108 protein-coding genes and 1 pseudogene (1 of these 109 running past the window's edge) are annotated in these 115,343 nt (G+C 35.6%); 54 read left to right on the forward strand and 55 right to left on the reverse strand.

Translation table 11 applies throughout. The annotated features are described in order from the left end of the window. Nucleotides 1–1,620 (forward strand): gliding motility-associated C-terminal domain-containing protein (locus tag AAGF08_RS12585; RefSeq protein ID WP_343511545.1); only part of this gene is annotated, 1,620 nt, incomplete at its 5' end. Nucleotides 1,621–1,687: 67 nt separating this feature from the next. Continuing rightward, nucleotides 1,688–2,650 carry a type IX secretion system membrane protein PorP/SprF gene (locus tag AAGF08_RS12590; protein WP_343511546.1) on the forward strand — a complete coding sequence of 321 codons (963 nt, stop codon included), beginning with the start codon at nucleotides 1,688–1,690 and terminating at the stop codon, nucleotides 2,648–2,650. A 516-nt stretch (nucleotides 2,651–3,166) separates the two neighbouring features. Here AAGF08_RS12590 and AAGF08_RS12595 read toward each other — a convergent pair. Both AAGF08_RS12595 and AAGF08_RS12600 read right to left on the reverse strand, forming a co-directional pair. Then, nucleotides 3,167–3,787 (reverse strand): NAD(P)-binding domain-containing protein, encoded by a 621-nt coding sequence (locus AAGF08_RS12595; RefSeq protein WP_343511547.1) that lies wholly within the window; start codon nucleotides 3,785–3,787, stop codon nucleotides 3,167–3,169. 316 nt (nucleotides 3,788–4,103) lie between these two features. Next, nucleotides 4,104–4,763: an ROK family protein gene (locus AAGF08_RS12600; protein WP_343511548.1), complete on the reverse strand. Its 660-nt coding sequence runs from the start codon at nucleotides 4,761–4,763 to the stop codon at nucleotides 4,104–4,106. 694 nt (nucleotides 4,764–5,457) lie between these two features. Here AAGF08_RS12600 and AAGF08_RS12605 point away from each other — a divergent pair. Beyond that, nucleotides 5,458–5,649, forward strand: coding sequence for a CsbD family protein (locus AAGF08_RS12605; protein WP_343511549.1), 192 nt, complete (start codon nucleotides 5,458–5,460; stop codon nucleotides 5,647–5,649). A 65-nt stretch (nucleotides 5,650–5,714) separates the two neighbouring features. Here the strand turns inward: AAGF08_RS12605 and AAGF08_RS12610 are convergent, their stop codons facing one another. Next, nucleotides 5,715–5,894: a histone H1 gene (locus AAGF08_RS12610; protein ID WP_343511550.1), complete on the reverse strand. Its 180-nt coding sequence runs from the start codon at nucleotides 5,892–5,894 to the stop codon at nucleotides 5,715–5,717. A gap of 312 nt (nucleotides 5,895–6,206) precedes the next feature. On the opposite strand from AAGF08_RS12610, the gene AAGF08_RS12615 reads away from it, so the two are divergent. From AAGF08_RS12615 to AAGF08_RS12625, 3 genes are all read left to right on the forward strand, one after another. Further along, a complete protein-coding gene (locus AAGF08_RS12615) occupies nucleotides 6,207–7,589 on the forward strand; it encodes an MATE family efflux transporter (RefSeq protein WP_343511551.1) in 1,383 nt (460 codons plus the stop codon). Between the two features lie 240 nt (nucleotides 7,590–7,829). Beyond that, complete coding sequence (locus AAGF08_RS12620) at nucleotides 7,830–9,248, forward strand: sugar porter family MFS transporter (RefSeq protein ID WP_343511552.1); 1,419 nt, start codon at nucleotides 7,830–7,832, stop codon at nucleotides 9,246–9,248. Nucleotides 9,249–9,343: 95 nt separating this feature from the next. Next, entirely contained in the window at nucleotides 9,344–9,805 is a 462-nt protein-coding gene (locus tag AAGF08_RS12625) for a DUF1456 family protein (RefSeq protein ID WP_343511553.1), read from the forward strand. On the opposite strand, the gene AAGF08_RS12630 is transcribed toward AAGF08_RS12625, so the two are convergent. Continuing rightward, nucleotides 9,802–10,020: a YwbE family protein gene (locus AAGF08_RS12630; RefSeq protein WP_343511554.1), complete on the reverse strand. Its 219-nt coding sequence runs from the start codon at nucleotides 10,018–10,020 to the stop codon at nucleotides 9,802–9,804. The genes AAGF08_RS12625 and AAGF08_RS12630 overlap by 4 nt on opposite strands. A gap of 294 nt (nucleotides 10,021–10,314) precedes the next feature. Here AAGF08_RS12630 and AAGF08_RS12635 point away from each other — a divergent pair, with 294 nt between their 5' ends. Together AAGF08_RS12635 and AAGF08_RS12640 are read left to right on the forward strand one after the other, a co-directional pair. Next, a complete protein-coding gene (locus tag AAGF08_RS12635; protein WP_343511555.1) occupies nucleotides 10,315–10,599 on the forward strand; it encodes a hypothetical protein in 285 nt (94 codons plus the stop codon). A 118-nt stretch (nucleotides 10,600–10,717) separates the two neighbouring features. Further along, nucleotides 10,718–11,182: a hypothetical protein gene (locus tag AAGF08_RS12640; RefSeq protein WP_343511557.1), complete on the forward strand. Its 465-nt coding sequence runs from the start codon at nucleotides 10,718–10,720 to the stop codon at nucleotides 11,180–11,182. A gap of 57 nt (nucleotides 11,183–11,239) precedes the next feature. On the opposite strand, the gene AAGF08_RS12645 is transcribed toward AAGF08_RS12640, so the two are convergent. From AAGF08_RS12645 to AAGF08_RS12655, 3 genes are all read right to left on the reverse strand, one after another. After that, entirely contained in the window at nucleotides 11,240–11,488 is a 249-nt protein-coding gene (locus tag AAGF08_RS12645; RefSeq protein WP_343511558.1) for an acyl carrier protein, read from the reverse strand. A 426-nt stretch (nucleotides 11,489–11,914) separates the two neighbouring features. Next, nucleotides 11,915–13,405, reverse strand: coding sequence for a glycoside hydrolase family 32 protein (locus tag AAGF08_RS12650; RefSeq protein ID WP_343511559.1), 1,491 nt, complete (start codon nucleotides 13,403–13,405; stop codon nucleotides 11,915–11,917). Beyond that, nucleotides 13,402–14,682: a glycosyltransferase gene (locus tag AAGF08_RS12655; RefSeq protein WP_343511560.1), complete on the reverse strand. Its 1,281-nt coding sequence runs from the start codon at nucleotides 14,680–14,682 to the stop codon at nucleotides 13,402–13,404. Before AAGF08_RS12655 ends, AAGF08_RS12650 begins: the two co-directional genes overlap by 4 nt. A 70-nt stretch (nucleotides 14,683–14,752) precedes the next feature. Between AAGF08_RS12655 and rfbA the strand changes: the two genes are divergently transcribed. Next, complete coding sequence (gene rfbA / locus AAGF08_RS12660; protein ID WP_343511562.1) at nucleotides 14,753–15,610, forward strand: glucose-1-phosphate thymidylyltransferase RfbA; 858 nt, start codon at nucleotides 14,753–14,755, stop codon at nucleotides 15,608–15,610. Nucleotides 15,611–15,675: 65 nt separating this feature from the next. On the opposite strand, the gene AAGF08_RS12665 is transcribed toward rfbA, so the two are convergent. The 6 genes from AAGF08_RS12665 to AAGF08_RS12690 form a co-directional block, all read right to left on the reverse strand. Next, nucleotides 15,676–18,447 (reverse strand): M14 family zinc carboxypeptidase, encoded by a 2,772-nt coding sequence (locus tag AAGF08_RS12665; protein WP_343511563.1) that lies wholly within the window; start codon nucleotides 18,445–18,447, stop codon nucleotides 15,676–15,678. A gap of 109 nt (nucleotides 18,448–18,556) precedes the next feature. Then, on the reverse strand, nucleotides 18,557–19,579 hold the full coding sequence (locus tag AAGF08_RS12670; protein ID WP_343511565.1) for a hypothetical protein: 1,023 nt from the start codon (nucleotides 19,577–19,579) through the stop codon (nucleotides 18,557–18,559). 3 nt (nucleotides 19,580–19,582) lie between these two features. Beyond that, nucleotides 19,583–19,900 (reverse strand): DUF3817 domain-containing protein, encoded by a 318-nt coding sequence (locus AAGF08_RS12675; RefSeq protein ID WP_343511567.1) that lies wholly within the window; start codon nucleotides 19,898–19,900, stop codon nucleotides 19,583–19,585. 1 nt (nucleotide 19,901) lies between these two features. After that, nucleotides 19,902–20,477: a hypothetical protein gene (locus AAGF08_RS12680; protein ID WP_343511568.1), complete on the reverse strand. Its 576-nt coding sequence runs from the start codon at nucleotides 20,475–20,477 to the stop codon at nucleotides 19,902–19,904. A gap of 78 nt (nucleotides 20,478–20,555) precedes the next feature. Then, entirely contained in the window at nucleotides 20,556–21,083 is a 528-nt protein-coding gene (locus tag AAGF08_RS12685; RefSeq protein WP_343511569.1) for an acyl-CoA thioesterase, read from the reverse strand. Nucleotides 21,084–21,191: 108 nt separating this feature from the next. Further along, nucleotides 21,192–21,848 carry a protein-L-isoaspartate(D-aspartate) O-methyltransferase gene (locus tag AAGF08_RS12690; protein ID WP_343511570.1) on the reverse strand — a complete coding sequence of 219 codons (657 nt, stop codon included), beginning with the start codon at nucleotides 21,846–21,848 and terminating at the stop codon, nucleotides 21,192–21,194. A gap of 115 nt (nucleotides 21,849–21,963) precedes the next feature. On the opposite strand from AAGF08_RS12690, the gene AAGF08_RS12695 reads away from it, so the two are divergent. After that, nucleotides 21,964–22,560: a riboflavin synthase gene (locus AAGF08_RS12695; protein WP_343511571.1), complete on the forward strand. Its 597-nt coding sequence runs from the start codon at nucleotides 21,964–21,966 to the stop codon at nucleotides 22,558–22,560. 75 nt (nucleotides 22,561–22,635) lie between these two features. Here AAGF08_RS12695 and AAGF08_RS12700 read toward each other — a convergent pair whose 3' ends face one another. The 6 genes from AAGF08_RS12700 to AAGF08_RS12725 all read right to left on the reverse strand — a co-directional run bounded on the left by AAGF08_RS12700 (nucleotide 22,636) and on the right by AAGF08_RS12725 (nucleotide 28,496). Beyond that, entirely contained in the window at nucleotides 22,636–23,733 is a 1,098-nt protein-coding gene (locus AAGF08_RS12700) for a formylglycine-generating enzyme family protein (protein ID WP_343511572.1), read from the reverse strand. Nucleotides 23,734–23,811: 78 nt separating this feature from the next. Next, nucleotides 23,812–24,825 carry a hypothetical protein gene (locus AAGF08_RS12705; protein WP_343511573.1) on the reverse strand — a complete coding sequence of 338 codons (1,014 nt, stop codon included), beginning with the start codon at nucleotides 24,823–24,825 and terminating at the stop codon, nucleotides 23,812–23,814. Between the two features lie 196 nt (nucleotides 24,826–25,021). Then, nucleotides 25,022–25,468 carry a hypothetical protein gene (locus AAGF08_RS12710; protein ID WP_343511574.1) on the reverse strand — a complete coding sequence of 149 codons (447 nt, stop codon included), beginning with the start codon at nucleotides 25,466–25,468 and terminating at the stop codon, nucleotides 25,022–25,024. Next, on the reverse strand, nucleotides 25,465–26,277 hold the full coding sequence (locus AAGF08_RS12715) for a sterol desaturase family protein (RefSeq protein WP_343511575.1): 813 nt from the start codon (nucleotides 26,275–26,277) through the stop codon (nucleotides 25,465–25,467). The genes AAGF08_RS12710 and AAGF08_RS12715 overlap by 4 nt, the downstream gene beginning before the upstream one ends. Nucleotides 26,278–26,501: 224 nt before the next feature. Further along, nucleotides 26,502–27,047, reverse strand: coding sequence for a ferritin (locus tag AAGF08_RS12720; RefSeq protein ID WP_343511576.1), 546 nt, complete (start codon nucleotides 27,045–27,047; stop codon nucleotides 26,502–26,504). 102 nt (nucleotides 27,048–27,149) lie between these two features. Then, nucleotides 27,150–28,496, reverse strand: a complete 1,347-nt coding sequence (locus tag AAGF08_RS12725) for a M28 family metallopeptidase (RefSeq protein WP_343511577.1) — start codon at nucleotides 28,494–28,496, stop codon at nucleotides 27,150–27,152. A gap of 68 nt (nucleotides 28,497–28,564) precedes the next feature. Between AAGF08_RS12725 and AAGF08_RS12730 the strand changes: the two genes are divergently transcribed. The 5 genes and pseudogenes from AAGF08_RS12730 to AAGF08_RS12750 all read left to right on the forward strand — a co-directional run bounded on the left by AAGF08_RS12730 (nucleotide 28,565) and on the right by AAGF08_RS12750 (nucleotide 32,158). Further along, nucleotides 28,565–28,735 carry a hypothetical protein gene (locus AAGF08_RS12730; protein WP_343511578.1) on the forward strand — a complete coding sequence of 57 codons (171 nt, stop codon included), beginning with the start codon at nucleotides 28,565–28,567 and terminating at the stop codon, nucleotides 28,733–28,735. A gap of 12 nt (nucleotides 28,736–28,747) precedes the next feature. Beyond that, nucleotides 28,748–29,068 (forward strand): annotated as a pseudogene (locus AAGF08_RS12735) (DinB family protein); the annotation flags it as partial. Between the two features lie 15 nt (nucleotides 29,069–29,083). Next, on the forward strand, nucleotides 29,084–29,878 hold the full coding sequence (locus AAGF08_RS12740) for a PhzF family phenazine biosynthesis protein (RefSeq protein ID WP_343511579.1): 795 nt from the start codon (nucleotides 29,084–29,086) through the stop codon (nucleotides 29,876–29,878). A gap of 4 nt (nucleotides 29,879–29,882) precedes the next feature. Beyond that, nucleotides 29,883–30,587 (forward strand): potassium channel family protein, encoded by a 705-nt coding sequence (locus AAGF08_RS12745; protein WP_343511580.1) that lies wholly within the window; start codon nucleotides 29,883–29,885, stop codon nucleotides 30,585–30,587. 89 nt (nucleotides 30,588–30,676) lie between these two features. Beyond that, nucleotides 30,677–32,158 (forward strand): carboxypeptidase, encoded by a 1,482-nt coding sequence (locus AAGF08_RS12750; protein ID WP_343511581.1) that lies wholly within the window; start codon nucleotides 30,677–30,679, stop codon nucleotides 32,156–32,158. A 49-nt stretch (nucleotides 32,159–32,207) separates the two neighbouring features. On the opposite strand, the gene AAGF08_RS12755 is transcribed toward AAGF08_RS12750, so the two are convergent. Next, the gene (locus tag AAGF08_RS12755; RefSeq protein WP_343511582.1) at nucleotides 32,208–33,086 is read right to left on the reverse strand and encodes a glutamate--tRNA ligase family protein; all 879 of its coding nucleotides are present in this window, start codon (nucleotides 33,084–33,086) and stop codon (nucleotides 32,208–32,210) included. Between the two features lie 36 nt (nucleotides 33,087–33,122). Here AAGF08_RS12755 and AAGF08_RS12760 point away from each other — a divergent pair, with 36 nt between their 5' ends. Further along, on the forward strand, nucleotides 33,123–33,788 hold the full coding sequence (locus AAGF08_RS12760; protein ID WP_343511584.1) for a DUF6503 family protein: 666 nt from the start codon (nucleotides 33,123–33,125) through the stop codon (nucleotides 33,786–33,788). A gap of 74 nt (nucleotides 33,789–33,862) precedes the next feature. Next, the gene (locus AAGF08_RS12765; RefSeq protein WP_343511586.1) at nucleotides 33,863–34,594 is read left to right on the forward strand and encodes a hypothetical protein; all 732 of its coding nucleotides are present in this window, start codon (nucleotides 33,863–33,865) and stop codon (nucleotides 34,592–34,594) included. Here the strand turns inward: AAGF08_RS12765 and AAGF08_RS12770 are convergent. After that, a complete protein-coding gene (locus tag AAGF08_RS12770) occupies nucleotides 34,591–35,097 on the reverse strand; it encodes a DUF4442 domain-containing protein (protein WP_343511587.1) in 507 nt (168 codons plus the stop codon). The two genes, AAGF08_RS12765 and AAGF08_RS12770, sit on opposite strands and share 4 nt — an antisense overlap. A 92-nt stretch (nucleotides 35,098–35,189) precedes the next feature. Here AAGF08_RS12770 and AAGF08_RS12775 point away from each other — a divergent pair, with 92 nt between their 5' ends. Continuing rightward, nucleotides 35,190–35,984, forward strand: a complete 795-nt coding sequence (locus tag AAGF08_RS12775; RefSeq protein ID WP_343511588.1) for a M48 family metallopeptidase — start codon at nucleotides 35,190–35,192, stop codon at nucleotides 35,982–35,984. Nucleotides 35,985–36,019: 35 nt separating this feature from the next. Here the strand turns inward: AAGF08_RS12775 and AAGF08_RS12780 are convergent, their stop codons facing one another. After that, complete coding sequence (locus AAGF08_RS12780; protein ID WP_343511589.1) at nucleotides 36,020–36,826, reverse strand: exonuclease domain-containing protein; 807 nt, start codon at nucleotides 36,824–36,826, stop codon at nucleotides 36,020–36,022. Between the two features lie 58 nt (nucleotides 36,827–36,884). Next, nucleotides 36,885–38,240, reverse strand: coding sequence for a Mur ligase family protein (murC, locus tag AAGF08_RS12785; RefSeq protein WP_343511590.1), 1,356 nt, complete (start codon nucleotides 38,238–38,240; stop codon nucleotides 36,885–36,887). 136 nt (nucleotides 38,241–38,376) lie between these two features. Between murC and AAGF08_RS12790 the strand changes: the two genes are divergently transcribed. The 3 genes from AAGF08_RS12790 to AAGF08_RS12800 all read left to right on the forward strand — a co-directional run bounded on the left by AAGF08_RS12790 (nucleotide 38,377) and on the right by AAGF08_RS12800 (nucleotide 41,748). After that, nucleotides 38,377–39,069 carry a lycopene cyclase domain-containing protein gene (locus tag AAGF08_RS12790; protein WP_343511591.1) on the forward strand — a complete coding sequence of 231 codons (693 nt, stop codon included), beginning with the start codon at nucleotides 38,377–38,379 and terminating at the stop codon, nucleotides 39,067–39,069. 93 nt (nucleotides 39,070–39,162) lie between these two features. Further along, nucleotides 39,163–40,740: a replicative DNA helicase gene (gene dnaB, locus AAGF08_RS12795; protein ID WP_343511592.1), complete on the forward strand. Its 1,578-nt coding sequence runs from the start codon at nucleotides 39,163–39,165 to the stop codon at nucleotides 40,738–40,740. A gap of 9 nt (nucleotides 40,741–40,749) precedes the next feature. Next, nucleotides 40,750–41,748 carry a zinc-binding dehydrogenase gene (locus AAGF08_RS12800; RefSeq protein WP_343511593.1) on the forward strand — a complete coding sequence of 333 codons (999 nt, stop codon included), beginning with the start codon at nucleotides 40,750–40,752 and terminating at the stop codon, nucleotides 41,746–41,748. Here AAGF08_RS12800 and AAGF08_RS12805 read toward each other — a convergent pair. After that, complete coding sequence (locus AAGF08_RS12805) at nucleotides 41,745–42,230, reverse strand: hypothetical protein (RefSeq protein ID WP_343511594.1); 486 nt, start codon at nucleotides 42,228–42,230, stop codon at nucleotides 41,745–41,747. The two genes, AAGF08_RS12800 and AAGF08_RS12805, sit on opposite strands and share 4 nt — an antisense overlap. Before the next feature lie 237 nt (nucleotides 42,231–42,467). Beyond that, the gene (locus AAGF08_RS12810) at nucleotides 42,468–42,800 is read right to left on the reverse strand and encodes a tetratricopeptide repeat protein (RefSeq protein ID WP_343511595.1); all 333 of its coding nucleotides are present in this window, start codon (nucleotides 42,798–42,800) and stop codon (nucleotides 42,468–42,470) included. A 74-nt stretch (nucleotides 42,801–42,874) separates the two neighbouring features. Between AAGF08_RS12810 and AAGF08_RS12815 the strand changes: the two genes are divergently transcribed. The 4 genes from AAGF08_RS12815 to AAGF08_RS12830 all read left to right on the forward strand — a co-directional run bounded on the left by AAGF08_RS12815 (nucleotide 42,875) and on the right by AAGF08_RS12830 (nucleotide 46,588). Beyond that, nucleotides 42,875–43,612 (forward strand): electron transfer flavoprotein subunit beta/FixA family protein, encoded by a 738-nt coding sequence (locus AAGF08_RS12815; protein WP_343511596.1) that lies wholly within the window; start codon nucleotides 42,875–42,877, stop codon nucleotides 43,610–43,612. Between the two features lie 35 nt (nucleotides 43,613–43,647). After that, nucleotides 43,648–44,616, forward strand: coding sequence for an electron transfer flavoprotein subunit alpha/FixB family protein (locus tag AAGF08_RS12820; protein WP_343511597.1), 969 nt, complete (start codon nucleotides 43,648–43,650; stop codon nucleotides 44,614–44,616). Between the two features lie 5 nt (nucleotides 44,617–44,621). Beyond that, nucleotides 44,622–45,218, forward strand: coding sequence for a bifunctional nuclease family protein (locus AAGF08_RS12825; RefSeq protein ID WP_343511598.1), 597 nt, complete (start codon nucleotides 44,622–44,624; stop codon nucleotides 45,216–45,218). A gap of 83 nt (nucleotides 45,219–45,301) precedes the next feature. After that, the gene (locus tag AAGF08_RS12830; protein ID WP_343511599.1) at nucleotides 45,302–46,588 is read left to right on the forward strand and encodes a nucleoside transporter C-terminal domain-containing protein; all 1,287 of its coding nucleotides are present in this window, start codon (nucleotides 45,302–45,304) and stop codon (nucleotides 46,586–46,588) included. Between the two features lie 141 nt (nucleotides 46,589–46,729). Here AAGF08_RS12830 and AAGF08_RS12835 read toward each other — a convergent pair whose 3' ends face one another. From AAGF08_RS12835 to AAGF08_RS12860, 6 genes are all read right to left on the reverse strand, one after another. After that, on the reverse strand, nucleotides 46,730–48,205 hold the full coding sequence (locus AAGF08_RS12835; RefSeq protein WP_343511600.1) for a M28 family peptidase: 1,476 nt from the start codon (nucleotides 48,203–48,205) through the stop codon (nucleotides 46,730–46,732). A gap of 75 nt (nucleotides 48,206–48,280) precedes the next feature. Continuing rightward, nucleotides 48,281–48,970: a pseudouridine synthase gene (locus AAGF08_RS12840; RefSeq protein ID WP_343511601.1), complete on the reverse strand. Its 690-nt coding sequence runs from the start codon at nucleotides 48,968–48,970 to the stop codon at nucleotides 48,281–48,283. A 50-nt stretch (nucleotides 48,971–49,020) separates the two neighbouring features. Further along, nucleotides 49,021–50,232 carry a tRNA 2-thiouridine(34) synthase MnmA gene (gene mnmA / locus AAGF08_RS12845; RefSeq protein WP_343511602.1) on the reverse strand — a complete coding sequence of 404 codons (1,212 nt, stop codon included), beginning with the start codon at nucleotides 50,230–50,232 and terminating at the stop codon, nucleotides 49,021–49,023. Between the two features lie 175 nt (nucleotides 50,233–50,407). Next, a complete protein-coding gene (gene ggt, locus AAGF08_RS12850) occupies nucleotides 50,408–52,123 on the reverse strand; it encodes a gamma-glutamyltransferase (RefSeq protein WP_343511604.1) in 1,716 nt (571 codons plus the stop codon). Continuing rightward, on the reverse strand, nucleotides 52,123–54,492 hold the full coding sequence (locus AAGF08_RS12855) for a prolyl oligopeptidase family serine peptidase (RefSeq protein WP_343511605.1): 2,370 nt from the start codon (nucleotides 54,490–54,492) through the stop codon (nucleotides 52,123–52,125). Before AAGF08_RS12855 ends, ggt begins: the two co-directional genes overlap by 1 nt. 26 nt (nucleotides 54,493–54,518) lie before the next feature. Then, nucleotides 54,519–54,854, reverse strand: a complete 336-nt coding sequence (locus AAGF08_RS12860; protein WP_343511606.1) for an Hpt domain-containing protein — start codon at nucleotides 54,852–54,854, stop codon at nucleotides 54,519–54,521. 390 nt (nucleotides 54,855–55,244) lie between these two features. Here AAGF08_RS12860 and AAGF08_RS12865 point away from each other — a divergent pair, with 390 nt between their 5' ends. After that, complete coding sequence (locus tag AAGF08_RS12865) at nucleotides 55,245–55,703, forward strand: DUF2452 domain-containing protein (RefSeq protein WP_343511607.1); 459 nt, start codon at nucleotides 55,245–55,247, stop codon at nucleotides 55,701–55,703. Nucleotides 55,704–55,707: 4 nt separating this feature from the next. Then, nucleotides 55,708–56,352 (forward strand): hypothetical protein, encoded by a 645-nt coding sequence (locus AAGF08_RS12870; protein ID WP_343511608.1) that lies wholly within the window; start codon nucleotides 55,708–55,710, stop codon nucleotides 56,350–56,352. A gap of 3 nt (nucleotides 56,353–56,355) precedes the next feature. On the opposite strand, the gene AAGF08_RS12875 is transcribed toward AAGF08_RS12870, so the two are convergent. Both AAGF08_RS12875 and AAGF08_RS12880 read right to left on the reverse strand, forming a co-directional pair. Further along, nucleotides 56,356–56,973 carry a deoxynucleoside kinase gene (locus tag AAGF08_RS12875; RefSeq protein ID WP_343511609.1) on the reverse strand — a complete coding sequence of 206 codons (618 nt, stop codon included), beginning with the start codon at nucleotides 56,971–56,973 and terminating at the stop codon, nucleotides 56,356–56,358. Nucleotides 56,974–56,991: 18 nt separating this feature from the next. Then, on the reverse strand, nucleotides 56,992–57,882 hold the full coding sequence (locus tag AAGF08_RS12880) for a 3-hydroxybutyryl-CoA dehydrogenase (RefSeq protein ID WP_343511610.1): 891 nt from the start codon (nucleotides 57,880–57,882) through the stop codon (nucleotides 56,992–56,994). A gap of 173 nt (nucleotides 57,883–58,055) precedes the next feature. On the opposite strand from AAGF08_RS12880, the gene AAGF08_RS12885 reads away from it, so the two are divergent. Continuing rightward, complete coding sequence (locus tag AAGF08_RS12885) at nucleotides 58,056–58,892, forward strand: S1-like domain-containing RNA-binding protein (RefSeq protein ID WP_343511611.1); 837 nt, start codon at nucleotides 58,056–58,058, stop codon at nucleotides 58,890–58,892. Here the strand turns inward: AAGF08_RS12885 and AAGF08_RS12890 are convergent. After that, nucleotides 58,885–59,244, reverse strand: a complete 360-nt coding sequence (locus AAGF08_RS12890) for an ArsC/Spx/MgsR family protein (protein ID WP_343511612.1) — start codon at nucleotides 59,242–59,244, stop codon at nucleotides 58,885–58,887. The two genes, AAGF08_RS12885 and AAGF08_RS12890, sit on opposite strands and share 8 nt — an antisense overlap. A 95-nt stretch (nucleotides 59,245–59,339) precedes the next feature. Between AAGF08_RS12890 and AAGF08_RS12895 the strand changes: the two genes are divergently transcribed. Then, nucleotides 59,340–59,831 (forward strand): YkgJ family cysteine cluster protein, encoded by a 492-nt coding sequence (locus AAGF08_RS12895; RefSeq protein WP_343511614.1) that lies wholly within the window; start codon nucleotides 59,340–59,342, stop codon nucleotides 59,829–59,831. Between the two features lie 45 nt (nucleotides 59,832–59,876). Then, nucleotides 59,877–60,809, forward strand: coding sequence for an ROK family protein (locus AAGF08_RS12900; protein ID WP_343511616.1), 933 nt, complete (start codon nucleotides 59,877–59,879; stop codon nucleotides 60,807–60,809). On the opposite strand, the gene AAGF08_RS12905 is transcribed toward AAGF08_RS12900, so the two are convergent. After that, nucleotides 60,790–61,176, reverse strand: coding sequence for a hypothetical protein (locus tag AAGF08_RS12905; RefSeq protein ID WP_343511618.1), 387 nt, complete (start codon nucleotides 61,174–61,176; stop codon nucleotides 60,790–60,792). The two genes, AAGF08_RS12900 and AAGF08_RS12905, sit on opposite strands and share 20 nt — an antisense overlap. A gap of 3 nt (nucleotides 61,177–61,179) precedes the next feature. Further along, nucleotides 61,180–62,412, reverse strand: a complete 1,233-nt coding sequence (locus AAGF08_RS12910; protein ID WP_343511620.1) for a sterol desaturase family protein — start codon at nucleotides 62,410–62,412, stop codon at nucleotides 61,180–61,182. 114 nt (nucleotides 62,413–62,526) lie between these two features. Between AAGF08_RS12910 and AAGF08_RS12915 the strand changes: the two genes are divergently transcribed. The 4 genes from AAGF08_RS12915 (at nucleotide 62,527) to AAGF08_RS12930 (ending at nucleotide 68,367) form a co-directional block, all read left to right on the forward strand. Continuing rightward, nucleotides 62,527–63,021 carry a DNA topoisomerase IV gene (locus AAGF08_RS12915; RefSeq protein ID WP_343511622.1) on the forward strand — a complete coding sequence of 165 codons (495 nt, stop codon included), beginning with the start codon at nucleotides 62,527–62,529 and terminating at the stop codon, nucleotides 63,019–63,021. 23 nt (nucleotides 63,022–63,044) lie between these two features. Then, nucleotides 63,045–64,940 carry a DNA topoisomerase IV subunit B gene (locus AAGF08_RS12920; protein ID WP_343511623.1) on the forward strand — a complete coding sequence of 632 codons (1,896 nt, stop codon included), beginning with the start codon at nucleotides 63,045–63,047 and terminating at the stop codon, nucleotides 64,938–64,940. 104 nt (nucleotides 64,941–65,044) lie between these two features. After that, the gene (locus tag AAGF08_RS12925; RefSeq protein WP_343511624.1) at nucleotides 65,045–67,654 is read left to right on the forward strand and encodes a DNA gyrase/topoisomerase IV subunit A; all 2,610 of its coding nucleotides are present in this window, start codon (nucleotides 65,045–65,047) and stop codon (nucleotides 67,652–67,654) included. 11 nt (nucleotides 67,655–67,665) lie between these two features. Then, on the forward strand, nucleotides 67,666–68,367 hold the full coding sequence (locus AAGF08_RS12930) for an RNA methyltransferase (RefSeq protein WP_343511626.1): 702 nt from the start codon (nucleotides 67,666–67,668) through the stop codon (nucleotides 68,365–68,367). Nucleotides 68,368–68,373: 6 nt separating this feature from the next. Here the strand turns inward: AAGF08_RS12930 and AAGF08_RS12935 are convergent, their stop codons facing one another. Next, complete coding sequence (locus tag AAGF08_RS12935) at nucleotides 68,374–68,976, reverse strand: hypothetical protein (protein ID WP_343511629.1); 603 nt, start codon at nucleotides 68,974–68,976, stop codon at nucleotides 68,374–68,376. A 146-nt stretch (nucleotides 68,977–69,122) separates the two neighbouring features. On the opposite strand from AAGF08_RS12935, the gene AAGF08_RS12940 reads away from it, so the two are divergent. Then, on the forward strand, nucleotides 69,123–70,679 hold the full coding sequence (locus tag AAGF08_RS12940; protein ID WP_343511631.1) for a hypothetical protein: 1,557 nt from the start codon (nucleotides 69,123–69,125) through the stop codon (nucleotides 70,677–70,679). 54 nt (nucleotides 70,680–70,733) lie between these two features. Here AAGF08_RS12940 and AAGF08_RS12945 read toward each other — a convergent pair whose 3' ends face one another. Next, entirely contained in the window at nucleotides 70,734–71,168 is a 435-nt protein-coding gene (locus AAGF08_RS12945; RefSeq protein WP_343511633.1) for a peptidylprolyl isomerase, read from the reverse strand. 112 nt (nucleotides 71,169–71,280) lie between these two features. Continuing rightward, complete coding sequence (gene pckA / locus AAGF08_RS12950; RefSeq protein WP_343511724.1) at nucleotides 71,281–72,840, reverse strand: phosphoenolpyruvate carboxykinase (ATP); 1,560 nt, start codon at nucleotides 72,838–72,840, stop codon at nucleotides 71,281–71,283. 326 nt (nucleotides 72,841–73,166) lie between these two features. On the opposite strand from pckA, the gene AAGF08_RS12955 reads away from it, so the two are divergent. Then, nucleotides 73,167–74,729: a peptide MFS transporter gene (locus AAGF08_RS12955; RefSeq protein WP_343511634.1), complete on the forward strand. Its 1,563-nt coding sequence runs from the start codon at nucleotides 73,167–73,169 to the stop codon at nucleotides 74,727–74,729. Nucleotides 74,730–74,866: 137 nt separating this feature from the next. Here AAGF08_RS12955 and AAGF08_RS12960 read toward each other — a convergent pair whose 3' ends face one another. Together AAGF08_RS12960 and tyrS are read right to left on the reverse strand one after the other, a co-directional pair. Further along, nucleotides 74,867–75,565 carry a TetR/AcrR family transcriptional regulator gene (locus AAGF08_RS12960; protein WP_343511635.1) on the reverse strand — a complete coding sequence of 233 codons (699 nt, stop codon included), beginning with the start codon at nucleotides 75,563–75,565 and terminating at the stop codon, nucleotides 74,867–74,869. A 146-nt stretch (nucleotides 75,566–75,711) separates the two neighbouring features. After that, on the reverse strand, nucleotides 75,712–77,004 hold the full coding sequence (gene tyrS, locus AAGF08_RS12965) for a tyrosine--tRNA ligase (protein WP_343511636.1): 1,293 nt from the start codon (nucleotides 77,002–77,004) through the stop codon (nucleotides 75,712–75,714). 188 nt (nucleotides 77,005–77,192) lie between these two features. Here tyrS and AAGF08_RS12970 point away from each other — a divergent pair, with 188 nt between their 5' ends. After that, the gene (locus AAGF08_RS12970) at nucleotides 77,193–80,426 is read left to right on the forward strand and encodes a S41 family peptidase (RefSeq protein WP_343511637.1); all 3,234 of its coding nucleotides are present in this window, start codon (nucleotides 77,193–77,195) and stop codon (nucleotides 80,424–80,426) included. A gap of 76 nt (nucleotides 80,427–80,502) precedes the next feature. Here AAGF08_RS12970 and AAGF08_RS12975 read toward each other — a convergent pair whose 3' ends face one another. Then, entirely contained in the window at nucleotides 80,503–80,832 is a 330-nt protein-coding gene (locus AAGF08_RS12975; protein ID WP_343511638.1) for a BlaI/MecI/CopY family transcriptional regulator, read from the reverse strand. A 168-nt stretch (nucleotides 80,833–81,000) separates the two neighbouring features. Beyond that, nucleotides 81,001–81,750, reverse strand: coding sequence for an acyl-CoA desaturase (locus AAGF08_RS12980; protein ID WP_343511639.1), 750 nt, complete (start codon nucleotides 81,748–81,750; stop codon nucleotides 81,001–81,003). 141 nt (nucleotides 81,751–81,891) lie between these two features. Between AAGF08_RS12980 and AAGF08_RS12985 the strand changes: the two genes are divergently transcribed. The 6 genes from AAGF08_RS12985 to AAGF08_RS13010 all read left to right on the forward strand — a co-directional run bounded on the left by AAGF08_RS12985 (nucleotide 81,892) and on the right by AAGF08_RS13010 (nucleotide 87,536). Continuing rightward, a complete protein-coding gene (locus AAGF08_RS12985; RefSeq protein WP_343511641.1) occupies nucleotides 81,892–82,257 on the forward strand; it encodes a phage holin family protein in 366 nt (121 codons plus the stop codon). 323 nt (nucleotides 82,258–82,580) lie between these two features. Beyond that, nucleotides 82,581–83,138, forward strand: a complete 558-nt coding sequence (locus AAGF08_RS12990) for a hypothetical protein (RefSeq protein WP_343511643.1) — start codon at nucleotides 82,581–82,583, stop codon at nucleotides 83,136–83,138. Nucleotides 83,139–83,207: 69 nt separating this feature from the next. Continuing rightward, nucleotides 83,208–84,110, forward strand: a complete 903-nt coding sequence (locus AAGF08_RS12995; RefSeq protein ID WP_343511644.1) for a histone deacetylase — start codon at nucleotides 83,208–83,210, stop codon at nucleotides 84,108–84,110. A gap of 98 nt (nucleotides 84,111–84,208) precedes the next feature. Continuing rightward, complete coding sequence (locus tag AAGF08_RS13000) at nucleotides 84,209–84,808, forward strand: OmpH family outer membrane protein (protein WP_343511645.1); 600 nt, start codon at nucleotides 84,209–84,211, stop codon at nucleotides 84,806–84,808. A gap of 95 nt (nucleotides 84,809–84,903) precedes the next feature. Further along, complete coding sequence (locus AAGF08_RS13005) at nucleotides 84,904–85,875, forward strand: deoxyhypusine synthase family protein (RefSeq protein WP_343511646.1); 972 nt, start codon at nucleotides 84,904–84,906, stop codon at nucleotides 85,873–85,875. Between the two features lie 2 nt (nucleotides 85,876–85,877). Beyond that, the gene (locus tag AAGF08_RS13010) at nucleotides 85,878–87,536 is read left to right on the forward strand and encodes an OmpA family protein (protein WP_343511647.1); all 1,659 of its coding nucleotides are present in this window, start codon (nucleotides 85,878–85,880) and stop codon (nucleotides 87,534–87,536) included. Between the two features lie 75 nt (nucleotides 87,537–87,611). On the opposite strand, the gene AAGF08_RS13015 is transcribed toward AAGF08_RS13010, so the two are convergent. After that, a complete protein-coding gene (locus AAGF08_RS13015) occupies nucleotides 87,612–89,069 on the reverse strand; it encodes a Gfo/Idh/MocA family oxidoreductase (RefSeq protein ID WP_343511648.1) in 1,458 nt (485 codons plus the stop codon). A 212-nt stretch (nucleotides 89,070–89,281) separates the two neighbouring features. Between AAGF08_RS13015 and AAGF08_RS13020 the strand changes: the two genes are divergently transcribed. The 3 genes from AAGF08_RS13020 to AAGF08_RS13030 all read left to right on the forward strand — a co-directional run bounded on the left by AAGF08_RS13020 (nucleotide 89,282) and on the right by AAGF08_RS13030 (nucleotide 93,514). Then, entirely contained in the window at nucleotides 89,282–90,877 is a 1,596-nt protein-coding gene (locus AAGF08_RS13020) for a beta-N-acetylhexosaminidase (RefSeq protein ID WP_343511650.1), read from the forward strand. A 153-nt stretch (nucleotides 90,878–91,030) separates the two neighbouring features. Next, nucleotides 91,031–92,419: an alanine/glycine:cation symporter family protein gene (locus AAGF08_RS13025; protein WP_343511651.1), complete on the forward strand. Its 1,389-nt coding sequence runs from the start codon at nucleotides 91,031–91,033 to the stop codon at nucleotides 92,417–92,419. 3 nt (nucleotides 92,420–92,422) lie between these two features. After that, nucleotides 92,423–93,514 (forward strand): glycerate kinase, encoded by a 1,092-nt coding sequence (locus AAGF08_RS13030; protein WP_343511652.1) that lies wholly within the window; start codon nucleotides 92,423–92,425, stop codon nucleotides 93,512–93,514. A 269-nt stretch (nucleotides 93,515–93,783) separates the two neighbouring features. Here the strand turns inward: AAGF08_RS13030 and AAGF08_RS13035 are convergent, their stop codons facing one another. The 3 genes from AAGF08_RS13035 to AAGF08_RS13045 all read right to left on the reverse strand — a co-directional run bounded on the left by AAGF08_RS13035 (nucleotide 93,784) and on the right by AAGF08_RS13045 (nucleotide 95,421). Continuing rightward, nucleotides 93,784–93,972: a hypothetical protein gene (locus tag AAGF08_RS13035; protein ID WP_343511653.1), complete on the reverse strand. Its 189-nt coding sequence runs from the start codon at nucleotides 93,970–93,972 to the stop codon at nucleotides 93,784–93,786. 289 nt (nucleotides 93,973–94,261) lie between these two features. After that, nucleotides 94,262–94,618, reverse strand: a complete 357-nt coding sequence (locus tag AAGF08_RS13040) for a response regulator (protein ID WP_343511654.1) — start codon at nucleotides 94,616–94,618, stop codon at nucleotides 94,262–94,264. 233 nt (nucleotides 94,619–94,851) lie between these two features. Beyond that, on the reverse strand, nucleotides 94,852–95,421 hold the full coding sequence (locus AAGF08_RS13045; protein WP_343511726.1) for a DUF4136 domain-containing protein: 570 nt from the start codon (nucleotides 95,419–95,421) through the stop codon (nucleotides 94,852–94,854). 143 nt (nucleotides 95,422–95,564) lie between these two features. Between AAGF08_RS13045 and AAGF08_RS13050 the strand changes: the two genes are divergently transcribed. Next, the gene (locus AAGF08_RS13050) at nucleotides 95,565–96,047 is read left to right on the forward strand and encodes a dCMP deaminase family protein (protein ID WP_343511655.1); all 483 of its coding nucleotides are present in this window, start codon (nucleotides 95,565–95,567) and stop codon (nucleotides 96,045–96,047) included. Here AAGF08_RS13050 and murB read toward each other — a convergent pair. After that, the gene (murB, locus tag AAGF08_RS13055) at nucleotides 96,044–97,057 is read right to left on the reverse strand and encodes a UDP-N-acetylmuramate dehydrogenase (protein WP_343511656.1); all 1,014 of its coding nucleotides are present in this window, start codon (nucleotides 97,055–97,057) and stop codon (nucleotides 96,044–96,046) included. The genes AAGF08_RS13050 and murB overlap by 4 nt on opposite strands. A 76-nt stretch (nucleotides 97,058–97,133) precedes the next feature. On the opposite strand from murB, the gene AAGF08_RS13060 reads away from it, so the two are divergent. Genes AAGF08_RS13060 through AAGF08_RS13070 form a run of 3 tightly spaced genes read left to right on the forward strand, consistent with a single transcriptional unit; the run spans nucleotide 97,134 to nucleotide 100,222 of the window. Next, entirely contained in the window at nucleotides 97,134–98,078 is a 945-nt protein-coding gene (locus AAGF08_RS13060; RefSeq protein ID WP_343511657.1) for a succinylglutamate desuccinylase/aspartoacylase family protein, read from the forward strand. Nucleotides 98,079–98,109: 31 nt separating this feature from the next. Then, on the forward strand, nucleotides 98,110–99,255 hold the full coding sequence (gene egtB / locus AAGF08_RS13065; protein ID WP_343511658.1) for an ergothioneine biosynthesis protein EgtB: 1,146 nt from the start codon (nucleotides 98,110–98,112) through the stop codon (nucleotides 99,253–99,255). A gap of 1 nt (nucleotide 99,256) precedes the next feature. After that, nucleotides 99,257–100,222 (forward strand): L-histidine N(alpha)-methyltransferase, encoded by a 966-nt coding sequence (locus AAGF08_RS13070; RefSeq protein WP_343511659.1) that lies wholly within the window; start codon nucleotides 99,257–99,259, stop codon nucleotides 100,220–100,222. Between the two features lie 49 nt (nucleotides 100,223–100,271). Here AAGF08_RS13070 and AAGF08_RS13075 read toward each other — a convergent pair whose 3' ends face one another. From AAGF08_RS13075 to AAGF08_RS13105, 7 genes are all read right to left on the reverse strand, one after another. Continuing rightward, nucleotides 100,272–102,002, reverse strand: a complete 1,731-nt coding sequence (locus tag AAGF08_RS13075; protein WP_343511660.1) for a phospho-sugar mutase — start codon at nucleotides 102,000–102,002, stop codon at nucleotides 100,272–100,274. A 228-nt stretch (nucleotides 102,003–102,230) separates the two neighbouring features. Continuing rightward, nucleotides 102,231–103,205 carry a YihY/virulence factor BrkB family protein gene (locus AAGF08_RS13080; RefSeq protein ID WP_343511661.1) on the reverse strand — a complete coding sequence of 325 codons (975 nt, stop codon included), beginning with the start codon at nucleotides 103,203–103,205 and terminating at the stop codon, nucleotides 102,231–102,233. A gap of 2 nt (nucleotides 103,206–103,207) precedes the next feature. Further along, on the reverse strand, nucleotides 103,208–103,915 hold the full coding sequence (locus tag AAGF08_RS13085; RefSeq protein WP_343511662.1) for a mechanosensitive ion channel family protein: 708 nt from the start codon (nucleotides 103,913–103,915) through the stop codon (nucleotides 103,208–103,210). A gap of 516 nt (nucleotides 103,916–104,431) precedes the next feature. Continuing rightward, the gene (locus AAGF08_RS13090; protein WP_343511663.1) at nucleotides 104,432–105,028 is read right to left on the reverse strand and encodes a DUF502 domain-containing protein; all 597 of its coding nucleotides are present in this window, start codon (nucleotides 105,026–105,028) and stop codon (nucleotides 104,432–104,434) included. A gap of 96 nt (nucleotides 105,029–105,124) precedes the next feature. Next, a complete protein-coding gene (gene hppD / locus AAGF08_RS13095) occupies nucleotides 105,125–106,219 on the reverse strand; it encodes a 4-hydroxyphenylpyruvate dioxygenase (protein ID WP_343511665.1) in 1,095 nt (364 codons plus the stop codon). Nucleotides 106,220–106,294: 75 nt separating this feature from the next. Continuing rightward, nucleotides 106,295–107,296 carry a lysophospholipid acyltransferase family protein gene (locus tag AAGF08_RS13100; RefSeq protein WP_343511666.1) on the reverse strand — a complete coding sequence of 334 codons (1,002 nt, stop codon included), beginning with the start codon at nucleotides 107,294–107,296 and terminating at the stop codon, nucleotides 106,295–106,297. Beyond that, nucleotides 107,293–108,195, reverse strand: coding sequence for a bile acid:sodium symporter family protein (locus AAGF08_RS13105; RefSeq protein ID WP_343511667.1), 903 nt, complete (start codon nucleotides 108,193–108,195; stop codon nucleotides 107,293–107,295). The genes AAGF08_RS13100 and AAGF08_RS13105 overlap by 4 nt, the downstream gene beginning before the upstream one ends. A 285-nt stretch (nucleotides 108,196–108,480) precedes the next feature. Between AAGF08_RS13105 and AAGF08_RS13110 the strand changes: the two genes are divergently transcribed. The 4 genes from AAGF08_RS13110 to AAGF08_RS13125 all read left to right on the forward strand — a co-directional run. Then, nucleotides 108,481–109,851 carry a Gfo/Idh/MocA family oxidoreductase gene (locus AAGF08_RS13110; protein ID WP_343511668.1) on the forward strand — a complete coding sequence of 457 codons (1,371 nt, stop codon included), beginning with the start codon at nucleotides 108,481–108,483 and terminating at the stop codon, nucleotides 109,849–109,851. Nucleotides 109,852–109,872: 21 nt separating this feature from the next. Next, the gene (locus AAGF08_RS13115; RefSeq protein ID WP_343511669.1) at nucleotides 109,873–110,769 is read left to right on the forward strand and encodes a sugar phosphate isomerase/epimerase family protein; all 897 of its coding nucleotides are present in this window, start codon (nucleotides 109,873–109,875) and stop codon (nucleotides 110,767–110,769) included. 40 nt (nucleotides 110,770–110,809) lie between these two features. Continuing rightward, nucleotides 110,810–111,901: a PmoA family protein gene (locus tag AAGF08_RS13120; protein WP_343511670.1), complete on the forward strand. Its 1,092-nt coding sequence runs from the start codon at nucleotides 110,810–110,812 to the stop codon at nucleotides 111,899–111,901. Between the two features lie 247 nt (nucleotides 111,902–112,148). Beyond that, nucleotides 112,149–115,343 carry the 5' portion of a transglutaminase family protein gene (locus AAGF08_RS13125; protein ID WP_343511671.1) on the forward strand. Its footprint extends 153 nt past the window's final position, so the window shows 3,195 of its 3,348 coding nt (coding positions 1–3,195); the start codon lies at nucleotides 112,149–112,151; its stop codon lies beyond the right edge, outside the window.

Consider the following 115,343-nt stretch of genomic DNA (forward strand, 5'->3'; position numbering starts at 1 on the left):
TCGAACTTTACAACGCTTGAGTTGAAAGCTGACCTAACAATCACGCCTGCAGTTCTAAATGTTACAGCAGACCCTGACCAGAGCAAATTATTTGGTCAGACGGATCCAATCTTGACTTTTAATGCAATGGGTTATGGAGTAGGAGATGATGAATCCATCTTTAACGGAAGCTTAGTCCGTGAAGCCGGAGAGGCAGTTGGATTCTATGCCATCAATCAGGGCAGCTTGGATGCAGTAATGAATTATACAATCAATTTCACTGGAGCCACATTTGAAATTGTAACCAATGATACCGATGGCGACGGCGTACCGGATGACGTGGAAGAAAAGGATGGTACAGACCCTAAAGATCCTTTGGATTATAAGGATGAGGACGGGGATGATGTTCCCGATCATGTGGAAGAGCAGCAAGGTACAGACCCGACTGATCCAGGAGATTATAAAGATACAGATGGAGATAATGTTCCTGACTATGTGGAAGAGCGAGAGGGTACGGACCCTGAAAATGAAGATGATTATAAAGATGAGGATGGGGATGATGTACCAAACTATATAGAAGAAAAGCAAGGTTCAGATCCTAATAATCCTAGGGATTACAGAGATGAAGATGGAGATGATGTTCCGGACTATGTTGAGGAAAAACAAGATTCAGATCCGTCCGATCCTGGAGATTATTTAGACACCGACGGAGATGATGTGCCAAACTATGTGGAAGAACAGCAAGGGACAGATCCAACTGATTCAACAGACTTCCCGGATGAAGATCTAGATGGAATACCAGATTTTGTTCAAGCCAAGTCGGTTTCCGAATTTGTTGACTCGAATCTTGAAGTCCTATGGGGAACTATTCAAGCGGACCTGAAAGTACCAACCGATGTAGTGGTAATAACAGCCGAAGGAGCAGTTATTAATTTACCGGTTGTCTGGGATTTAATCGGGTATGACCCATTAATTTCCGGGACTGCCAATTATTCTGGTACGGTAGAATTACCGGCAGGTCTATTTAATCCTTATAACCTTCAGCCTGAATTGGAAATCACGGTTTTAGCAAAACCAGCACCACAGGATGTCACTTTGAGTGCAAACAGCTTTATCGCTATTCCAGATGTGTTCTTCCAGTCTATCGGAAACTTTACGGTGATTGATCCTTCTGATGATCAGCATATTCTGGATTTACCGGAAGGTGTTCAGGACAATAATTTCTTTGAAGTGATCGATGGAATCTTGTTCTGGAGCAGTGCAGAGCAGGCTCAGGGAAGAACGGAATTCACCATCCTATTGCGAGTTGAGGATCGGGCAGGAAATGTTCTTGAGAAATCCTTCCAGATCACCAGAGAGCGAACTCCGCTGGATCAGTTGGAAGTACCAAATACCTTTACTCCGAACAACGACGGCGTGAATGATACCTGGGGAGTTCCAGCACTAAGATACTATCAGGGAGTCAGGATTTCGGTCATGGAGGTTAGCGGAAACCGCGTGTTCTACACCGAGAATCCGGACATGAGATGGGATGGAACCTATGATGGAAAAGAATTACCGGTAGGAGCGTACTTCTGGATCATTGAGGTAGAAGAGACGGGAGAAGTTCGAAGAGGTGTATTGAATCTCTTAAGGCAATAAAATCAGACTGAATTAGGGAGACCGAAATAAAATCGGTTTCCCAATTTTTAAATATTTCGACTTTGTAATGAAAAAGAACATCAGAATTATAATAACAGCTTTTTTAGTCATTTCCTCGGTATTGACGGGTAAAGCGCAGTCCAGAAAGTATATTTCAAATTTTAGTCATTTTCAGAGCTATTTTAATCCGGCTTTGACAGGCTATGAGGGGAGTGCAATTCGTGGCTTTGTAAGAAATCAGTGGTCAGGATTTGAAGGCGCTCCCAAGACTTATTTTATTTCAGCGGAATTGGATTTTGGTGAACTGGCAGGGGAGGAAGATCCTGCTTTGATGGGAAAGAATGCGATATCTGCCAATATGCTTTATGATACCTATGGTGCCTTTCGGGAAACTGAATTGCTTTTGTCCTATGCTTCCAGGGTTAGGTTGACAGAGAAGCATAACTTGAGATTAGGTGCTGGATTGAATTATCAGAGTATTCGATTGGATGGAAATGCACTGACTACGGAGGAACAGAACGATCCCACACTAGGGCAGTATATCGGTCAGTTTTCGAATATGAATGTGATTGACTTTAATCTTGGGATTGCCTTAACGCATGCCAAATATTATGTGTCTTATGGAATGCACCGGGTAGCCGGAGGAAAAATCACTTCAGGAGATGAATTTATGGATGGATATCCCTCGGCAATTATGGTACAGGCGGGATATCGGGAAGCGTTGAGTGAAAATTTAGCGGTCATCTTTAATGGATTTTACAGAAGCCAAAAGGACATGAAAGACAATCTGGAATTTAACCTGAAGGCTTTGCTGATGGATCGGGTTTGGCTAGGGGTAGGCAATCGAGTGAATTATGCCACGAATGTCCAGATGGGAGTTTTAACCAAAAGACTAAGGATTGGGTATTTATATGAATTTCCTACAGGAGGAAGTTATAATCTTCCAGGAAATACCCACGAGTTTACAGCAGTCTTTAACCTATTCAGAGATAATACCCGAAGAACAGATAATGAGGTGCTGATTTGGTAGAATAGGCTTCAAAAGATATAGTTTTTGATGGTAACTTCTATCTTTTTTTATCGGTTGATCCAATAGATAGTACCGCTTCTTACCTTTTTCTTATTTTTAAATTTTATTTTATTGTGAAAGATCAATGAGAATGGATATGGACAGATCTTACGAACTCTAATGGTAAATTTGAGGAAGTTATGAGCCTTTTGGAGGTAAAGGAAGCAAATAGATGAGTGAAAACCCGGTAATACCTGGGCTTTTTTATCACTTCAAAAGTTTTATTTGACTTATATAATTCAGAAAAAATCAAATATGTTAGAACTTATTCGAAGTTTTAAAGGATAAATAATATCTCAAATAGTATAAGTGAAATATACTCTTTTTTAAAAAATTCATCTTAAAATAAATTTATAAGAGCGGAATAAGGATATAATTAAAGTGGATTTGTAGGAACTACTTAATTATAACATTCTTTTAATTTATGTGATACTAAAAAAAATGTTTACCATTCTAAATTAATCTTCAAATGTATTTTTAAACTGATATGAGTTTAAAATGGTAATTAGACTTTTCTCTTTTTTGGAAGGTAATTTCTTTGCTTAGTTGATAGAATGCCTCTAAGAGATAAGCATTATTAATTGTACCTACATCGATTCCTTTAAAGCCGATTAACTCGATCAATCTCTTTACTCGAACCCTTTCAAATTCACCATCTCCACAAAAGTATGTTTCCTTTATTATTCCTAAAACGTCTGATTCTGGATAGTCTAAACCAAGATTATTAAAAGCCTTAAAAACTTTATTATTATTTTCAACAGCTTTTTTTATTTGGGTAGTATTCGAACTAGAAGTCCTATTTTTAGATATAGAATTAGTGCAGTCTATGATGATTTTTTCTTCGAGATCTGTATTTCTTAATACCTTGCAAATAGTAGGTAAAAATTTATTTTCACTACAAATAAGTATTATATCTGCTTGAATAATTGCAGATTCATACGGACATATTCTATCATAAAATCTGTTTAATACTTTCCATTCAGTGGCTTCTGTATCAAAATCACTTCTGACTCCGAATACCACATTTAACCCAGCATCAATATATTTTTTACCGAGTGTTTTGGAAAGGTTTGTTCCTCCAAGAATTCCTAATCTCATAACTAGTTTAAAATTATGGGTGAATAATAATAACCTAAATAATCACTATTCAAATCTCCCCTCTGTTTTCAAAAGAAATGTATAGAGATTACAATAGAAATTATTGAAACATAGATTTATTTTATGTAGAATCAAAATATTATTTGGATTAAATTGGTTGTTTGTTTTATATAACAAAAGTTTGGATATCAAAGCCAATAATTATATTCTGAAATAAGTAATAAAAAAGAATATTATTTTAAAACTTAAGCTTAAAAATGGAAAAAGCCCACTGTATCAATACAGTGGGCTTTTCTATGTTAGTCTCCTATTGGGTTTACAAGTTGAAATCCTCTTCCCAAAGTCTAAATCCCCCTTTGAATGCGTTTTGATTTGTACCAAGTCTACATCCTTCGGGCACGTAGGAAAGAAGTTTGGAATTTCCTCCCCCAAGTAGAATGTCATCTGGCTGGAAAACATGAGAAAATTTCTCAATACAATTGCCTACATGCTTTTCCCATTTTTTCGATCCTTTTTTTTGAAGGTATTCCTTTCCTACATAATTTTCAAATGTTCCTTTTTTATAAGGTAAATGACCTGCCTCCATAGGAATAATGGTTTTGTTGACAACCATTGCAGTTCCAAGACCTGTACCAAACCCTAAAAAAAGTAGTTTTTTCTTTTCATACCCACCTAATGCTTGCATAGCAGCATCATTGATGATTTTTACAGGACAATTAAAAGCTGACTCAAAATCATATCTCTTCCAGCCATCTCCTAGGTTAACAGGTTCAGTTATGATTTTATTTTGTCTGACAACTCCAGGAAATCCGATTGATACTTTATCATATTTCCACCCAGAAGCATTTTCCTTTATTAAAGGTATCATCTGCTCAGGTGAAAAATCTCCTCCGGAAGGAATTTTTATCCTTTCTGGTTGACCAGTTGCTAAAATTTTAATATTTGACCCTCCGATGTCGATTACTAATATATTCATGCTTTAAATGTAAATTTCTCTGAAGAGAAACTGAGTTTTACTTTTGGTGACAGATTTATTTAAATGCTTTATAACTAATGAAATCCGGGTGAAAAAAATTTGCTAGTTGTAAAAAAGCATTTCCTTTCATGATTAAAGATAATCAATAATATTTTTTGGTAGGGAGAGAATTCTTAAAAGAATCATCAAATTTATTATGAGTGTGACCCCAAATGATAATTTCTCCTTAAGAAATGGCAAACTATCTCTCTGTATTTAATCAAGACTTTTTTAACTATAAGCCTAAAATTAATTTTTAAATACTTGGTCTTTTGATTCGTATTCGAATGTTTTAAGTGGGAACAGTAGTTTTTTGGTATGTTATACTTTGACTCTTATAGGTAAACATTTTACTTGAAGTTAAGGAACAGATATCTTTTCTTATTCGTAATGCCGATTTAGAGCTTGTTCACTCAGAATAAATTCTTGATTAGAATCAAACTTGTTTGTGATTAGGAGCTATTCGGAAAAAATTCCCCAATCTGTTACTTTAATTCTTAAATCCACAGTGATTGATTTTATTTTGAATCCTATGATAAATCCGTAATCATCTTATATTCAATTGTTTAAATAAAATAAATAATAATTTAAGATCTAAGGCACGACTTATGAACTATCATGTTTGTAATAAATTTATTCACTAAAAAACGAAATCATGAGTGCATTTGAAGATAAATTGAAAGGAAACTGGAACGAAATTAAAGGGAAAGTAAAGCAAGAATATGCTGAATTAACCGAAGATGACTTGAAATACCAAGAAGGTCAAGAAGATGAGCTTTTAGGTAGAATCCAGAAAAAAACAGGAAAAGGTAAAGAAGAAGTAAAAAACTTTATTGATAGCCTATAATCCCTTTAAGTAGCTAAAAAGACAAAATCCCTGTATTTGTGAAAATACAGGGATTTTTTTTGGGTTTACTTTGCAGCGTTTTTCTTTGCAGTTACCTCTGCTCTGATTTCTTGTGCCAGATTTTTGATGGCTTGCATGCCATTTCTAACTCTTGTTCCAGCAGCCTTATTGCCTGCTTCATAGAATTTTGTGAAATCTGCTTCTAAAGATTCAACTAATTCTTGTACTTCTTTAAATCTGCTCATTTTAGATTTTTGTTTAAAATTAAATTTAGGTTGACGGGCACCTTGCTGCCATTAAGTAATAATAGCAACTTTAAAACCCTTTGAAAAGCCTTTTTGAAGGGAATTTCAAGAAATTTTCTAATTAGTTTGATTTAAAGCAAATAAATAGGATTATCTGAAGAATTACTTGTGATCGATTATTTATTTCTTCACAAATTGCCTGAATTCAGGATAAAATAGATACTACATGATGATTTGACATTTCAATCTTGAATAACCGATTCTAATCATGAAATTTGAATTTTCTATCATAAGCCAATCTTACCATCCTAAATGAATATTTGGCAATTAATTAAAGATGCAATTCGAGGAAAGGAAAAAGAATTTACTAGAGTTTCATTAAGAACTGAAATTTTCGTTTTAGCAATTCCAATGATTCTTGAAATGATGATGGAGTCACTATTTGCTATTGTTGATATTTTTTTCGTAGCAAAGCTAGGTGAATATGCGATTGCAACAGTAGGGCTAACGGAGTCTATCATCGTGATTGTTTATGCCATGGGCTTTGGGATCAGCATGGCTGCAACAGCTTTAGTAGCTCGAAGGTTTGGTGAAAAGGAATATAAGGAGGCAGGAGCTGCTGCGTTCCAACTACTAGTTGTAGGAGGTTCAATGGCGATATTTCTCGGGTTGCTTGGATGGACCTTTGCGCCGGATATCCTTGGATTAATGGGAGCTGAACAGGAAGTTATTGATTCTGGTGTAAATTTCACAAGGATTGTCTTCGCGGGAAATATAGCCATTCTCTTACTTTTTATGTTAAATGGTGCGTTTAGAGGAGCAGGCCAAGCTCATCATGCGATGCGATCACTTTGGATTTCAAATGGTCTCAATATCATCTTAGACCCCCTTTTTATTTTCGGAATAGGTACATGGGGAGGTTGGGGCTTGGAAGGAGCAGCTATTGCGACTACGTTGGGTCGTAGTATAGGAGTGATTTATCAATTATATCATTTATTTAATGGAAAGCATAAACTGACCATTATTAAAGAGAATATGATGATCTCCTGGGTTCTTGTTAAAAAAATCATGGATATCGCCATAGGAGGAATGGGTCAATTCTTGATTGATTCTGTTTCTTGGATTGCCTTAACTCGAATGAATGCCGAGTTTGGTTCTGCTTCTCTAGCTGGGTATACCATTGCTTTTCGGGTATTGATGTTTACACTGATGCCAGCTTGGGGACTTTCTGGCGCAGCAGCTACGCTAGTGGGACAAAACCTGGGTGCAAAAAAAGTAGAGCGTGCAGAAAAGGCTGTCTGGCTTACCACCAAATACACTGTGATCTTCATGGGGTCGGTGACAGGGATTTACTTATTGTTCCATAACCAATTAGCAGGATTTTTCACTGATATTCCGGAAGTACAAACTATTGCGGCAGAGGGACTATGGGTGATTGTTTTAGGTTACGTCTTTTTCGCGATAGGTATGGTTTTAACTCAAGCTTTTAATGGAGCAGGAGACACGAAAACTCCAGCCTATATAAATATTGGGGTGCTTTGGTTTTTGGAAGTTCCGCTCGCTTATATATTGGCATTTCCTTTAGGTCTTGGTTATTCAGGAATTTTTATTGCAATAGCATTTGCTCATTCTTTTCATGCAATAGTGGCTCTCTACTTTTTTAGAAAAGGAAAATGGAAGACTATTCAGGTTTAAAACATTGGTAGTAATTGGCTTGTATTGTTATCTATGAACAGGAAAGAGATTGTGAGAAAATAGTAATTGATTTCTTCCACCTTTCATCAAGACTCCTAAAATTTTATGTTATATCACTTTAATTTGAGAATTTTATTTCATGCTTTAGCTGTCCACCTGATAGTTCAGGATAGTCAGAAGGATATTTCACTGAATTTTTAAAGCTATTCCTTATCTTTTTGAGCGAAACCAAAATGATCTATGTCTAAATCAGATTCTAACATCCCGGTATTTGAATACAATCAACGATACATCTGGCTGATCAGTCTAACTGCAGCTCTTGGTGGATTTTTATTTGGTTATGATTGGGTAGTAATTGGTGGTGCTAAGCCTTTTTACGAACCATATTTTAATATAACATCAACTTCGGATCAAGGCTGGGGGACAAGCTCGGCTTTGGTGGGATGTATGGTAGGGGCGATTCTCTGTATTATTCTCAGTGATAAATTAGGTAGGAAACGCTTATTGATCTTTTCTGGTTTTCTATTCTCGCTTTCGGCTTTGGGTACGGCTCTATCAGAAACTTTTTGGTGGTTCAATACTTATAGAATTGTAGGTGGAATAGCTATGGGGATTGCACTGAATCTTTCACCCTTATACATTGCTGAAATTTCCCCTCCGGAAAAACGGGGCATGTTTGTAACTATCAATCAGTTGCTTGTGATGATTGGGGTTTTATTAGCACAAATCTGTAATTGGCAGATCTCTCTTGTCGATGCCAATCTACCTGAAAATGCAAGTTTTGAGGTAATTGCGGCGAGTTGGAGTGGGCAAATGGGATGGCGATGGATGTTTGGAGCTGAAATTATTCCAGCTATGTTATTTTTTCTATTAATGTTTTTGGTTCCAGAAAGTGCTCGTTGGCTGGTTAAAAACAACCAGGAGCAGAATGCAAGAAAGGTTCTTGAGAAAATTGGTGGTAAGAATTATGGAGATGTTTCTATAGCCGAGATAAAAACAACCCTTCAAGAAGGTGATTTGGGAAAGGTTCATTTTCGGGATTTACTCCAAAAACCTCTTCCAAAATTGATTGGTATTGGAATATTTTTGGCTTTCCTGCAGCAATGGTCAGGGATCAATGTGGTTATTTATTATGCAGCGGATATTTTCCAAGCTGCTGGCTACAACCTGAAGCAAATGATGTTAAATATTGTAGTTATCGGTGGAGTCATGGTGCTTTCAGTATTTATTACGCTTTTCACGGTTGATAGATTTGGAAGGAAAAAATTGCTATTGGTAGGAACTGGTTCAATGGCCGTTTTATACGCTTTGATCGGTTATTTCTTTTTAGTTGATCAGGGAGGATTGGTTATTGTCCTTTTAGTGTTGACAAATGTTATGTTCTATTCCTTCACTTTAGCACCTTTATTATGGGTTGTTCTTTCAGAGATTTTCCCAACGAGAATAAGAGGAGCGGCGATTTCAATTGGAGCATTGGCACATTGGGTTGGGAATTTTACATTAACGTATTTTTTTCCCGCTATCAAGGAGAATCTTGGCTGGTCCAATAACTTCTGGCTTTATGGAGGGATTTGTGCTTTTGGGTTTATAATAGTCTATTTGATTTTACCTGAAACTAAAGGAAAGTCTCTGGAACAACTCGAAAAGGATTTTCTTTGAATTAGTAATCAACCTTCACTTCATGTTTAATTATTAGGGTATCTAGACCTAGTTTGCAGTGAAAAAGACTTAATTTCAAACAATAAATAGGATCTATGAGCAACAACGACATTCTTCGAAGCCTTCGCTACACTTTTGATATTAATGATTTTTTGATGATAGAAATATTTGGAATGGCGGGGGTTGAGGTAGATAGGCCTACAGTTGCCAATTGGCTAAAAAAGGATGACGATGAAGAGTTTTCGCCTATTTATGACAAAGATCTCTCCGCTTTTCTCAATGGCTTTATAGTTTTAAAAAGGGGAAAAAAAGAAGGTCAAGAGATTATTAATGAAAAAAGTCTTAGTAATAATCAAGTGTTACGGAAGCTTAAAATTGCTTTAAGCCTTATTGATGAGGATATGCTCAATATTTTAAAAGCAGCAGAATTCCGGCTTTCCAAGCATGAGCTGAGTGCATTTTTTAGAAACCCAAAGCAGAGTCAGTATAGAGATTGCAAGGATCAGGTGCTTCGGAATTTTTTAAGAGGGCTTCAAATTTCCTATAGACCGAATTAATCTTCTTCTGGAAAAACTTCTTTTACCCGACCAACTTCACCCGTGTCTAACATAACTTTTATTCCATGGTGATGTGTTGGTGAGCTTGTTAGAATCCGCTTTACAAAACCTTCTGTTAATTCGCCAGTTCGTTGATGATGTTTTTGTACGATCGTCACTTCATCACCAATCTTAATGTTTTTTCTAATGCTGCCAGGTAGGGATTTTTTTTCCATGATTCAAAAGTACGAGGTCTGTTGGATTCTAAAAAAAATGAAAATCAAATTATGTAGCATTTTATCTTATAGTTACGTCTTTAATATTAAAAAGAAATCAATCCGATTAGAAACAAAATTTATTTTTTATTGCGCTAATATTTTCTGCTTTTTTGGTCAGTTGCTCTAATGAAGATAATGAGTTAAGTCCGGATCAGGCCGTCAATGGGATATATCAGCACACAGAACGGAATTCAAGTGAGGAGTTTGATTTTGTTAATAGAATTGAAAACAGGTTGAATAGCCATTTACCAAATGACAGTTCGAGAAAAGAGTAAGACTGAAGACTTTGGTTTTAAATTCTATTATGAAGGAAAATACATAATAGAAGATGATATAGTAGTGATAAACTATATTTCTATTTATTTGCTTAATGATCCAGATATTAGTTATGTCTCCAAAGAAGATCTCGACCAAATTGAAGTTGAGGATACATTTAGTGAACGCTACAGAATAAGGGATAAATTTGATGAACTTAGCTATATCTGTCCTCCCAATGCGCAATGTATAGGAGAGTTGATATATGAAAGGATAGATTGAATATCTAAAATAATATTAAATGATGGGCTGGTTTCAATAATGGAACCAGCCTTTTATTTTAAGCTTTAGTTCTGATTTTCAAGAAAATAATGTAGCTTTTAAACGTATAATTTGAGAAATGAATTTAAAGCTGATACTCTTATTTCTATCTATTGCACTCATCTTCTCTTGCAAGGAAGAAGAGATGGATATGCAGCCTTCTAAGCAAGAGTTGGGGAAATATCAATTGGAAGTGAAGGGAAATACCTATGATTTGATAAACATTATTGAACTTAAGATCGGAGGAAATGTAATTGGTGCTGGAATCGTCAAAAATCCCGGTGGATCTGAAGATTTAGGATATAATTATTACTTCACAGGTAAATACACCATGAACGATGATGTCATTTCTATTTTTCAGGAATCCTATTTTCAAACTGCATCGCCTTCAAAACTATTTGATGCTAGAGAGTTGTTAGTTTTAGTACAGGCAGGGTCTGAAAGTTTTGATTTTGCTATTAAATCGAATTACACTGAATTACATTTAATTTGTTCTTCTGGCAATTTATGTTTGGATAACCCGATCTATAAAAAAGTAGATTAAAAAAGGCTGCATACTTTAAGTAAACAGCCTCTGCGTTGGTTAGTTTTACCTTATTTTTTAATTATCCTGAGGGATATTCATCAACAATCCGATTAAATCTTTTGGTGTTTTTACTTCCCCAAGCAATTCATCTTGAAGTATTACGTGAAGTTGATATTCAAGTTCAAAAATTAAACCATTGATAAAAATTGGATCCATTCGTAATTGTTGAATAAAGTTTGCATTTTTCTGCTGACCGGAAAGGTTTATTCCATAAGAATGGAAAACCTCAACGGCTTTTTTTAGTAGTGTAAATTGTTGGTTCATAGTTTTTCAAATTTAATGCGAACTAGTAGTCTTACCTACGAATGATAATATTTACGAGAATTTATCGATTAAGGATTTAGTAATTCAAAATTAAATTTTGTTAAGTAGGATGATTGTAACAACAATCACATTCTTAAACGTTTTAAAATTCAAGTTTAGTTTGACAATATTTGCTTTTTTAAAGGAAATGAATCGCTACAGAAAAAATTCCTTGCCGAAAGCAAAGTCATTTTTTAGCATATACCATGAAGGAATTTTTGTAGTATGTTTCTATTCCTATAAAAATTTAAGAATAGGGGATGAGACTTTTAACTCTTGAGCTATCCTTTTAAAACGCAAGACATTTAGTAGCTATAATTCTTTCATTTGTAAGTGATGAAGAAAGTATTTTATCAAAAAATCCAGTATTTTGGAAGGGTGAATTAATTATTTTTCCAATGAATATATTTTCACATTTCTTAAATTCTCTGATAGTATCAAGCTTTTCCAAGGGCTATTAGGAAATAATATAGAGGTCATCACCAGTTCTCCATCATTTACAAAAACTTCAATGGAATGAGCATCCAGAAAGATTTGTAATTCTTTTGCTTCCCAACTCATAGGTGCTGAATGAATGGTTGCAAAGTCACGATTAAAGTCAGAAATCCCAGCATTTGATCTATCAACGGAGAGTAAACCCATTTCTTTGGAGACTATTAATTCTTCTCCTAATTCATTTCTAAAACTTAATGTGAAAGAATCTTCTCCGGAAATGTAGGCTTGAATTTCCACAGCTTGGCTTGGAAGTGCTATTTCCTTTTTATTGATTGAATAAGTTTCTCTCCTTGTGTTTTCTAATTCTTGGATTGGTGAAGATTTTATTAAGTAAGTCCCGTCGACATCAAAGAGACTTAAATTTCTAGGGATTGTCATCGCAGATCTCCATTTCTCAGTAGGAACCTGATTCCCATAGAGCCAATTGCTCATCCATCCAATAAATAAGGTTCTATTTTGTGAAGAAGGAAGATTACTCCAAGTTACTCCAGCGTAATTATCTGGTCCATAATCCAGCCAACGAATCATATTGTCGTCAGGGGTAAAAACTCCTTTTTTAAAATCTCCTATAAAATATTGAGTTGAAGACCCTTTTTGAGGTCCACCAGGGTTGATACTGACAAAAAGTACATATTTTGATTCTCCTTTTTCAGTTTTTAGTGAAATCAGATCTGGACATTCCCAGACTCCTCCATGTGCTCCAATCCCCTGACCGAATTCGCTTAATTTTGTCCAGTTAATCATATCAAATGAGGAATAAAATTCGATATGGTCTTTAACTGCCAGAGACATCAGCCAACTTTCCTCCCCGCGTTCATTTATAAATATGTTTACTTTTGGATCTCTAAAATCTTTTATTCCTGGGTTTTTTAAAACCGGGTTTTTGTCATACTTCGTCCACGTTCTTCCTTTATCAAGAGAATAAGCGATGCCTTGTGTTTGAAAGTCAAGTTTGCCCTCTCTTTCTCCTTTTGGATCATGATAGGTAAAAATCGCTACTATCGGAGGATTGTCTAATGTACCTAAACCAGAGGTGTTTATTAAATCAACCACTGCTGAACCTGAAAAAATATATCCTAAACTATCCGGCTCTAAAGCGATGGGAAGATGTTCCCAATTTATAAGGTCAGTAGAAACGGCATGTCCCCAATGCATTGGACCCCAAACAGTACTATCAGGATAATGTTGGTAAAATAAATGATACTCACCATCTAGATAAAACATTCCATTTGGATCATTCATCCAACCTGCTTGCGGTGTAAAATGATACTCCGGTCTAAATTTTTCATTCTCGGATTCTTTGAAAACTATCTCATTTGAATGATTACAAGCCGAGCCTAAATAAATCATAGTGAAAAGGTAGATAAAAGTCTTTAATCTCATTTGAAATAATCTTGGGTGATGTATTTTACTAATTCTTTTGGATTAGCTTCAGATTTCATTTGTTGGTAAAGTTTTATTGCGTGTGACTTATACTGATCATTTGTCCAAAATCTTAATAACGCCTCCTCAAAATTTCCCTCTTTAATTTTGTGAATACTTACTCCTTCGGGTCCTAACTTTCTTTTAATAATGATTCTGTTCCAAAAATATTGATCAATAATATGTGGAACAATTAATTGTACGCACGCATTTACAGCGGCTTGATGAGTAGTACCGGAACCACCGTGATGAATCATGCCATAAATTTTGGGCAGAATCCAATCGTAAGGTATTTGCTTTACATAAAATAAAAGATCGGAATCTATTTCTGTTTTTTCTAATCCACCCCAAGATAGATTTACGATTGTAGGGATTTTATGCTTCACTAAAAGATTCAAAATTAGTTCGGAGTACTTTCTTGGTTTTGGGTTGGTCATAGAACCGAAGGTCAGTAAAATAGCTTTTGGGTGTTTTTCAAGCCATTTATCTAGCCCAAGGTCGATCGTGTAGGTTTTGCTTTGATTCCGAAAGTAAAAACCAGTGATTTTTGAAGAATCAGGCCAATTGCTGGGTTTGGGGAATAGAGAAGGGGAAATAGTATAAAGTGTCCTAAGCTTATTTAACTCAAAATCATTTATGGTTTTGGTGTTAAAAGTTAGATTTGGAAAGTCATCCAAATACTTTTTCAAATATCGTTTCATGATACCATATCTGAAATAATTCACAATATTATAGGTTCTCAAATTCCACTTTTCCGAAAAAGGCCCCCATTTCGCTAAACCAATGTGAGTAAATTCTTTTGTAGGATGAGACATGCAAGGAATTGGTGCCAAAAGAAAGAATTTCTCTGGATCTGCCATTGCCTCTAAATAGTGATAAAGCGCTTTCGCATGAAAAATAACCTTGTCAGGATTTAATTTTTTTAAAATGTCTCTTTGCTGTTCTATGATTAACCCTTGAATTTTAAATGAATTTCGAATCAGATTTAAATATCCTTTAAATTGACCGAAACCACTGCCACCACCTCCCATGATTGCTTTTCCACTTTGGGTTTCCAGCATTTCGAGGAATCTCTTATCAAAACCGAAAAAATCATAACCTAGATTTGTAACCATTTCTCTAAACTGTTCTGGAAATTGACAGATTACGTGATGACCCTCTTCTTTTAGAATTTCTGCCTGAGCGAGAAAAGGTTCTATATCACCTCTAGTACCGATAGAAACAAGTAGAATTTTCATTACATTTTTTTAAATGTGCTGCAATCAGTAGTTTTATCATTCAATCTACTTTTAATATTTAATTTTCTTTATGAAAGGAATAATTTTAGCTGGTGGCTCAGGTACGAGACTTTATCCTTTGACTATTTCTGTCAGTAAGCAGCTGATGCCTGTTTACGATAAACCAATGATTTATTATCCTCTGTCTGTTTTAATGATGGCGGGCATAAGGGACATACTAATAATCACTACACCTGAGGACAAATCTTCATTTTCAAAACTTTTAGGAGACGGATCTCAGGTAGGTTGTAATTTTCAATATGCTGTGCAGCCCAGTCCCGATGGACTTGCACAGGCATTTATTATTGGAGAGAAATTTATTGGTTCTGATAAAGTAGCTTTAATTCTTGGTGATAATATTTTTTATGGATCGGGGTTACATAAGACTTTACAGGAAAATACAGATCCAAGTGGGGGAGTGGTTTTTGCATACCATGTCAATGACCCACATCGATATGGGGTAGTGGAATTTGACAAAGACCAAAAAGCAATAAGTATTGAGGAGAAGCCCAAGACTCCAAAATCAAATTATGCTGTACCTGGATTATATTTTTATGATAATCAAGTGGTTGAGATAGCAAAAAATATAAAGCCAAGTCCCAGAGGAGAGTTGGAGATAACAGATATTAATAATGAGTATTTAAAGAAAAGTCAGTTACAAGTAGCAATTTTGAATAGAGGCACCGCTTGGCTAGACACAGGAACTCATCAGTCTTTATTACAAGCAGCACAATTTGTAGAAGTTATAGAAGAAAGGCAGGGTTTGAAAATTGGCTGTATAGAGGAAATTGCTTTTAGAAATGGATTTATAGGAAAAGAGCAATTAATAGAAGCTGCGGAAAAACTTGGTAAAAGTGGATATGGAGCCTATTTGAGAAGATTGGTATAGTTTGATCCAATAATAAAAAGCCTTTGGTTTTAATACCAAAGGCTTTTTACTTAATGGTTTTTCGTCTATCTCAAATGATTCCAATTGATTAATGCATTCCAAACTAGTGGTGCATCATGGTGATTTAAATACCTGTGTAACGGATCGAAGGTAAAAGCTAAAACATTGCCCTTACCTACAGGCAGATTGAAAATTGTTCCTTGCCCGATTATTGTCTGTTCATTTCTGACCATTCCGGACCTAACATAAGGTGCATCCTTACCACTTTCAGGCTTTTCCTTTTCCTTAACTTCCTGATCTGGCATACCCATTATTGGACCTGAATATTCAATCTCGTCCTTTAAAGGTTTTGTGCCATATTGAAGAAGCATCATATCACGATCTTTCAAATCAACCCTGTAAAGAGGACCATTTCCTCTGAAAATCGGGAATGTCTCAGGGAAACCGTATAAAACAGGACTTTCAGATTGTTTAACCTTGACGGTAACCACCGATCCAGGATGAAACAGACCAGATGCAGAATAGGATTCTAAATTTCTAACGATCCCTGTTTCAGCAACCATATTCGTAGAATTATCCAAAGTGATAATCAAACCGCCTTCTTCCACGAACTTTTTTAAATTCTCAATTCCCAAAAATCCGGGACCTCCTGTAATATCAGAGGAAGAATCTGGAAAACCATGAGATGGAAATTCATCAGTTTTGGTAAATGGCATAGGCCCGAATTCTGTAGTAACACCATGAATGAAATCAGCTCCATTTCCTCTAGCCCTGGGCACTAAAATCACATCAAATTTTGCTCTTAAACCTCCAGCTTTTAGATCGTCTTTATCGATTGATGTGTAAGGGATGCCTCTTTGCTCAAAAGTATATCTGGACCAACCTTCATCTTGGGTATTAAACCAAGTATGATAAATCGCAACTTTTGGGAGGGTTACAGCATGAACATCATCACTTGAAGGTTGTTCGCTACCTCTGATCAAATCTAACCCAAAATTTGAGGCTATATAATCAGCTTGTTTCTGAGAGATTCCTTTAAAATAAAATGATCCAAACCCAAGTGTATCAGATCCTGTAATAAATTCATTTTCAATTACATGGACTTCAGATTTATTGTTTTCGGATTTTAACCAATAAAGTGCTGGTAATACAGTGTTCTGAGCTTGATAATCTAAAAAGTAATTGTTTCCACTTCCAGCTATTTCACCTTTATAAACAGCATCTTCAGAAACAATTTTCAAATCTTTTGTGTCGTAAGCAACACTATCTGACTTTTCTACTTCGACTCCATAGAGATAACCCAAGGTCCATGCTATATCATCATAGGGAGGGAATTTTGCTTCCTTGGGATAGTTTTGTTCTGTCAACAAATTCACAGCTAGGTTTCTGTAAGGTTGATCTAATAATATCACATAATCACCTTCCTTGTCACCGGAGATTGCTTGATGCACTTCGATTTTTTGTGCGCGTAATTGATTTACTAAATAAGCTGCCATTGCAGGATCTTTTTGATCTCTTGGAATAACAAAGCTTTTTGGTCCTTCTGTTTTTCCTTTTTGAATGGAATTAACTCCTTTTTGATAAAAATTCTTCAGTAACTGCTCGCCATTATGTGCTGCATAAGTTAAGGAAGCTAAAACTCCAGCTTGCATATAATTTATGTTGTTTCTTGCAGACCAATACACCTTTTGAGTTGGGGGATCTGGTCTATACCACTCTCTACTTGTAGCTGGATCTCCTGCATATCTTGCATTGGATAAATCCCGCATGTAAGTGTTTGCACCGGCATTCCCAAATGTCTCATAAAAACGTCCATTGGAATTGTGATTATTTGCAACCCAAATGCCATATCCTGGCCACCAACCGTCATAAAAAGCCCAAGTAAAAGCTCCAGGCATTCCTTGTGCGGCCAAACTAGCAATGTCACTGTTTGCCATTATCTGCCATTCTCCAATAGTAATGGGGTCTACCTGTTCGTTATATGGACCTGTTCCGGTAGAAATATAAAGGAGAGGAACTGACTCATGAAGATCAAGCATTACTAAAGGATGCCAATCGAAAAATATTTTGAATATGCCTTTTGTTATTGCCTGTGAAACCTGAAGTCCATCCCTGTTATTGTCATGGAAAACATACTTTCCCCAATAGGGAGTAGACCTTGGAAAATTATCATCCCAATCAGTTCTAGCCTTGGAATAGCGGTGGTACCAGTCGACTTGTTTATCCCTTCCATCTGGTTCAGATACCGGATTAATCAAGACGATAAGGTTTTCCCTTATATATTCTATAGCTTTATCCTCACTGGTTATAAGTCTATACGCTAATTCCATTAGCATTTCAGGGGAACCCATTTCAGTAGAATGCATTCCTCCATTGAGGTAATAAACTGGCTTTGCATCAGCAATTATAGCCTCAGCTTGATCAGAATCTGTGATTCTTGGGTCTGATAATTTTGCCATTTGGTTTTTGTAGTGATCCAGTCTATTCATACTGTCATCACCCCCTATCACAACCATATAAATTGCTCTTCCTTCTTCAGTTGTCTCTACCTGCTGCATACTCAAATGGGGAGATTTTTCGGCCAGAAGCTGATAATATGCATAGATTTCTTTTGTACCATGCATGATTCCTGGAGAACCAATGATCTGTCCGAAATGAGTTTTTGGAGAAGGGATGTCCGGATGATCTACAACATCTAAAATAGAAGATGGAAGAAATCTTGGGTCAGTCGTATATTCTTTGATCTTGGCGTTATAATCTTCATCTATCTCCTGGGCAATAATCGATTGAAAAGCCAATAAGCAAAATAGCAAACCCGTATAAAAACGTGTTTTCATGGATTTATTTGTTTGGTGGTTGATGATTTTAAAATAGCTTAGAAGTTAAGCTTTTTCTTTTTGACAGAGGGAATACTTATGTAAAAAATGAAATCTAAGAAATCAGACTTTATTTCTGGATTAATTGTTCTAAACTAATTCTAAGTATATGTCCCATATTATGACAGTTTAAAAATTTCTCATTTGAATAATGTTTAGCCAATTCCTTTTTTAACGAATCAATGTTTTCAGGTAGAGATATTTTATCGTGTTCCATCGATCGAAGAATATCATCTATTCCTTTTTGAGAGGATTTTAGTCGATGTGCAATCAATGCTCTCTCTTCTTTTTGATATTGAAGCATAGACTCAGGAGTGATGTATTTCATACCGAGCTGAATCAAAACGTTATTTTCCTTAAAGTACTGCGGTAGATAAATTGATTTTTTCCCTTCATAGGATTGTTGATCAAAATCAATTGCTCTGATTCTGTAATGAGTTTCTTCAAAATCAGGTGTCACATCTATAACAAAATTTGCTGAGTGCATATCTCCCAAGAGTCTTACAAAACATCTTTCATTAAACTTGACAAATTCCTTTGCAAGTCTAATCGGGTTTAAATGAGGATCAGTCATATGCAGACGCATAAACTTATCTCCTGGAATTCCGGCAATATGTTCCTCTATGAGCGTATTTTGATGTACGAGATAGCTGATTCTGTTAGGTGATAGCAAATGTTCTAATTCTAATCCGTAAACGCGTGATGCATCTGCATTTTTTATGTAGAAGTAATCAAAGTTGTCATTAATTCTATTGACAATTCTTACGCGGAATGGTTGGGTATTTCCATAAATACATAAGTCAATTCGATCCACATATAAATGCTCCATGACTGACATATCTCCTCCAGCCTTTAATAAAGCATAGATCTTCTTGACATATAAATGGATTTCTTCTCTATCAGATTGGTCATAAAAAACTGTCTCCCATAATGTATCCTGATCCTTTGAGTCATATAATGCAATTGAACTAGAATACCTTAAAAGCTCATGGTAGTGGATGGGAATGTCTACTTCCCTGGAATATTTTATTAAGTACTTTCTTAAGCCTGTACTTATGGGATATATCTTCTTTTTTTTACTTATTAGAGCCATAGGCTAAAAATCTACATGTTGACTTTTCTTTAAATTCCTATCGAAGATAAAAGGGCCAAATGGTAAAATTGAGGCGATTAAAGCAAAGAAAGTACGACTAAAGTTCCACTTTAGTTTGTGAGCCGTAGGAAATACGGTGTAAATGTAGATGATGAAAAGTAAACCATGGATCCACCCAACGATTTTCACAGCCATAGGTAATCCAAAGACATATTTTAATGGCATTGCAATGAATAATAAAATCAGAAAAGAGGTTCCTTCGATCAAACTGATCCATCTAAATCTCTTTGCCCACGTATGTTGTTCTGGTGTTAAACTCATATTATTTTTTGATATTAAATAGCACTTGCAAAGCATTCCAAAGTTGACGTTTCATAGATTTGTCTTCTGAAATTTGACTGAGAGCATCTGCAAATAGATATTGAGTTTCATCATCGGTATAAACTTCATAAGGAATGGCAGGAACTGCATTTATGGAATGTTTGATTCTTCCGAATTTCAAAATTATATGGGCATTTAAAGCCTGAAATTCTTCAAGTGTTCTACCTTCCAATGTAGGAGAGGAGACAAGGCCTACCTCATTCATGGATCTTCCAACGGCATTAATCATTTTTACCAACATATCCATAACCTCTTCAGACAATTCCTGCTCTTCATGAACCACTAGAAGCCCTTTTGAAAAATTCCCTTTAACGGGAATAGGTTCAGCTACTGGTTGATTGTTGGAATCCGAACCATAATTATCCAAACCCTCATGTACAGTATTATCAGATTTTGAAATTATATCCGTATCTTTTTTTTCTGACGACTTGGATCTAATTGCATTTTTATCCTCCGGTAATAGAAAAAGATCTTCTTCCAGAAAGAATTGTAGCTCTTGGAGACTTAAGTTTTCCATAGGGGGAATTTGGTCAAAAAATGTTCATCCACAAAAAAAGATAGGACAAATACTTCTGTCCCTATCCTAATTTTTAAACTATTTAGTGTCCGATAAATTGAAAATGGACTTCAGCTCAACAGCATCTTCGGGTTTCATTCGTTTCGCGAGAACTAGTCTTAGTTGTCTTCTTCTCAATGCTCCCTCGTAATGCTCTATCTCTTCTGGTGTTTCTGGAACGACCTCTGGTACTTCTATTGGTTTTCCATTTTGATCCACTGCTACAAATGTAAAAAATGCACGATGGGTCATAATCTTTTTATTGGCTGGAATATCTTCCGCAATCACCTCAATAAAAACTTCCATTGAGGAGTTAAAAGCTCTGGTTACCTGAGATTTAAGAGTTACTACATTTCCTAAAGCAATTGGTTCTTTAAAGGAAATATTATCTGCAGAAGCAGTTACCACAATACGATTAGAATGTTTTTGGGCAGCAATAGCTGCTACCACATCCAACCAATGCATCAACTTTCCACCCATTAAATTATTCAAGGTATTGGTGTCATTTGGTAGGACCATTTCGGTCATGATTGTTGCGGACTCTCTAGCAAATTTCTTTTTTGGCATAACTTTAAATTTCAATAAAAGTATATAGAATATTTTGAAAAAGGTAATTATTTATAAATTAAACAGAATTTTATTCTGTTAAATGGATTATTTAAGCAAATGAATGATTTATCTCCATCCATCCTTACCTAATAATGGTACAAAAGAAAATGCATCATACTCTTCTCTAAGTACTTTTGTTTCAGATTTTTTGGTCAACTTTAACATAGTTTGCCTTTTTCGATCACCAACAGGAATGACTAAGATCCCTCCGATTTTTAACTGTTTTAATAAAGAATTCGGGACAATAGGAGCTCCGGCAGTAACTAAAATCTTGTCATAGGGTGCATGGGAGGGGAGTCCTTCAGACCCATCACCGTAAAATAAATTCATTTCTATTCCCAGCCTTTTTAAAAATCTTTTTGTGCCTTCATAAAGTTTCTTTTGGTACTCAATAGTGTAAACTTCTGCACCCAAAATATGAAGGATGCTAGCTTGATAACCAGAACCAGTTCCTATTTCCAAAACTTTATCTCCTGGCCTAATATCCAGTAATTCAGTTTGAAATGCTACAGTATATGGCTGGGAGATTGTTTGTCCTTCCCCAATCGGGAAAGCTTTGTCCTCATAAGCATGAGAAATCAGGGCTGAATCAAAGAAAAAATGACGAGGTAGATTGTTGATGGCATTTAAAACGCTTTCACTTTTGATTCCTTTCTCCCGTAATAATGCCACTAAAGCTTTTCTTTTTCCTTTATGGAGGTAGGTATCTTCTAGTTTAAGCATTCCGATATATATTATTTAATTCAGTGATCGAAGTTAAAAGAATAATTGGCTTTATTTGAACTCTTAAAAGTCAATTTTTGCTTATCCATTGATAGTCCGAAGTTTAAAAAAAATCATGTTTACAGGAATTATAGAATCTTTTGGAACGATTCTGAAAATAACCAAAGAAGGTACCAATGTTCATTTTGATTTGGAGTCTATTTTAGCTGCAGAGCTTAAAATCGATCAATCGCTAGCGCATGATGGAGTTTGCTTGACAGTAGTAGAAACTAAACCAGATAGATATCGGGTAACAGCAATCGATGAAACAATCAAAAAAACTAATCTATCCCAATGGGAGGAAGGCAAAAAGGTGAATTTAGAACGTTGCATGCCCGCAAATGGCCGATTTGATGGCCATATAGTGCAAGGACATGTTGATCAGGTTGGAGTTGTAAAGAGTATTTCTGACCAAGATGGAAGTTGGATTTTTGAAATTGAATATGATTCAAGTAATGGGAATGTTACGGTAGAAAAAGGATCGATTACTATTAATGGGACGAGTTTAACTTGTTTTAATTCAGGGCCGGGCAGATTTTCTGTAGCCATAATTCCTTACACATTTGAACACACAAACTTTCATCAGCTAAAGGTAGGAGATAAGGTAAACTTAGAATTTGATATTATAGGGAAGTACATTGCGAGAATTGTAAACGGATACTCTCAGCAGTAAACTTTAATCAAGAATAATTAGAAAAGGGCTGAGATCAATTTTGATCTCAGCCCTTTTTATAGATTTAAAGTCATTCTATTTTAAACTAACGGTTTTTGGTTCAGGGTCTTTTACACATCTAAATCCCACATTGGAGGTACCAGAATCAAAAGCCTGACCTTGTCGAGCAGATGGTCTATAATTGACACAGTAATTAGCTGCGCAGAGATAAGAACCTCCTTTTATGACCCGTTCCATAGCAAAAGGATTATCTGGGTTATAACAAGGATTCATTCCAGCATCAAGTTTTGGGGCTTGTCCTGCTAATCGTGCATATTTTAAAGCATCATACCAATCACTTGTTAACTCCCATACATTTCCAATCATATCATAAAGACCAAATGTATTGGGTGCAAATGATTTAACTGGGGAAGTTCCGATAAATCCATCATTTCCAAGGTTTTCATTTGGGAAATTACCTTGAAAGGTATTGGCCAAAAACTGTCCATTTGGGGTTAATTCATCTCCCCAGGCAAATCTTTTTCCATTCACACCGCCTCTGGCTGCAAATTCCCATTCTATTTCTGTGGGTAATCTTTTTCCTGCCCAATTTGCATAAGCAAGTGCATCATCATAGGCAATATGAACGACTGGGTGGTTTTCTCTACCTATAATATCGGAATCAGGGCCTTCTGGATGCTTCCAATTTGCTCCATTAACCCAGACCCACCAAAGTGAAATATCTTGAAGAGGAACAGCATATGGAGGTGGAGAAAAAACCATAGATCCCGCCACTAAAACTGATTCATCTGGTTTTGGAGTCCCGGGGGGTAACTGCTTTTTTAAATCTTCCCAATCGGGTTTTTTTTCAGCAACCGTTACATACCCTGTTGCGTCAACAAACTCCTGAAACTCCGCATTCGTTACTTCATGTGTATCCATCCAAAAACCATCAACTTTTAATTCTACAGCTGGTTTTTCGGCCGGATATGCATCGGCTTCGTTTGTACCCATTACAAATTCTCCTCCTGGGATCCACGCCATTCCTTCAATCTTTTCAGTTGGAACTGGAGATTCGGATACAACCATTTTGTCTTCGTCGATCTTGTTTTCTTTATTTTCCTTTTGACAGGAAGAAAAAAAGGTAGTTACTAAAATTCCTGAAAGAAGAAATAATATCTTGTTGAAATGCATCTTATCTAATTTACGTCGTGAAAATTAATAAGAAATGTGTAGAAATGCAGGAAAATAGGTGATTAGGTTTACGGAATTTCAATAAATCTCCTGAAGAGAAATAATCCGTTGCTTAACTTTATTTCTTAGTTTGTTAAAAAACTGTTTTCTTTCTTTTTCTCCAACTTGACTGATCTGGGTGGATTTTTTGATCAGATTTTCAAGATTTTTAAACATCCCTTCATTGAAAGCTTGATCTGTAGTACCCATGAAATAGATGACGCCGTAATTAATATAAGTGATCTTAGTCTCATCTAGTTTTACAAAAAAAGTATTATCACCCAATACATATTCATTTACTAAAAACTTATACTCAGGCGACTCTTCATTGGGCAGTGAATTAGGAAGAAATTTTTTTCCATATTCAGCCATTTTCTCTAAATGATCAATTACTTCATTTACACATTGATAGAGTTTTAACGCATCTTCTTGATAAGAAATAATACCCATTTCATAATATAAATCAATCTGTCTTAAGGTAGTATTGATTCCTTCCAAGTTCCAGATCTCAGTTGTGGGGATTTTGATATAAGATTTTACAATTTTTTTCGTGACCTCTTCTAATTCAGGGAATTTGGTTTCAGAAAATGAGAATTTTCTGTTTTGGCTATCCTCATTGAAAAGAATGGATTTTTTCCAAAAAAAGAACTTAAAAGCTGCTAACTCATTGTGGAAATAATGATACCACGGAGGCATATCCTTCAGAAGGAAGTAAATATGCCTGTTTCTGAAACTACTTACCATTTCCAATTGTGCTAAAACATCCTCCATCCACGTTTTGAAATTATCCTCTTTCAATGTGTTTTGATTAGCTTGAAATACAATCGTACTTGAATTAATACTGAAAAATTTATCTATTGAAATATTGAATTTTTTGGAAAGAAGGTATATCTCATCAAAATCGAGCAATTTTTCTCCTCTTATTCTTCGGTAGGCACTGTCTAGACTTACATTTAGCGTTTCTGATACTTCATCTACTAAGGAAGAATAGGAGGGAATAGTTGATTTTAGATTTTGAAAAAACAATACTTGTGTATGATTTGATTGGATCATAATTAGGCAGCCTTAAAATAATATTTTACATAATACAATATAGAAAAATTTAAATTTTAATAATAGGTAAAATTGCCTAATTTATTTTGATTCACTATCTATTTAAATTATGATTCATAAATGATTGTTAGAATAAAATAAAGTTAAATAATTGATAATTTTTTGTATTTAAACATGATGACATTTTGTGTCTAGGTTACTTTTTGGGACTAAATACAAATGATTTACCTAGACTCAATTGGCCAATTGAACCTCCTTTGAATATTTTTCCAAACTCTAATCTCCAGGCCATTTTATTAAAATCTTTACTTGCTGAAATCCCTAAGTTGGCTGCAAATTGACCTCCACATTCTGAATATAGATTTGCTAGATATTTTGTGGAAAGAGTTACTTCTAGTTTTTCGGGTATTATTGGTTGGGTTAAAAAGAGGGTAGGTTGCATTTGCCAAGTATTGCTAGCTCCATCGCCGGACCCGCGTACAGCTGGAAGGAAAAAAGCAATTCTATTTGGGACTAAAGAAAATTTAGGTCCAATTCCAATAACCGTGGATGAACTGTTCTCTTCATCACTGAGCCAATTTCTATCAATTTTGCCGCGGATATCTATAGCTCCATTTAAACCTATCCCAAAGTTGGTTCTCACATGATTAATTCCTTTGTATTCACTGGTTTTACCTGTGTTTGTGTAATAGGAGTATACTCTATTTGTCCCTTGCCCGGAGTTCGTGCACTTTGAAGGTCAGAGAATACAGGAGAGCATGCAGGTATAATGGATAAAATTAGGAATGCAAAAATCCAATTAAACTTTCTTGCTACCTTTTCGATGGAATTTGAGGTTTTAGTTTTAGATAGATTTGATTTGTTCAAAAAATAATTTTTTATCATAGTCTCAGTGAGTTTATCCTCTTTAGGCGGCTGTGTTCTAAATAGCCAATCCCAAAAAGAAGTGCTGAAGCTATAGCCATATTGAGGTCTATTGAAATGATGTAAAATATGGGCCCTTTGCACGTTTGGTAATAGGTGTTTTCCAAAAGGCTGATGAAGGATATAATGGATATAATTGTAGGTAGTAAACCCAAATAGAAATCCTGAAAGGATAGGAGTATAGCCACCTTTGTTAACCGAAAACCAGATAGCCAAAACTAGGATCAATAAAAAAATGAGTCTGTGAAATGGCCTTACTTTAAGATCGTGAGGTTGTTGATGATGCTTTTGGTGATTGAATAAAGTGTCCTTTGATCCCGGTAAGATCAATTCATGCATCAGAAATCTATGGATGAAATATTCAACAAAAGTCCAAAACAGCCATCCTGTAAAGAACAAAATGATAAATGAGATAACTGGAAATGAGAAAAGTAATTCGTTTAAAATTAACAATCCCAAAAACAAAGAAGTCCCGATAGAAAGGCACTTATTTAAGTGGATGGGTGATTTTAAAGCAAAAGGTTTCATGACTTTTTTTAATGAAGTTAGTACCTCACTGAAGTCAATTGAAATTGAAAAAGAGAATTGGTTAATTAAAAAATAGGATTATTCCTCAAAGGGTATTGTACTAAATCTTTCAATTATTCCTAAATGCAATTTATCTTGAACTAAAATTGCAGATTAGTAAAAATCAATAATTGTTTCAAAATTGATGGAACAAAAAAAAGCGACCATTAGGTCGCTTTCTAAATTTAAGCTCCAGGATTACTTGCCTGGTCATGAAGTTTTCCAAGTTCCTGATCTATTGTCCACAGTCCGACTCCCTCTTCTCCGATTATATCGAAAAGTTCCAGAGCTCTTCTGGACATGGTTTCTTCTTCCCTTTGTTCAGTTACGAACCATTGCATAAAACTAAAAGTAGCAAAATCCTTTGCAGTAAAGGCATGATCTACAATTGTATTAATTGATTTAGTCACTTTAATTTCATGTTCCAAAATCAATTCAAAAACCTCTCTTAGTGAATGGAAATTATGACGAATGTCCGTGATTTCCGGCTGAATGGCATGACCGCCTGCTTCATTGATGTAATGAAAGATTTTCATCATATGCATTCGCTCTTCATCAGCATGGGTATAAAGGTATTTTGCAGCATTTGCATAGCCCATCATATCACACCAAGAAGCCATGGAAAGATAATAAGCAGAAGATTTCCCCTCCATTTCTACTTGTTTATTAAGTAGTTTTTCAGTGTCAACTAATAGGGAGCGCTGTAAGGTTACTATTTCTTTAACTTTCATATTTTATGTAGTAATTTTCTTCTTTATAAACTAAAATTACAACTTTCGGTTTCGTGAAACTAGATTTTTATCAAAATTTGGAATGATTACAATTTAAATGAATTACCTGCTTAAAGGAACAGGAAATACAGGTAAAGACTCAGCTCCATTTTCACCTACAGCCTGAACTGCAAAAAAGTAATTATCTTTTGAATAGGGGAGCGTTAATGTCATATCGGTAGTGTAAAACTTCTTTTCCCACATTGGTGAAGAAGTTTCTCTCATTAAAACGTAGTACCCTATTGCCTTTCCAGTAGCAGGTTCTTTCCATAATAAGGTAGAACTATTGCTTAACCCTCTTACATTGATTTGAACTTCTTCAGGTTGAGAAGGAGCTTGGGACAAAGTAGACAAAGCAGCAACATTTACAGCGGTGACTTTTCTTAAATATTCAAAGTCCATAAATTCAGGTAAATCTCCGTATTGAATTCCATCCTCAACCCTAACATTTTCATGTTGATGATAAAAATTCTCATTCATTTCAGAGATTCTAATAGCAGTATATCCATTTCTGGCAAAAGCAGTTTGATCTCCACCTCTTAAAAATCTATCAGCTCTATAAATTAATTTCACTTCAAATTGATCAACATATCTTTCACCAAGTTCTTTAACATATCTAGCTAATTGTCTGGATTTGCTGTCATTTTCTGCACCAGTGTATCTTCTTAATCTTGCCATTTCCTCTGTTTCATTGGCAGGTATAGTTTCAGAAAAGACTCTCATTTTCAGATTATCTTTAATAAGGGTACCCGAAGAGCTACTGTTACCAATGATATCATTATTCAAAACAGCTCCAATCTCCCAACCTTCTTCTTTTGCTTTATCGGCCAAATAAGTTGCACCTTTTAATCCTTCTTCTTCCCCAGTAAAAGCAACAAACTTAATTGTGGCAGGAAATTCTCGCGATGCCATTACTCTTGCTAGTTCTATAACTGCTGCTGTTCCACTTCCGTCATCATTAGCACCCGGGGCAATACCCTCTGCATCCATAACATTTTTATTTCTTGAATCCATATGTCCAGAGATAATAAAGATTCGCTTATCATTTGGATCAGTTCCTTTCAAAGTTGCAATGACATTTGCTGCAGGAGAATCTTCTGTAATTCTCCTTCCATCAGCCGGAATTACAAACTCTTCTATTTGTGCGGTCATTCTTCCAGAAGAATTCTTTGAAAATGAATTAAATTTGGCTAACACATATTCCTGTGCTGCAGGCATGCCTGTTTCTGTATTGGTGTTTAGTGTATGTCTAGTAGTAAAAGAGGCTAGATTACGAACATAATTCTCTAAAGAATCAGATGAAATCTCAGAAACCATTTCTGCGATTTTTGGATCTCTATTTACTAGAATCTGAGAAAATGATGAATAACTGATGAAAATCAGTCCAATTATTAATAAATATTTATTCATGTTTGGTTTTAGTTTAAGGGTTCAGGCTAAATTTATTTCTTATTGTCGTCAATTAAACCAACTTTTACATGAAGACATTAAAGAAGCCTAATAAAGGTGATTATTCTGATTTTTATTCCACTTATCTAAAATTGGTGAAAGGGGATAATTATAGAACACTTATTTTGGATCAAATAGATTTAGTGGTAAACTTATTTGAAGAAAGAGGATATAAATGGGCGGAAACAGCTTACGCATAAGGTAAATGGACTCCAAAGGAGGTTCTGGGTCATATTATTGATACTGAGAGAATCATGGCATTTAGAGCTTTATGTTTTGCAAGAGGAGAAAAATCAGCGCTTCCTGGTTTTGACAAAGATTCTTATGTTTTAGATTTAAGGATTTCCGAGATACCTCAAAAGGATCTTATGGAGGATTTTGTTGCTCAACGTATATCTTTACTATCTATGATAAAAATTTTACCTCCCGATACCCTTGATTTAATTGGGTATGCCAGCGATAATCCCATTACTCCAAGGGCTTTGCCTTGGATAATTCCAGGTCATTTTAAAAATCACTATCAGATTCTTTAAGAAAAATATTAAACCATGAAAATTGCCATTGCCATCGTTGATGCATTTACAAATAAAGCTTTTGGAGGAAATCCTGCTGCTGTTTGTTTACTGGATACATCTATTTCCAAAGAACAGATGCAGAAGATTGCCATGGAAATGAATTTAAGTGAAACAGCTTTTGTGGAGAGAACTGATGAGCCTGATATATTCAATTTGAGATGGTTTACTCCTTTGCTTGAAATTGATTTATGTGGACATGCCACACTGGCCTCGGCATTTCAAATGCTTTATTCAAGATGGGTTATACCCGATCAAACGATACGTTTCAATACTAAAAGTGGAGAACTTCGTGTAAAGAGTTCAGAAGAATGGCTTGAAATGGATTTCCCATTAATACCTACTTATAAAGAAGAACATCCTTATTTTAAAGATGATTTTTTTGGTAAAAAGATTGTTGGAGTTTCTCAATTACGAAAAAATTGGATAATTGAGTTAGAAGATTATCAAGCAGTTGAATCTGTAAAACCGGATTTAAATATTATATCAGAGAATTCCGAAGAAGGAATCATCATTACCGCAGAAGGAAAAGACCCATATGATATCTATAGCAGGTTTTTTGGGCCTAACGTAGGAGTGAATGAGGATCCAGTAACAGGTTTTGCACATTGTGCTCTAATGGATTATTGGTACCAAAAAACTGGAAAGTTTACGTTGAGAGCTTTTCAGGCCTCAAAAAGAGGAGGTATATTAAATTTAGAAAAGCATGATGACCGGGTGATTATTAGAGGACAAGCAGTTCAAGTTTTATTAGGAGAATTTAGTTTATAAATATATGAGTCAAACAGCACCTACTCACAGAAGCAAGCCTGTTCAAAAGGCATTTAAAAATTTTACTGATTATTGGTTGACTGATGCCAGTTTTGGAGTACTTCTGTTGATTTTGGTTTTTACTGTCTTTATTCTACCTATCTTAATTGAGTATGAACATGTACATTTTGTATTTGTAAATACCGTTTTCCTATTCTTGTTTTTTACAGGGATTTGGTCCTCAAGAGAAAGAATATTGATCTTTTTAACATCCGGCTTATTTTTCACCCAGTTAGGATTAAGACTTCTTCGTTTTAGCGATTTTGATTTTGAATTCTACCTTTCAGAAAGAATTGTAGGTATACTTAACATGTTAGTATTTATATTCCTGAATATTAGGCTTTTATTTAGAGATATGGAGATAAATATCTATCGAGTGATTGGAGCTATAAACGTCTATTTATTAGTGGCTATTTTAGGAGCCTTTGTTTTTGAAACTATTCAAATAATCACTGGTTCAGGGATTGCGGGTGCAGCAGAATTGAGAGGAGTTGATGAAGATTATCCTCAATATATTTATTTCAGTTTAGTTTCTCTTACCACGGTAGGATTTGGAGATATGTATCCCACGCACATAATGGCCAAAATGCTTTCTGTATTTCTTTCAACGGTAGGAATTTTATATCCAGCTGTTGTCATTGCTAGACTTGTCGGAGCAAATAAAAAGTAATTTACTCAACATATCCACTAGTGTAATTTTTAGGAAAATTTGAATAGAGTAATACTAATTTCAACTCAAATATTTAGACCCCATATCTTATGAAAAAACAATACTTACTAGTACTGCTGGTGTTTTGCATCAGCTCCTCTTGGGCTCAGACCGAGCGACATATTGAAGTAGAATCCAAAGTAGAAACCACACATGAAACTACTATAAAAGGGAAAAGAATCCCTTATCGAGCAACAGCAGGTACACAACCAGTTTGGGATGATAAAGGAATGCCTATCGCTTCGTTGTTTTACACCTATTATGAAAGGACTGATATTTCTGATAAAACCACAAGGCCACTAGTAATCTCCTTTAATGGAGGTCCTGGGTCTGCTTCAATCTGGATGCATTTAGCCTATACTGGGCCAGTGATATTAAATATCGATGATGAAGGGTATCCTGTACAACCTTATGGAACGAAATCAAATCCAAATTCTATCCTTGATGTAGCAGATATCGTTTATGTGGATCCAGTAAATACCGGATATTCAAGAATCGTAGACCCTGAAACTCCAAGATCCACCTTCTTTGGAATTAATTCTGATATTAAATATCTGGCTGATTGGGTTAATACTTTTGTGACCCGACAAGGAAGATGGGCTTCTCCAAAATATTTGATTGGGGAAAGTTACGGAACTACTCGGGTGGCAGGTTTAGTTGCTCAACTTCAAAATGCTCATTGGATGTATTTTAACGGGGTCATTTTGGTTTCACCAACTGATCTAGGTATAGATAGAGGAGTACCCATCAAAACAGCAAATTACTTACCTTATTTTGCTGCCACAGCATGGTATCACAACGCTCTCGATTCTGACCTTCAAAATAAAGACTTAGATGATATCCTTCCTGAAGTTGAGGCATTTACAGTAGATGAACTTATTCCCGCCATTGTAAAAGGGGGAAATCTACCTTCTATTGAGAGAGAAGCGATCGCAACTAAATTCGCACATTATTCTGGATTGAGTAAAGAAGTTGTTTTGGAACATAACTTGATGGTTCCCACCAGTTTTTTCTGGAAAGAATTGTTAAGGGATCAAGGGATGACTATTGGACGTTTAGATAGTCGATATAAAGGTTTTGATCAAGCTGGAACAGGATCTCGACCAGACTTTGATCCTGCTCTAACTGCATGGAACCATGCTTTTGCGCCAGCATTTAATATTTATGCTAAAGAGACATTAAAATATAATACCGATTTGACTTATAATCTTTTTGGGCCGGTGAGACCTTGGGATAGATCCAATGAAAATACCGGTTATGATTTGGGAACAGCGATGCGCCAAAATCCCTATTTACATGTTATGGTGCAATCTGGTCTATTTGATGGAGGAACCGATTTCTTTAATGCAAAATATAATATGTGGCAAATTGACCCTACGGGAAGGATGTCAGATAGAATTTCCTGGATAGGGTATAGAAGCGGGCATATGATGTATTTGAGAGCAGAAGACTTAGAAACTTCTAATGAGGATATCCGGCAGTTCATTGAGAAATCAAAAGTAGCTCCAAATACGCCTGCTAAATATGACTAATAGTAACTTTGTATAAATTATAAAAGGGTCTGATATTTTTCAGACCCTTTTATAATTTTAGGAAGGTTCGAAAATCTTCAAAGGTCATTAAAGGTTCATTGGTTCCTATCAGTTCACCTAGCATTTGATAAATGTCGGTAGGATTTTTTCCTTCTTTTCTAAGGAATTGAATTGAAGTAGCCCCGTCGGATTTAGAAAGTTTTGCATTTTTTGGACCTTTGATTAAGAAATGGTGATGAAAAGTTATATCCTTAAAAGAATTTTCTCCAATAGCTTCAGCAAGTATTTTTTGCCCTAAACTTGAACTTAGAAGATCTTTACCTCTAATTATAAAATCAACTCCAAAGTGAATGTCATCTGCAACTGATGTGAGTTGATAGGCAGGTAAACGATCTTTTTTCTGGACCATGAAAAATGCCCCATCTTCGGGTAGCGTATATGTTCTGGATTGAGAGGGATATTCCTTTAGCTTAATGAAATCAGTATTGAATGTATCAAACCTCCATGAGGTATCTGCTCGATCTAATGGAATTCTCCTATCTAGGCAATAACCAAGATAATATCCTGATGAATCTAATTGTTGGATCTTTTTTCTGGTGCAATCACAAGCAAATAAATTCTTGGTTTGTCGAAGTTTTTCAAGTGTTTCTGTATATAAATTAATTCGATGGATTTGAGACCAATTTGATTCGAAGTCTTTTAAATTGATTGGTCCTTCATCATATTTGATTTCCATAAAATCCAAGGTATCAAAGATATCCTGTACATATTCTTGTCTATATCTCTCTCTGTCCAGATCGTCAATTCTCAGTAGGATCTTACTTCCGTGCTTTTCGGATAATGCCTTCGTAACTAAAAAAGAATATAAATTTCCTAGGTGTAAAAAACCACTAGGAGTAGGTGCAAAGCGGGTAAGTTTGAGGTCCATTCTGACAAATTAGCTAGATTGTAAAAAATAATATCTATGAAAAGCTCAGTAAATGCAATTTTTTTAATTGCTGGAATTATTGCTTGTCAGGCTTGCAAACCAGAAACCCCCAAAACAGGTCAAGCTTTAGTTGAAAATTCTATTAAATACCATGATCCTAAAGGAAAATGGAGAGAATTAAAAGCAACTTTTGTGTTGAAAGATAGTTTGCCTCCCGGTCGTGAATCAAGAACCTATGAGTTTGCACTAGATAATTCCAAATCCAAAATGTCATATTCTATAGAGGGCTTGAAATATGAAGTTTGGAATGATTCTTTAGTTAAAATCCATGGTGAAATTGATAAAGAAAGGGCTTTAAGGATGAGAAACTATTATACCTATTTATGGGGCTTGCCCATGAAATTAAAAGATCCAGGAACGATTATAGATGATGAAATCAAAACTGAGGAAATTAGAGGAAAGGAATACTTAGTGGTCAGGGTTCCTTATGAGATGGATATATGGTATTTCTACTTTGATCCCGAAACATACAGAATGGAGGCCTATAAATTCTTTAAGGATGAGCCAAACCAAGTGGGAGAAATAATCTATTTAGAAGGGGAAATAGAATTTTCAAAAATGAAAATTCCTGCAAATAGGACTTGGTATCGTACAGAGATTCCGGAATTTTTAGGAACTGATATGCTCCAAGAGATTAAGTAAACAAAAATTAGCTTAAGGATATTTAACTCTTTTAATTTCTGCTTAAAGCTTTTCCGAAATATCTTTCGAGCTTTATGAAGCTCCTAGTCCTATTATTTTCTTTCATTATAGTGTCGGAGATGGCCTTTTCACAGGTGTCTTATTCAGGAAATATTCTGGATGCTAACGATAAGAAATATTTAGAGGGTGTTTATGTGGAGTTATTAGGGAGAAATGAATCAGATTCTACAAATATCAGAGGATATTTTAATGTAAAAGGCCAAATTGGAGATACTCTAAAAATATCTTATCCTGGATTCATTGAGCAAAAATTGATTCTTTCTTCGGAAAGGTTTTTACAAATTCAGATTCAAGATAGAGCTAGATTACTGCCAACTTTTGAAGTGAAAGCTGAGCCAAATTCTTTTAGATTTATTGATGGAAAACTTGTTTTAGTTGACCCGAATGAAGAAAAATCAACTTCTTCAAAGGGACAAATAACTGCGGGGTTTAGAGATTCTCCGGAAGGTGGAGTGGCAATTGGAGGAGTGATCTCTTATTTCACTAAAAAGTCAAGAAATGCAAGAGAATATGCAAAAAAACAAGAGTATTTGAAGCGAAGACAAGGCTACTTGAGAATTGTTGACTCTGATTCAATAAAAACTATTTTAGAAGAAGATTATAATATTTTGGATGGAGAGTGGGATCCTTTAATTATTAAATTCAATCAAATGCATGCGCATCATGAATTTTTAGATTGGTCGAGTGAGCGGGTTTATGCAAGGTTACGTAAATTTATAGAGTGGGAAAAAGATATGTCTTATTAAGATTTTCTCTTAAAGGACCAAGTAATAAAAAATTGAGCTACGGTTTCACCCTTAGGATTTACTCCTCTTGAAACTAAAGTTATTTTACCGGTTTCTAGAGGCTTTAAGCTTGTTATTAAGGAATTCAATTCAATTCCCTGATTACAGGTAAAAGTGATTTTTTGATTTGCTTTTTTTTGGAATTCGGCTTTAAAATCTACCACTAGCATACTGTATTTTCCTTTACCAGCTAAGGATAACTGACATAAAAGACCAGTACTGAGTTCGGCAGCCCCAGCAAGTGCGGCAAAATATATAGATTGAAACGGGTTCTGACTCCTCCAGAAGTAAGGAATAGTGATTTCACATTTTTCCAAGTCTAGAGATTTAACTTTTACTTTCCAAAATATTACTGATGGCAGTTTGAAAAGCATAGCCCACCAAAAAATAAAAGGATTTCTCATTTTGGATAAATAAGACTTTGCTTCAGAGTTTAGCTCCATTTTCGAAATACTGTTATTCATCAATCCAAAATTTTGTTCTCAAATTAGGTAAAAAATATTTAGTATTGATTTTGGTATTCTATTTGAAAAAGGAATTTGTAAAAACCAACAAAATGAAAAAACTAGGAATAATAATAGTTGTCGGGTTAATAGCCTATGCCTGCGCTAAAGTACCATTAACTGGCAGGTCCCAACTTGCTTTGGTATCTAGTGAAGAAATACAGCCTTTAGTAAATGAACAATACGATCAGGTTTTAAAAGAAAGCAAAGTGGTCACTTCCTCACCCGATGGGCAGAAAGTTCTCAAAGTGGGGAACAAGATGTCTAAAGCTGTGGAAGATTATTTACGAGCTTCTGGCTATAGTGATTTGGCAGATGAATTTAAATGGGAGTTTAATTTACTGGAAAGTGATCAGGTAAATGCCTGGTGTATGCCTGGCGGGAAAGTGGCTTTTTACACTGCTATTATGCCTATTACACAATCAGAAACTGGAATAGCGGTAGTTATGGGACACGAAATTGCCCATGCAGTTGCAGCGCACTCCAGAGAGAGAATGTCAAATGGTTTGGTTGCAAACTTTGGTGTAGGGATTTTATCTTCAGCTATTGGTCAAAATCCTACGTTGACACAACAGATTTTCTTACAATCAGTGGGTATTGGAAGTGAATTGGGAATGTTGAGTTTTTCTAGAAAACACGAATCGGAAGCTGATCAGTTGGGACTTACCTTTATGGCACTAGCGGGATATGATCCTAGAGAAGCGCCAATCTTTTGGGAGAGAATGCAAGCTCAAAGTGGAGGAGAAGCACCTCCGGAATTTTTGTCTACGCACCCTGACCCGAGTAATAGAATTAAAAAGTTAAATGAATGGATGCCTGAGGCATTAAAATATTATAAAGGACAGTAATGAAAAAACCGGAAATTTTTCCGGTTTTTTCATTACTACCTATTGGTGAATCCTCTGAGTTTCACTTGAGTTAATTTCCTTTTCGTGTCGAGCGGGAAATCACCTCGCATCATCCAATCATAATATCCTGGTTCCTCTTTAAAAACCTGTTCTATAGGCTTCCCTTTATGTTTTCCAAAGTTAAAGACTTCTTCTCCCTGTGAGTTGAAGACAAATCTACCTGCCAAATCCACCATTTTTTCATTTACCAAATCATGGATTTTTTTCATGTCATTTTCAAAAACACCAAGCTTATTGCCTTGAAGGTCTATTGCTTCTTCACCCATGTATCTTTCTACCTGAGAAATAAAAACATCCATCGTCGCGATGGTGTCTGCTTCAGCACTGTGGGCATTCTCTAATGTCTTCCCGCAGTAAAATTTATAGGCTGCAGTCAGGTTTCTTTTTTCCATCAGATGAAATATTTTTTGAGCATCTAAAAGATTTCGTTTATCTAAATCAAACTCTATCCCAGATCTTAAAAACTCTTCTACCAGTAATGGGATATCGTATTTTAAAACATTGAAACCTGATAAATCAGATTGTCCAATAAACTGATGAACTTCTTTTGCTATATCCTTAAATAAGGGTTCATTTTTAACATCCTTGTCATATAAACCATGGATAAATGAAGCTTCCAAAGGAATCGGAACGCCTGGATTCACTCTTCTTGTATATATTTCCTTATTCCCATCTACATCCAATTTCACAATGGAAATCTCAACAATTCTATCTGTGGATATATTGGTGCCCGTAGCTTCTAAATCAAAAAATGCAATGGGGTTTCTTAAATTTAATTTCATTTTTTTGTTTTTAATATTCATCGCAAGTGAATTTTTAGCAATGAATTTCTGATTCAATTTACTTGAATTTAACTTTTAATTCCTCTAAATCCATATTATCATAATTTCCGGAAGACATTAAAAGTAAATTCGTATTAGAATAATCCTGCGCTAATAAAAACTCTTTTAAACTCTCGCTTTCGGTAAATAATTTTAGATCAGGTCTTTTGAAGCCTTTCCTTAAGGTCTGTTCATCCATTAATTCTAACTTTTTTAATGCCGCGGCATGAGGGTTAAGATAAATTACAGCAATGTCAGCGGCATCCATTGTTCCTGCATAATTTGGAAGAAAATCTTTATTCAGCGAAGAAAAGGTGTGAAGTTCCTGAACAGCAATTAGTTTTCTTTCAGGGAATTGAGTATTCACAGCATTTGCGGTAGCTTGGAGTTTTGAAGGAGCATGTGCAAAATCCCTGTAAAGGCAGGCACTTTCATTTCCTGCTATCAATTCTTGTCTTTTTGCTGCGCCTTTGAAACTTTGGATTGAAGAATAAAAGTCTTCTTTTGCTAATCCCAAGGAAAGACAAATATTCATGGCCCCTTGAAGATTTTGAAGGTTATGTTCTCCAAAAATGTGGATTTCCACCAAACCATTTTCAGTTTTTAAAAAAGTCTTTCCGTCTTCTATAATTGCGGGATGTGCTTTATATAATGTTTTAAGAGCCTTAATATTAACTTTTTCTGCAGCATCTTTTACAAGTGGATCAGAATCACAATAAATCAATTCACCAGAATCAGGAGTTTTCTCCATCAATTTAGTAAACTGATTTTTATATTCTTCGAAATCAGGAAACACATTATAATGATCCCAAGCGATACCGCTTACTAAGACAATATCATGCTTATAATGAAAAAACTTTGGTGTTCTATCTAAGGGTGAGGTAAGGTATTCATCTCCTTCAATGATAATAATCGGAGCATCTGAAAGCCTAACCATTAAATCAAACCCTTCTATTTGTGCACCTACCAAATAATCAAAGTCTATCTTATTATCTTTCAATACATGGAGAATAATAGAGGTTATGGAGGTTTTTCCATGAGAACCTGCAATAACAACTCTTTTTTTCTCTTTGCTTTGATTGTATATGAATTCAGGAAAGGAATAAACTGGTAAACCTAATTCCTGAGCCTTTACTAATTCAGGGTTGTCAATTCTAGCATGCATACCTAAAATAATTCCATCAAGGTCAGAGGTTATTTTTTCAGGAAACCAACCATTAGAATTTGGCAAAATTCCAGCTTTGGATAACCTTGTTTTCGAGGGTTCATAAATTTCATCATCAGATCCAGTCACCTGATATCCCTTTTCAACTAGTGCTAAAGCTAGATTGTGCATTACTGCACCTCCTATAGCTATGAAATGATATTTTTCCATTAAAGTTGGTTTAGATTTTCAATTCTAGTTCAAACTTAAAAATAAAAGTTGGGTGCGATGGTCATATTGTTTCTTAAATCAAACAATTTTTTAAGGATGTCGCTTTTCTTTTATTTTGTAGTCATTTTTGAGTTTTATGTTAGAAGATAAGTACGCCTACCTTTTTCTTTCCTTATTGTACATGATTGCATGGGCAATTGTATATTGGAATAGCCCTTGGAAAGTTGGAATGATTAAGGTAGGAGTAGCTGGAGGACTGATGGGTATGATTGCTGAAGTTTGGTACTTCATGGATTATTGGAAGCCACCTACCTTATTTGGAATTGGGGTTGTTGGCATTGAAGATTATATAATTGGGTTTGCCTTATTTGGAGTGGGAGGGTATATCTATTCATCCTTCACGAATAAAGAGATTGATTATTCAAAGAAGTCTAAACCTGCCAATCTGGAATTTTTTTATTTGTTTTTGGTAGCCTGTTTTAGCATGACCCTTTTCACTTTTGGCTTTGGAATTCATTCTGGTTATGTCACTATTTTAACGTTTTGGGTTCTTTCCATTTATATATGGATCAAAAGACCAGATCAAATTAAGTTGTCATTAATCTCAGCATTTGCAACCCTAGGCATATCGCTTATAATTTATTATATCAGTTTCAATATTTTATTTCCTCACTTTTGGGATACCTATGGAATGTTGAATAAACCTTTCTTTGGTTATAAAATCCTGAATATCCCCATTTCCGAAATGCTATGGCATTTTTCATGGGCTATGCTATGTAGCATGTTCCATGGATTTAGAAATGGAGTGTATTATAAATCATCAACTTAAATTCCAAGGCTTGATTTTTGTGGCTTAAGAGTGTTGATAAGTCTGGCAAAACTTGTTTAAAACTCATGGCTAGAAGACCATACATTTGTTAATATGACTGAAAAAAGTTCCAATCCCCGAGTTTCCCGTAAGCATGCGGTTCAAAACCCTTCCAATATGCTAGGAAAAGTACCTCCACAGGCTGTTGATCTTGAAGAGGCTGTACTAGGGGCCTTAATGCTTGAAAAAGACGCATTGACAAATGTGATTGATATTTTAAAAGTAGAAAGCTTTTACAAAGATTCTCACCAAGCTATTTTCCAGGCTATTTTGGATTTGTTTACAGATAGCCAGCCGATTGATCTTTTAACAGTAACTAATCAACTCAGAAGAAATGGGACTTTAGAAATTGCAGGTGGAGCTTTTTATGTCACAGAACTTACTTCAAAAGTGGCTTCTGCAGCCAACATCGAGTACCATGCAAGAATTATCACAGAGCAATCAATCAAACGAGAGATGATTCGTATTTCCTCAGAAATACAAAAAGACGCTTATGAGGAAACAACTGATGTTTTTGAGCTTTTGGATAAAATGGAACAATCTCTTTTTGAGATTTCTGAAAAAAATATTCGTAAGAACTATTCAGATATGAAGTCCATTATGCGTGAAGCAATAGTGGAATTGGAATCGAGAAGAGGTCAAAAAGATGGGTTAACGGGTGTGCCATCTGGTTTTACTGCTTTGGATAGAGTCACATCAGGATGGCAAAAATCGGATCTTGTGATTATTGCTGCTCGTCCTGCTATGGGAAAGACCGCTTTTGTACTTTCAGTTTTAAGAAATGCAGCCGTTGACCATAATAAGCCAGTTGCAATTTTCTCTCTGGAAATGTCCTCCGTTCAGCTCGTGAACAGATTGATAAGTTCAGAGGCGGAATTGGACTCAGAAAAGATTAAAAAGGGTTCTTTGGAAGATCATGAATGGGCTCAATTAGTTCATAAAACTGCAAAACTTTCCAAAGCTCCACTTTTCGTGGATGATACGCCGGCTTTATCTATTCTTGAACTTCGAGCTAAATGTAGAAAACTCAAAGCTCAGCATGACATCCAAATGATTGTCATAGATTACTTACAATTAATGTCTGGTGATTCAAAAGGAGGTGGCGGAGGAAACCGGGAACAAGAAATCGCCAGTATTTCCCGTGCTTTAAAGAAAATTGCCAAAGAATTGAGTGTTCCAGTAATTGCCTTATCTCAATTATCAAGAGCAGTGGAGACAAGGGGAGGAGATAAAAGACCTCAACTTTCTGATTTGCGGGAATCAGGGGCTATCGAGCAGGATGCTGACATGGTAATGTTTCTTTATCGTCCAGAATATTATGGAATTACCGAAGATGAGGATCATAACTCTACACAAGGGGTAGGAGAAGTAATTATTGCAAAACACAGAAATGGCTCTTTGGATACCGTGAAACTTAGATTCATCGGTCGATTTACAAAGTTTCAAGACCTGGACCATTTTGGTTCGCCTAGTTTGGACCAGCCAGTTTACGCATCGAACTTTTCTAAACAATCTTCAGGTGTTTCTTCTTTTGATTCTGGACAGACTATAAAAAGACAAAGCAAAGCTAATTCTGATTTTGATGATACAGATGATCTTTTAAGTCGACCAAATTCACCAGCTGATTTTTAAATCAATCATATGAAAGCCATTACCCTTAATAGTAATTACTCTAGTAAACTTTTATTGACTGATGTTCTAGAAAGGGCGTTAGAACCTGGAGAAGCAAAAGTAGCCATTCAGGCAGCTGCCTTAAACCATCGGGATGAGTGGTGTAGAAAAGGCTTATATCCAAATTTGAAAGATGGTGTAGTTTTAGGATCTGATGGATCTGGCATAGTGGAAGAGGTGGGTGATGGAGTTGATTTAAATTGGGTAGGTAAAGAAGTAATTATCAATCCTGCTATCAACTGGGGTGAGGATCAAAAAGCTCAGGGTAAAAAGTTTGAAATTTTGGGAATGCCCAGAAATGGAACACTTTCCGAAAAAGTTATTGTCCCCGCGGACCGATTGAAGATTAAACCTGAACATTTAAGTTTTGAAGAAGCGGCAGCTTTGCCATTGGCAGGGCTTACAGCATTCAGGGCACTATTTTATCAAGGTCAGGTAAAACCGGAAGATAAAGTTTTAATTACAGGATTTGGAGGAGGAGTAGCACAGTTTGCTTTTCAATTTGCTTTAAAAGCTGGAGCCGAAGTGTACGCAAGTAGCAGTAAAACCGAAAAATTAAAAAAAGCCACTGAACTTGGAGCAAAAGCTGTTTTTAATTATACAGAGGAAGATTGGACAGAAAAAGCAATTCAAAAATCCAATGGATTCGATTTAGTGATTGATAGCGCTGTGGGAAATACCCTGAATAATTTGATTGATGTGGTTAAACCAGGTGGTAAAATTGTTTTCTATGGAGCGACAAGGGGGAATCCCACAGATTTAACAGCAAGAAAAGTTTTCTGGAATCAATTAAAGATCATGGGGACTACCATGGGGTCAGATCAGGATTTTGAACATATGATTCAATTTGTCCAAGAAAATAAAATTAGTCCCATAATAGATCAGGTATTTACATTTGATGAGGCAGAAATTGCTTTTGATAGAATGAAAGAAGGGAAGCAGTTAGGTAAAATAATTTTGAAGCTTTAATCTTTCTCATAAGTTTCTCCAAACTCTTTTTTTGCTATTCTATAAATCTCGTCCTTTTCGGGAGGTACGACTAAAAAATCCCCAACTCTCAAAACGGTTAACTCCTTCCAAGGTGCCTCAAATTCCATCTTGTCAGATTTATCAAAATGAGATAAATCACTTTTTTCGATTTGAATTGCAATAACCTTTCCATTCGGTTGATAGGACCCCCATCCATTTTCTAGAGATTGGATTAAGGTATATTTTTTTTCAAAAACCTGAGGTTTAATCAGATATTGCTCAGAAGAGGAAGTTTGATTTTCTACTAACCAATCCCCTTTTTCAGCTTTATTTTTAGTCTCATCACCATCATTAGTTTTGGTCACGATCAAAGTGCCAGGAACAGCTTTTTTAGCTTTAATCATCGTTTTCTTTTTATAAATGATACCCTTTCTTTCAAGGATCGGTAAAAAATGATTTAACATTTCTTGCTGCGTTATCATGAGGAAAACTGGTTTTGTATTTCTGTTATTCAATTTAATAAATTGAAAGTCAAATTTTTTCTATGAGTTAGTCAAATTTGAATATTAATTCTAAATCAACTCTTGAAATTGACGTGAAGGGTTTAATAAAACTATTAAACATGAAAAAAAAATGATTCCCAAAAATTGATTTAAAATTCTTTTAGAGGGAAAATTATTTAGTTTTTCAACCTTATAAATAGGTTTTATAATTTGATCCTAGTCAAAATCGTACTCAAAGAGGAAGTTTTGGTAAGCGTTTTTCAACTCGTTTAGAGTTTTTATTTCATTCATTTCATTAGCTAATTTTATTCCTTTCTCATAGATTTCTTTTGCCTTTTTAAGATCTTCTTTTTGAGTAAAAAAGTGCGCTGCAGTGTAATAGGTGGGTAAATAGGACTCAAAATTTTCCAATAACTTATCAAAATTCACTTCTGATTCCTGAGTGTCTAAATCAAGATACTCGATGGCAAGAGCATACCAATTAAAGGGGTTTTCCGGTTCCTCCCTTGTGAATTGTTTTAATAACTCCAACCTACCTAAATTGCCCATAAATAGTTTTTTTAATTAGCTCTATACTGTTAATTTCACACGAAATAAATCTAAAATAACCTAATTCTAAACCAATGAAGATTCTTGTTTGTATCACACACGTTCCAGATACGACCTCAAAGATTCAGTTTACTGCCGATAATACAAAATTTGACACAACAGGTGTACAATTTATCATAGGTCCTTATGATGATTATGCTTTGGCTAGAGCGGTAGAATTAAGAGATCAAACTGGTGGTAAATTAACAGTATTAAATGTTGGAGGAGCCGAGACTGAACCAACCTTAAGAAAAGCTTTGGCGATTGGAGCTGATGAAGCTATCCGAGTTAATTCAATTCCAAAAGATTCATTTTTTGTTGCGAATCAAATTGCTCATTACGCTAAAGAAGGATCCTTTGATTTAATTTTGATGGGTCGTGAATCCATTGATTTTAATGGAGGAATGGTGCATGGTATGGTTGGTGAACTCCTGGGAATCCCATCTTTTTCTCCTGTTATGAAATTGGATGTTGATGGGAATTCTGTAATGATGGCAAGAGAAATTGAAGGAGGAAAAGAAACATTAGAAGCTAGTCTTCCTTTAATTGCAGGATGTCAAGAACCTATTGCTGAGTGGAAGATTCCCAACATGAGAGGAATTATGTCAGCAAGAACAAAGCCCTTAAATGTAGTTGAACCGATTTCTGAAGAAACTCAAGCAGAAGCTACTTCTTATGAATTACCACCTGCAAAAGTTGCTGTTAAATTAATCGATAAGGATAATGTAAGCGAATTAGTAGACCTTTTAAAAAATGAGGCAAAAGTGCTTTAATTAATTATCTTTAAAAATATATAAATCAAGAATTTATGTCAATTTTAGTATATATAGAACAGTCCGAAGGAAAAGTTAAGAAAACAAGCCTTGAAGCGGTTTCATTTGCAGAAGCTTTAACTTCAAAAACAAATGAGGGTGAGGTTATTGCATTAGCGTTGGGTTCAATCGAAGATTCGGAATTAGCACAATTAGGAACTGCAGGAGCTTCAAAAGTTTTGCATGCTAGTGATCCAAGATTAGATGCAGGAGTTATTCAAGCACATGCATCAGCAATTGCTCAGGCATTTTCAAAAGTTGGAGCAAAAACCTTGATTTTGGCAAAATCCTCCCTAGGTGATGCCATTGCTGCAAGATTAGCTATAAAAATTAAAGCTGGATTAGTTTCCAATGTAATTGGTTTACCGGATACAACTTCAGGCTATAAAGTAAAAAGGAGTATTTTTACTGGAAAGGCCTTTGCTGAGACAAATTTGACAACAGAGAATAAAATACTTGCAATCAAGAAAAATTCTGTTACACTAAAGACGGACGGAGCAAATGCATCTGTTGAGCCATTAGAGGTAACTCTTTCGGATTCTGATTTTGCATCCAAAATTACCGCAACAGAAAGAGCAACGGGAGAAGTTTTGCTTCCGGAAGCAGATATTGTTGTATCGGGTGGAAGAGGAATGAAAGGCCCTGAAAATTGGGGAATGCTTGAAGATTTGGCAAAAACATTAGGTGCGGCAACGGGCTGCTCCAAGCCGGTATCGGACATAGGATGGAGACCCCACCACGAGCATGTGGGGCAGACAGGTGTAAAAGTAGCTCCAAGTTTGTATATAGCTATAGGAATTTCAGGTGCTATTCAACATCTTGCAGGTGTTAATTCTTCTAAGTGCATTGTTGTAATTAACAAGGATCCAGAAGCTCCCTTTTTTAAAGCTGCGGACTATGGGATCGTTGGAGATGCATTTGAAGTGGTACCAAAACTTACAGAAGCGTTAAAAGCTGAATTATAATTTTTGTGGAAAAACTAGTAGAACTGGAGATTTTAGGATTGTCATCTAACCACTCTCAATCAGGGTCATTCACCTTGGTGATGGGAGAGGTAGAAGGAAGTAGAAGATTGCCGATCGTTATTGGGATGTTTGAAGCTCAAGCAATTGCAATAGAAATCGAAAAAATTATTCCTAACCGACCCATGACACATGACTTATTTAAGTCTTTCGCCAATAGCTTTAATTTTGAAATAGATAAAATTGTCATTTCCGATATGAAGGAGGGTGTTTTCTATGCTAAAATTCAATGTCATAATGAATCTTCAGAAATAGAGATAGACTCTAGACCTTCTGATGCTATAGCTATCGCGGTAAGATTTGATTCACCGGTTTACTGTTCCGAAAAAGTAATGTCTGAGGCCTCCATTGAGTTTTCTGAGGAAGAAAAGAAAGAGGAAAAGACATCTTCCAAATCCGAATCACAAAAGTCTAGTTCGAAAAAAGAAAGTTCACTGAAAGATTTCAGCCTTGATAAGCTAAATCAAATGCTTGAAAAAGCCATAACAAATGAAGATTATGAAAAAGCTGCCCGAATAAGGGATGAAATAAACAAAAGAAACTGATTCTTTAAAAGCCTAGATTTATCTAGGCTTTTTTCTTGACCTCGACTTAGCTATTTTTGGCTTTTCGATTTAAAATAATGTTCATGGATTATTTGCGGGGTGTATTGGGACTTGCTGTCATAGTTTTGATAGCTTTTCTTTTTTCAAATAGTAGAAAGAGAATAGACTGGAGGCTCGTAGGAATTGGCATTTTGCTTCAACTGATATTTGGCTTTTTAATCACAAAGGTTCCTATTGTGGCCCAAGGTTTTGCGATCCTAAGCGAAGCTTTTGTGAAGTTCTTGAGTTTTAGCAGGGATGGGGCTGCGTTTATTTTTGGTGATTTAGCCGGAGACAGTTTTGGTTTTATTTTCGCTTTTCAGGTTTTACCTACTATTATATTCTTTTCAACCGTATCAGCGGGTCTGTATTATTTAGGAGTTCTTCAGAAAATAGTTTTTGGAATTGCCTGGGTAATGGCTCGGACCATGCGTCTTTCAGGGCCAGAGAGTCTTTCTGCCGCTGGAAACATATTTCTTGGACAAACTGAGGCTCCACTGTTGGTTCGTCCTTTTATTCCTCAAATGAGTAAATCTGAACTCATGTGTTTGATGACTGGAGGGATGGCTACAATCGCAGGTGGAGTTTTGGCAGGATACGTAGCTTTTCTGGGAGGTGACAGTTTGGAGGAGCAAAGTAAATTTGCAGCTTATTTACTTGGGGCTAGTATTATGAACGCTCCTGCTGCCATCGTCATGTCAAAAATGTTTGTACCTGAGGAGGAAAAAGAGATTAAGCAAAATAAACTGGAGGTAAATGAGGAAGCGATGGGGGTAAACCTGATCGATGCTATGTCTATCGGAGCTTCAGAGGGCTTGAAACTTGCTTTAAATGTAGGTGCAATGCTTTTAGCTTTTATAGCAGTAATAGCAGCAATCAATTATGTTTTAAGCGGATTAATCGGAGAATATACCGGATTGAATTCCCTTGTGATATCCAGTACCGGAGGACAGTTTCAGGGCTTTTCCCTAGAATATTTATTTGGTCAAATCTTTCGGGTTTTCGCTTGGGTGATTGGAGTTGATTGGGTAGATACGCTGCAGGTGGGTAGTCTCTTAGGTCAAAAAACAGTGATCAATGAATTTGTGGCTTATTTGAGCTTATCAGAAATGAAAGAAATCGGATCTTTAAATTCTAAATCAATCGTGATTGCAACCTATGCTCTGTGTGGATTTTCTAACTTTAGTTCTATTGCAATTCAATTAGGAGGAATCAGTATTATCGCTCCAAATCAACAGGGGAACTTGAGTCGATTAGGGCTTAGGTCTCTTTTGGCAGCTTCCCTTGCCTGTTTGATGACTGCCACCATCGCAGGTATGTTGTTTGGTTGATCATTAACTTTTGAATCATTTATAAAATCCTGAAATCAAACATTTTCTACTAAAGTTTGAGTGCTTTAAACTGAAAAAGGTCGGAAATAAGATTCTTATCAATCTTATTTCCGACCTTTTGTTTTGAATAAAAAATACTTTTTATTTTTCTCCGTAAAGTGCCTTCCCTGCTTCCTCGTATTTATCGCCAGCAATCCATGCAGGTTGGTAACTTAAGTTTGCGATTTTCTGAGCTGCAAGGATATATGCTTTCCAATAAAGTGTAACATAATCCAAATCAACTGAATCTACTTGATCGCCAGCTTTGTGATAATACTTGTTGATCTCATCATCAAATGCTGTGAACCCAAGACTGAAAGTTGGTGCTGGAATTCCTTTAATTGCAAAATTCACATTATCTGATCGATCATAAAGACCTTGTTCAGGTGCTGGATCAGCTAATGCCTTTAATCCAAAATCTTCCACTGCCTCGATAATCATATCATCTCCGGTAGTTCTACCGAGACCAATCACTGTAATGATTGAAGTGTCATTATAACCAGCTCCATCTATATTTAAGTTGTAAATGATCTGATCAAGTGGAATCAATGGATTCTCGGCAAAGTATCTACTTCCCAGAAGCCCTTTTTCTTCAGCCGTCCAAAGTGCAAGTAGGATAGATCTTTTAGGAGGATTTTTAGCAAAGTACTTAGCCGCATTCATAACAGCTACCGTTCCTATGGCATTATCTCTTGTACCATTATAAATAGAATCTCCATTCTCATCTGGACGTCCAATTCCAACATGGTCATAATGTGCAGAAAGCATGACAAATTCATTTTTTAAATTCTTGTCTGTTCCTTCAATCCAAGCAACTACATTTTTCCCTTCTATGGGCTTATTTATTTTACCCTCGATTTGAACTTCCGCAGATTTAGTACTTCCTGTAGAAATTTCTTTGGGAAGCACGTTCGATAAGTCCTTCACCCAGATATAAGGTAATTTGCTTGATTCACCATTATCAATCATCATTTGAGAGCGATTGAGGTAATTGGCAATCAATTGCCATGGAACTGATGGGATATTATAGCGTTCAATCAAAGCTACCGCTCCTTGTTTTTTTGCATTTTCAGTTTTTTCACTTCCTAAGCTGAAAAGGTCATTTGGACTCAATTTATTTGGAGCTCCAACACTGCTTACCGCTATTTTCCCAGTCAAGTCTTTACCTTCAAAATCAGCTGGTAAGCCGAAACCTACATCAACTAATTCAAATGTTCCGCTAAGAGATTCTCCATTTATTACCAAAAGGTTGATACCTTGGTTATATGAAGAGTCTCCCATAGTGATGGTTCCTTTAGAAGGAGGAGAAGATAAACGAAACGGAATATTCTGAAAATACCCATCAGCTCCAGGTACTGGTTTTGCACCTGCAGATTCCAATTGTTTTGCAATAAAATCATAAGCTAAAGCCATTTCTGGGGCAGCAGGGTCTCTGCCTTTCAGCTCATCTGAAGCCAAGTAAGTCAATTCAGAAATTGCTGATTTTTCATCAAACTTTTTGTTGATCTTCTTCTTTTGCGCCTCAGCGACAAATGTCACAGTTAATATAAGGCCTAGGCCTAAAAGTGATTTTTTCATACGGTTAATAAAATGTGTTTTCTAAAGTAATTCAATTTTGGGAAATGGAAGCTTTTAATCTATTAAAAGACGTCCTTACCAACCTAGATCCAATATAGTCTTTTGAAAATGTAGAGGTAGAGGAGCTATTAAGCAGAGAGATTTCCTCGAAATGGGATGATTAAATTCAAGTTTTCTTGCATGCAAAAGCAAATTACACATTCCAAATTGCTTCTCGAAAAACTGGTTTTGTTTATTATCGCCATGTTTTTTATCTCCTAAAATATAATGTCGTAAATGTGCCAAATGCCTTCGGATTTGATGTGTCCGACCAGTCCTTGGCTTTACTTCTAATAGACTATAGCGACTTGTCGGATATCTTCCCGTGGTATCGTATGGGAGTTCAGCTTCAAGAAGAACTTGATAGGAGGTTTGTGCTTCTTGCATCTTTCCAGAGCGTTCACTTTTCAATGGATAATCAATGATATCTGATTTTATGGATGGAATTCCTCTTACAATCGCTAAATAAGTTTTTTCGATTGATCGATCAGCAAATTGTGCCTTGATACTAGGAAGAATCTCTTCATTTTTTGAAAATAATAAAACCCCGCTTGTTGGTCGATCTAAGCGATGAACAGGTGAAACATGCTGACCTATTTGATTACGGAGCAACTGCAAGGCAAAAACAGTTTCATCTGCAGCAATAGAGGTTCTGTGCACAAGAAGGCCAGAAGGCTTGTTTATTGCGATTAGATTTTCATCTTCAAAAAGGATTTCTAATTCCATGGTGGAAAAAGAAAGCCAATGTTATCATTGGCTTTCAATCTGATAATTATTTAAAATATAGTACCGGAACCTATAGATTCCTCCTCATTATACCAAGCTACAAACTGGCCAGAAGCAACACCTTTTTGAGGTTCATCAAAAATAACATAGAGTCCATTTACCTTTTTTATTAAGGTAGCCCAAGTTAAAGGTTGTCTGTAGCGAATTCTAGTTTTATACCTGGCACTTTCACCAACACTTAGTGCTAAATCCTCCCTGATCCAATGGATTTCATCATTTTCTACAAATAAACCATTCTTTAATAATCCAGGATGAGTTTCTCCTAAACCTGTATAAATCACGTTCTCTTTAGTATCAGTTGCAATCACAAATAGTGGTTTGCCAGTACCTCCAATATGTAATCCTTTTCTTTGGCCAACAGTAAAATAATGTGCTCCATTATGCTCTCCCAAAACTTTGCCTTGATGTTGTGCAAAATGAAGTGGTAGAGAAATTTTATCCAAGGTTTCCTGATCCCAGTCTTCAGGTGGAATTCCGGCAGGGATTCTTTGACCTTCAAAAACCGGCAGATTATCAGGAATTTGTATTATCCTCCCTTTTTTAGGTTTCAATTGTTGCTGCAAAAATTCAGGTAGTCGTACTTTTCCTATAAAGCATAGTCCCTGAGAATCCTTTTTATCGGCTGTAATCAAATCTAATTCTTTGGCAATTCTTCTTACTTCAGGCTTTTGTAAATGACCAATTGGAAATAAGGCTTTACTAAGTTGTTCTTGGTTGAGCTGACACAGAAAATAGCTTTGATCCTTGTTTGAATCAGCCCCAGCCAGCAACTGATAAACAGGTTTACCGTCAATTTCTATTTCACCTTTTTGACAGTAATGTCCCGTTGCGACAAAATCTGCTTTTAGTTTTTGAGCTGCCTTTAGGAAAATATCAAACTTGATTTCCCTATTACATAGAATATCAGGATTAGGGGTTCTTCCTACTTTATATTCTCCAAACATATAGTCGACAATTCTTTCTCTATATTCTTCGCTAAGGTCGATTGCTTGGAATGGGATCCCTAATTTTTCTGCTACTAGCATGGCATCCGTGGAATCTTCCATCCAAGGGCATTCATTGGAAATGGTTACAGATTCATCGTGCCAGTTTTTCATAAACATCCCGATGACTTCATAGCCTTGGTCGAGTAGGAGATGAGCTGCTACGGAACTGTCGACTCCTCCGGAGAGACCGACAACTACTCTAGGTTTTTTCTTCATGAGTTGTAATAATTAATGGATTCAAGGTCCATTAGGTTACAGATGATTAGAAAACTTCAATTGAAACAAATTGGTTCTCTTCCGACAAAGTTAAGGAATAGGAAAATGAAAAGGGGAAAATGTTTTCTTGTTCTACAAGATTCCATTTTCCCTTTTAGTCTTGAATTTTTAGCTTTTAAAATCCCACCGCTTTATCGTCTCCTCTTGGATCCGCTCCACCTTCTAGTTTGCCGTCAGGTAAAACCAGAATCGCATCGACTTTTCCTATGATAGGATTATTGTTTTCTAAAATGATATATCCCTTAGATTTCAGATTATTCAATAAGGTGGTGTCAAAAGAATTCGGTTCGAAACTAACTACATCCGGAAGCCATTGATGGTGAAAACGAGCAGATTCCACAGCTTCTTGCATTCCCATATCAAATTCATAAACATTAAGAATAGTCTGTAAAACAGATGTAATAATGGTAGAACCTCCAGGTGTTCCTACAACCATCCAAAGTTTGCCATTTCTTTCTACCAAGGTTGGAGTCATGCTACTCAACATTCTCTTTCCTGCCTGAATGCTATTTGCTTCCGCACCGATTAAGCCAAACATGTTCGGAACGCCTGGTTTGGAGCTGAAATCGTCCATTTCATTATTCATGAAAAAGCCAAGCTCGTCGATGTAGACTTTTGAACCGTACGCACCATTTAGTGTAGTGGTAACTGAAACTGCATTGCCTTCGGCATCGACTATAGAATAATGAGTAGTTTCCATGCTTTCGGAAAACTCGATTTTACCTTCGGCTATGTCCTCGGATTTAGTTGCCTGATCAAAAGAAAAAGATTCCATTCTGGATTTTAAATAGGATAGATCCATTAATTCAGCTTTTGGAATATCAACGAAATCAGGGTCACCCAAAAAATAATTGCGATCAGCATAGGCTCTTCTTTCTGCTTCCACTAAAAGCTGGATATGCTCCGCACTATGATGTCCAAACTCATTCAGGGGGTACGGTTCAATCATTCCGAAAATCTGAGCCAAGGTAATTCCTCCTGAGCTAGGTGGAGCCATAGATATGATTTTCAGATCTTTATAATTGAAGATAATCGGATCTCTCCATGCGGCCTGATAGCTTTCTAAATCCTCTTCGGTAATAATTCCTCCCATATCCTGAATATGCTTCGAAAGAATTTTTGCCGTTTCTCCCTTATAAAATTCATCCATTCCTCCTTTAGCAATCCGTTTTAAAGTCTTTGCCAGAACAGGAAATTTCAAAGTATCACCTTCATTTACTTCTTTGGCAAAGTAAGTATCGGGTCCATTGACCTCAATAAAAGTTTCCCTTAACCTTTGGAGTCTATTTGCTTGATTGGAAGTAGTGACATATCCTTTTTCAGCAAGTTCAATTACCGGAGCCAAAACTTCTTCTGGATTTAATTTCCCAAATTTCATTTGAGCTGTAAAAATCCCAGCAATGGTCCCTGGAACTCCAGAAGCCAATGCACCTTTTGTACTAAGCCCAGGGATTACATCTCCATTTTCATCCAGATACATATCAGCAAATGCCGCAGCAGGTGCTTTTTCACGATAATCTAAGGATCCGGTTTCCCCATCTGCCATCCGATATACCATAAACCCTCCTCCTCCTAGATTTCCAGCAAAAGGATAAATCACTGCAAGCGCCATTTCTGTAGCCATCATGGCATCAAATGCATTTCCTCCTTTTTTGATGATGTTCAAGCCGATTTGGGAAGCTTCTTCACGGGCAGAAACAACCATCGCATTCTCTGCAATTGTGCCTGTTTTTTTAGATGGAAGTTCCTTTTTTTCTTGGCAGGAGAAAGTTGAAATAAAAAAAGTGGTACCAGCTATAAAGGCTGATACCACTCGAAATAATTTATTCATTATTCTTCAAGTAGGGTAGTGTTGAATAATTTTAAAATGCGTTTGTATTCATCTGTCCACGAACTTGGCTCTACAAATCCGTGATCTTCCACTGGGTAAATAGCCATTTCCCAATTATTCTTTCCTAATTCTATAAGGCGTTGTGATAGTCTTACCACATCCTGAAAATGAACATTGACATCCACCATACCATGTGCCATCAATAAATTACCTTTTAGCCCTTCAGCGAAATAGATAGGGCCTGATCTTCTATAGGATATTGGGTCTTCTTCAGGAGTGTTAAGAATATTTGATGTGTAGCCATGATTGTAATGTGCCCAATCTGTAACAGATCTTAAAGCGGCACCTGACTTGAATACTTCAGGTGCATTAAACAAAGCCATTAAAGTGATAAATCCACCATAACTTCCACCGTATATTCCGATTCTATCAGCATCCACTCCATGAGAAGCTACTAAATATTTTGCTCCGTCTACCTGATCAGAAAGATCCTTGCCTCCCATATGGCGATAAATTCCTGTCCTCCAATCTCTACCGTAGCCAGCACTCGCTCTATAATCAATATCTAGAACTGTGTATCCAAGATCCGTTAGCAGATTGTGGAACATATATTCTCTAAAATAACTACTCCACCATTTATGAACATTTTGGAGATAACCGGCGCCATGAACGAATATTACTGCTGCTCCATTCTTTTTTGCTGGATCAGGAGTATATAATCTTGCAGGTACTTGAGCCCCATCTTCTGCAGTGAATTTTACAATTTGAGGGTCTCTCCAATTATAGGATTTAAATTCTTCAGATTGACCTGAAGTTAGCTGGATTGGCTTTGCTCCAACTTTATTATCCTGAACAAATAGTTCGATAGGCTTATTGCTGTAAGAATAAAGAATGGCAAGTTTCTCTTCATCTGGAGAGAGGGTGACATCATTATTCCCGGTCATAGTGGTCAGTTTCTCCATTTTTCCACCCATGAGAGGCATTTTATAGAAATGCCTTTCACCTGGATCAACCTCAGAAGTGGTTAAATACCAAGATTTTTGATCCTTGGAAATAAATGGATCAAACACTTCATAAGAACCTGAAGTTAAAGCTGTTTTTTCACCAGATTCCACATCTAAAATGTATAAATGGGAGTAGCCAGATTCCTCAGATTGGAAATAGATATGCTTATTATCTGGAAGCCATCCTAGCGTTCCCCCAGAAAATGACCAACCAATCCCTGGACCTGCAATCCACGCTTCATCTCTTTGTCTATCTAGTGTTTTTAAAGCCCCACTATTCAAATCAATCAAAGAAATCCAACGGTCTTTATTATCACTGGATCGGATATTGATGATTGCTTTTTTTCCATCGTTTGAAAAATAAGGTTGTGATAATATCACCGTTCTTTCTTTTTCTTCCCAGGTTTTTTCAGGATAATCTTTTACATAATCTGGTAGATCTTTGATTCCTGGCAGGTCTGATGTACTGATGAAATAAACCGTATCTCTAGTTAGGTCATAGATGCCGATTTGTACGGTAGTTGGTTCAGTTCCAACTTTTGATCTTGCATTCAATTCCGTCGTATAACCGGAAGCATCAACATAGTCAGGCACTTTTGTATTTTTGCTCGAACCACGATTGTAGTACGAAAAAGTAGCATAATTACCATCAGGAGATAAGGTTAGATTTACAGGGTTTTTTCCTTCTGTATAATAAGTGAATTCTTCTTCAGAATCTTCTGAAATTGCTTCACGATATTCCCTTCTTGCTTTCTGGGAATCTTTTCTTTCTTTGACTATTTTAAGAAGATCAAGGTTGTCTTTTTCCAGAAAGTCCAGGTCCCCTTCTTTTTCATTTGATTTCCTTTTAGATGGCTTAGATCCTGTATTGATATTCGTAACTTTTTCAACAGTCCCTGTTGCTCTGTTCAGGATAAAAATGTTTCCATCTGAGTTGAATGCAATGAGGTTTTCATCAGCCAGAAAGTTGGGGTTTGAAATATTTTGAAACCAATCTAAAGCTACAGAAGAACTGTTTTTCGCTAAATTTTCAACAATTATTTTTCTGTCTTCAAGGTAAACACGTAATGATTTGTCTGAATTATTTGAAGAGTAATTTTTGCGAAGTGTTTTCTCCTCAGGCCAGTGAACCTTTGTAATCTTGGGATCGTTGGGGTTTATTTTATAGAGTGAATCTGCTGGGTCATTTTCAAGATTGTATTTAAAATAAATTTGCTGACTATCATCACTCCATCTAACAGATGATGGAAAAGTTCCCATCCATTTAGGATCTCGCATGATATACTCAACAGACAAACTGCTTTGCGCCTGGATTTCTGTTAAGGCAATAACTAAGAAGGGCAGAAAAAAGAGTTTTCGCTGCATATTAATTTATAGATTGGTTATTGATTCTATTTAATAGTTTCTATGAACTTTTTGAGTTCCAAAGTGATCAAATCTAACTGTTCTTGAAGGGAACTGTAAAGCTCTTCTGAGGATTCTAAATTTTTTTCTATTTCTTCAAGAATTTTCCTGCTGCTCATTGCCCCAATATAACTCATAGTTGGTTTTGCTTTATGGCATCTTTTTTTTATCGTTTCAAAATCCTTGGAAGCATAAAATTTATCTAATTCTTTCAATTCACGAATATTTGTATCAAGAATAATTCGAAGCATATCCCTGGTCATCTCTGGATCATCATCTCCAAAATACTGATAAATAGACTGTTCACTAATAATCTGATACATAGTAGGTATTAAAAGGGCAAAATATCAAAAAGCTTTGTTTGGTATACTAGTTTAAAATTATAAACATTTTTCAATTTGTAAGATTCAAAAAGGCCTGATTTACTAGTTATTTCTAATTTTTGTTTAGAACAATTGTGTTTTTATTTGATTAAGTACTTTGAATAGAACTTCTTTTTGAAGTGTATTCTTAAACTACATTTCATAATTTTGCGTCGGTAATAAAGAGATTTCAAGTATGAAGCGTAATAAAAAAATCTTTTTGATTCTGTTTGTGATTTTCATGTTGATTATGGTATGGATTGGTTATGATATATCTACAAGGACAACCTTTCCTGGATCGAAAGGAAACCTTAAAGAAAGAATTACCTCTGGGGAGGAAACTAAATAAATATGGCAGGAAATAAAATTGATGTTGACAAACTGGATCTTGATGAAATGAGAGATAAAATCGCTCATAATCCAAGTATGCTTCCTTATGCTCATCATTCTGGAAGTGCGATCGTAAAGCCAGAAGATTTAGGAAAAATTACCGGAAGGGCAATTGCAGCGATGCAAAGTCAAACAGACATGCAAATGTCTCAGATTTATAAGCAAATGCAATTGTTAGCTGAGCAGGCAAAAAATATTCAGGCGAGGGTTGAGTATTCAGAGAGAATTTATAATGCCCAGGTCTCTTTTGAACCTTTGATCAATCATCATTATTATTTATATCAAAAAGAAGAAGGGACTGATTTTTTAAGTATGATTTCTCCAGATGAATGGGGTAGGAAAAAACGAGAGCATGTTTTTTTGGCGGAAGTTAAATTATTAGCTGACCACACTTGGGAAATAATCAGAGAAAACCAATAGTAGTATGGATAACCTTATTACTCGTCAACTTCAATTGATTTTAATAGAAGGTGAAGTTGAGTTTGAAAGGGATTTTAAAATTGACGTAAATCCAAATTTTTTAGATAAAAAAGGAATCGATTGGTTGAAAGAAATCTATGAAGACCTGGGTGGAATAGGGGATATTCCACTATTAAACAAGTTGAATTTTGATTTTAAAATCAAAAGAAATCTGATTTTATATGATGATGAAATTCACTTTAATAGATATAGGTTAATTTCCTTAAGATCTGATTTTTATAAAGAGTTTAATTTCTCTTTTTATGAAGCTTATAAAAGACTTTGTAGAACCTATGAGAAGGATTGCTTGAAAGTTGGACTGCAAGAAAGACTTTGGAATGGTCCGCCAATTGGTAAGCATAGTTTTGGAGAGCCAAATGAGATTGGTGATTTTTCAGGAACTGGAGCTACTGGTTGGAAACTTTTAGCATACAATGATGCTCAAATAGATATGCAGTCAAGGATTCATGGGTATAGGTTAATTCGTTTAAATCCTTTTGAAACCTTGATGACTGGGGGATCTTTAAAAAGGCTTGATTATCTTTTAATGAACCCAAAAGAAGAACAGCGAAAAATGCTTGTCAATTGGATCTTGCGAAAGCTGGAATAGCTGTTAGCTAAAGAGACCAAATATTTCCCTGTCCACTTTCTCAACCACATAGGAGAAATCATCTTGATTTTGAACAAAATCAAGATGATTAACATCTATGACTAGAAGCTTTCCCTCTTTGTAATTTTCAATCCATTGTTCATAATGCTGATTTAGATTTTTCAAATAATCTATCCGCATCGTTGTTTCATAAGTCCTTCCTCGTTTTTCAATTTGCCCAACTAATTTTGGAATATCAGCTTTTAAATAAATAAGAAGATCAGGAGCTTTGACATGATTAATCATACTATCAAATAAACTTCGATAGTTTTCATAATCCCTTTCAGTCATTAAACCACTCTTATGTAAGTTTGCGGCGAAAATATAAGCATCCTCATAAATAGTCCGGTCCTGTATGAAATCATATTCATTTTCCTGAATTTTCTTAATTTGATTAAATCTTGAATTCAGAAAATAGACCTGAAGATGAAAAGCCCATCGCTTCATATCTTCATAAAAATCAGGTAAATAGGGGTTATTATCAACTGATTCAAATTCAGCTTTCCAACCATAATGTTTGGCAAGTTTTTCGGTCAACGTGGTTTTTCCACTCCCAATATTTCCAGATACAGCAATATGCATTTTATGTCTTTAATCGGATTACTTGGAAAACCTTGGAGATACCACTAACTCTTTACTGCCTTTAGTATACTTATAAAAACCCTCACCGGATTTTACTCCTTTAAATCCAGCCTCTACCATATTTACCAACAAAGGACAAGGAGCATATTTTGGATTTCCAAAGCCTTCGTGCAAAACTCTCAAAATGGATAAGCAAACATCCAAACCAATGAAATCAGCCAGTTGAAGCGGTCCCATTGGATGAGCCATTCCCAGTTTCATTACCGTATCAATTTCTTGGATACCTGCTACTCCCTCATAAAAGCTGTAGATCGCTTCATTGATCATGGGCATTAAAATCCTATTTGCTATAAACCCTGGATAATCATTGACTTCAACAGGATCTTTAGAAAGATTGGAGGCAAGAGCCATTATTTGTTTTGTAATCTCATCTGATGTGGCATAACCCCTGATCACTTCAACTAATTTCATTACTGGCACAGGGTTCATAAAATGCATGCCTATAACCTGAGAAGCTCTATTTGTGACTGAGGCAATTTTGGTAATAGAAATGGATGAGGTATTTGTGGCAAGAATAGCCTCAGCAGGGCTTAATTTATCCAATTGTCTGAAAAGATTCAATTTAATATCTATATTTTCGGTAGCTGCCTCTATCACAAGATCAGCTGATTTTACACCTGCGGATAATTCCGTATAAGTCCTGATGTTGGCAAGGGCGGATGTTTTTTCTGATTCTGAAATTATACCTTTTGTTACTTGTCTATCTAGGTTTTTGGAAATAGTGGTTAATGCCTTGTCCAGAAAATCTTGTTTTAAATCGATTAATGAAACTTCAAATCCATGCTGGGCAAAAACATGTGCTATTCCATTCCCCATTGTGCCAGAGCCTAATACTGATATTTTTTTCATCGATCAAAAATGTTTGGTTTTAATATTTGGGCCAATTCAATAATTACATATTCAATTGATTATTCAAAGCTAGTTTGATCCGCTACGAAATCCAATTTTTGGATGAGGCTTATCCGACTTTGAATGTCAGTAATTCTTAAAGTTCAAAATAGAATTATGTCTACCTTTGTAACATGAAAGAACTTGGTTTGATTAGTACGCTTCCTATAAATCGTTTCACGGACTATGGAGCTTATTTGGCACTTAGCTCAGGGGAAGAAGTTCTCCTTCCTCAGGGATATTTATTAGGGGATGAAAAAGAAGGGGAAGAGATTGCTGTTTTTGTTTATACTGATAGCGAAGATAGACCAGTTGCTGTAACTGAAAGTCCTAAAGCATTATTAGATGAGTTTGCTGTTCTCGAAGCTAAAGAAGTAGCTCCTTTTGGCGTGTTTATGGACTGGGGTTTGCCAAAGGATCTCTTAGTCCCAAAAGCTGAAATGGGGCAAAATATGGTCCCAGGTAAAAAATATTTGGTTAAAATCTGTGTTGATTTTCAGACTAACAGACTTATTGGGGTTAATAAATATCGTGATTTTATATCGGAGGCACCCGAAGATTATGTGCAAGGAACTGAGGTTTCTGGATTGATATTCGACAAAACCGACCTTGGTTATAAGGTACTTATCGAGGATAAATACGAAGGTCTAGTATTTTCAAATGAGGTATTTATGCCGATTGAAGTTGGAGATTTGAGGAAGTTTTTCGTGAAAAAAAGAAGAGATGATGGAAAAGTAGATTTGCAGTTGCTGCCTCCCGGAAGAGTTAAATATGAAGAAGGAGCTGAATTGATTTTATCCCTTTTGGAAGAGAAAAACTTTTTACCATTACACGATAAATCAGCTCCTGAAGAGATTCAAAGAGAACTTGGGATGAGTAAAAAACACTTTAAGCAGTGTATAGGTCAGTTATATAAGGCTGGTAAAATCAAGATTTTGGAAAACGGGATAGCCATCAATTCCTCTAATTGAGTTTTAGTATATCACTGGGTGTCTTACATAATATTGCTTTATTCCTTAAAACTGCAATTGGAGATTTAATTAAATGGGGGTTTCTGACCAAAATATTAAGCCAACTTTCCTCATCCCAATTTTTGCCTGCTATTTTTGATTGGTAATCTGGATGAGCTTTGTTTAAAAGGTCTTTCGCCCTTAGGTTAAGCTTTAATAACATAGAATTCCACTGTGTCGTGGTAATTCTTTCCTTTACTACGTCAATTTGATTGATGAATCTGGCGATGGAATGTGCATAAGCTAAAGTTTGTTTGTCAATTACCTGTTCGGGACTGTGATAAAAGTAGAGTTCAGTAGGATGCGTTTTCATATAGATTTGAATTTATTTACAATATAATATACTGATAATGTAATGGTTATGGAAATTTTTTTTCGAAAATCTGTAGCGAATAAAATAGTATTGTGATGCTTGATTTGAAGCGTTTTGAAATAGAGAGTAATTCTGAATATGCTTCCAATAAGAAATTAAAGGAGAGACTTCGGAAAGTGAAGTCAAAGGAATTGGATCAAAAATTTGAAGTGAATCATCATGCCGCCTTTGAGGAAATTGATTGCCTTGAATGTGCAAATTGCTGTAAAACAACAAGCCCAATTTTCATTCAAACTGATATTGATCGACTAGCAAAGGTTTTTAGGATGAAAAGCAGCCAGTTTATTGAGGAATATTTGTTTAGGGATGAGGATGGAGATTTTGTTTTGAAATCATCTCCATGTCCTTTTTTAAATCAAGATAATAAATGTTTAGTCTATGATTCAAGACCTAAAGCTTGTAGAGAATATCCTCATACGAACAGAAAAAATATGCATGGAATTTTAAATTTAAGTTTAAAAAACACACTTATTTGCCCAGCAGTTTTCAAAATTTTCCTTGAGATTGGCAAAGAATATAGGAAGTAATCCAATTCTTTTGCTTTTTTGAGAGATAAACCTAGAATAATTAATATGCAAAATCAGGATACACACTTTTTGGGAGTTGACGTGGGAGGAACTCATTTAAAAATCGGACTTGTAGATAAACAAGGCGAAATTGTTGACTTTCAAAAAGTAGATACTACCCCTTTTCGTGATGATTCTGAAGGATTTGGGCCTTGTTTTATAAAAGGGATTGGAAAATATTTGGAGAAATACCCACAAGTTCGAAAAGTCGGTATAGGCTTACCCGGACTCATTTCTAAAGATCGAAACACTACATTGGAAATCCCTGCCATTGCTAGCCTGAATAATTTCAATTTGAAAGGTGGCTTGGAAAAAAAGTATCCTGGCTATGAATTTTTTCTTGAAAATGATGCCGCCGCCGCAGCAATAGGAGAGTTTTATTTTGGAAAGGATGATCCCAGTGCAAATTTTCTTTTTGTGACAATGGGAACTGGGATAGGTAGTGCTTTAGTCTTGGAAGGTGAAGTCTTCAAAGGTTCACGAGGAAATGCTATGGAAATGGGCCATATGCTATCAAAGGGAAATGCCAGACTTGAGACCCTTATTGGCAGAGATGGAATTTTGAAAATATTTGAAAGAATGATCGCGGCTTATCCTGAAAAAGCAAAAGGGTTAGAGGGAAAAGAATTAGGAACACATTTGCTTGTTGACACTGCTAAATCTGGAAATGAAGTTTCACTGATGGTTTTTAAAGAAGTAGGTACTATTCTAGGTGAAGCAATTGTTTCAACTATTCGGATACTCGATGTTACAGAGGTTTATTTTGGAGGTGGAATATCAGCGGGACTGGAATTTATGATGCCCGCCTTGGATCATACAATACGACAATATTTAACCCATTATTATGTAAAAGATTTGAAGCTTAAGAAAGCAACATTGGAGAATGATGCTGGGACATTAGGAGCTGCAGCTCTTTGTTTTATGGGTTCAGGGTTGTAATGGTTACTTCAGAAACTTTACTCACTGCATTCATTCGAAAAAGAACTCTTAGGGGTTCTTTTTCTGGTTTTATGCCATCACAATTGTCACTAGGTTCCAAAAAATAAAAGAAAAAGCTTTGGCTTTTGTCAACCAACTCGACGCGGTCTGGCCTTCCAAAAGTCTTAATTATGGATTGATTATTAGCCCCAAGGAATGAATTTTTGATTTTTTCCAACTCATCAAGGTCATTCATTCTTAATCCCTTACATCCATATCGGTCAGACTTCCAATTATCAAGGTTTATATTCCCAGCATCAAGCTTTCCGCCACAGGATGTTACTAAGAATAAGGATAATATCAGGATTGATTTTATTGCTTTTACCATGAATCAGAGAGAAGCTGAAGAAATTTTTGAAGAAAGCTTACGGTTTTTGAATAACCAGAAGAAGGACGTAAATGTATAAACTCCTAAAATAGAAAGCAGAACAAGCTGAGGGATAATACTTCCAAATAAAAAGAAAATAGCAATTGAGAAACATAATACCCGAACGTATTCCTGAGGAAAATACCAACTTCTTTTTTCAAAAATTCCTGAAAAACTAATAGTTGTCCAGATGATTAGTAGGCTAACACCAATTTTTGGCATCCAACTAAACGAATCTACTTGAAATAGAAAATACCCTGTCAATACAAGCAATAAGACATACTGGGTAAAAATGTACCAATTGATTGAAGGAGGGACTACGGTATCAAATTTATGGAAATTAGGTTCTATATCTTTTGGAGCTCGGTATCCTCCTAAATAGGATGGAAACCATCCAGGTTTATTGAATAGGTATCGTATTTTATCTTTAAAGTTTTTGATTTGCTTGATTTCATCTTTCATCGTGGCATAATGAGCCACATTTACCCAAAAAGGATTCCAACTATTAACTGGAGTAGTAATACCATACGTAGGGGTTTCTTCTTCCTCCTGAAAGGTTCCAAACCATTTATCGAAAATAATGAAAGTACCTCCATGGTTTTTATCTATATATTTTGGGTTTCTGCCATGATGTACTCTATGATGGGAAGGTGTGTTCATGAATGATTCAAGAAAACCCATTTTACCTATCACTTCTGTGTGAATCCAAAACTGATATAACAAATTGAGTCCTGATGCTAAAATCAACATAACAGGATTAAACCCTAGAATTGCTAAAGGAAAATAAAAGAAGAAAGTCCAAAATGTTTGAGTACTACTTTGGCGAAGCGCTACAGATAAATTATATTCTTCACTTGAGTGGTGAACAACATGACCTCCCCAAAACAAATTAATTTCATGGCTCATTCGATGAGCCCAATAGTAGCAGAGGTCGTATAAGAAAAACAGCAAAAGGAAAGTCCAAATATTATTTGGTATTTCAAAAACAGCGAATTTTTCGAAAATCACGGTATAGATTCCAATTGAAAGTATTTTGAAAAACACACCGGTTACTTGAGACATTACTCCACAGTTGATGTTTGTTATGGCATCATTTAACCTATAACCAGGATGTTTTTGAAATCGAAGCACTAACATTTCAAGCGCCATCAAAATGAAATACATTGGAATAGCGATGACTACTGGACTGAGGTTCATTTATTTGAGTGTAATTGAGACTGTAGTTGTCAAATATAAACATAAAAGGAACATGAATTAGGTCAATTCTGTTTCATCAAATCCTTTATATTAGCACATTCAATTACTCAAAATATGTACTATCGCTTTGGCAAGGCCTTTTATTTCCTCAGTATCCTTTTCTTTATTTTCTATCTCCTGTATTTCTATTCGGCAATGCCTGATCAAATTAGCTTTAGCCAAAGTCAATCAGGAGAAATGATTGAAAAAATAAGTAGAGGAATGTTTTTCTACGGGATGATTGCAGTTTTCGTGCTCTTCAATGCTATTATTTTGCTTCCACCAAAATTACTTGAAACGAAGAATCACCGGGGATTAGTCCGCTTGTTTCCGGTAGGAGATAAGTTTAGAGATTATTACTTAGGTTGGTTCTATTCTTTTGGAGGGATATTAAATGTTAGCCTTGCCCTATTGATATTTTATACCCACGCGGTAAATAATCAGGATGATGCAGCTCCTCAGCAGTTTGATTTCTTATTTTACATAATTCCAACACTATTTGTTATTTGGGTTATTGGGTTGTTTGCTATTATGGTGGGTAAGTTCAAACAAGTTCAAAAAAAATTATAAGCGGTTTTATCACAAATTAAATTATGGCAGAACCAGTAAAATATACAGAAGATAGTATTAAATCTCTTGATTGGAGGGAGCATATTCGTTTACGTCCAGGTATGTACATCGGGAAACTGGGAGATGGAAGCGCTCAAGATGATGGGATTTATGTATTGGTAAAAGAAGTTCTGGATAACTCCATAGATGAGCATATGATGGGGTATGGAAGAACCATTGATGTAAAGATTACCGAGCACAAAGTTGAAATAAGGGATTACGGCAGAGGAATTCCTTTGGGAAAAGTGATTGATTGCGTTTCTAAAATCAATACTGGTGGAAAATATGATTCCGGAGCTTTTCAAAAATCAGTTGGATTGAATGGAGTGGGTACCAAAGCGGTCAATGCTCTTTCGGATTTCTTTAAAGTACAAGCTTATCGGGATGGGGAGACCAAAGTCGCAGAGTTTGAAAAAGGTATTCTGACCAATGATCAGCCAATTGGTAAATCTTCTGATAGAAATGGTACTAAGGTTATTTTTTCTCCCGATGCGAGCATATTTAAAAATTACCATTTCATACCAGAGTATCTGGAAAATCAGATTTGGAATTATGCCTACTTAAATGCTGGATTAACAATTAATTTTAATGGGAAAAAGTTTTTCTCAGATAAAGGGTTGTATGATCTTCTTTCAAATAAAGTAGACGAGGAAAGTATCCGTTATCCTATCATTCATTTGAAAGGAAATGATATTGAGGTAGCTATAACACATACGGGTCAATATGGAGAGGAATATTATTCCTTCGTGAATGGTCAATATACGACTCAAGGAGGAACTCACCTATCTGCATTTAGGGAAGCAATTGTCAAGACTGTCCGCGAGTTTTATAAGAAGGATTATGATGCCTCAGATATTAGACAAAGCGTGGTAGCAGCAATTGCGGTAAGGGTTCAGGAGCCGGTTTTTGAATCTCAGACTAAAACTAAATTAGGGTCTCAATCAGTTGGGCCTGATGGGCCAACACTTCGGACTTTTGTGAATGATTTCATCAAAACAGAACTTGATAATTATTTACATAAAAATCCAGCTGTTGCCGATGCTTTACTAAAAAGGATTCTTCAATCCGAAAGAGAAAGAAAAGAGATCTCAGGCATTAAAAAGCTTGCGAATGAAAGAGCTAAAAAAGCCAATCTTCATAATAAAAAACTTCGTGACTGTCGCGTGCATTACGATGATAATAAAGCAGATGAAGAACTGAAAAATAACACCATGTTATTTATAACTGAGGGTGACTCTGCATCAGGATCCATCACCAAATCAAGAAATGTGCAGACGCAAGCAGTTTTTTCACTCCGTGGAAAGCCACTGAATTGCTATGGGATGACCAAAAAAGTGGTTTATGAAAATGAGGAATTTAATTTGCTTCAGCATGCACTGAACATTGAAGATGGGATTGAAAATCTCCGATATAGAAAAATCGTGATTGCAACAGATGCAGATGTTGATGGAATGCACATCAGACTTTTGATCATGACCTACTTTCTGCAGTTTTTTCCAGATCTGGTAAAGAATGGTCACTTATTTATTCTAGATACCCCCTTGTTTAGGGTTAGAAATAAAAAGGAAACCATCTATTGCTATACTGATGAGGAAAGGCAAAAGGCAATTCATAAGCTTGGTTCAAAGCCGGAAATCACAAGATTTAAAGGTTTGGGAGAGATTTCTCCGGAGGAGTTTGGGACATTTATCGGAGAAGATATTAGGCTTGAGCCCATCATCTTGAATAAAGAAACCAAAATCGCAGATTTGCTTAGCTTTTATATGGGCAAGAATACGCCTACCCGTCAAACATTTATTATTGATAATTTGAAAATCGAGAAGGATTTAGCTTTGGAAGATCCCAAAACAGAAGATGTGAAAGAGGAAGAAGCGGCTTAAAATCCCTAATTAGAATTTTATTTAATTATTTTCTGAAGAGAAATCAAGTAGAATTTACCTGTACCTAAACGTCTTAAATTTTACTTAAAAACTGGAATTATTTCATGAGTGAAGAAAACGATTTGTCAAAAGAAGAAAGCCTTCATGATTCCGTCCCAGTGACAGGAATGTACAAGGAATGGTTTTTAGATTATGCTTCTTATGTAATTCTTGAGCGTGCAGTTCCTGCTATTGAAGATGGTCTTAAACCTGTTCAACGCAGAATTCTTCATGCGATGAAGGAGATGGATGATGGTAGGTTTAATAAAGTAGCCAATATCATCGGTCAATCCATGCAATATCACCCACATGGGGACGCTTCCATAGGAGATGCTATTGTCAATATCGGACAAAAAGAACTGCTAATAGAAACACAGGGTAATTGGGGAGATGTGAGGACCGGAGATAGAGCTGCAGCTGCCCGATATATTGAAGCTAGACTATCTAAATTTGCCTTAGATGTAGTTTTTAACCCTCAAACCACTGAATGGCAATTATCTTATGATGGAAGAAAAAGAGAACCTGTAACGCTTCCTGTAAAATTCCCTTTGCTTTTAGCTCAAGGTGTAGAAGGAATCGCAGTGGGACTCTCTACAAAAATTCTTCCTCACAACTTTTGTGAATTAATAGCTGGCTCAATTGAAATCCTGAAAGGAAATCCCACAAATGTTCTTCCCGATTTTATTACTGGTGGATTAGCTGACTTCTCAGAATATAATGGGGGTCAAAGAGGAGGGAAAGTTAAAGTTAGAGCAAAGATTGAGGAAGAAGATAGTAAAACTATATTAATCAAAGAGATACCTTATGGAACTACCACAGATTCATTGATTGATTCAATCTTAAAAGCTAATGATAAAGGGAAGATAAAGATCAAAAAAGTAGTGGATAACACTGCGAAGGATGTTGAAATAGCTATCCAGTTGGCGTCCGGTGTTTCTCCTGATGTAACGATTGATGCTTTATATGCATTTACTGATTGTGAAGTTTCTATTTCACCAAATGCATGTGTGATTATTGAAGATAAGCCAGTATTCCTGAATGTAAATGAAATTCTGGCCTACAACACCAAGCAAACAAAAGCCCTTCTTAAAAGGGAGTTAGAGATCAGGAAAGCAGAGTTGATGGAAAAGTTACTTTTTTCATCTCTTGAAAAGATTTTTATTGAAAATAGAATATACCGGGATATTGAGGAATGTACTACATGGGAAGCAGTATTAGAAGCTATTGATAAGGGATTGGAACCATATAAACCTGATTTTTACAGGGAAATTGTTCAGGATGATCTTCTAAAATTGACCGAAATCAGGATTAAAAGAATTTCCAAATTTGATACGTTCAAGGCAGATGAATTGATGAAAAAACTTCAAGGTGAATTGAAGGAAGTCAATTATAATCTTCGTCATTTGACGGATTATGCCATTAAGTATTATGAAAATCTTTTGACCAAATATGGTAAAGGAAGAGAACGCAAGACTGAAATAAGGACATTTGATACCATTGAAGCTACCGTTGTGGCCGCAAATAATGCAAAGTTATATGTCAATAGAACGGATGGATTTGTTGGCTCTGGCTTGAAAAAGGATGAGTTTGTTTGCGATTGTTCAGACCTTGATGATATCATAGTAATTCGTAAGGATGGTAAATGCATGGTTTCTAAGATCCAGGATAAAAATTTCATGGGTAAAGACATTCTTCATGTTGCTGTGTTTAGAAAAGGTGATGAACGGATGGTTTATAACCTTATTTACCTAGATGGTGCATCCGGGAGAGCCATGGTGAAAAGATTCCAAGTATTAGCTGTAACAAGGGATAAAGAATACGATCTCACTAAAGGGACTAAAGGTTCTAAAGCTTTGTATTTGACCGCAAATGCTAATGGTGAAGCTGAAATTGTAACCGTTTATTTAACTCAAGGTGCAAAAGCAAGAGTTAAAGTGTTTGATTTTGATTTTTCAACAATTGATATTAAAGGAAGAGGGGCAGGAGGAAATATACTTACTAAATATCCTGTGCGAAAAATTCAGTTGAAGATGGAGGGTGTTTCCACTTTGGGTGGATTAGATATTTACTACGATCCGATTGTAGGAAGATTAAATACAGATGAAAGGGGAGATCTTATTGGTAATTTCTTGGGTGATGATAAAATTCTGGTTGTTTATAAAACCGGAGATTATGAACTCACTTCCTTTGAGTTAACTAACCGATACGATCCGGCCAATGTAATTTTAATAGAAAAATTTGATCAGGATAAGATTATTTCTGCAATTTATTATGATGGTGGGTCAAAGACTTTTTACGTGAAAAGATTTCAGATAGAGACCACGACATTAAACAAGAAATTCAACTTTATTACAGATCATAAACAGTCTTATTTAAAAGTTGTGTCCACTGAAAAGCAACCACAAGCTTCAGTAGTTTTTATGAAGGGAAAAGATGAAGAAGTGATGGAATATGACCTGGACATGTTGATTGATGTGAAGGGTTGGAAAGCAATTGGAAATAAATTGAGTTCTTATACAATCAAAGACATCAAGCTTATTGAGTCAAAAAAAGCTAACCCAGAAGGACCATCTAAAGTAAAGAGTGAAGTTGATGAGGATGAGCAGATAGAAGTTGGAAAGACTATTGATCTTTCTGTAAAAAAGGATGATGAAGAGCAACTAGGCCTGTTCTAATAAAAATTTGGATGGGAAAGGAGTCAGCTGGAAATATAGATGAAAGGTTATTAGAATATTTGGGTAAGTACATTACAGATCATAAGAAATCTGTAATAGAAAAGGTGCTTATTCAAAGAACCCGTTTTTTTACAGTTGTATTAGAAGATATTTTTAAGCCTCATAACGCAAGCGCAGTTCTTCGAAGCTGTGACTGTTTTGGTATTCAAGATGTGCATGTAATTGAAAAGGCTAAAGAATATAAGGTTAATCCATTTGTAACACGAGGTGCATCTCAATGGGTTGATTTATATAAATATAACAATGCCGACGGTTACGGATTAACAGATTGTTTTTCCAATCTCAGAAGTAAAGGATATAAGGTTTTGGCCACGAGTCCCAGTTCATCCTCAATTCCTTTAGAAAAACTTAATCCGAATGAAAAAATTGCGCTTGTTTTTGGAAATGAACATGAAGGGGTAAGTAAGGATGTAATAAAAAATGCAGACGGATTGGCACATGTCCCCATGCTAGGTTTTACAGAAAGCTTTAATATTTCAGTTGCCGCATCCTTGTTTTTACACCATTTAACACAAAACGTGAATAAAGAAAACGTTAAAGGTTTTTATCTTTCAGATCAAGAAAAATCAGAACTTAAATTGAAATGGTATAGATCTATAGTGAAAAACTCAGAGATTCATGAAAGAGTGTTTTTGGAGTCTTTAGAGGGTTAAATACTATTATTTATTGGAGAAAATAGACTTTACTTTTTCACCAAAAGGTTCAACTTCATTTCTTTTTTTTGCCCTTTGTCGTTGTCTTTGCCTCTTTTTTTGTTCTTTACTTTTAGTGAGTACTGTTCTGACAGAAAATCCAACTTGCCCTCTGTAAAATTCTTCTCTTCCAGAAAGGTTGAAATTAGGTTTATAATCAACGGATAGGACTGTTTTAGCAATGGTGAATTCCAAACCAGCGATTCCTTCAATGCCTACAGTAGAATTACCATAAGTTTGAATAATTTCTTTATCGATTTCATTCTTCTTGAAACTTTCCTCATTACCGAATGAAACTCCTGCCCCTAAATAGTAATTAAACCTTTTTGAGATAATAGGTCTGTGTTTTTCGAGCAGAAGACTAAGGCTTGAGTTTCTTGAAAAATCCGTTTGAAGTATAGCTTCTAAACTAGTTCGCTCCATAACTCTTTGTTGAAAAGTAATTCCTACTTGTCTGCTTATATTATTATTGCCCAATCGAATTCCAACGGCATTTCCATAGCGCTGAGCATTTGCCAATTGATTGATCGAAAAAAAAATGAATAAAAGTAAAAAGCTGTATTTTGTCATGATAGGAAATTTGTCCTTCCCATTTTACAAGAACTATTCCAAACAATTTGTAATACTATTTAATTGGTTTTTTAATACAGATTTAAAGATAAATTACTAGCTATTAGTAAGTGTTTTGTTATGGATTGATTTTGACATGCATACTTATGAAAAGATTCTTTTACGTCCTATTTGGTTTGATTTCTATCCTTTTTCTAGGACTATGGCTTTATTCGAATTATCAATTTAGAGATAGACATAAGGGATATTGGATCGATCTCAATCTTCAGTCTGCTCAAAATGAGATCATGGCTGGTTTTGCCAAAGTAGATATCAATCCTGAAATTCCTGATACTTGGGAAGATGTAAATGGAGATGCTCGATATAATCCTGAAGATGGAGATACTTATGTTGATAAGAATGGAAATGGAAGGTTTGATGGGATTTGGTTAGCAGGATTTCATACTGGAAGAGCTGCGCAGGGAATCCACGATCCACTTTGGGCGAGAGCAATGGTCTTGGATGCCGGTGATGTGAAAATGGCTTTGGTGGTAATTGATATGATTGGATTTGGAAATGATGAGGTTATAACTACTCGGAAAATGATCCTTGAATCAAATCCTTGGCTGGATTATGTGATTATTTCCAGTACACATGTACATTCTTCTCCGGATCTGATGGGGATGTGGGGAGAATCCCAATTCAAAAGGGGAGTAGACCCTTTATATCTAATTAAAGTTCAAGAAGGAATAAGAGATGCAGTCAGTGAAGCCATGGGCAAATTGAGACCTGCAATTTTTCGGTTTTCAGAAGAAAATGAAAAGTTGAAACCTTTGGTAGGAGATACTAGAGATCCAAAAGTCTTCGATGCTGGTTTAAAAATTATGCAAGTGATGGATCAAGAAACAAACCAAACACTTGGTACAATAATGAATTGGGGTAACCATCCAGAAACGCTGTGGGCAGAAAATATACAGGTCAGTTCAGATTTTGCACATCCTTGGAGAGAGATGGTTGAGAATGGAATTACTGAAAAAGACAGCATCTTAATGGAAGGTATTGGTGGTGTTGCTATTTGGCTAAATGGTGCAATTGGTGGTTTAATGACTACCCATCCTTCGATGGAAATTGAGGATCCATATTCCAAACAAATTTTTTTGGAGCAAACACCTGAAAAGATATTGGCTCAGGGTAGGGCATTAGCCAAGGTTACTTTGGAAACACTTCGCGACACCTCTTATCAAGAGGTAGTTAAAGCTAATTTATCCGTTCGGGCAGAAACCATCGAATTGAAAATGGATAATAAACTTTTTCACTTAGCTGCATTTTTAGGGATTTTTGATCGTGGCTTTACCAAATGGAAGCATATTCGATCCGAAGTTTCTGCATGGAGACTTGGACCAGCCACCTTTGTACACGTACCGGGTGAATTATATCCAGAAATTCTCCATGGTGGCATAGAAAGTCCAGATGGTGGAGATTTTGGAATTGATCCAGTAGAAGTTCCTTTAATTCAAACAAAAATTCCTGGACGCTTCAAATTCTTTGCAGGAATGTCAAACGATATGGTTGGTTATATAATTCCAAAAAGCCAATGGGATGTTGATCCACCTTTTACCTATTTAAATAAAAATAGACCTTATGGAGAAGTTAATTCTTTAGGACCAGAAACTGCACCTGTAATCCATAGTTCTGTTCTGAAAATTTTGGACGAACTTAAATGAAAATGCCCCTGATTAATTAAAAAAGCAGGGGCATTTAATTTATTAAGTTATTGCTTATTCCGAAATCGTAATCTTTTCAATTTTGTCTCCAGCTCGTATCGCATCGATGACTTCTAAACCTTCCACCACTTTACCAAAGCAGGTATGATTTCTGTCTAAATGAGCCGTATTATCTCTGCTATGACAAATGAAGAACTGAGATCCTCCTGTATTCCTTCCAGCATGGGCCATCGATAAGACTCCTCTGTCATGGTACTGATTTTCTCCATCTAATTCGCACTTAATTTTGTAACCTGGTCCCCCGGTACCATTTCCATTTGGACAACCTCCCTGGATTACAAAGTTTGGAATCACTCTGTGGAATGTAAGTCCATCATAAAAACCTTTATTTGATAAATCGATAAAATTTTGAACCGCGATAGGAGCATCCTTTTCATAGAATTCTACCTTCATGGTTCCTTTTTCTGTAATTATTTCAGCTGTTCTCATTTTTTAAGATAAAGGGGTAAACCTTTTATTGATTCAATTTGGTAAGTAAAAATAGAAGATTAATTGTAGAATAATTGAAAAAAATAGGGAGTTAGTAATACTCCCTATTAAATTATCTTACGCTTGGAGAACCTTCCATAATGTCTGATGTCGCAAAGTCTTCAAATTGCTTGAAATTAGAAATGAAAGCTTCAGCAAGTTTTTTGGCCTGGACATCATAAGCAATTTGATCTGACCAAGTATATCTTGGATTTAAAACTGCAGAAGGAACATTATCGCATTCTTGAGGAACTTCAAATCCAAAAACAGGATGTTTCTTGTATGCTACGTCAATTAAATTACCATTTAGCGCAGCTGTAATCATTGCTCTGGTATAAGACAACTTCATCCTCGATCCAATGCCATATGGTCCACCAGTCCATCCGGTATTGATTAACCAGACGTTGACTTCATATTTCTCCATCTTTTCACCGAAAAGCGTTGCGTATTCGGTTGGTGGGAGAGGAAGAAATGCAGCACCAAAACATGCGGAAAATGTAAGTTTTGGTTCTGTAACTCCCATTTCAGTGCCAGCTACTTTTGCAGTATATCCAGAGATGAAGTGATACATTGCCTGACTTTTATTTAATCGGGAAATAGGAGGTATTACCCCAAAAGCGTCAGCAGTTAAAAAGAATATATTCTTTGGAATATCTCCAACTGAAGGGATTTTTGAATTTGGAATATAATGGATAGGGTAGGCAGTTCGAGTATTTTGAGTTACCTGGGTGTTACTATAATCCACTTCTCTGTTCCCAGGTTTAAATCTTGTGTTTTCTACAATAGCACCAAATTTAATTGCATCCCATATTTCAGGTTCTTTCTCCCTTGTCAAGTCTACAACTTTTGCATAGCATCCACCCTCAAAATTGAAAACACTCGAATCCGTCCATCCATGTTCATCATCGCCAATTAAATTTCGATTGGGATCTGTAGAAAGTGTTGTTTTACCAGTTCCGGAAAGTCCAAAGAATATAGCCGTATCTCCCTTCTTACCAATATTTGCCGAGCAATGCATGGAAAGAATACCTTTTTCGTGAGGAAGAATAAAGTTTAATACCGAAAAAACACCTTTCTTCATTTCACCAGCATAGGCAGTTCCCCCAATTAAAATCATTCTTTTAGGGAGGTTCAAAATCGCAAAATTGGGGTTTGTTGTTCCGTCAATTTCAGGATTAGCTTCAAAATCTGGTGCACAAATAATAGTAAAGTCGGGCTCAAAAAACTCTAATTCCTCCTTTTCGGGCCTTAAAAACATATTATGACAGAATAAATTATGCCAAGCAAGCGTATTAAATACACGAAGTTTTAACCTGTGATTTTCATCTGCTCCGGCATAGGCATCCCTCACAAAAAGATCTTTTTGACTCAGGAAATATTTCATTTTTTCCTCGAGCAGATCAAACTTTTTTGAGTCGAAAGGAATATTAATGTCACCCCACCAGACACTTTCTTTCGTTTTCTCATCCAAAACGATAAATCGGTCTTTTGGGGATCTACCTGTAAATTTCCCTGTATCAGCCATTAAGGCACCAGTAGAAGTGAGAAGTCCTTCACCTCTTGCTAAAGAATGCTCTACTAAAGCCGCCGGAGGAAGATTTAAATAAACATTTCCAGAGGTTCTTATTTCCATAAGGGTACTCTGATTATTGAGTTTTTCCAGAACTGTGTTCTGCATATAAAGTTGGGTTTACAAACTGAAATAAGTCAGGTCAAAATTAAGAAAAAGCCTTTATAAAAAACCAAAGAAATCGTTGAAATTTGGCTTTTCAATCGATTACGAAAAAAAATCAGAAAAATATTTGGTGTCCGATTTTTTTTGTGATTTAGATCATTAAAATCCTTTGCAGTTTTCATTAGTACTCCAAATTATAGCCCTCTCTTATATAAAGATTCTTGGTAAAAAGTCACAAAAACGGTTATCATTGTAAATTAAATATTCACCCAAATAATAAATCCTTGGAAAAACAACTTACTCCTGAATTTGATGGGCCTACAATTTTTGGTCATCCTAAAGGTTTAATGACCTTATTTTTTACAGAAATGTGGGAACGATTTAGCTATTATGGAATGCGAGCGCTACTCATTCTTTTTATGACTAAAACGATTGCAGATGGGGGCTTAGGTTTTGACGATACGACTTCTGGAGCTATCTATGGATTATATACCATGGGAGTATACTTATTAGCTTTACCTGGAGGATGGTTAGCTGATAGGCTTTTCGGATTGAAAAAATCAGTCTGGTACGGGGGAATAATTATTGCCCTTGGACATTTTATGATGGCGGTACCAGGGGTTGTAGCACTGATAGAGGGTAATCATGGGCCAAAAACTGAACTTTCAACGGTTGACACCTCTACTTTTTTTCTAGGTCTAATTTTAATTGTTCTAGGCACTGGGTTACTAAAACCAAATATCAGCTCGATTGTCGGTCAATTATATCCAAAAGGGAGTTCAAAAAGAGATGCAGGTTTTTCAATTTTTTACATGGGGATAAATTTAGGAGGGTTTATAGCACCTATTGCTTGCGGTACTTTAGCCACTTACGATATGCATTTGGGGTTTGGACTTGCAGGTTTCGGAATGCTTTTAGGCTTAATCCAATACAAACTAACAGCTAAGAATATTGCAGAGTATGGTGAACCTCCAATCGTTGAAACACCCACTGAAATTGAAAAGCAAAAAAAATTAAAATCATCTCTTACCTGGATGGGAGCTGGACTAGTGGCAGTTTTAGTCGTGCTTTTTATGGGGCTTATTCCTATTAATGTTTCTGCTATTGCAGGAGCTTCCGGTACGGTCATAGCCTTAGTGGCTTTTGGATATTTGGGTTATGTGATTGCATTCGGTGGATTGGATAAGTCTGATAAAAATAAAGTAGGGGTGATTGCTATTCTATTCCTTTTCTCTGCCATGTTTTGGTCAGGTTTTGAGCAAGCAGGGTCCACTTTAAATCTATTCGGTGAACGCTTTACTGATCGAGTAGTCCTAGGGTGGGAAATTCCAGCAAGTTATTTCCAATCAGTAAATTCCTTATTCATTATCATTTTTGCGCCATTCTTTGGAGCACTATGGGTTTGGTTGGGTAGAAGGAATTTAGAACCTAGCTCACCTTTGAAATTTACCTTTGGATTGTTGCTTTTAGGACTTGGATTCTTCGTGATGTATTTCGCAGCTAAAATTGCTGCATCTGGAGACCTTGCAGCTCCAACTTGGCTAATTATGACTTACATGCTCCATACTTTTGGAGAACTGAGCTTATCTCCTGTAGGCCTGAGTCTGGTAACCAAACTGGCACCAAAGGGATATGGAGGACAAATGATGGGAATTTGGTTCCTTTCTGTTGCTCTAGGAAATCTTTTTGCAGGATTGATTGCAGGAGAAGCAAGCGGTGGTTCTGAAGAGGCCTTGGCCCAGATGCCTGATCAGTATATGTTAATCGTTTATACAGTTGTTGGATCTGCTGTCTTGTTATTCTTACTAAAGCCAGTAATAAGAAAGATGATGGGGGAGGTTCATTGATAAAGGAATTAAAAAAAGATGGGATAGCTAACAAGCTATCCCATCTTTTTTATAACGGATCTTAACCGACAAAAAACCACTCTACATTAATATTTTAAAAATTACTCACTAAATCCTCCGAAATAAAATTTCATGATTTAGAATAGAGAGCCTTGAACTGTTACCGGTTTAACGGCCTGTATGGTTCCTTTCAACATGTCTTGAAGAAGTTTTTGGAATCCTGGCTGCCAATTAGAAGGACTAATTTTTATTTCCTTTCCTTCATACTCAATTGGTCCCAGCATTTTTTCATAACCGATAATCATACTCCAAACGGTGTAGAAAGTTATTTCAGGCTGTAATTCTGGACGAATACTACCATCTTTAATCCCTTGGCTAACCATCATAACACCAATCTTAGCAGGTTCATGATGGATTTCTAATAACTTTTCAAAATGTGAGGAATTAAGAATTAGTGGGTTTATCTCTGATCTAGTATCTGGATTATTATATTTTTTCATTAAATCCAGAAAGTTCAAAATAGAATCGTAATAAACTTGGTTCTTTCTTGCAAACTCAGGGATACGAATTGCTAATTCACTAAGCATTTCTAGGCCATTTTTTCCCTTTGCTCTATAAACTTCCCGAAACTCATCTTTGAATTGATCGAAAGCTTTTTTAGTTAATGCCATAAAAAGGTCTTCTTTATTTTTATAATAAAAATAAGTAAGCCCTTTGCTGATCCCCGAATTTCTTGCAATATCTTCCATGCGAGTTGCTTGAAATCCTTTAGTGGTAAATAGTGCGACTGCAGAATCTAAAATTAGCTTTTCCTTATTGTTTTTTTCTCTAGGCATGGGTATTTAATAGAATTATGGAAGACATACCAAAGGTATTAAACTTGGGTCAAAAAAAAGTGTTTGATTTTTCTTTTATTTCAAGAAAGAATAAAAAAGGCCTTAAAAATTATTTTAAGGCCTTTAAGTAATTGAATACAGTTCAATTATTTGATTTCTACGATATAATAATTTTTCTTTCCTTTCTGAACCAATAAATACTTGTCCTGCAAAAGTTCAGTTGAAATTTTATTCGTTGGGTTTGAAATCTTTTCTTTATTTATACTGACACCTCCACCTTGGATCATTTTTCTTGCTTCGCCTTTCGAGCTAAAGATCACTCCTTGAGAAGCTTCTCCAAAGAGATCAAGAACAGTTTCAAAACCCTCAAATTCTTTTTTACCAATTTGAACCTGAGGAACTCCTTCAAAAACTTGAAGGAAAGTTCTTTCATCTAATGCTGCTAGGTCTTCTGTTGAGGACTTACCAAATAAGATTGAGGAAGCTTTTACTGCCATGTTATAATCATCTTCGCTATGCACCATGATTGTGACATTTTTTGCAATCTCTTTTTGAAGGGTTCGCAAGTGGGGTGCTTCAGCATGCTGAGATTCAAGTTCTTCGATAGTTTCTTTATCCAAAGTAGTAAAGATTCTAATATATTTAGAGGCGTCTTCATCTGATACATTCAACCAAAACTGATAGAATGCATAAGGAGAAGTTTTTTCTGAATCCAACCAAACTGAACCTCCTTCAGTTTTACCGAATTTTGTGCCATCAGCTTTTGTAATAAGCGGTACTGTCAATGCGTATGCACTACCTCCACCCATTCTTCTGATTAATTCAGTACCAGTAACTATATTCCCCCATTGATCTGAACCTCCTAATTGGATCGAACAATTCTCATTTTTCCATAAATGGTAAAAATCATAACCTTGAATTAGTTGATAGCTGAACTCAGTAAAGGATAGCCCATTTCCGTCCTCTAATCTTCTTTTAACAGAATCTTTGGACATCATATAATTCACCGTTATATGCTTGCCAACGTCACGGATGAATTCTAAAAAGCTGAATTGAGACATCCAGTCATAATTATTTACCATTTCCGCCTTATTGCTTGTCTCGGCTGAAAAGTCTAGAAATTTGGATAGCTGTGACTGTATGCAAGAAACATTGTAATCAAGAGTTTCCTTGTTTAACAGGTTTCTTTCAGCTGATTTAAATGATGGGTCTCCTATCATTCCTGTTGCTCCTCCTACTAAAGCAAAGGGTTTATGCCCCGCTCTTTGAAAGTGCAAAAGAGTCATGACGCCTACAAGATGGCCGATGTGCAAAGAATCTGCTGTCGGATCAAAACCAAGGTAAGCTGAAGCCATTCCTTTGGTCAAATGTTCTTCGATTTCGGGAGTCATATCCTGAAGCATCCCTCTCCACCTCAATTCTTCTATAAATGAATTCATTTAGATCTTATGATTTTTTAAAGTCGCAAATATAGTGCTCCTGATTTAAGCAGGGAAAAAATACCTATTTGTTTCAGCAATTTTTAAAAAATAGTAGGCAGTTATTAAATAAATCTTGATCCGTTCAAATTATCCTTCGAAATGGAGCAAGTTTTTTTATTTACTTTCAGGGAAACAATTCATTATTTATGAAATCAATAATTTACTCTCTTGCAACATTCCTTTGTATTCTAATTGGAAATCAAGTTTTTGCCCAAAACACACCGCAATGGATGCGATACCCTGCAATTTCTCCTGATGGCTCTCAAATAGCTTTCACCTTTAAAGGTGATCTTTATTTGGTTCCAAGTGCTGGAGGAAAAGCGCAGCAGATTACTTTTCACGAGGCCCATGACTACAAGCCTGTTTGGAGTAAAGATGGTAAGCAAATAGCATTTGCATCTGATCGATATGGGAATTTTGATATTTTTTTAATGGACGCTGTTGGAGGCCCTGCTACTAGACTTACCTTTCATTCCAATGATGAGCAGCCTTTTGATTTTAGTGCGGATGATCAACAAATCCTATTTGGAGCTACCAGGATGGATATTGCTGAGCATAGGCAATATCCCACTGGATCGCAACCTGAGTTATATCAAGTGCCAAGAAAAGCAGGAAGAGTAGACCAAGTTTGGACAATCCCCGCAGAATACGTTCAGACCAGCAAAGATGGGTCTAAGTTAATCTACCATGATAAAAAGGGGGGAGAGAATGAATGGAGAAAGCATCATCAATCAGGAATTGCGCGAGACATCTGGATGTATGATGGAAGCACAAATAAACACAGTATGCTTACCTCGTTTTATGGTGAAGATAGAAACCCCGTATTTTCACCCGATGAAAATGAAATCTATTACTTGAGCGAGAAAAATGGAAGCTTTAATGTCTTTTCAATGCCTGTTTCCAATCCTTCTCAATCAACAGCACTTACTAATTTTGATGGGTTTCCAGTTCGCTTTTTGACAATTTCTAATTCTGGTCTCATGAGTTTTGGCTTCGATGGTGAGTTATATACCATGAAGAAGGGAGAGTCTCCTAAAAAGCTTGAGGTCAACATTCAAACTCAGGCGATTAGTAATTCAGATAATTTTATTTCTATCAATGGAGGAGTAAGAGAAATGGTTGTATCTCCAAATGGAAAAGAAATCGCATTTATTGCTAGGGGCGAAGTCTTTGTTACTTCAGTTGATGGATCATTAACTAAAAGAATAACAAACACACCAGAACAAGAAAGTTTCCTCGAGTTTTCTCCAGATGGTAAGTCAGTAGTTTATTCAAGTGAAAGAAATGGAAAATGGAGTATATATCAAACAAAGAAGGTAAGGGAGGAAGAACCATTTTTCTTTGCATCAACCCTTTTGGAAGAAAGTCCATTAATCTCTTTAGATCAAGATACTTATGTAGGAAAATTTTCTCCGGATGGAAAAAAATTCGCTTATGTTGAGGGTAGGAGGACGTTGAAGGTGAAAGATCTATCAACTCAAGAGACTGTGACATTAATGACTCCTGAGCAGCTTTTTCATATGAGAGATGGAGATCAATATTTTACATGGTCTCCGGATAGTAATTGGTTATTGGCTACTTATAGACCTACCATGGTTAATTCAGAGGTGGTTCTTCTTGATGCAACTGGAAAGCAAGAAATGAGAAACCTTACTAATAGCGGATATGGAGACAACCAGGCTATATGGGTTAATGATGGAAAGCAAATGTTATGGTTTTCCAATAAGGATGGCATGAGAAGTTATGCGACTAGTGGGCGTACGCAAGACGATGTTTACACATTGTTTTTTGAGAAAGAAGCATGGGATAAATTCAGCATGTCAAAAGAGGATTTTGATTTAATGAAAGAAATTGAAAAAACCCAGAAGAAAGATACAGAAGAAGAAAAAGGAAAAACTGATAAAAAAGATGATAAAACAGTTGAGAAGATCGTATTTGACTGGGATGGTATTGAAGATAGAAAAGCCAGATTAACGATACATTCATCCAACCTTGGAGACGCTGTACTTTCCAAGGACGGAGAAAAATTATATTATTTAACGAGTTTTGAAAAGGGTATGAATCTTTGGAGCACGAATCTTAGAACCAAAGAGACGAAACAGGAAATTGCCTTGGATGCGAATTACGGAAGTTTGATGTGGGATAAAGACCAGAAAAATCTGTTTTTATTATCAAATGGGAGTATTTCCAAGATTAACCCTGAATCAATGAAAAAAGAGAATGTGAAAATTTCCGGTGAAATGACTTATGATTCAAAGGCTGAAAGAGAATACATGTTTGAACATATTTGGTTGCGTACAAAAGGTATTTTTTATACTCCAGACATGCATGGAGTGGATTGGGAAGCCGCTAAAGTAGCTTATGAGAAATATCTTCCTAGCATTGGAAATAGTTATGAATTTGCAGAAATGATTTCAGAAATGATTGGAGAATTAAATGTCTCTCATGCTGGAGCGAGATATTCAAGAAGTATTCCAATGGCAGACCAAACTGCATCTTTAGGGGTTTTCTGGGATTATGATTATAAAGAAGATGGAATCAAAATTGAAGAAATAATCTCTGGTGGACCACTTGACAAAGCCGACTTTGAAATTAAACCAGGAATGATAATCAGAAAAATAGATGGTGTGACTATATCAGCTGATCAGGACTTTGCGAAATTTCTGAATAGAAAAGTTGATGAATTTACTTTGCTTGAAATAGTTGATCCCAATTCAGGGAATTCCAAGCAATTAACTATGAAACCAATATCTCTTAGGGAGGAGAATCAATTACTCTATAAAAGATGGGTTAGAAACAATCAGAAGGAAGTAGAAAGCCTAAGCGATGGGAAGTTAGGGTATGTCCATATTCCTGGAATGAGCGACGGTCCATACCGAAATGTTTATGAGGAAATGATGGGGAAATACCATGATAAAGAAGGGGTCATTGTTGATACTCGTTTTAATAGTGGAGGAGATTTAGTAGCCGATTTGGCCATGTTCTTTACTGGAGAAAAATTTATCACGTACGCTACAGCCTCAAAAGAAGTTGGCTATGAACCGACTGCAAGATGGACAAAACCTACTTTAGCGATGTTTAATGAAGCTAATTATTCTGACGGTCATTGTTTTGCATCTGGATATACAGATTTGGAAATAGGAAAGACCGTCGGTATGCCAACTCCCGGTACTTGTTCCTTCGCAGGATGGGAAGGTTTACCTGATGGAGCCAGATGGGGAGCTGTACCGATTTCTGCTAAAAACAAAGCGGGAGAATGGATGGAAAATAATGAAACTAGACCTCAGTTTGAAATAAAGAATATGCCCGGAAAAATTGATCAAGGCATCGATGAGCAATTGGTGAAAGCTGTCGAGGAATTACTAAAAGATGTAAATTAAAAAGAGCTTTTCAGCTGTTTGAAATAAAAAAACCTAGCAAAAGATTGCTAGGTTTTTTTGAATCGAATTCATTAAATTATTGATAATCTTTCGTGTTTAAAGTCTCATCATTTTTAAAGAATTCAGTAAGTTTTCCAAAGGAGTTGTCAAAATACCCGTCGAGCAACTTTTTGATTGTGAAAGTTCTATATTCATCTTTTGAAACGATTGGAAAATATTCATGGCTTTTTCCATAAGATTTATGACTTACAAATCCTTTTCTCTCTAAGATTCTTACAATAGTCGAAACAGTATTGTAGGCTGGTTTTGGTTCTGTCATTGATGAAAGAATATCTTTTACAAATCCTCTTTCGATTTCCCAAAGGATTTGCATAATCTCCTCCTCGGCTCTGGTTAATGGTTTCATAATATTTTAGGCGTTAAGTTTTAAATCGAAGGAAAATTATTCGTTTAGTTTCACAAAAACAAAGAAACTTTAGTTAAATTCTACTTTTCCTACAAGATAAATTTATTTAGTACAAAAAAATCACCTAGAATAATACAAAAAAAGCTACTTATTTAGACTTTTTCTGATTTAAGATGTTTTTAATTTTATGACTTTCGTTGCGTGAAGGAGTTTCACGATGGGATATGTTGGATCAAATTCATACCACTTTACTGCAAAATTAGGCCTGTTTGGGAGCTTGTGATGATTATTCTGGAATAACTCACCTAACATTAAAACGTCCAAAAGCAGGCTATTTTTCGATTTATCATTGTTGTCAAAATTAGAATATCCATATTTATGGCCGCTCCAATTTACAATCGCCCCATGTACAGGTCCCATTAAAAAATGTATAGGAAGCAAGAAATACATCCACCAATGCGTTCCTGGCATATCGAATACAGAAATACAAAGTACATAAATCAATACATATAAAAGCCCCCATGCCACTCGGATATACATGGTGTCTGCAAACTTATCAAACCTATTCCAATCAGGGATATCTTTTGAAAATCTCTCTTCTGGCGTTAATCTAAAACTAAAATATTCATTGTATATGTTCTTAGTCTTCCACATCATAGTAAATAGATTTTCTGTATGGTGTGGACTATGGGGATCTTTAGGAGTATCAGAATAGGCGTGATGCATTCTGTGCAAAATCGCATAGGCTCTAGGAGACAAATATGAACTGCCCTGCCACATCCAAGTAAAAATATAAAAGAAACGTTCCCAATATTTATTCATCACAAACATTTGATGAGCAGCATATCTATGCAGGAAAAAACTCTGGCAAAATAAAGAGAAATACCAATGTAAAAGGAAGAAGATTATAATTATCACTAGTTGAATATTTAAATTGAATGCACAAATATAAGTCACTCCAGTCTAAAAAAGTTTATTTTTAAACCTAGACTTTAATATCATGATATGATAAAAATCAGTTTTCAAGATAATTGATTAGAGTTCTTAAAAAATTGTAATATGAAAAGCTCATCTAAAGCAGGTAATTTTTTGACCAAGATTCTTATTGGAGGTATTTCAGTTCTCATTGCTGAGTTCCTACTACCAGGAATTCATATTGATTCTTTTATGACAGGATTTTTGCTTGCTGCTGTGGTTATTTTGATAAATATAACGATCAAACCTATTCTAATTCTCTTGACCCTTCCCATTACAATCTTAACTCTAGGATTATTTTTATTAGTAATTAATGCAGTTGTTTTGCTTTTGGCTGCTGAAATTATTCCGGGTTTCGAGATTGATGGTTTTTGGTGGGCTCTTTTATTTGCGGTTGTATTAAGTATTATAAACTCTCTTTTTGGAAATAGTCTCGATTCTGATAATTGAGGAACAAAGTTTTTTTTAAGTTTTAACCCCCTTTTTGAATTGAACTAGCCTTGATAAATATAACATTGATCAGCCTAGCTTTTCCTAACCTTTTGAAAAAAACAACTTTTTAATAAGTTTTAAAAAAGCCGTTCACAGATATTATTATGAAATCTAACTTTCTTGATTACGATTTTTTTGGATTACTTGAGTTTTTTCATAAAAACTTGCACAATGTTGTGGATTTAATTTTATTCGGTTACATTTTGAATGTATATTAATATTCTATTTATTATAACGAGTTTATCAATGAAAACACCTTCCAAGCTTTAAAATTTTTACCAATGTCGATTACAAATGAGGGATTTAATCCTGAAAATATAGAGAAGCTCAGATCTGAATTGAAAAAATCAGGGAAATCTTTTAAAATCATCCCAGATGAAGAAAATTCAGATGAATTTGTAAACTTTTATTTCATAGGAATGTATGAGGGGAAAGAGGTCATTTACGATGCCGCTTTGTATACTTTAAGATTACACCATGCTAGTGAGGTTTATGAAATTGCTGAACATGAGGCTGCAAAAAAATTCCCAAACTTTAATGGGATTTCTTATGAAGAGGATGAAAATGGAAACATGCTACCATTGACAAGTGAACAAGAAGAGGTTGGGTGGTTTATTACTGAAATGATAATGGAGATGGAAGAGGAAGAAACCGTGAAAGTTCAGGAGTTTGTTGACATAGATACCTTCCATGATTATGGAATTGGCTTGGACGCTTCATTAAATGTGGAATTTATTGATGATCAGGTAATATCTAAATTTATCACTGAATTTAATGATGATACTTTAGAACTTGACGAAACTATGTATGCGTTTCAGTCAGAAGAGGAGGATGTTTGAGGTAGCGAAAAATTAACTTTAAGAAAACATTTAATTATTTGCGCTTGTTACAAATCAAGCGCTTTTTTTATGCTTAAGATTGCCTGGTCACCATTGTATCCTCACCCATTGCCAGAAGGCCATCGATTCCCTATGGATAAATATTTGCTTTTACCGGAGCAATTAAAATATGAAGGTACCGCTTCAAAAGAGAATTTTTTCGAACCAGTTGATTTGGATGAATCCTACATAATAAATACACATGATAAAGAATATTGGGATAAGCTTAAGAGCTTAAAGCTTTCAAAATCAGAAATAAGAAAAACTGGCTTTCCACTTAGTAAAAGTTTAATTGATAGAGAGGTCAATATTCTTTCAGGTTCAGTTCAGGCAGCATTATTTGCAAAGGAGTTTGGTATTGGAATGAATATAGCAGGAGGCACGCATCATGCATTTACAAATAAAGGAGAGGGATTCTGTTTATTAAATGATCTTGGAGTTACGGCAAATTATTTATTGGAGAAAAAAATTGCTTCCAATGTCTTGATAATTGATCTTGATGTTCACCAAGGAAATGGGACTGCAGAAATTTTTCAGAACAAAAAAGAAGTCTTCACATTTAGTATGCATGGTCAGTCAAATTATCCTATGCACAAAGAGAAATCAGATTTAGATGTCGGACTTCATGATAAGATTGAAGATGAACAATATTTAAGTCTGCTGAATTTTCACTTAAACGAAATTGTCAAAAGGTTCACTGCTGATTTCATTCTCTATCAATCTGGAGTTGATGTTTTGAAAACAGATAAGTTGGGAAGATTAGGCTTAAGCATAGATGGAATAAAGCAAAGAGATAAAATTGTTTTGGATTTTGCAAAATCCAGTAATATACCGATCATGTGTTGTATGGGCGGTGGATATTCTCCTCAGTTAAAAGAAATTATAGATGCCCATTCTCAGGTTTTCCGTTTAGCACAAGAAATATTTTTTTAGATTCTTTAACCGATTTTAACCCTTGATAATACAAGCGCCCCTTGCAAAATCAATAGTTTCTTTATATTTGCGCCCTTGTAAACTATAATGAAAACAAAGTGAAAAAAGGATTAAAACTGTTCGGTATTCTAGGATTGGCTACAATGCTATTTTATGGATGTAATCAACCTGCGACCACATCTACAGAAGGAGAAACTACTGCAGCAAAAGGAGCTGCTGGAGAATTGAAAGTAGCATTTGTTTACACTGATTCTGTAATTAATAAGTATGATTATTTTGTAAAAAAGTCAGAAGAAATTACAGAAAAGGGCAAAAAATTTGAAGGCGAACTTCAAAGTCGTGCTCAAGGTTTTGAAAGAGAAGTTGCGAATTTTCAGCAGTCAGCTAACACTATGACGCAAAACCAAGCTTTAGCTAAGCAAGATGAATTGGGAAAAAAGCAACAGAACTTAATGACTTACAGAGACAATTTAATGCAAGAACTTTCTGTTGATGAAGCAAATCTTTACAATGAAGTGTATACTCAAGTTCAGGATTTCCTAAAAAATTACGCAGAGGAAAAATCTTTGGATGTGATTTTATCTTATACAAGAGGTGGTGCAGTTTGGTACGCTTCTGATGCCATGGATCTGACAAATGAAGTTATCGAAGGATTAAATAAAAATTATAACAGTAACCCAACTGATTCGGTAAAATAAATAATTGCTGAAGAATAGATTGAAACCCGGTTTAAACCGGGTTTTTTTGTGCTGAAATTTTGGGTAATTTTGAAGCACAATGAAATAATAATCGAATGACAATTACGGAATTTTTAAAACACAACTACCGTCATTTCAATGCAGCTTCTTTGATAGATGCGGCTGATGGCTATAAATCTCATCTTGATAATGGTGGAAAAATGATGGTAACACTTGCTGGTGCTATGTCAACTGCCGAATTAGGCATTTCACTCGCAGAAATGATCCGTCAAGACAAGGTTCAAATAATCACTTGTACAGGTGCCAATCTTGAAGAAGATGTATTTAATCTTGTAGCTCATAATTATTACGAGAGAATCCCTAATTATCGTGAATTGACTCCAGCACAGGAACAAGACCTAGTCGAGCGTCATATGAATAGAGTGACTGATACTTGTATTCCTGAAATGGAGGCAATGAGGAGAATCGAAAATGTCATTTTAGAAGAATGGGTAAAAGCTGATCAGGCGGGTGAATCTTATTTTCCCCATGAGTTTTTCTATAAGATCTTGCTCTCTGGGAAATTAGAGCAATTTTATCAAATTGACCCGAAAGACAGCTGGTTGCTTGAGGCTGCTAAAAAGAATTTGCCAATTATCGTACCTGGTTGGGAGGATTCTACATTAGGAAATATGTTTGCAGGGCATGTGATTACTCAAGATGTTAAAAATGTGCATACTGTTAAAACTGGAATTCAATACATGATCTTCTTGGCTGATTGGTATACAAAAAATGCTACAGATGAAAGTACTGTGGGATTTTTCCAAATTGGCGGAGGAATTGCGGGAGATTTTCCTATCTGCGTTGTTCCAATGCTTCATCAGGATTTACAAAGTGATAATGTACCGCTTTGGGGTTATTTCTGCCAAATTTCAGATTCCACAACTTCCTATGGATCCTATTCAGGTGCCGTTCCAAATGAAAAAATCACTTGGGGAAAATTGGGTATAGATACTCCAAAATATATTATTGAATCTGATGCAACAATTGTGGCCCCGTTGATATTTGCTATCGTATTGGGTCAGTAAAAATGAATATAAAATTTTCTACATATCTGATAGCAAGTGGCGTAATTCTGCTTGCTTTTTCCTTTTCTATTAATCTTAAAGCGCAAGAGTTAAAATCTCTTTCTGGTGCGAATAGCCCACAAGATGATCAAAACCCTGTTTGGGTAGGAGATAATGTTTTGCTTTTTACAAGAGCATTTCACCCTAATAATTTGGGTGGTGTAACAGATCCAGGAGATATTTGGATGACCAAAAAGAATGAGGAGGGAATTTGGGAAGAAGCAATTCATCGTGCAGATTTAAGTACAGACGGCTATGATTTTGCCTTAGGCTTAGAAGATGTTTTAACCTTGTTGGTCTATCACAAGGGCTCTGGAAGAAATGGAATGTATCAATATTCAAAATTCGGAAAAGACTGGAATTTTTTAAGACAAGTAAACTTTTCCGGGTTAGAAGATCTTCAGGGACAACTATTGGGAAGAGTTGCAAATGGTGGTAAACTAATTTTTTTATCAGGAATAGGCCCTGAATCCTATGGAAATGAAGATATATATATAAGCGAAAAAACGGGTATTATTGATTGGTCAGAACCTGTTAATTTAGGCTCCGCTATCAATACAAAGGGGCAAGAAATGAGCCCTTATTATAATCCATCAACTCAAATTCTTTATTTCGCTTCAAATATGCATCAGGGTGCTGAAGGGAAAGACATTTTCATTGCTAAGAAAATAGGAGAATCATGGAAGGACTGGAGTAAACCAGTGAAGTGGGAGCAGATTAGTTCAAGAGGATCGGAAGTTTCAGTCACCTTTATCAGTGAAAATGAAATTGTCTGGTCCAGCACCATGAACAGTGATGGCTTTGCAGATTTAATGACCTTTGAAACAATAGTACCCTTAGAAATTCCAACTGAATTTTCATCGGCTCCTCCTGCCATTCTTCCTCCAAAAGCTAGTATACAGGAAGGGATGCCAAAAGGGGATAATAAATCCATTACTCCCATATTTCCAAATACTGCTATTGGTAAAGCAGAAATTCAATTGAGCCAATTAGAGAATCAAAATTCTAATAAGGTTGATGATGGTTTAGAACCTATTGTTTCTTGGTTGGTGATCGATACGAAAAATAAAAAACAATTGGATTTTGATCTTGAGTTTTATAAAAATTCAGAAGTTGTTAGCTTACCAAATAAGGATTCTATATCCGTATCAGATTTGAAAGCAATTGGAGTTAATGAAGTGAAAGTAAGTTCTGAAGGTTTCTTTCCTAAAGATTTGAATATAAACGAATTAAAAATTGGTGATAAGACCGTGGTTTTGTTGACAAAATTAGAACCAGGAAGTATTCTAGTTTTAGAAAATGTCAATTTTAAAAGAGGTACCTCAGAGTTAGAAGGCCTGGATACCGAAGAATCTCTAATTGGAATAGCTAGGTTTCTAATTAATAATCCAGATGTAAAAATTAGGATAAATGGGCATACTGATAATGTTGGTGATCCCGGTTTAAATAAGGGACTATCTTTAGAAAGGGCAGGAAGCGTAAGGGATTTTCTGGTAAGTAAAGGAGTTGAATTTGAAAACTTAAGAATATCCGGCTGGGGAGGCTCTAGACCAATAGCTTCAAATGCCACCGAGGTAGGAAGATCAAAAAATCGAAGAGTAGAATTAGAAGTTATTCAATAAATAAACTAGGGCAATCATAAAATAGCCCCATTAAGTCAAATGCTTAATGGGGCTATTTTTCATTCTGACTCTTATTCAAAGAGAATATCCTTCTCTGTAAACCCTTTTTACAAATGAATTGGCTGGCTCAAAGTTAGTTATCTTCATATTTTCACCATCCCAAAGTAGCTTTATTCCTCTTCCCGGATAATCGTATTGACTTTCTTCCCCTTCTCTTGCTATTCGATAATCATAACTTCTAATCGCTAAATTCCCCATTAAAACAGATTCTGTTAGTGGACCAGCAACAGAGAAAGGAGAGCTCAATTGATCAAATTCTTTAGATCCATGACCAGCTATACAAGCTTCAACCCAATTTGCATAATGGCCTCTATCTCCACCCGGAACCCTATATAATGTTTCTGGTACATTTATTTCTTTTGTTTTACTTGTAGGAAGAAGTTGAGGATTTATGCCATAAGTAGAACACATCATTTTCCCTTCAGTACCTTCTATAATAACCCCATTTCCGCCATCACCCATTTGTTCATTTGCCTCAAGTTCCTCGGGTCTTGTTGGTTGGATTCCACCATCCATCCAATGAAATTCCAAATCTTTTTCTCCGGGTCTATCGAATCGTAGCGTAATATGGGATGAGGGAGGACAGCTTTCAGGAAAATAACCTCTTTCAAATTCCCCAACATAAACTGAACCAACAGAAGCTTCGGCGGATTTTGGATATCCTAACCCAAGCACTCTAAAAGGTGGCTCCATAATATGACATGCCATATCACCTAATGCGCCTGTTCCATAATCCCACCAACCTCGCCAGTTAAATGGAACCAAATTACCGACATAATCTTTGTAAGGTGCAGTACCTAACCAAAGATTCCAATCGAGATCTGCTGGAGGCTCAATTGGCACCGTAGGCCATTGAATTCCTTGAGGCCAAACAGGTCTGTTTGTCCAAGTATATACTTTAGTTGCCTCTCCAATCAGTCCTGCATTGTACCACTCTACCATTTTTCTGACTCCGTCTCCAGAGGATCCTTGATTTCCCATTTGGGTTACTACTTTATATTTCTCAGCAGCTTTAGTTAGCATTCTTGCTTCGTAAATATCATGAGATAAAGGCTTTTGGACATAAACATGTTTTCCCATTTTCATAGCCATCATTGCAATCACTGCATGCATATGATCAGGTGTTGAAACAGAGACAGCATCTATATTGCCCTCTTCCTTTTCAAGCATTTCCCTATAATCCTTGTAATAAGCTGCTTTTGGATGCGCATCCCGACTTTGCTTCGCTCTAGTGTCATCTACATCACAAAGTGCAATCATATCTACTTTCCCTGTAGAAAAAATACCTCTGACGTCACCGCTCCCCATTCCGCCGACACCTACACTAGCAACTCTTAACTTATCACTAGGAGCAATAAAACCTGTACCTCCCAAGACATGTCTAGGAACAATATAAAAACCCGCTAAGGCAGTGGTAGAAGTTTTTATAAAATCTCTTCGGGAATTGGTGGAGTTGGGATCTGATTTTTTCATTTTATTTCAGGTTATTTGTAAGGAACCTTAAATTAGAAAATGCTTTTTGATTTTAATAAAAGTTTCTGCATTTAGGTTCTTTTCTAAATAAAAGTAAGTGCCTCAATTTTACTTGTATGATCTATAATATCAAACTTCTTAATTGAATAAATTTATAAAATCATCTTAAGATTTTTAAAATTTTAAGGTAAGTTTACATAAAATTTTGACGAATGAAAAAATATATAATTGGCTTTCTCTTATTTTCCACTTCAATTTTAATTAGCTGCAATGAACCTATAAATGGTTTGGAAGAAGCTTCAATTATCCCACTGCCCACCTCTATTCAAGCAGGTAATGGAGCTTTTGAGTTGAATGCCTCCTCTAGTATTCAATTTGTTGGGAGTTCACCTAATCTTTCATATTTAGGGGAAGTTTTAGCTTCTAAATTAAAGCCTGCAACAGGCTTTGAGTTAGCTGTAGGAACTGAAGAAGGTGATATCCAACTTGTCCTTAGTGGGAATGATAATTCTGAAAGTTATTCAATTGATATACAAAAGTCGAATGTTGTAATTACAGCTAGTTCCGAGGCGGGTCTTTTCTATGGAATTCAAACACTAGTTCAACTTTTTCCTGTGCAAATTGAAAGTTCAACAGTGGTTGAAGAATCATGGAAAATACCAACTGGTAAGATTGAGGATAAGCCCGATTACTCTTACAGAGGCTCTATGCTTGATGTTGCAAGACATTTTTTCGGAGTTGAAGATGTCAAGCATTATATTGATCAAATGGCTGAATTGAAGCTTAATTACCTGCATCTTCATCTCACAGATGATCAAGGTTGGAGAATTGAAATCAAATCGTGGCCAAACCTTACTTCAATAGGAGCCCAAACAGAAGTTGGAGGAGGAGAAGGTGGCTTTTTTACGCAAGAGCAGTATAAAGATATCGTTGATTATGCCGCGAAAAACTACATAACAATTGTTCCAGAAATAGATATGCCTGGACACACCAATGCCGCTTTAGCATCTTATGGTGAACTAAATCCAGGGGTAAATTTACCAGATGGCGATTTTGCGACTATGAAAGAGGGTAAGATTGATTTCGATCTCTTGGATAAGAATCCTCAGCCTGCAGAATTGTATACAGGAATTGAAGTTGGTTTTAGTACTCTTGCAACCAATAAAGAAATCACATACGAATTTATTGACGATGTAATTCGTGAGATTTCAGAGATTACACCTGGTCCTTATTTTCATATAGGTGGAGATGAGTCCCATGTTACCGAAAAAGATGACTATATCTATTTTGTTGAAAAGGTACAGGAAATCACTGCTAAATACGGTAAGATAAGTATTGGTTGGGATGAAATAGCTACAACAAAGTTAGCAAAAGGGAATATCGCTCAATTCTGGGCTTTGGAGGAAAATGCAAAACTTGCGAAGGATCAAGGGAATCAAATTTTAATGTCACCAGCTAAAAGGGCTTATCTCGATATGCAATATGATTCCACGTCAAGATTAGGGCTTCATTGGGCTGCCTATATAGAGCTTGACTCTGCTTATATGTGGGATCCTGCAAATTATGCTGATGGAATTTCAAAATCAGATATTTTGGGAGTAGAAGCTCCTCTTTGGACAGAAACAATTACAAGTAGAGCTGATATAGAATATATGGTTTTCCCTAGGCTAGCCGCTATTGCTGAGATTGCTTGGACACCCACTTCAAAAAGGGAATGGACTGATTTCCAAAGAAGAATTGCAGTTCAAGGAAAAAGATGGGATATCAACGGTATTCAATTCTATAAATCTCCTAAAGTAAACTGGTAAGATATTACTGCGAAAAACCCGGACATCAATTATCAGAGTTCGGGTTTTTTTTATTTACTATATCCTCCAAAAACCTTTGATGTTGCTCAAATTGGGGCTATTATCGACCTTTAATTATTTATTTAAACTCTACAAACCACAAAATATTATTTTATGGGTGATCTAATTATTTCCTTCAGCAACTGGATTTGGGGAACTCCAATGTTGATCATGTTGATGGGGGGAGGAGTGATCCTGTTCTTTCATTCTGGGTTTATCCCTTTTCGTAAAATTGGACATGCTGTAAGGGTTTTAAGTGGTAAATATGATAATGATTTAGCTCCAGGGCAAATTACTTCCTTTCAGGCTTTGTCCTCGGCAATTGCTGCAACTGTTGGTTTGGGAAATATAAGTGGGGTAGCCATAGCAATAAATATGGGTGGTCCAGGTGCTATTTTTTGGATGTGGGTTTCTGCATTTGTGGGTATGGCAACCAAATATTATACCTGTAGTCTTGCGATCATGTTCAGAGGAAAGGATTCAGCAGGAGAAGTACAGGGTGGTCCCATGTACGTTATCGAGGAAGGAATGGGTAAAAAATGGAAGTTTTTGTCAGTTATATTTTGCACAGCAGGAATTCTTGGTCTCCTGGCAATTTTTCAAGCAAATCAGTTAACTGCAGTCCTTAGGGCTGTAATATTTATCCCAGCAGGTCTCGATGGGGGAGAAACATCACGATTTGTTATTGCAGGGATAGATCTTGGTCAATCGACAAGATGGATACTTGGCGGTTCTATGATGGTCTTGGTAGCAATAGTAATTTTGGGAGGAATCAAAAGAATAGCTGCAGTTGCTTCAAGGATGGTTCCTTTTATGGTTATATTATATTTTTTATCTGTTCTCCTTATTGTATTTAATTATCTGGGTGAAGTCCCTTCAATGTTATGGTTGATCGTTGAAGATGCTTTTACAGGTAAAGCTATTGCGGGGGGTGCTGTGGGTGCTGTTATTATTACTGGAGCAAGAAGGGCTGCTTTTTCTAATGAAGCTGGAATTGGAACTGCCCCAATGGTCCACGGAGCTTCAAAAAACAATGAACCTATTCGAGAAGGATTAATAGCGATGTTAGGGCCTTTTATAGATACCATTGTTGTTTGTACACTTACAGCTTTAGTGATTCTCCTTACAGGAGTTTGGCATACTACAGAATCTGATGGAGTGAGATTGACTTTAAATGCTTTTGAGCTCGCTCTGCCTAGTTTCGGTAAATATTTACTTATGATTGCAGTTTTAGTTTTTGCGCTTTCTACAATGTTTACTTACTCTTATTATGGACATAAGTGTTTCAACTATTTATTTGGAGCCGAAAAAGCAGATTATTATAACTATTTTTATTTGGCGACCATAGTACTGGGAGCGGTTGCTTCTCTTGATGTAGTTATCAGTCTTGTAGATGGGATGTATGCCATTATGGCAATTCCAACAATGATTTCTACGCTATACTTGGCCCCCAAAGTAAAGGAAGCCTCAAAAGATTATTTTAAAAGAATGAAAAACGTTTAAGAATTGAAAATTTTAATTTCTCCCAATGCTTTCAAAGGAACACTTACTGCACTTGAAGCGGGAAAAATTTTAGCGTCAGAACTTAAACATAAATACCCCCAATCTAAAATAGAAATACATCCCATTGCAGATGGTGGAGATGGAACTTGTGAGTTATTGGGGTATTCGCTTAAACTCTCATCAAGGCAAATTTGGAGTTTAGATATAAAAGGAAAACCTAAAATCGGAACATATTTTTATGATGGATCTAAAGCCTATATTGATGTTTCCAATGTATCAGGTATTGGATATTTAAATCCAGATGAACTCGAAATTAGAGTTTCTTCAACTTTTGGAACAGGTCTTTTGATCAAACATGCGATAGAAAATGGAGCATCTGAAATAATATTAGGACTCGGAGGAAGTGCTACAGTTGATTTGGGTATTGGGATATTGCAAGCTTTAGGCCTTTTGTTTTTGGATGAAAATGGTCGCGAACTTACTCCTTTTTCTTATGATATGCTTTTTAAAATTAAACACATTCAAAAACCTATCAATTTCCCAAAAATCGATTTTACCTGTGTTTGTGACGTAAGAAATAAATTTGGAGGTGATGAAGGTGCTATTCCAGTTTTTGGGCCTCAAAAAGGTTTAAAATCTGTTGATTTTCCAGAATTTGAGGCTCAAACACACTTTCTTTTAGATCTCTTGTATAAAAAAAATAACTTAACCTTTGTAGATAAGCAAGGGTTCGGGGCAGCTGGGGGGATTGCAGCTGGTTTATCTGCATTTTTTAAAACTAAGATAGAAATAGGTTCTTCGTATTTCTTTAAAAAAACTGGGCTTAAAGAAAAACTTGTTACCTCGGATTTGATTATCACGGGGGAGGGGAAATATGATAATCAATCAGAATCTGGAAAAGCCTGCTTTGAAATACTTCAAATGGCAAAGCAAAATGAAAAGATAATATTTTTAATTACATCGGGAGAAGGACTTTCCAAGCACGGATTTGATAAAGTATTTTACTTGCCAAAATTAAATTTCCTTCTAGATGATTTTAAAGAAAAAGCTAAGAAAAATCTTAAGGAATTATCAAGTCAGATAGAATTAAAATAAAAAAGGAGGCTTTAAGCCTCCTTTACTGATTTATTAAAAGTTAGAATTACTTCTTTTTTGAAAAAGTACTTCTCACATCAATTGCTGAAAGTCCTGCGCCTAAACCAATCAACACACATACAATAAGTATGAAAATTTGTGCTCCAAAAGCGATAGGCGAACTGAATACATCAAGTAAAATCATAATTTTTATTTATTGAGGTCAATAATGCTCGAAGATAATTTCAATCCTTGAAATTACCAAAAGAGAACATGTTTAAAGTGTTGAATTAATCCTGCTCGTCATCTAGATCATCAAAGTCCTCATCGAAATCGTCATCATCTTCGAAGTCAACGATGTTATCAGCTAGAAATTCATTGTCTTCATCCAGATCATATTCATCTTCGAATTCATTTTCGAAATCATCAGTATCATCGAAGTCATCAAATTCTTCGAAATCGTCTTCAAACTCCTCCATATCAATAAATTAAAAGGTTTGCTAAATAAATTAATGGTGCGAATTAAATTAAAATTTCAATTACTGCAAATGCCCAATCAATTAATTTTTTTTTAAGATTTTTGATTTAGGTTTTTTTATTAAAAAAGTTGCATTTTTTTTAAATGCTAATTGATCTCAAATCACTCCAAGTCGTTTTGACAGGGGATAAATTATATGAAGTTTAAGAATTTTTTTCTAATTGAATGTTAATAAAAAAAAATATTTAAATCATTGGTAATTAAAGGGTTATGATTTAATTTTTTCAAACTTATGAAAATATTGATTTAATATACTTCTTTATCAAAGGTTTCGAGAAAAAGGCTTTAACAAAATCATATTTTTTAGCTTTACGAATATCTCTTTCATCAACAGAACTACTTAAAATATAGATTTCTGATTGATTTTTTGTTATGTCTAATCTCTCCAAGAAATCCCAGCCCGACATATCAGGCATATTTAAATCTAAAAATAAATAATTAGGTTTTACATTATAAATATCTTTTAATGCATCTTCTGCATTTTGATATTTATAAAATTGACAAGGCTCATTTACGTTTTTAGAAATCAATTTTTCAGTTACAAAAGTACTGATAGGGTCATCATCTATTAGAGCAATTATTAACATCAAAATACATAAAATTGTAACTGAACAACATAAAATATAAGACAAAAGTAATCTTTAAGTATCAATTAACAAACAATTTGCCAATTAAAAATAAATGAAAACTAATTATTTTCAGTACCTATCTTTTAAATACATGTTATTATTTCAACTGAAGTAATTAATTATAAAAAAATAGAATACTTACAATTGTTATCCAATTGATTCGAAAACTCTACTATTAAAAAAAAATGATTTTAATTTTTTGAAACCTCAAAAATAAATTCTTCTATTATTCGATCTACAGTCTTTAACACTTTATTATCCTTAGTTTTTGGACTTGAAACTTCCGTAACTCCAGTCAAAGTCATCAAAAATTTATCCTCTTTTGGGTCTATAAAATCTACAATAACTTGAACCAATTCATAGTTTGTTGTTTTGGTACCATAGTTTGGATTCATATATCTAGAGGCTGCCCAAGGGTCCCAAACTCGATACCCCCAATAAGGATAAGGAGTCGAATAATTTGTAGAAGTTCTCTTTCTTGGATCTTCATTTGAAGTATACCTTATAACTAAATCAGGCTGCTCCCTTTCATACACTAAGCCATATTCCTCCAAAGCTTCTTGTAAATGAATTTGAACTTGCTGATCAATAAACTGCGACGAGAATCCTGGCATTCCGACTTCTTGGTTTATTATAACAAAACTTTGGTAGGGTTTAGAAATTGGAATTTCTGTATTCTCTTTAAATATATCAATTGAACTACACGATAAACATATTAGTAATACAATTCCAATTAACGCAAGTTTCTTAAATGCATACATATTGACTAAATATTTTTTCACTTTGTTACGAATGAAACTTTTGAAAGTTAAATTTTACTTTTTAAACGATGAAATTGAAAGGAATATTCCACAAACTTAGACTGACCTCAGAATCATTACTATTTTTGGGCAAATTATTCAAAATGGAAAAACCTGAATTTGACGATATTTTTATGGAATTGGCTGTCAATTTAGCCAAGAGATCACACTGTATAAAAAAACATGTAGGAGCTGTGTTGACTAAAGAAACTAGGATAATATCTATAGGCTATAATGGACCTCCTGCAGGAACACATAACTGTGATGTGGAATTTCCTGGAAAGGGATGCGCTAGAGATAGTAAAGGAAGCTGTTCACTAGCATTACATGCAGAACAGAATGCTATCCTTTATGCGGTGAAGAACAATACATCTGTGGAAGGCTCAACTCTTTATGTTACGTTATCTCCGTGTTTAGCTTGCTCTAGAATTATTTTTTCAATGGGGATTTCCAAAGTAGTCTATCTCTTTTCCTATGCTGAATATAAAGGAATTGGTTCGGATGAAGGGGTTGATTTCCTCCGAAAATTCGGAGTTTTGGTTGAAAAATATTCAGGGGAATTAATGATACAAGATGGCTTGATTTAAATAAAATTTACTTCCGGAATTAAATCAATTCCAAACTTTTCATTTACTGACTGTTGGATTTTTTCTGATAATAATTTGACTTCTAAACCATCCCCTTGTCCAAAATTGACAAGAACCAATGGTTGGTTCTCGTGAACTCCTATTTCCCCAAATCGCTTTCCTTTCCATCCACATTGATCTATTAGCCATGCCGCAGGAACTTTCATTCCCTCTGGTAGATCATATCCTGGGATTTTAGGGTAGGTTTGCTGCAATTTCAACCATGAATCTTTGGAAATTGTGGGGTTTTTAAAAAATGAACCTGCATTCCCAATTTCTTTAGGATCCGGTAATTTAGATTGCCTGATTTTGATTACCGCATCACTAACAGCTCTTAGAGTAAGCTCTGAATCAGCCTCAACAGCTAATACTTCCTTAATTGCTCCATAATCTAAATTAAAATTAGGCTTCTTTTTAAGTTTGAATGTTACTGAAGTAATAATAAATTTTCCTTTTAATTCATTTTTAAAAACACTCTCTCTATAACCGAATTTGCATTCTTCGGAATTGAATTCTTTTTGTTCTAGAGAGGCTCTGTTTAATGCCCGTAGACTGTGGAAAACATCCTTTACCTCAATCCCATATGCCCCTATATTTTGCATGGGAGAAGCTCCCACAGTTCCAGGAATAAGCGATAGATTTTCTACACCAGCCCAATTATTTTCAATCGCATGAAGCACGAAGTTGTGCCAATTCTCCCCGGCCCCAACTTTGACCCAAATAAACTCCGAATTTTCCTTAACTACATCTATTCCTGAAATCTCGATTTTTATTACAAGCGAATTGATATCCTGTGTTAATAGGATATTACTGCCGCCACCAAGAATAAAAACTTCAATCCCTAAGTTCCTAGCCCATATTAATGCTTCAATTAATTGTTCTCTAGAATTGACGCTTGTAAAAAATCTGGCTTTTTTGTCCAGACTAAAAGTATTGAAAGGTTTAAGGGAAATGTTTTCTTGTATATTCATGAGAAAATCTTGAATTGCGAAATAAACAAGTTTTGACTAGATAAGAAATGATTTTTATATTCCTCTGCCATATTTCATGAAAGAATTAGTAATAAACGGAATTAGAATCCGTCCTGGTCAAACTTTGAATATCGAGTTGGCTATCGCAAAACTCCCAACGCATACCTTAATTGATTTACCTATTTTCATCAGGTCATCAAAGGAACCAGGTCCAGTGGTATTGATTTCTGGAGGAGTTCATGGAGATGAGATAAATGGTATTGCTACAGCCAAAAAAATCTTGGAAGAGGTAGATGAAAACTTGGAAATCCTCAAAGGAACTTTAATTATTATCCCTTTAGTAAATATTTACGGGTTTCTTTCCAATAGTAGAACTTTTCCAGATGGGCGGGATTTAAACCGTAGTTTTCCTGGGAACAAGAGAGGTTCTTTAGCTTCAAGAATTGCTTACATATTGAGTAATGAAATTATCCCGCAGATAGACTATGGGATTGATTTCCATACTGGTGGACGCATGCTGACAAATCATCCTCAGATAAGAATAGATTTTAATGATAAAGTAGCACTAGAATGTGCAAAATCTTTTGGGACTCATTTTGTTGTTAATTCAAAATATATTGAAAAATCATTCCGGAAGTCAGCATTTAAGCTCAACAAGCATATTTTAGTTTTTGAGGGAGGAGAATCAATGAGGCTTGATGATTTTGCAATAGATGAAGGAGTTCTTGGGACTAAACGTTTTTTAAATGGCCTAGGTATGATTGATGAGTCTATATTAAAGCAACCGACTATACTTTTGAAGGAAAGTGATTGGATAAGGGCAAAAGCTTCGGGAATATTTAATTCAAATGTTAAATTGGGTGAAGCAGTGAAAAAAGGACAAATCTTAGCGAAAATATCAGATCCTTATGGACAAGTAAAAATCCCTGTGAAAGCACCCTCAAATGGTTTTATTATTGGAATAAATAATATGCCAGTCATAAATGTTGGAGATGCTTTAATTCATGTAGGAAAGGAATGATTCCTCTATAAATTTATAAATAACACTTTTTATGAGTATTGATGATCACTTTAAGCATGTAAGAAACCATTCGCTATTTCTTTGCAGAAACTTAATTACAGAAGATTTTAGCCTTCAGGCTTCCGAAGAGGTAAGTCCTCCTAAGTGGCACTTAGCTCATACAACTTGGTTTTTTGAGCAATTTATACTTATTCCTCACTTGAAAGATTATCATGTCAAGCATCCACAATTCAACTTCCTCTTTAACTCTTATTATAATTCGCTTGGAAATAGAACTGCAAGAAACCAAAGAGGATTAATGACCAGACCATCAGTTTCCGAAGTGATGGACTACAGAGAATATGTTAATGAAGCAATGGAAACCTTGATTTCGAATGGAGATTCTAAGGTTTTGGATCTGGTTATTTTGGGACTAAATCATGAACAACAACATCAGGAACTATTGGTGACTGATTTAAAATTCAGCTTATGGCATAATCCTCTAGATCCAAGTGTTATGGATATTGGTGAATATTTGGAAATAAATCCTTCTCCCTGGATAGAAATTGAGGAAGGAGTTTATGAGATAGGATATCAAGGAAATGGATTTTGTTTTGACAATGAATTAAACCTGCACAAGGTCTATCTCAATCCATATAAAATATCAGGAGCTCTGGTTAGTAATTTGGAATTTCTGCAATTTATGGAAGCAGGAGGGTATGAAAACCCAGTTTATTGGCATGATGAAGGCTGGTCCTGGGTTAAAAGCCATCAGGCTAAATCTCCTTTATATTGGGAATATAAAGAAGGAAATTGGTCCTATTATACCTTATTCGGAAGAAAAGATATAGTGTGGGAAGCACCGGTTTCGCATGTAAATTTTTATGAGGCTGCTGCTTTTGCAAACTGGAAAGGCAAAAGGCTTCCTACAGAATTTGAATGGGAAGTTGCCCAGAAGGATTTTCACTGGGGGAGTAGATGGGAATGGTGTAATTCTGCTTATCTGCCTTATCCTGGATTTAAAATTGCACCTGGAGCATTGGGAGAATACAATGGGAAATTTATGGTAAACCAAATGGTTTTAAGAGGATCATCTGTGGCGACCCCAGAAAATCATTCAAGACCAACATATAGAAACTTTTTTCATCCTCATTTTAGGTGGCAATTTATGGGGATCCGATTAGCTGAATCAATTTAATATGAGTTCAAAAAATTTAGATTTTGGAACTTTTGCCCAAGATGTTATGATAGGCTTAAGTTCTAACCCAAAGACTTTACCCTCCAAATATTTTTACGATACAAAAGGCGATAAGCTTTTCCAAAAAATAATGGAACTACCTGATTATTATTTGACTAGAAAAGAATTTGAAATCTTTGAAAAACAGTTTGAGGACATCTTACAACCAATTCTGAACCTAAGTCAATCATTTAATTTGGTAGAACTGGGAGCAGGAGACGGGCTAAAGACAAAGATTTTATTAAGTCACCTTATTAATAAAAAAGCTGATTTCGAATATTTCCCAATCGATTTTTCGGGATCAGTTCTGGATGAATTGAAAGATTCTATATCCTCTGTGTTCCCGGAATTAAAAGTAACTTGTATCGAAGACACGTATAGAGGCTCTTTGTTGCGGCGCTCTTGGGATAATGGAAAACCTTGCTTAATTCTATTTCTTGGTTCTAATCTAGGCAATTTTAGTTTAGAAGAGGCTTTGGATATTCTAGATCATTTAAAAATTGGGGCTTCGCATGGTGATTTTGTTTTGTTAGGTATTGATCTAAAAAAGAATCCTCAAACAATTTTAAATGCTTATAACGATCCTAAAGGAATTACAAGGAATTTTAACCTGAATCTTTTGGAAAGGATCAATCGAGAATTAAATGGAGATTTTGATCTGGATACTTTTATGCATTGGCCGAGTTATGACCCACTTTCAGGCGAATGTAGAAGTCATTTGATCTCTATGAAGGAGCAAACTGTCAATCTTAAAGTTTTGGATCAATCTTTCCATTTTGAGGCATTTGAACCGATTTTTACAGAGATAAGCAAAAAATATAGTCTTTCAGAGATTGAGCAACTTGCTCAAAAAGGCGGTTTCAAAACAATTGAAAACTTTACTGATGATGCAAATTATTTTGCAGACGTACTCTGGAGAAGGATATAAAAAAGCACCAGTTTAAATTCTGGTGCTTTTTACTATTGAAATCTGTTTGTTAACTAAAATATTGCTTTAGTCCCTCCAATCTTTCAGATAATTCATTTTCGATTGAACGGTAGTTCTTTGTATTAGGAAGTGCTTTATTAACAGAGAAATAATACTTGATCTTTGGTTCAGTACCTGATGGTCTTGCTGAAATTTTGCTCCCATCTGCTAAATAGAATTGCATGACGTTAGACTTATCCATATCCAGTTTTTCTATTTTTCCTGAATCCACCTGAGTAACTGTACTAGCTTTCACATCGACAATTTTCTCTACTTTTTGACCATTCATCTCCTTTGGTGGATGATGTCTAAAATCAGTCATTAAAGCCTGAATTTGTTCTGCTCCATCTTTTCCTTTCTTGGTTACTGAAATTAGAGCTTCCTTATAGAATCCAAATTTTTCATAAATCTCGCCCAACACATCAAAAACAGTCTTACCTTTTGATTTATAGTAAGCAACGACCTCTGCAACCATAGCGCAAGCACTTACTCCATCTTTATCTCTCACAAAATCTCCCACTAAATAGCCATAAGATTCTTCACCTCCTCCAATGAAAGTTTGTTTTCCTTCGAGATCTCTGATTATTGCGGCTATATTTTTGAAGCCAGTTAAAACCGAAAAACAAGTAACACCAAAGCCTTCACAAATTCTATCTATTAATTCCGTAGTCACAATTGTATTAACCATAAATTGGTTTCCATCCAATTTCCCAGCTTCTTTCCATCTACTCAGCAAATAATAAGTTAATAGCGACCCAGTTTGATTACCATTAAGTAACTCAAAATCACCTTTTTCATTTGGTACAGCTGCTGCATATCTATCGCCATCAGGATCACAGGCCAATATTAATTCTGCTCCAACTTCTTTACCTAATTTTAAAGAAAGTGTTAAAGCTTCTGCTTCTTCAGGATTAGGATAAATTACTGTCGGGAATGTTCCATCTGGCTCAGCCTGTTCTTTAACAATATGAATGTTTTCAAATCCAAAAGCTTTGATTGCTGCTGGAACCATTTTACCTGAGGCTCCGTGAATTGGAGAAAATACTATAGGTAAGTCTTTTTGGCTTTGAATTTCCTCTGGTGCCAAGCTTAGGCCTTTTACCTTTTCTAAGTAAATGGCGTCGAAATCTTCCTCTATATAGCTAAAAAGGTTATCCTGCTTATTCCAATTTACCTGATCAAAAGAAGTGATCTTTTTTACTTCATTAATAATATTGGTATCATGGGGAGCTACCACTTGAGCACCATCATCCCAATATGCTTTATAACCATTATACTCCTTTGGATTATGAGATGCTGTAATCATCACACCGCTTTTACATCCATAATGTCTTACAGCGAAAGAAAGCATAGGGGTAGGCCTCATTTCCTTGAAGTAAAGGACTTTGATCCCATTTGCAGTTAGAACATTCGCAGTTGTAGTAGCAAATAGAGTGTTATTGATTCTGCTATCATGGGTAATAGCAACTTTAATATCTTCTCCTCGGAAACACTTTAAAAGGTAATTTGCAAGCCCTTGCGTAGCCATTCCGATGGTATAAATATTCATTCGGTTGGTTCCTACTCCCATAAGACCTCTAAGTCCACCTGTTCCGAATTCTAAATCCTGATAAAAAGAATCGACTAATTCAGTTGGATTTTCATCGATCAGATTTTTGATTTTTGTTTTAGTTTCTTCATCAATATTTCCATTAAGCCAACTCTGGGCTTTGGAAAGGATGGTGGGGTCTATCGTGCTCATATGTTAAAAATTTCTTTGAATTCTAAGATATAGAAAATGTGAATTAAAGCCATTCTCAATCTCTAAATGATTTTAAGAAATTTAAAAAAACGGTAGAAAGAAAGGAGGATCTGTTGATTTACTGGGCTAAAGTACTTTCTTACCCCAATACCAAAAGGATATGCATATTGATTTATACTCTTTTCAGGAGATAAACTTCGTATTTATACTTGCTAATTTTGAATTACTTCAAGAATCGGAAAATTCATCGAAATTGGAATTCTTATCAATTATAACTTCTTTTTTTTTAACTCTTGAAAAATGATGATAAGGGATGATTCCATATCCGTATTTAATTGAAAACACTTTGGTGAATTCCGCACCAAAAAAGAAAATCAAACAGGAATAAGAAACCCATAGCAAAATTAAAATTAGTGAACCTGCTGCACCATAAGTTGAACCTGGATTTGTGGCGCCAAAATATAAGCTAAGTAGGACTTCACCTAACACAAATAAAGTAGCTGTTAGAAAAGCGCCAACCCAAACAGTCTTCCAACGTATTTTGGCATCAGGTAAATATTTAAAAATCAACCCAAATAATAGGGTAATTATGGCCAATGACAGGATCCAGTCCATTATAAATGCTACATAAACAACGAATTCGGGTAGTTTGGTAGAAATATAGTCCTTCAGAATGGAAATTGTAGCAGTTAAAATAAAACTTATCAGGAGGAGAAATCCTAAAACTAATACAAAGCCAAAACTGATTAACCGATCCTTTGCTAGCCTATACCATGATATTTTCTCGGTAAGCTTTAATTCCCAGATCTGATTTAGAGAAACTTTTAAATGGTAAAAAACCCCTGTGGCTCCAAAAAGGAGAGTACCCAAACCCACAATAGTGGCAAGAGTGGACTTGCCACTAAACTGGGTACTTATAATCATCTCTTCAATAATATTTGCGGTATCAGCTCCTAATATTTCCTGAAATTGTGAAGATAATCTTCCAGCAACAATATCATTTCCCCATATCGCACCCACTGAATTTACCACTATTACAAGTAGAGCGGGTAAAGAAAGTACAGCATAATATGCAACGACAGCACTCAGCCTGGCAGGGTCAGAAGCATTCCATCTTTTGAAGGCTAAAACAATTAATTGTGGCAGATGCTTAATTTTGAATTTACTCGGAGAAAGTAAATCCTCCTTTGGATGTGCCTCCATGATTAATTTGAATTCCCGTTTAGTTCGGCGATTTTCAACTCTTTGAGCTCCTCATTCATTCTTACTCCTCCTTTTATTCCAAAATCTAAAGTTCTTATTGGGAATGGAATAGTTATTCCTTCTTTATCAAATGCTTTCTTTAAAGCAATAATGGCTTCATTCCTAGCAGGAATAAAATTCACTTCAGTAGTAGAAAATTTCACCCAGATATTTAAAATAAAATTAATAGAACTATCTCCGAAACCAGTCCAGAAGATGGATGGATCTTCCGATTTTAATCTGCTAGGTAACCCATCCATAGCTTCCAAAGCAATTTTTTGAACCGTTTCTAAATCTTCACCATAACTTATTCCACATTCTATTTGGATTCTTCTTTTCCCTTCTTCCGTGTAATTAATAAAGTATTCCTGAAAAAGCATTCTATTTGGGACATGAACAATCGGCCCATTGTAAGTCCTGATTTTGGTCACTCTTAAATTAACATCGATGACTTTCCCTTCGTGACCATCTTTGGTCTGAATTATATCTCCTATTTTATATGGCTGATTAAACGTTATAAAGACACCAGACATAAAATTTGCTGCAGTGTCTTGAAATGCAAAACCTAAGGCTAGTCCTATAATTCCCAAACCTGCCAAAATAGAAGAAACAGTTTTAGTGAGTTCCAGCGCTGAAAGTGAGAGCATAACTCCCAAAATCAGAATAGCCATAAAAATTATTTGGCTCAAAAACCTACTAATGGTAGGATTAATATGAAATTTATTCAAATATCTGTTGGAGTATAATTTTAGCTTCCTCGCTAAAAAAACTGAAAGAGTTATAATTAATATAGCAAGAACCAAATTTGGTAAACTGGTTATTGCTGCTTCACCCCAAGACTGTAACTTTTCTTTAATTTTCTCAAATACTTGTTGGGTATTGTACCCAAATATTTCCGCTAATTCCATGATCCAATTTTTATTCTTTTGAATTAAGAGAAATGATCATGCCATGATAGAGAATTAAAATTATTATGTTTTGCTTACTTTCTTAATTCGAAACTTTAAGTTTAAACAAGATTGAATTATAGATCAATAGACTGATTTAGAATCATTTATGAATTAATTTGGCAAGATTTCTTTTTCTAATTAAAAGCGTGTCAAATAATGTTTGCTTCAGCTTAAAAATATTTTTTCCCGTTTTGGGGAATTTATTCCGTAGAGGAAATAAAAATGTGTCGTTCGTTCTTAAGGTGATTTTATCTGAATATTGTCTAAAATACTTTTTGAATTTAACCCTAATTGCCTCATAATTTTCTGTACATCTGCCTGAGAAAGATTGGTGGATTTTATTTTTTCTTTTTCAAAAATAATCACATTCCCTTCCCAGGTATTTGGAGCGGAGGGAACGAATACCACTTGCTTCCCTGACTCCAATTCATCAACGAGAAATGCCAACATCCAACCATCAATGGGTACTAAAACAACAGGAAAACTTATTTCTGTATCTATTCCTGCCGTATTTTCAAAAGTATTTTTCATTAACTGATATCCGGGAAAAAGAGTCAGGATATTTTTTTCAATCCAAAGAACCATTTTCTTTCCCAATCCTTGGTTCGCGATATACCCAGCTAGGAAACAGAAAATAATCAAAACTAGGATCGCTAAAAAATAAGGAGTATCGAATAGCCAAATCTCATCACCAAATTTTTTACTTAAAAAAGTTGTTATTGGTTTCAATATCATCAAAGCCTTTTCTAATAAGATTATTGCTAAAATGATAGGGATTAAAAAAAAGATACCTCCCTTGACGGTTTGAGAAATGATACCTAATACTTTTTTCATGGCAATTTGAATTATTAAAAAATTTACAGCTTTTCAGTCATTAAAAAAACTTGAAAAAGGATAGAAATAAAAAGAGTCGGCTTATGCCGACTCTTTTTATAGATTCCCTCTCAATTCCTGCTCTCGTTCTATTGCCTCAAAAAGTGCTTTAAAATTACCCTTTCCAAAGGATTTAGCTCCTTTTCTCTGGATAATCTCAAAGAATAACGTTGGTCTATCCTGAACTGGTTTAGTGAAAATTTGAAGTAGGTATCCTTCTTCATCTCTATCCACTAAAATATTTAAATCTTTCAAAGGTTGGAGGTCCTCATCTATTTTACCTACGCGGTCGAGTAAATCGTCGTAATAAGATTGAGGAACTTCCAAAAATTCAACCCCTCTTTGCCTTAATTCTGATACGGTGTGAATGATATCATCTGTAGCTATAGCCATATGCTGCACTCCAGGTCCATGATAGAAATCAAGATACTCTTCAATTTGTGATTTTTTCTTTCCTTCAGCGGGCTCGTTTATAGGGAATTTGATATAACCATTTCCATTAGATACTACTTTGGACATCAATGCTGAATATTCTGTTGAAATATCTTGATCATCGAAAGTGATCAATAATTTGAATCCCATCACTTCCTCATAAAAATTGACCCAACGGTTCATTTCACCAAGCTCCACATTTCCAACACAATGATCTATATATTTCAAACCAATGGATTTTGCTTTGTATTTGCTTGTTTTCTTAACATATCCAGGAAGAAATATTCCAGTGTAATTCTTTCTTTCTACAAACGTATGGATCGTATCTCCATAGGTTTTAATCGATGCAGTTTTTACTTCTCCAAATTCATCAGAAATAATTGCAGGTTCCTCTGCTGACTCAGCTCCCCGAGTAGTAGTTTCATACCAGGATTTCTCTGCATCATCAACCCATAGAGCTAATACTTTAACACCATCTCCATGTTTGGTTATATGCTCAGAAATTGGACCATCAGGGGATAAAGGAGAAGTAAGAACTAATCGAATTTTATCTTGCTTCAGCACGTAAGATGCTCTGTCTTTCAAGCCTGTTTCTGGACCCGCATATGCTATTAATTTAAAGCCAAATGCATATTGATAAAATAATGAAGATTGTTTGGCATTGCCAACATAAAGCTCCACATAATCTGTCCCGTTTATAGGTAAGAAATCATTAGACATAGTCAAGTTATTTTTGGGTTTTAATCGTTAGTCAAAGTTAAAAAATAAACAAAAGAATATTTGGCTAAAGTAAACTTATTCTTGAGGATTTTTATTTCCCCAAAGTGTAATGACTGCCATAATCAGAAATGCCAAAGCCCATGTACCAAAGCTAGATCCTAGCGCTAATAAAATTAATCCCAAATAATAAATAGGTCCCATTGTAAATCCAATCAGGAATTTTATTGTTGAGTTAAATACTTTATCCTTGATCTTGGGTGATCTCCAAAGCCAAACCCAATAAAGCGGAAAATGGAATATTTTCATTAGCTTATTATTCAACCCAGAATTTGGTTGAATTGGGTTTTCAACTTTTCCTGTATCTAAAAACTCGTCTACAGCTTGTTTATCAGTTAAGTCAACACCATTATCTATTAGATTTTTTAGGTTTTCCTCATAATTTTCTTCAGGAATCTCAACTACCAAATGATGCAATGCCTTCTCGACAGATTTCGTCAGCTTCCCGGATTGGGAATTGGGCATATTAACTTCTATCGGGGTACCAAAAACCATACTGACTCTACTCCCAGATCTTTTATGCGCAGAAAAATTAATTCCAACTGGCAAAATAACAGGTTTAGCATCAGGGTATTTTTCCTTGAGACCAAATGCCATCCTGGTAAATCCTTTACTGAGAGGCCTTAAATTTCTGATATCGCTATGACTTCCTTCAGCAAAAATTATGACAGTTCCATTTTTCTTGAGAATCTCGTACGTTTTATCAAAAATCAATTGGTTTTGCTGAATGGTGGAAAATCCATCACGAACCCTGTAAACGGGAAGCATTCTTATAAAATCCAAAAGTTTAGCTGCTATAGGATTCTTAAATACGGAGGCCCTAGTAAGGAAATAGGGGTTAAGCTTTGTGTGGGTTGCTAATAGTAAGGGATCAATTAATGCATTTTGGTGATTTGCCACCAAAATCACAGGTCTATTTTTAGGAATATTGGTTTTGCCCTGAACATTAATTTTCTTGAAATAGAGATGAAGGCAAGCTTTCACTAAAAGGCGAAGCAAATAATTTATTATGTCTTTCATTCTTTATTTTTCCATAGCGCGGCGATGGTCATTCCAGAGATTAAATGCCAAATTCCCCAAAAAGCGGTAATTATAGCCATCCCTCCTAAACCATTAAAATAAGTAAAGATCAAAACCAATCCCAAACCGGAATTTTGAATCCCTGTTTCAATGGTTAATGTTTTCACATCGGCTAAGGGTAATCCAAAAATCTTTCCGATGCTAAAACCAGCCCCCAAAGCAATACAATTGTGTGCTAAAACCCATAAAAAAATGACAGAAATATACTTTAAGAATAGATCTAAGTTTCCCATAAAAGCTAAAATAATGAATGCAGAGAAGATTAAAAGACTAACGGGTTTTAGAATTTTGGATGCTTTTTCTGCAAGAATTGGAGCTTTTTGATGCGTTATGATTCCCAAAATAAGAGGAATTCCTAAAATCATAGAAACAGTGAGAAAAGCATCTAAATAATCCAATTCAATATCCTTTAATAGGATAGATGTAGGTGAATATAAACTAGCCCATAAAGCAAAATTCAAGGGTGTCGTAATAATTGACGCTAAACTTGAGAATCCCGTTAAACTGATGGATAAAGCAGTATTCCCTTTTGCAAAATTGGTGAGAAAATTTGATACATTTCCTCCTGGGCAGGCTGCGACAAGAAACATCCCTAGTGCTACACTTGGTGGAGGGTTTATGATGTTTATCAATCCCCAGGTCAAAAAAGGAAGTAAGATAAATTGTGAAAAAACTCCTAAAAAAAAACCTTTTGGATTCTTTACCAGGTAGTTGAAATCCTTGAATCTTAAATCCAATGCCACGCCATACATGATTAATGCTAAGGCAAGATTGAGTAAAATGAGGTCTCCTGGTGAGAAATTTAGCTGGATTGAATCCAGTTCATTAGATTGGGTCATTAAACCGAAAATCCAACGATTTCTTGAAATATCAAAGTCTAAATTGCTTTTAGAGTCAGATATTTATTTCTACATGTGTTTTCGCTTAGGATGTTTTGGCTTAAGGATAGTTCGAAATCGTTTCCGCATCTTTTATTTCTGTCTAAATAAATCATATTGAATGCTATGTGGATAATCTTTAGATTGAATGAATGGAACTGTGAATAATTAATAAGATAATTTTTTTAATAGCAGGTCCATTAAAAATTTATAAAATTAAGATTTAACCCAAAATACTGCACTATTATGACCAAAAGGAGAGAGTTTATAAAGAAATCCGTATTAGGAACGGCCGGAATAGCAATGACTGGAATGTCCATGTCTGCGAAGTCTTATGGATCAATAATTGGAGCCAATGAAAGGATTAATTTAGCAGTAATTGGAATTCGAGGGCAAGGCACAAATCACATCAACCAATGGTGTGCACTTAAAGAAAATCGTAATGTTCGTTTAAAGACTCTTTGTGATGTAGATGAGCAATATTATCCTGAAAAATTGAAAATTGTTATTGAAAAAACGGGAGTGACTCCATTGACAGAATGGGATATGCGAAGGGTTTTTGACGATCAGGAAATTGATGCTGTTTCATTTGCAGTACCAAATCACTGGCATGCTTTGGGCACTATATGGGCATGTCAGGCAGGAAAACATGTTTATGTGGAGAAGCCGGCAAGCCATAATGTTTTTGAAGGAAGAAAAATGGTGGAAGCCGCTCGGAAATATAATAGGAGGGTACAGGTTGGTTTCCAAAATAGATCTATTCTTAACGTTATGGAAGCAATGAAATTCCTCCATGAGGGTGGAATAGGAGATGTGTATATGGCGAGAGGTCTTTGTTATAAACCAAGAAATTCATTTGGGATTGCTGCAGACAGTACTCCTCCTGCTTCTTTGCACTATGATCAATGGTTAGGTCCGGCGCCCTATCAGCCATATAATGAAAAGAAGGTCCATTATAATTGGCATTGGCACTGGGCTACAGGAAATGGGGATACGGGTAATCAGGGACCGCACCAATTTGACGTAGCAAGATGGGGGTTGAATAAAAATGAACATCCAGATTCAGTGTATTCATCAGGAGCTATATATGGAATCTCTCCTGAAGAATGTTCTCAAGAAACTCCGAATACCCAAACTTCAGTTTTTAAATATGCAGATGGTAAAACGCTTGAATTTGAAACTAGGGGAAGGTACACCAATGGGGAGTCAAGTCTAGGTATTAAAATAGGAAATATGTTTTATGGCACGGAAGGGTATTTGGAATTAAATGGTGGTACTTGGAAAGCATTTAAATTAAATGAAAAAGAACCATTTGCAATGAGCAAGAAAAGAGAGGAGGTTGCTTCCAATAATCAGGTTTTGGCAGCCCCAGGTGGTGCCGAGCATTATGCCAACTTTCTTGATGCAATTCGGGGAGAAAGTGATTCAATTCTTCATTGTGATATTGAAGAAGGGCATAAGTCATCAGTTCTTCCTTTGATTGCCAATATTTCATACTTGACTGGAAAACAGTTACATTTTGATGGGAAAACTGAAAAATTTGTCAAAGACAAAGCTGCAGATAAACTATTGAAAAGAGATTATCGCAAAAATTTTGAAGTACCTAACCAAGTTTGATTTCTTATAAAAAGAAAAACTATGAATGAATCTAATTCAAGAAGAGAATTTCTTCTAAAAAGCATGGCAGCTGGATTCGCTTTAAGTGTCGGAAATTTGCCACTTAATTCTTTTGCTAAATCACAAGCGAAAGGAATGCAATTTGGTTTGGTCACTTACCAATGGGGTAGAGACTGGGATCTTCCTACTTTGATCAGTAATTGTGAGAAAACAGGGGTATTGGGGCTAGAGCTCCGAACTCAGCATGCTCATGGCGTAGAAACCTCACTTAACGCGCAGCAAAGGGAAAATGTAAAAAAACGATTTGAAGATAGCCCAGTAACCTGCTTAGGGTATGGAAGTAATTTTGAATATCATAGTCCGGACCCTAAAGTTCTTCAGGATAACATTTCCCAAACCAAAGAATACATCAAATTATGTAAAGACATAGGAGCAACTGGGATAAAAGTAAAACCTAATAATCTTCCCTCAGAAGTTCCCAAGGAAAAGACTATTGCTCAGATTGCAAGGTCATTCAATGAAATTGGTAAATATGCGGGTGATTATGGTCAATTAGTCAGAGTGGAAGTTCATGGTCACTTGACTCAGGAATTACCAAACATGAAAGCAATTTTTGATCAAGTGACTGATCCTAATGTGAAAATTTGCTGGAATTGCAATCCTGAGGATTTATTGGAACCAGGGTTAGAAGCAAATTTTAACTCGGTTAAAAAGTGGTTTGGAGATACTGTTCATGTGCGTGAATTCAACGAGGGAGATTATCCATATCCAGAATTATTCAAACTTTTTGCAAAAATGAATTATGATGGTTGGATTTTAATGGAGGCAAGAACAGAACCTGCAGATAGAATTGCAGCTCTAAAAGAACAACTTGCATTGTTTAATTCCTTAAAGGCAACAGCCTTGGGGATTGTTTAACTTTTAATAAATTAATCAACGTATTATCAACTATAAACCCATGCAATTGAACCTAACAAAAAAGTTATTTCTTGGTATAACTGCCTTGACTTTTATGGTAGCCTGTAGCTCAGGAACAACTAATTCTACTGAAAATTCTGAAGAAATGGAGAATCAATCACCTAAACTTGAACTGATTCAAAATGAAGCGGAAAAGAAAATAGATGTTTTAGTGGATGGGAAATTATTTACTTCATTTATCTATCCTGATACTTTAGACAAACCTGTTTTGTTTCCTATTAATACCTCCGAAGGAACCACAATAACAAGAGGGTGGCCACTCGCTCCAAGGCCTGGAGAAAGATTTGATCACCCACATCATATTGGACTTTGGTTTAATTATGGAGATGTCAATGGATTAGACTTTTGGAATAATTCCTATGCAATCCCAGCAGATAAGAAATCTAATTATGGGCATATTGTACTGAGTAAAATAAATTCAATTTCTTCCTCAGGATCAAGAGGGCAACTTGAAGTAACTCAGGAATGGAAAAATGAGGCAGGGGAAACCCTATTAGAGGAAAATACCACATTTATATTCACTGCTGATGGATCGGACCGCTCTATAGAAAGAATTTCCATTTTAACCGCTATAAATGGGCCTGTATCATTTACAGATAATAAAGAGGGAATGCTTGCAATCAGGGTTGCCAGAGAACTGGAACACCCATCTACAAAACCAGAACTTTTCACTGATGCCTCAGGAAAAGTCACTGATGTTCCCACCATGAATAATGAAGGTATTACTGGGATGTATACGAGCAGTAATGGAAATAAAGGTGATGATGTTTGGGGTACCCGTGGAGATTGGGTGGAACTGGCCGGAAAAATAGGTCAGGAACCAATTTCTGTCATTATATATGATCATCCGGGAAATGTAGGCTATCCTACTTATTGGCATGCACGGGGTTATGGATTATTCGCTGCAAATCCATTAGGTCAAAAAGCAATGAGTGAAGGAAAAGAAGAATTGAATTATAAATTGGAAGACGGGCAGTCAATGACATTTAAATTTAAAGTAGATATTATTTCTGGAAAGGAACTTAGCCCAATGGAAATCAACCAACTTTATGATAGTTGGAAGACCAATTAATCTCATTAAAAATCTTATTTACAATTAAAAAGCGCTGACATGAGTTAGTGCTTTTTTTTGATTTGAAATGCTATCAATATTTAAATTAAGTAGTGATCCACATGTAATTTTCTAATTTTTTTAAAGTCTTATCCTTATTTTAAATTACTTTAACAACAATCTCTCATCTTGCCAAAATCGATGAAAAAAAAGTCAAATTTATATGATTCTGACGCTATTATCTTTGTTTCAGAATTAATCCTATGCTATGTCTATTAAGGTTGCCGTAAGGCATTATACACGATACGATTACGATAGTCCTATTACTTTAGGACCACAAGTCATCCGACTCCGTCCCGCCCCTCATTCAAGAACTTATATAAAAGGCTATTCTTTAAATGTAAGGCCAGATAACCATTTTATTAACTGGCAGCAAGACCCTTTTGGGAACTATCTGGCTAGAATTGTTTTTCCTGAAAAAGTAAAGTTTTTTGAAATTGATGTTGAAGTTATCGCCGATATGGTAGTAATTAATCCATTCGATTTTTTTGTAGAAGATTATGCTCATGAGTTTCCTTTCAAATATGAGGAAGGTTTATATGGTCAGCTTGTTCCATATTTAGAGATAAAGGAAGAAGGAGCTTTATTGATGGATTTGGTGAGAAGAGCAAAAGCATTATTAAAAAAAGAGATGATTACTGTAGATTATTTGGTTGCTATCAACCAATTAATCCATCAAGAATTGAAATACCATGTCAGGATGGAGCCAGGGGTTCAATCTTGTGAAGTAACACTCACCTTAGGATCCGGTTCTTGTCGGGATTTTGCCTGGTTAATGGTTCTTGTTTTGAGACATCTGGGGCTTGCTTCAAGATTCGCTTCCGGTTATTTAATTCAATTAAAATCTGATGAAAAATCTTTAGATGGCCCATCAGGGCCAGAGGAGGATTTTACAGATTTACATGCGTGGACAGAAGTTTTTATTCCTGGTGCAGGTTGGATTGGTTTGGATTCAACTTCTGGATTATTCGCTGGGGAAGGCCATATTCCATTAGCATGCACTCCTAGCCCACAGGATGCGGCCCCAATTTCAGGGATGGCAGAACCTGCGGATACAACTCTTCACTTTGTAAATGAAGTGACAAGAATTGAAGAAACACCAAGAGTTACGAAACCATATTCTGAGGAAGTTTGGGAAAAGATCCAATTAGTAGGGGATAAAGTTGATGAAGATTTAGAAGCAAATGATGTTAGATTGACCATGGGAGGGGAGCCAACCTTTGTGTCTATCGACAATCAGGATGCGCCGGAATGGAATACAGATGCCGATGGAGAGCATAAAAGAAAGCTTTCAAATATCTTATTTCATAAACTCAAAGATCAATTTGGTCACGGTGCCCTGATGCAATATGGACAAGGGAAATGGTATCCTGGAGAGCCCCTTCCAAGATGGAAATTAGCTTGTTTTTGGAGAAAAGACGGGAAACCTATTTGGCACGACGATTCACTGTTGGCTGATTTATCAAAAGACTATAAACTAAATAATAGACATGCCAAAAGCTTTATTACTAATTTGGTAAAGCAGCTCAATGTTGATAAAAACAATATTTCGCCACTCTATGAAGATCCATTTTATTTCATTTGGCAGGAAGGTCGCGTACCGGTTAATATCAATCCGAAAAAATTTAATTTAAAGTCCTCATTAGAAAGACAGAAGCTTGCCGAACTTTTAAATAAGGGCCTCGGAAAACCAGTTGGTTTTTCGATTCCATTGGAATGGGAGTTCAGTGAAGAAAGATGGCAAAGTTGTAAATGGAAGTTCAGAAGAGATGATTTGTATTTAGTTCCTGGAAATTCACCTGCTGGATTGAGACTTCCGTTGGATTCCATAGAATATACAGATCCCAAGGATGAGCTCGTTATCCCAGAAAATGATTTGTTTTCTCCGGTTAAGAAATTACCAAAATCTTCTAAAAAATTAAGAGCTAAGAAACCTCCAATCAATTCCAAACGAATTTTTAAAACCACCTTGGTGGTGGAAATCAGGGAAGGAAAGCTTTTTGTTTTCTTCCCACCTACTAAGCAGATGGAACATTATCTTGATTTAGTAAGTGCGGTAGAAAGAACTGCTAAAAAGTTGAAAATACCGATTCTGATTGAAGGCTATGATCCCCCCTCTGATACTAGAATTGAAAAAATGATGATTACTCCTGACCCTGGAGTGATTGAAGTAAATATTCAGCCTGCTAAAACTTGGAAGGAAGTATTGAATAATTACGGGGTTTTGTATGAAAAAGCCCGTGAATCCCGCCTAATCAGCGAAAAATTTAATGTGGATGGGAAGCATACAGGAACAGGGGGGGGAAATCATATTACACTTGGAGGAACAACACCAGAAAATAGTCCCTTGCTCCGTCGTCCTGATGTATTACGTAGTTTTATCACTTATTGGCAACATCATCCAGCATTATCCTATTTATTTTCTACGCAATTTATTGGGCCGACAAGCCAAGCTCCACGAGTTGATGAGGGAAGGGATGATATGCTCTATGAGTTAGAATTGGCTTTTCAGCAAGTGCCTAATGGAAAAGAAAACGAAATTCCATTTTGGATGGTTGATCGAATATTTAGGAACCTTTTAGTGGATATTACTGGGAATACACATCGTGCAGAATTTTGCATCGATAAATTGTATTCACCTGACTCGAGTAGCGGTAGACTAGGGATTCTGGAATTCAGGGGATTTGATATGCCTCCTCATTATCGAATGAGTATGGTTCAATTATTATTGATCAGAGCCTTAATGAGTTGGTTTTGGAGAGAGCCTTATAATCATAAATTGGTCAGATGGGGTACTTCACTTCATGATAAATTCTTACTTCCACACTATTGTCAAAAGGACATGAAGGAAGTGGTAAATGATCTTAAAAGAGCTGGTTATGATTTTGATATTTCCTGGTTTGACCCATTCTTCAGCTTTAGATTCCCGTTAATCGGAGAATTGCAGTCAGATGAAATTCATATAGAGCTAAGAATGGCAATAGAACCTTGGCACGTATTAGGTGAGGAAATTTCAAGTTCAGGTACAGCCCGTTATGTTGATTCTTCGCTTGAACGCTTACAAGTTAAAATTTCAGGTTTAACAGATTCAAGGTATTATTTACTGTGTAATGGCTTTAAGATTCCGCTTAAAAACACAGGAGTTCAGGGTGAGTATGTTGCAGGTATCCGTTATAGAGCTTGGCAACCTTTTTCAGCTCTGCATCCCACTATTGGTATAGATACACCATTAGTGATTGACTTATATGATTCTTGGACCAAAAAGTCTGTTGCTGCGTGTCAATATCATGTAGTGCACCCCGGTGGCAGAAGTTATGATTCTTTCCCAATCAATAGTAATGAAGCGGAAGCAAGAAGAATTTCAAGATTTTTCGACTTTGGGCATACAATTACCACTGATAAT

It is taken from the genome of Algoriphagus sp. SE2, assembly GCF_039563885.1.
Lineage (GTDB): Bacteria > Bacteroidota > Bacteroidia > Cytophagales > Cyclobacteriaceae > Algoriphagus.

What these genes read in the sequence shown, in the direction of transcription:
- AAGF08_RS12725 (WP_343511577.1), bottom strand. Translation starts at nt 28,496, where the DNA reads ATGAATAAATATTTATTAATAATTGGACTGATTTTCATCAGTTATTCA.
- AAGF08_RS12860 (WP_343511606.1), bottom strand. Translation starts at nt 54,854, where the DNA reads ATGTATCAGATTATTAGTGAACAGTCTATTTATCAGTATTTTGGAGAT.
- AAGF08_RS12630 (WP_343511554.1), bottom strand. Translation starts at nt 10,020, where the DNA reads ATGGAAAAAAAATCCCTACCTGGCAGCATTAGAAAAAACATTAAGATT.
- AAGF08_RS12690 (WP_343511570.1), bottom strand. Translation starts at nt 21,848, where the DNA reads ATGCTTAAACTAGAAGATACCTACCTCCATAAAGGAAAAAGAAAAGCT.
- AAGF08_RS12960 (WP_343511635.1), bottom strand. Translation starts at nt 75,565, where the DNA reads ATGCCTAGAGAAAAAAACAATAAGGAAAAGCTAATTTTAGATTCTGCA.
- AAGF08_RS12790 (WP_343511591.1), top strand. Translation starts at nt 38,377, where the DNA reads ATGTTAGAAGATAAGTACGCCTACCTTTTTCTTTCCTTATTGTACATG.
- AAGF08_RS12760 (WP_343511584.1), top strand. Translation starts at nt 33,123, where the DNA reads ATGAAAAGCTCAGTAAATGCAATTTTTTTAATTGCTGGAATTATTGCT.
- AAGF08_RS12635 (WP_343511555.1), top strand. Translation starts at nt 10,315, where the DNA reads ATGACAGTTCGAGAAAAGAGTAAGACTGAAGACTTTGGTTTTAAATTC.
- AAGF08_RS12855 (WP_343511605.1), bottom strand. Translation starts at nt 54,492, where the DNA reads ATGCAGCGAAAACTCTTTTTTCTGCCCTTCTTAGTTATTGCCTTAACA.
- AAGF08_RS12815 (WP_343511596.1), top strand. Translation starts at nt 42,875, where the DNA reads ATGAAGATTCTTGTTTGTATCACACACGTTCCAGATACGACCTCAAAG.
- ggt (WP_343511604.1), bottom strand. Translation starts at nt 52,123, where the DNA reads ATGAATAAATTATTTCGAGTGGTATCAGCCTTTATAGCTGGTACCACT.
- AAGF08_RS13025 (WP_343511651.1), top strand. Translation starts at nt 91,031, where the DNA reads ATGGGTGATCTAATTATTTCCTTCAGCAACTGGATTTGGGGAACTCCA.
- AAGF08_RS12685 (WP_343511569.1), bottom strand. Translation starts at nt 21,083, where the DNA reads ATGCCAAAAAAGAAATTTGCTAGAGAGTCCGCAACAATCATGACCGAA.
- AAGF08_RS12625 (WP_343511553.1), top strand. Translation starts at nt 9,344, where the DNA reads ATGAGCAACAACGACATTCTTCGAAGCCTTCGCTACACTTTTGATATT.
- AAGF08_RS12755 (WP_343511582.1), bottom strand. Translation starts at nt 33,086, where the DNA reads ATGGACCTCAAACTTACCCGCTTTGCACCTACTCCTAGTGGTTTTTTA.
- murB (WP_343511656.1), bottom strand. Translation starts at nt 97,057, where the DNA reads ATGAATATACAAGAAAACATTTCCCTTAAACCTTTCAATACTTTTAGT.
- hppD (WP_343511665.1), bottom strand. Translation starts at nt 106,219, where the DNA reads ATGTCTAATGATTTCTTACCTATAAACGGGACAGATTATGTGGAGCTT.
- AAGF08_RS13090 (WP_343511663.1), bottom strand. Translation starts at nt 105,028, where the DNA reads ATGAAAAAAGTATTAGGTATCATTTCTCAAACCGTCAAGGGAGGTATC.
- AAGF08_RS12620 (WP_343511552.1), top strand. Translation starts at nt 7,830, where the DNA reads ATGTCTAAATCAGATTCTAACATCCCGGTATTTGAATACAATCAACGA.
- AAGF08_RS12740 (WP_343511579.1), top strand. Translation starts at nt 29,084, where the DNA reads ATGAAAATTGCCATTGCCATCGTTGATGCATTTACAAATAAAGCTTTT.
- AAGF08_RS12810 (WP_343511595.1), bottom strand. Translation starts at nt 42,800, where the DNA reads ATGGGCAATTTAGGTAGGTTGGAGTTATTAAAACAATTCACAAGGGAG.
- AAGF08_RS12885 (WP_343511611.1), top strand. Translation starts at nt 58,056, where the DNA reads ATGAAAGAACTTGGTTTGATTAGTACGCTTCCTATAAATCGTTTCACG.
- AAGF08_RS12695 (WP_343511571.1), top strand. Translation starts at nt 21,964, where the DNA reads ATGTTTACAGGAATTATAGAATCTTTTGGAACGATTCTGAAAATAACC.
- AAGF08_RS12985 (WP_343511641.1), top strand. Translation starts at nt 81,892, where the DNA reads ATGAAAAGCTCATCTAAAGCAGGTAATTTTTTGACCAAGATTCTTATT.
- AAGF08_RS12870 (WP_343511608.1), top strand. Translation starts at nt 55,708, where the DNA reads ATGGATAACCTTATTACTCGTCAACTTCAATTGATTTTAATAGAAGGT.
- AAGF08_RS12610 (WP_343511550.1), bottom strand. Translation starts at nt 5,894, where the DNA reads ATGAGCAGATTTAAAGAAGTACAAGAATTAGTTGAATCTTTAGAAGCA.
- pckA (WP_343511724.1), bottom strand. Translation starts at nt 72,840, where the DNA reads ATGGAAATAAGAACCTCTGGAAATGTTTATTTAAATCTTCCTCCGGCG.
- AAGF08_RS12595 (WP_343511547.1), bottom strand. Translation starts at nt 3,787, where the DNA reads ATGAGATTAGGAATTCTTGGAGGAACAAACCTTTCCAAAACACTCGGT.
- AAGF08_RS12805 (WP_343511594.1), bottom strand. Translation starts at nt 42,230, where the DNA reads ATGATAACGCAGCAAGAAATGTTAAATCATTTTTTACCGATCCTTGAA.
- AAGF08_RS12800 (WP_343511593.1), top strand. Translation starts at nt 40,750, where the DNA reads ATGAAAGCCATTACCCTTAATAGTAATTACTCTAGTAAACTTTTATTG.
- AAGF08_RS12925 (WP_343511624.1), top strand. Translation starts at nt 65,045, where the DNA reads ATGAGTGAAGAAAACGATTTGTCAAAAGAAGAAAGCCTTCATGATTCC.
- AAGF08_RS12750 (WP_343511581.1), top strand. Translation starts at nt 30,677, where the DNA reads ATGAAAAAACAATACTTACTAGTACTGCTGGTGTTTTGCATCAGCTCC.
- AAGF08_RS12720 (WP_343511576.1), bottom strand. Translation starts at nt 27,047, where the DNA reads ATGAAAGTTAAAGAAATAGTAACCTTACAGCGCTCCCTATTAGTTGAC.
- AAGF08_RS12875 (WP_343511609.1), bottom strand. Translation starts at nt 56,973, where the DNA reads ATGCATATTGCTGTATCTGGAAATATTGGGAGTGGAAAAACCACGTTG.
- AAGF08_RS12930 (WP_343511626.1), top strand. Translation starts at nt 67,666, where the DNA reads ATGGGAAAGGAGTCAGCTGGAAATATAGATGAAAGGTTATTAGAATAT.
- AAGF08_RS12995 (WP_343511644.1), top strand. Translation starts at nt 83,208, where the DNA reads ATGCTTAAGATTGCCTGGTCACCATTGTATCCTCACCCATTGCCAGAA.
- AAGF08_RS12715 (WP_343511575.1), bottom strand. Translation starts at nt 26,277, where the DNA reads ATGAAACCTTTTGCTTTAAAATCACCCATCCACTTAAATAAGTGCCTT.
- AAGF08_RS13015 (WP_343511648.1), bottom strand. Translation starts at nt 89,069, where the DNA reads ATGAAAAAATCAGATCCCAACTCCACCAATTCCCGAAGAGATTTTATA.
- AAGF08_RS12910 (WP_343511620.1), bottom strand. Translation starts at nt 62,412, where the DNA reads ATGAACCTCAGTCCAGTAGTCATCGCTATTCCAATGTATTTCATTTTG.
- AAGF08_RS13100 (WP_343511666.1), bottom strand. Translation starts at nt 107,296, where the DNA reads ATGAAAGACATAATAAATTATTTGCTTCGCCTTTTAGTGAAAGCTTGC.
- AAGF08_RS12970 (WP_343511637.1), top strand. Translation starts at nt 77,193, where the DNA reads ATGAAATCAATAATTTACTCTCTTGCAACATTCCTTTGTATTCTAATT.
- AAGF08_RS13115 (WP_343511669.1), top strand. Translation starts at nt 109,873, where the DNA reads ATGAATGAATCTAATTCAAGAAGAGAATTTCTTCTAAAAAGCATGGCA.
- AAGF08_RS12640 (WP_343511557.1), top strand. Translation starts at nt 10,718, where the DNA reads ATGAATTTAAAGCTGATACTCTTATTTCTATCTATTGCACTCATCTTC.
- AAGF08_RS12645 (WP_343511558.1), bottom strand. Translation starts at nt 11,488, where the DNA reads ATGAACCAACAATTTACACTACTAAAAAAAGCCGTTGAGGTTTTCCAT.
- AAGF08_RS12590 (WP_343511546.1), top strand. Translation starts at nt 1,688, where the DNA reads ATGAAAAAGAACATCAGAATTATAATAACAGCTTTTTTAGTCATTTCC.
- AAGF08_RS13075 (WP_343511660.1), bottom strand. Translation starts at nt 102,002, where the DNA reads ATGAGCACGATAGACCCCACCATCCTTTCCAAAGCCCAGAGTTGGCTT.
- AAGF08_RS13080 (WP_343511661.1), bottom strand. Translation starts at nt 103,205, where the DNA reads ATGGAGGCACATCCAAAGGAGGATTTACTTTCTCCGAGTAAATTCAAA.
- AAGF08_RS12935 (WP_343511629.1), bottom strand. Translation starts at nt 68,976, where the DNA reads ATGACAAAATACAGCTTTTTACTTTTATTCATTTTTTTTTCGATCAAT.
- AAGF08_RS13035 (WP_343511653.1), bottom strand. Translation starts at nt 93,972, where the DNA reads ATGGAGGAGTTTGAAGACGATTTCGAAGAATTTGATGACTTCGATGAT.
- AAGF08_RS12675 (WP_343511567.1), bottom strand. Translation starts at nt 19,900, where the DNA reads ATGAGTTTAACACCAGAACAACATACGTGGGCAAAGAGATTTAGATGG.
- AAGF08_RS12745 (WP_343511580.1), top strand. Translation starts at nt 29,883, where the DNA reads ATGAGTCAAACAGCACCTACTCACAGAAGCAAGCCTGTTCAAAAGGCA.
- AAGF08_RS12770 (WP_343511587.1), bottom strand. Translation starts at nt 35,097, where the DNA reads ATGAATAACAGTATTTCGAAAATGGAGCTAAACTCTGAAGCAAAGTCT.
- AAGF08_RS13050 (WP_343511655.1), top strand. Translation starts at nt 95,565, where the DNA reads ATGGAAAAACCTGAATTTGACGATATTTTTATGGAATTGGCTGTCAAT.
- dnaB (WP_343511592.1), top strand. Translation starts at nt 39,163, where the DNA reads ATGACTGAAAAAAGTTCCAATCCCCGAGTTTCCCGTAAGCATGCGGTT.
- AAGF08_RS12705 (WP_343511573.1), bottom strand. Translation starts at nt 24,825, where the DNA reads ATGATCCAATCAAATCATACACAAGTATTGTTTTTTCAAAATCTAAAA.
- AAGF08_RS12920 (WP_343511623.1), top strand. Translation starts at nt 63,045, where the DNA reads ATGGCAGAACCAGTAAAATATACAGAAGATAGTATTAAATCTCTTGAT.
- AAGF08_RS12840 (WP_343511601.1), bottom strand. Translation starts at nt 48,970, where the DNA reads ATGGAATTAGAAATCCTTTTTGAAGATGAAAATCTAATCGCAATAAAC.
- AAGF08_RS12615 (WP_343511551.1), top strand. Translation starts at nt 6,207, where the DNA reads ATGAATATTTGGCAATTAATTAAAGATGCAATTCGAGGAAAGGAAAAA.
- AAGF08_RS12730 (WP_343511578.1), top strand. Translation starts at nt 28,565, where the DNA reads ATGAAGACATTAAAGAAGCCTAATAAAGGTGATTATTCTGATTTTTAT.
- AAGF08_RS12775 (WP_343511588.1), top strand. Translation starts at nt 35,190, where the DNA reads ATGAAAAAACTAGGAATAATAATAGTTGTCGGGTTAATAGCCTATGCC.
- AAGF08_RS12830 (WP_343511599.1), top strand. Translation starts at nt 45,302, where the DNA reads ATGGATTATTTGCGGGGTGTATTGGGACTTGCTGTCATAGTTTTGATA.
- AAGF08_RS13020 (WP_343511650.1), top strand. Translation starts at nt 89,282, where the DNA reads ATGAAAAAATATATAATTGGCTTTCTCTTATTTTCCACTTCAATTTTA.
- AAGF08_RS12880 (WP_343511610.1), bottom strand. Translation starts at nt 57,882, where the DNA reads ATGAAAAAAATATCAGTATTAGGCTCTGGCACAATGGGGAATGGAATA.
- rfbA (WP_343511562.1), top strand. Translation starts at nt 14,753, where the DNA reads ATGAAAGGAATAATTTTAGCTGGTGGCTCAGGTACGAGACTTTATCCT.
- AAGF08_RS12600 (WP_343511548.1), bottom strand. Translation starts at nt 4,763, where the DNA reads ATGAATATATTAGTAATCGACATCGGAGGGTCAAATATTAAAATTTTA.
- AAGF08_RS12835 (WP_343511600.1), bottom strand. Translation starts at nt 48,205, where the DNA reads ATGAAAAAATCACTTTTAGGCCTAGGCCTTATATTAACTGTGACATTT.
- AAGF08_RS12605 (WP_343511549.1), top strand. Translation starts at nt 5,458, where the DNA reads ATGAGTGCATTTGAAGATAAATTGAAAGGAAACTGGAACGAAATTAAA.
- AAGF08_RS12905 (WP_343511618.1), bottom strand. Translation starts at nt 61,176, where the DNA reads ATGGTAAAAGCAATAAAATCAATCCTGATATTATCCTTATTCTTAGTA.
- AAGF08_RS12650 (WP_343511559.1), bottom strand. Translation starts at nt 13,405, where the DNA reads ATGAGATTAAAGACTTTTATCTACCTTTTCACTATGATTTATTTAGGC.
- AAGF08_RS12890 (WP_343511612.1), bottom strand. Translation starts at nt 59,244, where the DNA reads ATGAAAACGCATCCTACTGAACTCTACTTTTATCACAGTCCCGAACAG.
- AAGF08_RS12865 (WP_343511607.1), top strand. Translation starts at nt 55,245, where the DNA reads ATGGCAGGAAATAAAATTGATGTTGACAAACTGGATCTTGATGAAATG.
- AAGF08_RS13060 (WP_343511657.1), top strand. Translation starts at nt 97,134, where the DNA reads ATGAAAGAATTAGTAATAAACGGAATTAGAATCCGTCCTGGTCAAACT.
- AAGF08_RS12895 (WP_343511614.1), top strand. Translation starts at nt 59,340, where the DNA reads ATGCTTGATTTGAAGCGTTTTGAAATAGAGAGTAATTCTGAATATGCT.
- AAGF08_RS13040 (WP_343511654.1), bottom strand. Translation starts at nt 94,618, where the DNA reads ATGTTAATAATTGCTCTAATAGATGATGACCCTATCAGTACTTTTGTA.
- AAGF08_RS12900 (WP_343511616.1), top strand. Translation starts at nt 59,877, where the DNA reads ATGCAAAATCAGGATACACACTTTTTGGGAGTTGACGTGGGAGGAACT.
- AAGF08_RS12765 (WP_343511586.1), top strand. Translation starts at nt 33,863, where the DNA reads ATGAAGCTCCTAGTCCTATTATTTTCTTTCATTATAGTGTCGGAGATG.
- AAGF08_RS12700 (WP_343511572.1), bottom strand. Translation starts at nt 23,733, where the DNA reads ATGCATTTCAACAAGATATTATTTCTTCTTTCAGGAATTTTAGTAACT.
- murC (WP_343511590.1), bottom strand. Translation starts at nt 38,240, where the DNA reads ATGGAAAAATATCATTTCATAGCTATAGGAGGTGCAGTAATGCACAAT.
- AAGF08_RS13110 (WP_343511668.1), top strand. Translation starts at nt 108,481, where the DNA reads ATGACCAAAAGGAGAGAGTTTATAAAGAAATCCGTATTAGGAACGGCC.
- AAGF08_RS12780 (WP_343511589.1), bottom strand. Translation starts at nt 36,826, where the DNA reads ATGAAATTAAATTTAAGAAACCCCATTGCATTTTTTGATTTAGAAGCT.
- mnmA (WP_343511602.1), bottom strand. Translation starts at nt 50,232, where the DNA reads ATGAAGAAAAAACCTAGAGTAGTTGTCGGTCTCTCCGGAGGAGTCGAC.
- AAGF08_RS12820 (WP_343511597.1), top strand. Translation starts at nt 43,648, where the DNA reads ATGTCAATTTTAGTATATATAGAACAGTCCGAAGGAAAAGTTAAGAAA.
- AAGF08_RS12665 (WP_343511563.1), bottom strand. Translation starts at nt 18,447, where the DNA reads ATGAAAACACGTTTTTATACGGGTTTGCTATTTTGCTTATTGGCTTTT.
- AAGF08_RS12975 (WP_343511638.1), bottom strand. Translation starts at nt 80,832, where the DNA reads ATGAAACCATTAACCAGAGCCGAGGAGGAGATTATGCAAATCCTTTGG.
- AAGF08_RS12680 (WP_343511568.1), bottom strand. Translation starts at nt 20,477, where the DNA reads ATGGAAAACTTAAGTCTCCAAGAGCTACAATTCTTTCTGGAAGAAGAT.
- AAGF08_RS13085 (WP_343511662.1), bottom strand. Translation starts at nt 103,915, where the DNA reads ATGGCTATTCTGATTTTGGGAGTTATGCTCTCACTTTCAGCGCTGGAA.
- AAGF08_RS12940 (WP_343511631.1), top strand. Translation starts at nt 69,123, where the DNA reads ATGAAAAGATTCTTTTACGTCCTATTTGGTTTGATTTCTATCCTTTTT.
- AAGF08_RS13105 (WP_343511667.1), bottom strand. Translation starts at nt 108,195, where the DNA reads ATGACCCAATCTAATGAACTGGATTCAATCCAGCTAAATTTCTCACCA.
- AAGF08_RS12670 (WP_343511565.1), bottom strand. Translation starts at nt 19,579, where the DNA reads ATGGCTCTAATAAGTAAAAAAAAGAAGATATATCCCATAAGTACAGGC.
- AAGF08_RS13005 (WP_343511646.1), top strand. Translation starts at nt 84,904, where the DNA reads ATGACAATTACGGAATTTTTAAAACACAACTACCGTCATTTCAATGCA.
- AAGF08_RS13120 (WP_343511670.1), top strand. Translation starts at nt 110,810, where the DNA reads ATGCAATTGAACCTAACAAAAAAGTTATTTCTTGGTATAACTGCCTTG.
- AAGF08_RS12945 (WP_343511633.1), bottom strand. Translation starts at nt 71,168, where the DNA reads ATGAGAACAGCTGAAATAATTACAGAAAAAGGAACCATGAAGGTAGAA.
- AAGF08_RS13045 (WP_343511726.1), bottom strand. Translation starts at nt 95,421, where the DNA reads ATGTATGCATTTAAGAAACTTGCGTTAATTGGAATTGTATTACTAATA.
- AAGF08_RS13070 (WP_343511659.1), top strand. Translation starts at nt 99,257, where the DNA reads ATGAGTTCAAAAAATTTAGATTTTGGAACTTTTGCCCAAGATGTTATG.
- AAGF08_RS13010 (WP_343511647.1), top strand. Translation starts at nt 85,878, where the DNA reads ATGAATATAAAATTTTCTACATATCTGATAGCAAGTGGCGTAATTCTG.
- AAGF08_RS12655 (WP_343511560.1), bottom strand. Translation starts at nt 14,682, where the DNA reads ATGAAAATTCTACTTGTTTCTATCGGTACTAGAGGTGATATAGAACCT.
- AAGF08_RS12915 (WP_343511622.1), top strand. Translation starts at nt 62,527, where the DNA reads ATGTACTATCGCTTTGGCAAGGCCTTTTATTTCCTCAGTATCCTTTTC.
- egtB (WP_343511658.1), top strand. Translation starts at nt 98,110, where the DNA reads ATGAGTATTGATGATCACTTTAAGCATGTAAGAAACCATTCGCTATTT.
- AAGF08_RS12990 (WP_343511643.1), top strand. Translation starts at nt 82,581, where the DNA reads ATGTCGATTACAAATGAGGGATTTAATCCTGAAAATATAGAGAAGCTC.
- tyrS (WP_343511636.1), bottom strand. Translation starts at nt 77,004, where the DNA reads ATGAATTCATTTATAGAAGAATTGAGGTGGAGAGGGATGCTTCAGGAT.